Origin of the sequence: Sphingomonas sp. (assembly GCF_030145815.1) — a bacterium.
Classification (GTDB): Bacteria; Pseudomonadota; Alphaproteobacteria; order Sphingomonadales; family Sphingomonadaceae; genus Sphingomonas.
Window position 1 is genome coordinate 112524 of the sequence record NZ_JAIXHL010000001.1, and the last position, 113218, is coordinate 225741.

109 protein-coding genes (2 of these 109 only partly in view) are annotated in these 113218 nt (G+C 66.1%); 62 read left to right on the forward strand and 47 right to left on the reverse strand.

The window, feature by feature from the left end; all coding sequences use genetic code 11:
- The 4 genes in view from KYX69_RS00585 to KYX69_RS00600 are tightly spaced (at most 13 nt apart) and all read left to right on the forward strand, a layout consistent with a single transcriptional unit that may run on beyond the window.
- Positions 1 to 152 carry the final stretch of a glycoside hydrolase family 3 protein gene (locus tag KYX69_RS00585; protein ID WP_300492588.1) on the forward strand. Its footprint begins 2239 nt before the window's first position, so only the last 152 of its 2391 coding nucleotides appear in the window; its start codon lies beyond the left edge, outside the window; it ends in the stop codon at positions 150 to 152.
- A gap of 13 nt (positions 153 to 165) precedes the next feature.
- Positions 166 to 1278, forward strand: coding sequence for a Gfo/Idh/MocA family oxidoreductase (locus KYX69_RS00590; RefSeq protein WP_300492589.1), 1113 nt, complete (start codon positions 166 to 168; stop codon positions 1276 to 1278).
- Positions 1279 to 1289: 11 nt separating this feature from the next.
- Positions 1290 to 2345, forward strand: coding sequence for a sugar phosphate isomerase/epimerase (locus tag KYX69_RS00595; protein WP_300492590.1), 1056 nt, complete (start codon positions 1290 to 1292; stop codon positions 2343 to 2345).
- The gene (locus KYX69_RS00600) at positions 2345 to 3814 is read left to right on the forward strand and encodes an MFS transporter (RefSeq protein ID WP_300492591.1); all 1470 of its coding nucleotides are present in this window, start codon (positions 2345 to 2347) and stop codon (positions 3812 to 3814) included. The genes KYX69_RS00595 and KYX69_RS00600 overlap by 1 nt, the downstream gene beginning before the upstream one ends.
- On the opposite strand, the gene KYX69_RS00605 is transcribed toward KYX69_RS00600, so the two are convergent.
- The gene (locus KYX69_RS00605) at positions 3811 to 4347 is read right to left on the reverse strand and encodes a hypothetical protein (RefSeq protein WP_300492592.1); all 537 of its coding nucleotides are present in this window, start codon (positions 4345 to 4347) and stop codon (positions 3811 to 3813) included. The genes KYX69_RS00600 and KYX69_RS00605 overlap by 4 nt on opposite strands.
- Positions 4338 to 4982: a thioredoxin family protein gene (locus KYX69_RS00610; RefSeq protein ID WP_300492593.1), complete on the reverse strand. Its 645-nt coding sequence runs from the start codon at positions 4980 to 4982 to the stop codon at positions 4338 to 4340. The genes KYX69_RS00605 and KYX69_RS00610 overlap by 10 nt, the downstream gene beginning before the upstream one ends.
- Before the next feature lie 54 nt (positions 4983 to 5036).
- On the opposite strand from KYX69_RS00610, the gene KYX69_RS00615 reads away from it, so the two are divergent.
- Both KYX69_RS00615 and KYX69_RS00620 read left to right on the forward strand, forming a co-directional pair.
- Positions 5037 to 5657 carry a gluconate 2-dehydrogenase subunit 3 family protein gene (locus KYX69_RS00615; RefSeq protein WP_300492594.1) on the forward strand — a complete coding sequence of 207 codons (621 nt, stop codon included), beginning with the start codon at positions 5037 to 5039 and terminating at the stop codon, positions 5655 to 5657.
- Positions 5657 to 7348, forward strand: a complete 1692-nt coding sequence (locus KYX69_RS00620) for an FAD-dependent oxidoreductase (RefSeq protein ID WP_300492595.1) — start codon at positions 5657 to 5659, stop codon at positions 7346 to 7348. Before KYX69_RS00615 ends, KYX69_RS00620 begins: the two co-directional genes overlap by 1 nt.
- A 16-nt stretch (positions 7349 to 7364) precedes the next feature.
- On the opposite strand, the gene KYX69_RS00625 is transcribed toward KYX69_RS00620, so the two are convergent.
- Entirely contained in the window at positions 7365 to 8270 is a 906-nt protein-coding gene (locus KYX69_RS00625) for an alpha/beta hydrolase (RefSeq protein WP_300492596.1), read from the reverse strand.
- A gap of 8 nt (positions 8271 to 8278) precedes the next feature.
- A complete protein-coding gene (locus KYX69_RS00630) occupies positions 8279 to 9487 on the reverse strand; it encodes an MFS transporter (RefSeq protein WP_300492597.1) in 1209 nt (402 codons plus the stop codon).
- A gap of 171 nt (positions 9488 to 9658) precedes the next feature.
- Here KYX69_RS00630 and KYX69_RS00635 point away from each other — a divergent pair, with 171 nt between their 5' ends.
- From KYX69_RS00635 to KYX69_RS00650, 4 genes are all read left to right on the forward strand, one after another.
- The gene (locus tag KYX69_RS00635; RefSeq protein ID WP_300492598.1) at positions 9659 to 11122 is read left to right on the forward strand and encodes an MFS transporter; all 1464 of its coding nucleotides are present in this window, start codon (positions 9659 to 9661) and stop codon (positions 11120 to 11122) included.
- Positions 11123 to 11403: 281 nt separating this feature from the next.
- Positions 11404 to 12177: a sugar phosphate isomerase/epimerase family protein gene (locus KYX69_RS00640; protein ID WP_300492599.1), complete on the forward strand. Its 774-nt coding sequence runs from the start codon at positions 11404 to 11406 to the stop codon at positions 12175 to 12177.
- 63 nt (positions 12178 to 12240) lie between these two features.
- A complete protein-coding gene (locus KYX69_RS00645) occupies positions 12241 to 13197 on the forward strand; it encodes a sugar phosphate isomerase/epimerase (RefSeq protein ID WP_300492600.1) in 957 nt (318 codons plus the stop codon).
- Between the two features lie 19 nt (positions 13198 to 13216).
- Entirely contained in the window at positions 13217 to 14140 is a 924-nt protein-coding gene (locus tag KYX69_RS00650) for a sugar phosphate isomerase/epimerase (RefSeq protein ID WP_300492601.1), read from the forward strand.
- Between the two features lie 83 nt (positions 14141 to 14223).
- Here the strand turns inward: KYX69_RS00650 and KYX69_RS00655 are convergent, their stop codons facing one another.
- The gene (locus KYX69_RS00655; protein ID WP_300492602.1) at positions 14224 to 14895 is read right to left on the reverse strand and encodes a GntR family transcriptional regulator; all 672 of its coding nucleotides are present in this window, start codon (positions 14893 to 14895) and stop codon (positions 14224 to 14226) included.
- Positions 14896 to 15073: 178 nt separating this feature from the next.
- On the opposite strand from KYX69_RS00655, the gene KYX69_RS00660 reads away from it, so the two are divergent.
- Both KYX69_RS00660 and KYX69_RS00665 read left to right on the forward strand, forming a co-directional pair.
- Entirely contained in the window at positions 15074 to 16228 is a 1155-nt protein-coding gene (locus tag KYX69_RS00660; protein WP_300492603.1) for an FAD-dependent monooxygenase, read from the forward strand.
- On the forward strand, positions 16228 to 17685 hold the full coding sequence (locus KYX69_RS00665) for a hypothetical protein (protein ID WP_300492604.1): 1458 nt from the start codon (positions 16228 to 16230) through the stop codon (positions 17683 to 17685). Before KYX69_RS00660 ends, KYX69_RS00665 begins: the two co-directional genes overlap by 1 nt.
- Before the next feature lie 77 nt (positions 17686 to 17762).
- On the opposite strand, the gene KYX69_RS00670 is transcribed toward KYX69_RS00665, so the two are convergent.
- Both KYX69_RS00670 and KYX69_RS00675 read right to left on the reverse strand, forming a co-directional pair.
- Positions 17763 to 18152 carry a DUF6379 domain-containing protein gene (locus tag KYX69_RS00670; RefSeq protein ID WP_300492605.1) on the reverse strand — a complete coding sequence of 130 codons (390 nt, stop codon included), beginning with the start codon at positions 18150 to 18152 and terminating at the stop codon, positions 17763 to 17765.
- On the reverse strand, positions 18152 to 19150 hold the full coding sequence (locus KYX69_RS00675; RefSeq protein ID WP_300492606.1) for a TIM barrel protein: 999 nt from the start codon (positions 19148 to 19150) through the stop codon (positions 18152 to 18154). Before KYX69_RS00675 ends, KYX69_RS00670 begins: the two co-directional genes overlap by 1 nt.
- Positions 19151 to 19594: 444 nt before the next feature.
- Here KYX69_RS00675 and KYX69_RS00680 point away from each other — a divergent pair, with 444 nt between their 5' ends.
- Together KYX69_RS00680 and KYX69_RS00685 are read left to right on the forward strand one after the other, a co-directional pair.
- Complete coding sequence (locus KYX69_RS00680) at positions 19595 to 20812, forward strand: MFS transporter (protein ID WP_300492607.1); 1218 nt, start codon at positions 19595 to 19597, stop codon at positions 20810 to 20812.
- 881 nt (positions 20813 to 21693) lie between these two features.
- A complete protein-coding gene (locus KYX69_RS00685) occupies positions 21694 to 21978 on the forward strand; it encodes a hypothetical protein (RefSeq protein ID WP_300492608.1) in 285 nt (94 codons plus the stop codon).
- A 714-nt stretch (positions 21979 to 22692) separates the two neighbouring features.
- Here the strand turns inward: KYX69_RS00685 and KYX69_RS00690 are convergent.
- From KYX69_RS00690 to KYX69_RS00710, 5 genes are all read right to left on the reverse strand, one after another.
- Positions 22693 to 24312, reverse strand: a complete 1620-nt coding sequence (locus KYX69_RS00690) for a tannase/feruloyl esterase family alpha/beta hydrolase (protein WP_300492609.1) — start codon at positions 24310 to 24312, stop codon at positions 22693 to 22695.
- Positions 24313 to 24326: 14 nt separating this feature from the next.
- Positions 24327 to 25607, reverse strand: a complete 1281-nt coding sequence (locus KYX69_RS00695; RefSeq protein ID WP_300492610.1) for an MFS transporter — start codon at positions 25605 to 25607, stop codon at positions 24327 to 24329.
- Positions 25607 to 26479 (reverse strand): 3-hydroxyacyl-CoA dehydrogenase family protein, encoded by an 873-nt coding sequence (locus KYX69_RS00700; RefSeq protein ID WP_300492611.1) that lies wholly within the window; start codon positions 26477 to 26479, stop codon positions 25607 to 25609. The genes KYX69_RS00695 and KYX69_RS00700 overlap by 1 nt, the downstream gene beginning before the upstream one ends.
- Positions 26476 to 28518: an acetoacetate--CoA ligase gene (locus KYX69_RS00705; RefSeq protein WP_300492612.1), complete on the reverse strand. Its 2043-nt coding sequence runs from the start codon at positions 28516 to 28518 to the stop codon at positions 26476 to 26478. Before KYX69_RS00705 ends, KYX69_RS00700 begins: the two co-directional genes overlap by 4 nt.
- A gap of 71 nt (positions 28519 to 28589) precedes the next feature.
- The gene (locus KYX69_RS00710; RefSeq protein WP_300492613.1) at positions 28590 to 31229 is read right to left on the reverse strand and encodes a TonB-dependent siderophore receptor; all 2640 of its coding nucleotides are present in this window, start codon (positions 31227 to 31229) and stop codon (positions 28590 to 28592) included.
- 159 nt (positions 31230 to 31388) lie between these two features.
- On the opposite strand from KYX69_RS00710, the gene KYX69_RS00715 reads away from it, so the two are divergent.
- Together KYX69_RS00715 and KYX69_RS00720 are read left to right on the forward strand one after the other, a co-directional pair.
- Positions 31389 to 32351: an AraC family transcriptional regulator ligand-binding domain-containing protein gene (locus KYX69_RS00715; RefSeq protein WP_300492614.1), complete on the forward strand. Its 963-nt coding sequence runs from the start codon at positions 31389 to 31391 to the stop codon at positions 32349 to 32351.
- Positions 32348 to 32461, forward strand: a complete 114-nt coding sequence (locus KYX69_RS00720; RefSeq protein ID WP_300492615.1) for an AraC family transcriptional regulator — start codon at positions 32348 to 32350, stop codon at positions 32459 to 32461. Before KYX69_RS00715 ends, KYX69_RS00720 begins: the two co-directional genes overlap by 4 nt.
- A gap of 65 nt (positions 32462 to 32526) precedes the next feature.
- Here KYX69_RS00720 and KYX69_RS00725 read toward each other — a convergent pair whose 3' ends face one another.
- Entirely contained in the window at positions 32527 to 32754 is a 228-nt protein-coding gene (locus KYX69_RS00725) for a hypothetical protein (protein ID WP_300492616.1), read from the reverse strand.
- A gap of 95 nt (positions 32755 to 32849) precedes the next feature.
- On the opposite strand from KYX69_RS00725, the gene paoA reads away from it, so the two are divergent.
- The 9 genes from paoA (at position 32850) to KYX69_RS00770 (ending at position 45333) form a co-directional block, all read left to right on the forward strand.
- A complete protein-coding gene (paoA, locus tag KYX69_RS00730) occupies positions 32850 to 33479 on the forward strand; it encodes an aldehyde dehydrogenase iron-sulfur subunit PaoA (protein WP_300492617.1) in 630 nt (209 codons plus the stop codon).
- Positions 33476 to 34426 (forward strand): xanthine dehydrogenase family protein subunit M, encoded by a 951-nt coding sequence (locus KYX69_RS00735; RefSeq protein WP_300492618.1) that lies wholly within the window; start codon positions 33476 to 33478, stop codon positions 34424 to 34426. Before paoA ends, KYX69_RS00735 begins: the two co-directional genes overlap by 4 nt.
- 3 nt (positions 34427 to 34429) lie before the next feature.
- A complete protein-coding gene (gene paoC / locus KYX69_RS00740) occupies positions 34430 to 36628 on the forward strand; it encodes an aldehyde oxidoreductase molybdenum-binding subunit PaoC (RefSeq protein WP_300492619.1) in 2199 nt (732 codons plus the stop codon).
- A gap of 174 nt (positions 36629 to 36802) precedes the next feature.
- Positions 36803 to 39112 carry a TonB-dependent receptor gene (locus KYX69_RS00745; protein WP_300492620.1) on the forward strand — a complete coding sequence of 770 codons (2310 nt, stop codon included), beginning with the start codon at positions 36803 to 36805 and terminating at the stop codon, positions 39110 to 39112.
- Entirely contained in the window at positions 39096 to 40403 is a 1308-nt protein-coding gene (locus tag KYX69_RS00750) for an MFS transporter (protein ID WP_300492621.1), read from the forward strand. The genes KYX69_RS00745 and KYX69_RS00750 overlap by 17 nt, the downstream gene beginning before the upstream one ends.
- Entirely contained in the window at positions 40400 to 42019 is a 1620-nt protein-coding gene (locus KYX69_RS00755) for a carboxylesterase family protein (RefSeq protein ID WP_300492622.1), read from the forward strand. The genes KYX69_RS00750 and KYX69_RS00755 overlap by 4 nt, the downstream gene beginning before the upstream one ends.
- On the forward strand, positions 42016 to 43596 hold the full coding sequence (locus KYX69_RS00760; protein ID WP_300492623.1) for an AMP-binding protein: 1581 nt from the start codon (positions 42016 to 42018) through the stop codon (positions 43594 to 43596). The genes KYX69_RS00755 and KYX69_RS00760 overlap by 4 nt, the downstream gene beginning before the upstream one ends.
- Entirely contained in the window at positions 43583 to 44365 is a 783-nt protein-coding gene (locus KYX69_RS00765; RefSeq protein ID WP_300492624.1) for a TetR/AcrR family transcriptional regulator, read from the forward strand. Before KYX69_RS00760 ends, KYX69_RS00765 begins: the two co-directional genes overlap by 14 nt.
- A 74-nt stretch (positions 44366 to 44439) precedes the next feature.
- Positions 44440 to 45333, forward strand: a complete 894-nt coding sequence (locus tag KYX69_RS00770) for an SDR family NAD(P)-dependent oxidoreductase (RefSeq protein WP_300492625.1) — start codon at positions 44440 to 44442, stop codon at positions 45331 to 45333.
- Here the strand turns inward: KYX69_RS00770 and KYX69_RS00775 are convergent.
- Positions 45330 to 46082 (reverse strand): trans-aconitate 2-methyltransferase, encoded by a 753-nt coding sequence (locus tag KYX69_RS00775; RefSeq protein ID WP_300492626.1) that lies wholly within the window; start codon positions 46080 to 46082, stop codon positions 45330 to 45332. The two genes, KYX69_RS00770 and KYX69_RS00775, sit on opposite strands and share 4 nt — an antisense overlap.
- A gap of 50 nt (positions 46083 to 46132) precedes the next feature.
- Between KYX69_RS00775 and KYX69_RS00780 the strand changes: the two genes are divergently transcribed.
- Positions 46133 to 46747, forward strand: a complete 615-nt coding sequence (locus KYX69_RS00780; protein WP_300492627.1) for an aspartyl/asparaginyl beta-hydroxylase domain-containing protein — start codon at positions 46133 to 46135, stop codon at positions 46745 to 46747.
- On the opposite strand, the gene virB11 is transcribed toward KYX69_RS00780, so the two are convergent.
- The 9 genes from virB11 to KYX69_RS00825 all read right to left on the reverse strand — a co-directional run bounded on the left by virB11 (position 46724) and on the right by KYX69_RS00825 (position 55021).
- Positions 46724 to 47725, reverse strand: a complete 1002-nt coding sequence (gene virB11, locus KYX69_RS00785) for a P-type DNA transfer ATPase VirB11 (protein ID WP_300492628.1) — start codon at positions 47723 to 47725, stop codon at positions 46724 to 46726. The genes KYX69_RS00780 and virB11 overlap by 24 nt on opposite strands.
- Positions 47722 to 48828 (reverse strand): TrbI/VirB10 family protein, encoded by a 1107-nt coding sequence (locus KYX69_RS00790; RefSeq protein ID WP_300492629.1) that lies wholly within the window; start codon positions 48826 to 48828, stop codon positions 47722 to 47724. The genes virB11 and KYX69_RS00790 overlap by 4 nt, the downstream gene beginning before the upstream one ends.
- A complete protein-coding gene (locus tag KYX69_RS00795) occupies positions 48825 to 49535 on the reverse strand; it encodes a TrbG/VirB9 family P-type conjugative transfer protein (protein ID WP_300492630.1) in 711 nt (236 codons plus the stop codon). Before KYX69_RS00795 ends, KYX69_RS00790 begins: the two co-directional genes overlap by 4 nt.
- Positions 49532 to 50311, reverse strand: coding sequence for a virB8 family protein (locus tag KYX69_RS00800; RefSeq protein ID WP_300492631.1), 780 nt, complete (start codon positions 50309 to 50311; stop codon positions 49532 to 49534). The genes KYX69_RS00795 and KYX69_RS00800 overlap by 4 nt, the downstream gene beginning before the upstream one ends.
- A complete protein-coding gene (locus tag KYX69_RS00805; protein WP_300492632.1) occupies positions 50308 to 51570 on the reverse strand; it encodes a type IV secretion system protein in 1263 nt (420 codons plus the stop codon). The genes KYX69_RS00800 and KYX69_RS00805 overlap by 4 nt, the downstream gene beginning before the upstream one ends.
- Positions 51567 to 53939, reverse strand: coding sequence for a VirB4 family type IV secretion/conjugal transfer ATPase (locus KYX69_RS00810; RefSeq protein WP_300492849.1), 2373 nt, complete (start codon positions 53937 to 53939; stop codon positions 51567 to 51569). Before KYX69_RS00810 ends, KYX69_RS00805 begins: the two co-directional genes overlap by 4 nt.
- Positions 53912 to 54196, reverse strand: a complete 285-nt coding sequence (locus KYX69_RS00815; protein ID WP_300492633.1) for a type IV secretion system protein VirB3 — start codon at positions 54194 to 54196, stop codon at positions 53912 to 53914. Before KYX69_RS00815 ends, KYX69_RS00810 begins: the two co-directional genes overlap by 28 nt.
- Before the next feature lie 6 nt (positions 54197 to 54202).
- Entirely contained in the window at positions 54203 to 54514 is a 312-nt protein-coding gene (locus tag KYX69_RS00820; RefSeq protein ID WP_300492852.1) for a TrbC/VirB2 family protein, read from the reverse strand.
- A 69-nt stretch (positions 54515 to 54583) separates the two neighbouring features.
- On the reverse strand, positions 54584 to 55021 hold the full coding sequence (locus KYX69_RS00825; protein WP_300492634.1) for a dienelactone hydrolase family protein: 438 nt from the start codon (positions 55019 to 55021) through the stop codon (positions 54584 to 54586).
- 123 nt (positions 55022 to 55144) lie between these two features.
- On the opposite strand from KYX69_RS00825, the gene KYX69_RS00830 reads away from it, so the two are divergent.
- The 3 genes from KYX69_RS00830 (at position 55145) to KYX69_RS00840 (ending at position 57772) form a co-directional block, all read left to right on the forward strand.
- Positions 55145 to 56350: a sulfotransferase gene (locus tag KYX69_RS00830; protein WP_300492635.1), complete on the forward strand. Its 1206-nt coding sequence runs from the start codon at positions 55145 to 55147 to the stop codon at positions 56348 to 56350.
- A 157-nt stretch (positions 56351 to 56507) separates the two neighbouring features.
- Positions 56508 to 57101 carry a phage tail protein gene (locus tag KYX69_RS00835; protein ID WP_300492636.1) on the forward strand — a complete coding sequence of 198 codons (594 nt, stop codon included), beginning with the start codon at positions 56508 to 56510 and terminating at the stop codon, positions 57099 to 57101.
- Positions 57102 to 57178: 77 nt separating this feature from the next.
- Positions 57179 to 57772: a phage tail protein gene (locus tag KYX69_RS00840; RefSeq protein ID WP_300492637.1), complete on the forward strand. Its 594-nt coding sequence runs from the start codon at positions 57179 to 57181 to the stop codon at positions 57770 to 57772.
- Between the two features lie 33 nt (positions 57773 to 57805).
- On the opposite strand, the gene KYX69_RS00845 is transcribed toward KYX69_RS00840, so the two are convergent.
- Positions 57806 to 58120: a hypothetical protein gene (locus KYX69_RS00845; RefSeq protein ID WP_300492638.1), complete on the reverse strand. Its 315-nt coding sequence runs from the start codon at positions 58118 to 58120 to the stop codon at positions 57806 to 57808.
- An 87-nt stretch (positions 58121 to 58207) separates the two neighbouring features.
- Here KYX69_RS00845 and KYX69_RS00850 point away from each other — a divergent pair, with 87 nt between their 5' ends.
- Positions 58208 to 58705, forward strand: a complete 498-nt coding sequence (locus tag KYX69_RS00850; protein WP_300492639.1) for a GNAT family N-acetyltransferase — start codon at positions 58208 to 58210, stop codon at positions 58703 to 58705.
- Here the strand turns inward: KYX69_RS00850 and KYX69_RS00855 are convergent.
- The gene (locus tag KYX69_RS00855; protein ID WP_300492640.1) at positions 58696 to 59193 is read right to left on the reverse strand and encodes a lasso peptide biosynthesis B2 protein; all 498 of its coding nucleotides are present in this window, start codon (positions 59191 to 59193) and stop codon (positions 58696 to 58698) included. The two genes, KYX69_RS00850 and KYX69_RS00855, sit on opposite strands and share 10 nt — an antisense overlap.
- 117 nt (positions 59194 to 59310) lie before the next feature.
- On the opposite strand from KYX69_RS00855, the gene KYX69_RS00860 reads away from it, so the two are divergent.
- Genes KYX69_RS00860 through KYX69_RS00875 form a run of 4 tightly spaced genes read left to right on the forward strand, consistent with a single transcriptional unit; the run spans position 59311 to position 62524 of the window.
- On the forward strand, positions 59311 to 60516 hold the full coding sequence (locus KYX69_RS00860; RefSeq protein WP_300492641.1) for a putative 2OG-Fe(II) oxygenase: 1206 nt from the start codon (positions 59311 to 59313) through the stop codon (positions 60514 to 60516).
- A gap of 7 nt (positions 60517 to 60523) precedes the next feature.
- Positions 60524 to 61369, forward strand: a complete 846-nt coding sequence (locus KYX69_RS00865) for a hypothetical protein (RefSeq protein ID WP_300492642.1) — start codon at positions 60524 to 60526, stop codon at positions 61367 to 61369.
- Positions 61366 to 61635 carry a PqqD family protein gene (locus tag KYX69_RS00870; RefSeq protein WP_300492643.1) on the forward strand — a complete coding sequence of 90 codons (270 nt, stop codon included), beginning with the start codon at positions 61366 to 61368 and terminating at the stop codon, positions 61633 to 61635. Before KYX69_RS00865 ends, KYX69_RS00870 begins: the two co-directional genes overlap by 4 nt.
- On the forward strand, positions 61625 to 62524 hold the full coding sequence (locus KYX69_RS00875) for a hypothetical protein (protein WP_300492644.1): 900 nt from the start codon (positions 61625 to 61627) through the stop codon (positions 62522 to 62524). The genes KYX69_RS00870 and KYX69_RS00875 overlap by 11 nt, the downstream gene beginning before the upstream one ends.
- Here KYX69_RS00875 and KYX69_RS00880 read toward each other — a convergent pair.
- A complete protein-coding gene (locus KYX69_RS00880; RefSeq protein ID WP_300492645.1) occupies positions 62519 to 64258 on the reverse strand; it encodes an asparagine synthetase B family protein in 1740 nt (579 codons plus the stop codon). The two genes, KYX69_RS00875 and KYX69_RS00880, sit on opposite strands and share 6 nt — an antisense overlap.
- A gap of 57 nt (positions 64259 to 64315) precedes the next feature.
- Here KYX69_RS00880 and KYX69_RS00885 point away from each other — a divergent pair, with 57 nt between their 5' ends.
- Entirely contained in the window at positions 64316 to 65230 is a 915-nt protein-coding gene (locus KYX69_RS00885; protein ID WP_300492646.1) for a hypothetical protein, read from the forward strand.
- A gap of 64 nt (positions 65231 to 65294) precedes the next feature.
- Here the strand turns inward: KYX69_RS00885 and KYX69_RS00890 are convergent, their stop codons facing one another.
- Together KYX69_RS00890 and hemA are read right to left on the reverse strand one after the other, a co-directional pair.
- Positions 65295 to 65444 (reverse strand): hypothetical protein, encoded by a 150-nt coding sequence (locus KYX69_RS00890; RefSeq protein ID WP_300492647.1) that lies wholly within the window; start codon positions 65442 to 65444, stop codon positions 65295 to 65297.
- Positions 65445 to 65606: 162 nt separating this feature from the next.
- Positions 65607 to 66848, reverse strand: coding sequence for a 5-aminolevulinate synthase (hemA, locus tag KYX69_RS00895; RefSeq protein ID WP_300492648.1), 1242 nt, complete (start codon positions 66846 to 66848; stop codon positions 65607 to 65609).
- A gap of 218 nt (positions 66849 to 67066) precedes the next feature.
- Here hemA and KYX69_RS00900 point away from each other — a divergent pair, with 218 nt between their 5' ends.
- Positions 67067 to 67234 (forward strand): hypothetical protein, encoded by a 168-nt coding sequence (locus KYX69_RS00900; protein WP_300492649.1) that lies wholly within the window; start codon positions 67067 to 67069, stop codon positions 67232 to 67234.
- Between the two features lie 15 nt (positions 67235 to 67249).
- Here KYX69_RS00900 and murI read toward each other — a convergent pair whose 3' ends face one another.
- The gene (gene murI, locus KYX69_RS00905) at positions 67250 to 68041 is read right to left on the reverse strand and encodes a glutamate racemase (protein ID WP_300492650.1); all 792 of its coding nucleotides are present in this window, start codon (positions 68039 to 68041) and stop codon (positions 67250 to 67252) included.
- A 74-nt stretch (positions 68042 to 68115) separates the two neighbouring features.
- Here murI and plsY point away from each other — a divergent pair, with 74 nt between their 5' ends.
- The 3 genes from plsY to KYX69_RS00920 are packed head-to-tail and all read left to right on the forward strand — an operon-like array spanning position 68116 to position 70479.
- Positions 68116 to 68721: a glycerol-3-phosphate 1-O-acyltransferase PlsY gene (gene plsY, locus KYX69_RS00910; RefSeq protein WP_300492651.1), complete on the forward strand. Its 606-nt coding sequence runs from the start codon at positions 68116 to 68118 to the stop codon at positions 68719 to 68721.
- Positions 68714 to 69799: a DNA-processing protein DprA gene (gene dprA, locus KYX69_RS00915; RefSeq protein ID WP_300492652.1), complete on the forward strand. Its 1086-nt coding sequence runs from the start codon at positions 68714 to 68716 to the stop codon at positions 69797 to 69799. Before plsY ends, dprA begins: the two co-directional genes overlap by 8 nt.
- Entirely contained in the window at positions 69796 to 70479 is a 684-nt protein-coding gene (locus KYX69_RS00920; protein WP_300492653.1) for a hypothetical protein, read from the forward strand. The genes dprA and KYX69_RS00920 overlap by 4 nt, the downstream gene beginning before the upstream one ends.
- Positions 70480 to 70488: 9 nt before the next feature.
- Here KYX69_RS00920 and KYX69_RS00925 read toward each other — a convergent pair whose 3' ends face one another.
- Positions 70489 to 70935, reverse strand: a complete 447-nt coding sequence (locus KYX69_RS00925; protein WP_300492654.1) for a hemerythrin domain-containing protein — start codon at positions 70933 to 70935, stop codon at positions 70489 to 70491.
- Between the two features lie 119 nt (positions 70936 to 71054).
- On the opposite strand from KYX69_RS00925, the gene topA reads away from it, so the two are divergent.
- Positions 71055 to 73598, forward strand: coding sequence for a type I DNA topoisomerase (gene topA / locus KYX69_RS00930; RefSeq protein WP_300492655.1), 2544 nt, complete (start codon positions 71055 to 71057; stop codon positions 73596 to 73598).
- A 106-nt stretch (positions 73599 to 73704) separates the two neighbouring features.
- On the opposite strand, the gene KYX69_RS00935 is transcribed toward topA, so the two are convergent.
- Both KYX69_RS00935 and panC read right to left on the reverse strand, forming a co-directional pair.
- A complete protein-coding gene (locus tag KYX69_RS00935) occupies positions 73705 to 74001 on the reverse strand; it encodes a hypothetical protein (RefSeq protein ID WP_300492656.1) in 297 nt (98 codons plus the stop codon).
- 85 nt (positions 74002 to 74086) lie between these two features.
- The gene (gene panC / locus KYX69_RS00940) at positions 74087 to 74929 is read right to left on the reverse strand and encodes a pantoate--beta-alanine ligase (protein WP_300492657.1); all 843 of its coding nucleotides are present in this window, start codon (positions 74927 to 74929) and stop codon (positions 74087 to 74089) included.
- Positions 74930 to 75006: 77 nt separating this feature from the next.
- On the opposite strand from panC, the gene KYX69_RS00945 reads away from it, so the two are divergent.
- The 4 genes from KYX69_RS00945 (at position 75007) to KYX69_RS00960 (ending at position 77955) form a co-directional block, all read left to right on the forward strand.
- A complete protein-coding gene (locus tag KYX69_RS00945; RefSeq protein WP_300492658.1) occupies positions 75007 to 75807 on the forward strand; it encodes a division plane positioning ATPase MipZ in 801 nt (266 codons plus the stop codon).
- Positions 75807 to 76112, forward strand: a complete 306-nt coding sequence (locus KYX69_RS00950; RefSeq protein WP_300492854.1) for a J domain-containing protein — start codon at positions 75807 to 75809, stop codon at positions 76110 to 76112. The genes KYX69_RS00945 and KYX69_RS00950 overlap by 1 nt, the downstream gene beginning before the upstream one ends.
- Positions 76113 to 76198: 86 nt before the next feature.
- A complete protein-coding gene (gene pgmG / locus KYX69_RS00955; RefSeq protein ID WP_300492659.1) occupies positions 76199 to 77581 on the forward strand; it encodes a phosphoglucomutase/phosphomannomutase PgmG in 1383 nt (460 codons plus the stop codon).
- Positions 77578 to 77955, forward strand: coding sequence for a DUF1801 domain-containing protein (locus KYX69_RS00960; protein WP_300492660.1), 378 nt, complete (start codon positions 77578 to 77580; stop codon positions 77953 to 77955). The genes pgmG and KYX69_RS00960 overlap by 4 nt, the downstream gene beginning before the upstream one ends.
- A 29-nt stretch (positions 77956 to 77984) precedes the next feature.
- Here the strand turns inward: KYX69_RS00960 and KYX69_RS00965 are convergent, their stop codons facing one another.
- A complete protein-coding gene (locus KYX69_RS00965) occupies positions 77985 to 79148 on the reverse strand; it encodes a tetratricopeptide repeat protein (RefSeq protein WP_300492661.1) in 1164 nt (387 codons plus the stop codon).
- A gap of 103 nt (positions 79149 to 79251) precedes the next feature.
- Here KYX69_RS00965 and KYX69_RS00970 point away from each other — a divergent pair, with 103 nt between their 5' ends.
- Entirely contained in the window at positions 79252 to 80013 is a 762-nt protein-coding gene (locus tag KYX69_RS00970; protein WP_300492662.1) for an exonuclease domain-containing protein, read from the forward strand.
- 176 nt (positions 80014 to 80189) lie between these two features.
- Here KYX69_RS00970 and KYX69_RS00975 read toward each other — a convergent pair whose 3' ends face one another.
- From KYX69_RS00975 to KYX69_RS00990, 4 genes are all read right to left on the reverse strand, one after another.
- Entirely contained in the window at positions 80190 to 81107 is a 918-nt protein-coding gene (locus KYX69_RS00975; RefSeq protein WP_300492663.1) for a TraB/GumN family protein, read from the reverse strand.
- Between the two features lie 33 nt (positions 81108 to 81140).
- Entirely contained in the window at positions 81141 to 81581 is a 441-nt protein-coding gene (locus tag KYX69_RS00980; protein ID WP_300492664.1) for a hypothetical protein, read from the reverse strand.
- Entirely contained in the window at positions 81553 to 81762 is a 210-nt protein-coding gene (locus KYX69_RS00985; protein ID WP_300492665.1) for a helix-turn-helix transcriptional regulator, read from the reverse strand. The genes KYX69_RS00980 and KYX69_RS00985 overlap by 29 nt, the downstream gene beginning before the upstream one ends.
- Positions 81763 to 81827: 65 nt before the next feature.
- Entirely contained in the window at positions 81828 to 83351 is a 1524-nt protein-coding gene (locus KYX69_RS00990; RefSeq protein ID WP_300492856.1) for a sodium:solute symporter, read from the reverse strand.
- A gap of 100 nt (positions 83352 to 83451) precedes the next feature.
- On the opposite strand from KYX69_RS00990, the gene KYX69_RS00995 reads away from it, so the two are divergent.
- The 11 genes from KYX69_RS00995 to KYX69_RS01045 all read left to right on the forward strand — a co-directional run bounded on the left by KYX69_RS00995 (position 83452) and on the right by KYX69_RS01045 (position 95503).
- Positions 83452 to 84336, forward strand: a complete 885-nt coding sequence (locus tag KYX69_RS00995; RefSeq protein WP_300492666.1) for a Ku protein — start codon at positions 83452 to 83454, stop codon at positions 84334 to 84336.
- Positions 84337 to 84340: 4 nt separating this feature from the next.
- The gene (locus KYX69_RS01000) at positions 84341 to 84817 is read left to right on the forward strand and encodes an MgtC/SapB family protein (RefSeq protein WP_300492667.1); all 477 of its coding nucleotides are present in this window, start codon (positions 84341 to 84343) and stop codon (positions 84815 to 84817) included.
- On the forward strand, positions 84804 to 87266 hold the full coding sequence (gene ligD / locus KYX69_RS01005) for a DNA ligase D (protein WP_300492668.1): 2463 nt from the start codon (positions 84804 to 84806) through the stop codon (positions 87264 to 87266). Before KYX69_RS01000 ends, ligD begins: the two co-directional genes overlap by 14 nt.
- Positions 87267 to 87325: 59 nt before the next feature.
- Positions 87326 to 89806 (forward strand): circularly permuted type 2 ATP-grasp protein, encoded by a 2481-nt coding sequence (locus tag KYX69_RS01010; protein ID WP_300492669.1) that lies wholly within the window; start codon positions 87326 to 87328, stop codon positions 89804 to 89806.
- Entirely contained in the window at positions 89806 to 90684 is an 879-nt protein-coding gene (locus KYX69_RS01015; RefSeq protein WP_300492670.1) for a transglutaminase family protein, read from the forward strand. The genes KYX69_RS01010 and KYX69_RS01015 overlap by 1 nt, the downstream gene beginning before the upstream one ends.
- Before the next feature lie 79 nt (positions 90685 to 90763).
- A complete protein-coding gene (locus KYX69_RS01020; protein ID WP_300492671.1) occupies positions 90764 to 91705 on the forward strand; it encodes a DnaJ C-terminal domain-containing protein in 942 nt (313 codons plus the stop codon).
- Positions 91706 to 91714: 9 nt separating this feature from the next.
- Positions 91715 to 92656, forward strand: a complete 942-nt coding sequence (locus tag KYX69_RS01025) for a YihY/virulence factor BrkB family protein (RefSeq protein WP_300492672.1) — start codon at positions 91715 to 91717, stop codon at positions 92654 to 92656.
- Complete coding sequence (gene fabI / locus KYX69_RS01030; RefSeq protein ID WP_300492673.1) at positions 92653 to 93456, forward strand: enoyl-ACP reductase FabI; 804 nt, start codon at positions 92653 to 92655, stop codon at positions 93454 to 93456. Before KYX69_RS01025 ends, fabI begins: the two co-directional genes overlap by 4 nt.
- Entirely contained in the window at positions 93456 to 93986 is a 531-nt protein-coding gene (locus KYX69_RS01035; RefSeq protein ID WP_300492674.1) for a GNAT family N-acetyltransferase, read from the forward strand. The genes fabI and KYX69_RS01035 overlap by 1 nt, the downstream gene beginning before the upstream one ends.
- Before the next feature lie 68 nt (positions 93987 to 94054).
- A complete protein-coding gene (gene aroC, locus KYX69_RS01040; RefSeq protein WP_300492675.1) occupies positions 94055 to 95128 on the forward strand; it encodes a chorismate synthase in 1074 nt (357 codons plus the stop codon).
- Positions 95129 to 95257: 129 nt separating this feature from the next.
- The gene (locus KYX69_RS01045; protein WP_300492676.1) at positions 95258 to 95503 is read left to right on the forward strand and encodes a hypothetical protein; all 246 of its coding nucleotides are present in this window, start codon (positions 95258 to 95260) and stop codon (positions 95501 to 95503) included.
- 41 nt (positions 95504 to 95544) lie between these two features.
- Here the strand turns inward: KYX69_RS01045 and KYX69_RS01050 are convergent, their stop codons facing one another.
- Together KYX69_RS01050 and KYX69_RS01055 are read right to left on the reverse strand one after the other, a co-directional pair.
- A complete protein-coding gene (locus tag KYX69_RS01050; RefSeq protein WP_300492677.1) occupies positions 95545 to 96834 on the reverse strand; it encodes an adenylosuccinate synthase in 1290 nt (429 codons plus the stop codon).
- 64 nt (positions 96835 to 96898) lie between these two features.
- Positions 96899 to 100276, reverse strand: a complete 3378-nt coding sequence (locus KYX69_RS01055) for a PAS domain-containing protein (protein ID WP_300492678.1) — start codon at positions 100274 to 100276, stop codon at positions 96899 to 96901.
- 106 nt (positions 100277 to 100382) lie between these two features.
- On the opposite strand from KYX69_RS01055, the gene KYX69_RS01060 reads away from it, so the two are divergent.
- Positions 100383 to 101387: a fumarylacetoacetate hydrolase family protein gene (locus KYX69_RS01060; protein WP_300492679.1), complete on the forward strand. Its 1005-nt coding sequence runs from the start codon at positions 100383 to 100385 to the stop codon at positions 101385 to 101387.
- A gap of 259 nt (positions 101388 to 101646) precedes the next feature.
- Entirely contained in the window at positions 101647 to 103803 is a 2157-nt protein-coding gene (locus KYX69_RS01065) for a M3 family metallopeptidase (RefSeq protein ID WP_300492680.1), read from the forward strand.
- Positions 103804 to 103824: 21 nt separating this feature from the next.
- Here KYX69_RS01065 and KYX69_RS01070 read toward each other — a convergent pair whose 3' ends face one another.
- The 3 genes from KYX69_RS01070 to KYX69_RS01080 form a co-directional block, all read right to left on the reverse strand.
- The gene (locus KYX69_RS01070) at positions 103825 to 104415 is read right to left on the reverse strand and encodes an urea carboxylase-associated family protein (protein ID WP_300492681.1); all 591 of its coding nucleotides are present in this window, start codon (positions 104413 to 104415) and stop codon (positions 103825 to 103827) included.
- Positions 104405 to 105100: a guanitoxin biosynthesis heme-dependent pre-guanitoxin N-hydroxylase GntA gene (gntA, locus tag KYX69_RS01075; protein ID WP_300492682.1), complete on the reverse strand. Its 696-nt coding sequence runs from the start codon at positions 105098 to 105100 to the stop codon at positions 104405 to 104407. Before gntA ends, KYX69_RS01070 begins: the two co-directional genes overlap by 11 nt.
- A gap of 93 nt (positions 105101 to 105193) precedes the next feature.
- Positions 105194 to 105565: a glycine zipper 2TM domain-containing protein gene (locus tag KYX69_RS01080; RefSeq protein WP_300492683.1), complete on the reverse strand. Its 372-nt coding sequence runs from the start codon at positions 105563 to 105565 to the stop codon at positions 105194 to 105196.
- A gap of 346 nt (positions 105566 to 105911) precedes the next feature.
- On the opposite strand from KYX69_RS01080, the gene KYX69_RS01085 reads away from it, so the two are divergent.
- Positions 105912 to 106886 (forward strand): esterase-like activity of phytase family protein, encoded by a 975-nt coding sequence (locus KYX69_RS01085; protein ID WP_300492684.1) that lies wholly within the window; start codon positions 105912 to 105914, stop codon positions 106884 to 106886.
- 100 nt (positions 106887 to 106986) lie between these two features.
- Here the strand turns inward: KYX69_RS01085 and rpmB are convergent, their stop codons facing one another.
- Complete coding sequence (rpmB, locus tag KYX69_RS01090) at positions 106987 to 107277, reverse strand: 50S ribosomal protein L28 (RefSeq protein WP_300492685.1); 291 nt, start codon at positions 107275 to 107277, stop codon at positions 106987 to 106989.
- Between the two features lie 171 nt (positions 107278 to 107448).
- Here rpmB and KYX69_RS01095 point away from each other — a divergent pair, with 171 nt between their 5' ends.
- The gene (locus KYX69_RS01095; protein ID WP_294016333.1) at positions 107449 to 107724 is read left to right on the forward strand and encodes a hypothetical protein; all 276 of its coding nucleotides are present in this window, start codon (positions 107449 to 107451) and stop codon (positions 107722 to 107724) included.
- 87 nt (positions 107725 to 107811) lie between these two features.
- Positions 107812 to 108240 carry a nucleoside deaminase gene (locus tag KYX69_RS01100; RefSeq protein WP_300492859.1) on the forward strand — a complete coding sequence of 143 codons (429 nt, stop codon included), beginning with the start codon at positions 107812 to 107814 and terminating at the stop codon, positions 108238 to 108240.
- Between the two features lie 44 nt (positions 108241 to 108284).
- Here KYX69_RS01100 and KYX69_RS01105 read toward each other — a convergent pair whose 3' ends face one another.
- A complete protein-coding gene (locus tag KYX69_RS01105) occupies positions 108285 to 108962 on the reverse strand; it encodes an OmpA family protein (protein ID WP_300492686.1) in 678 nt (225 codons plus the stop codon).
- Positions 108963 to 109088: 126 nt separating this feature from the next.
- Here KYX69_RS01105 and KYX69_RS01110 point away from each other — a divergent pair, with 126 nt between their 5' ends.
- Positions 109089 to 110396: a hemolysin family protein gene (locus tag KYX69_RS01110; RefSeq protein WP_300492687.1), complete on the forward strand. Its 1308-nt coding sequence runs from the start codon at positions 109089 to 109091 to the stop codon at positions 110394 to 110396.
- Here KYX69_RS01110 and KYX69_RS01115 read toward each other — a convergent pair.
- The 3 genes from KYX69_RS01115 to purD all read right to left on the reverse strand — a co-directional run.
- Positions 110393 to 110593 (reverse strand): hypothetical protein, encoded by a 201-nt coding sequence (locus KYX69_RS01115; protein ID WP_300492688.1) that lies wholly within the window; start codon positions 110591 to 110593, stop codon positions 110393 to 110395. The two genes, KYX69_RS01110 and KYX69_RS01115, sit on opposite strands and share 4 nt — an antisense overlap.
- 59 nt (positions 110594 to 110652) lie before the next feature.
- Positions 110653 to 112392, reverse strand: a complete 1740-nt coding sequence (locus KYX69_RS01120; protein ID WP_300492689.1) for a VWA domain-containing protein — start codon at positions 112390 to 112392, stop codon at positions 110653 to 110655.
- 139 nt (positions 112393 to 112531) lie between these two features.
- Positions 112532 to 113218: the 3' portion of a phosphoribosylamine--glycine ligase gene (purD, locus tag KYX69_RS01125; RefSeq protein WP_300492690.1), read on the reverse strand. The gene runs 582 nt beyond the window's last position; the window shows 687 of its 1269 coding nt (coding positions 583-1269); its start codon lies off the right edge, out of view — the gene reads right to left on this strand; it ends in the stop codon at positions 112532 to 112534.

The window sequence follows — 113218 nt, forward strand, 5'->3', positions numbered from 1 at the left end:
TTCCGCTGGTCCGGCGTCGGTTCCAGCGCTGGGGTGAGGGCGGCTGGGCCGATATCGGCGACACGGTCGCAGTTCGCGTTGCGCGGACAGCCGAAGACGCCGGGTTGGCGCTGACGGCGGACGTCGCATCATTGGCCGATAACGGTCTGTGACGGGAGAGGGCTTATGCGGCTGAGGATGGGGATGATCGGCGGCGGACCGGGCGCGTTCATCGGCCCGATCCACCGCATCGCGGCCGAGCTGGACCGCGAGATCGAACTGGTCGCGGGCGTGTTCAGCAGCGATCCCGGTCGCTCGCGCGCGGGGGCGATCGACTACCGCATTGATCCTGAACGCGCTTATCCCGATCTCGCCACGATGTTCGCCGCCGAAGCTACGCGCGCGGACGGGATCGATTTCGTGTCGATCGTGAGCCCCAACCACCACCATCTCCCCGCCGCGCGCGCCGCGCTCGCGGCCGGCGTCGCGGTAATGAGCGACAAGCCGATGACCGCTTCGCGCGCCGAAGCACGCGAGCTCGCCGATCTCGTCGCTCAGGCGGGGCGGCCCTATGCGCTGACCTATACCTATTCGGGCTATCCGCTGGTGCGTGAGGCGCGGGCGCGGGTCGCGGCGGGGGCGATCGGCACGGTGCGCAAGGTCGTCGTCGAGTATCCGCAGGGCTGGCTCGCCGGTCCCGCCGAGGGGAAACAGGCCGAATGGCGCGTCGATCCGGCGCGGTCGGGCGCGGGCGGATGCATCGGCGATATCGGCGTCCATGCCTTTCAGCTCGCCGAGTTCGTCACCGGCCTGCGCGTCACGCGGCTGCTCGCCGATCTGGCGGCAGTGGTGCCGGGACGTGCACTGGACGATGACTGTTCGATCCTGTTGCGTTTCGACAATGGCGCCCGCGGCGTGCTCCTCGCCTCACAGATCGAGGTGGGTGAGCTCAACGGGCTGCGCATCCGCGTCTATGGCGACAAAGGCGGGCTGGTGTGGCGGCAGGAAGCGCCCAACGCGCTGACGCTCCACCAAATCGACGGACGCACCGAGATCGTTCGTGCCGGCGATGCATCACTCGGACCCGATGCCCGCGCGCGCAGCCGCACCCCGGGCGGGCATCCCGAGGGATATCTGGAGGCGTTTGCCAACCTGTATCGCGACTTCGCGGCGCAGTTGCGTGGCGAGGTCGCGCCGCTGCTGCCCGACGCGGCTGAAGGACTGCGCAGCATGGCGTTTATCGAGACCGCGGTGACCGCGAGCCGCGACGAAGCGGGCTGGGTCGATCTGACAATTTGAGGAGAGCGGACGTGAAGACCATCAAAGGACCGGGCATCTTCCTCGCCCAATTCGCCGGCGACGCCACGCCGTACAACTCGCTCGACAGCATCGCAGCCTGGGTCGCTTCGCTGGGCTACAAGGGCATCCAGATTCCGAGCTGGGACAAGCGCCTGTTCGACCTCGACCGCGCGGCGGAGAGCCAGGATTATTGCGACGAAGTGGCGGGCATCGCTGCGTCGCACGGCCTCGCAATCACCGAGCTGTCGACGCATCTTCAAGGGCAGCTGGTCGCGGTTCACCCCGCCTATGACGCACAGTTCGACGGCTTCGCGGCCGAGCATGTCCGCGGCAACCCGGCGGCGCGGCAGGCATGGGCCGTCGATCAGGTGAAGAAGGCCGCGACCGCGAGCCGCCGCCTTGGCCTTAGCGCGCATGCCAGCTTCTCAGGCGCGCTGGCCTGGCCCTATATGTACCCCTGGCCGGAGCGTCCGGCGGGACTGGTCGAGGATGCGTTCGACGAGCTGGCGCGGCGCTGGCGCCCGATCCTCGACCATTTGGACCAGGAAGGCGTCGATATCGGGTACGAGATCCATCCGGGCGAGGATTTGCACGACGGGGTGACGTTCGAAATGTTCCTCGAGCGCGTCGGCAATCATCCGCGCGCCAACATCCTCTACGACCCCAGCCATTTCGTGCTGCAACAGCTCGACTATCTGGCGTTCATCGACATTTATCACGACCGCATCAAATGCTTCCACGTCAAGGACGCCGAGTTCCGGCCGAGCGGGCGGAGCGGGGTCTATGGCGGCTATCAGAGCTGGGTCGATCGGCCCGGCCGGTTCCGCTCGCTCGGCGACGGGCAGGTCGATTTCGGCGCGATCTTCTCCAAGATGGCGGCGAATGATTTCGATGGCTGGGCCGTGCTCGAATGGGAATGCGCGCTCAAGCACCCCGAACAGGGGGCAGCCGAAGGCGCGCCATTCATCGACCGGCACATCATCCGGGTGACCGAGCACGCGTTCGACGATTTCGCCGCCGGCGGGGCCGATCGCGACCTGAACAAACGCATCATGGGGATCAGCTGATGGCGGTGGCCGAGCGCGCAGGGACCTTGCCACCGCTCGGCTGGCCGACCCGCTTTGCCTTCATGGCATGCGCCATGCCGGAGCTGATCAAGAGCTTCGCATGGGACGCGTTCGTGCTGTTCTTCTATGCGCAGGTTGTCGGGCTCGACGGCATGTTGCTGGGCGCGGCGCTGGCGATCATCCTCGTCTTCGATGCGGTGGCCGATCCCTATATCGGGGCGCTGTCCGACCGGATGGATCGTTCGCCGCTGGGGCGTCGCCATACGCTCATGGCCGCCGCAGTAGTGCCGTTCGCGGCCGGGATCGCGATGGTGTTCCGCGTGCCCGCCGGGCTGGAGCAATGGCAGATCTTTGCCTGGCTGCTCGGCTTCGGGCTGCTCGCGCGGGTCGGCATCTCGTTCTGGACCGTGCCGGCCTATGCGATGGGCGGCGAGCTGACCCGCGAAACGGGCGAGCGCAACATCGTCGCGGTGATGCGCAACATGGGCAATCAACTGGCGATCCTGACCGTTCCCTATGTCGCCTTCGCCTGGTTCTTTGTCCCCGGCGGCGGGTTCAGCAAGCCGCAGCTCAATCCTGAGCCCTATCCCAATTTCGGGCTGTTCATCGCCATTTGCGGGGCGGCACTGATGGTCATTGGCCTGCTCGGCACGCGGGCGCGGATGCGGACGGTGGAGCAGCTGGACCAGAGCGTGGCGAGCGAAGCGCCCGAGACGCTGTTGCAGCTGTTCCGACGGCTGGTCGCGGCGATCCGCACCACGCCCAATGTCGGGCTGTTGCTGCTGGTCGCCCTGCTGGTGTTGTTCACCAATTCGGTGGTGAACCAGCTGACGCTCCACCTCGCCACCTATTTCTGGCAGCTCGACGGCAGCTGGACCCCGCGGCTGCTGATCGCCGGGGTGATCGGTTCGCTCGCGGCGATGCTTCTCGCGCCCGCCTGGATGAAACTGGTCGGCACCCGCACCGCGATGATCTCTGGCCTCGCCGTCTTCTTCGTGGTGCAGGCGGCTGCGGTGCTGTTGCCGCTGCTCGGCCTGTCGCCCCCGCCCGCCACCGCCGCGATCGGCGCGTTCGTGTTCGCGTTCCGCGTGCTCGGCGGGGTGGCCTATGGCCTCTATGTCGTGCCGTTCAACACCGTCACCTATGACATTGGTGACGAGCATGAGGCGAATACCGGCAAGCCGCAACAGGGGCTGGTCGCGAGCTTCATGTTCATCGGGCTTCAGGTCGGCAGCGGGCTGGTCGCGCTGTTCGCCGGGTCGTTCCTCGGCATCATCGACTTCCCCGCCGGGCTGCCGGTCGATCAGATGCCGCAGGACAAGGTGCGTGCGCTCGCCTGGTTCGTCACGGTGCTGATCGTGGCCGCGGGCGCGGCGATGGCGTGGCTGGTCGGACGGTTCGACGTGTCGGCGGAGAAGCAGGCGGCGATCCGTGCAAAGCTCGCTGCGCTGCGGTCGGGCCGCGGCTAGTCCAGGTCGGTGAAGCCGGCCCCCGCGCCGTAAAAGCGGATGGTGCCGTCGCTTTCTGGGGCGGTGACACCAACACACAATTGCACACCGAAGCGCAGCGGCAGCACAGGATCGAACGGGATCGTGGTCAGCCGCCGTGCCGAGGGCGGGTAATATTGCCGCCACTGCTCGGGCGGGTCGAACGGGACCGCTTTGCTCGTGGGTTCGGTCATCCGCTCGGTTAGCGGGATGCGCTCCATCCCGCCATGCTGCAGCACCAACCAGTTGATGCGGGCCCCGTCGGTGACCTCCCACATCAGCGAAACCTCGGCTAGCGCCTGTTGCCGCCCATCGCGCAGCACCGGTGTAGGCAGGGGGAAGTGAAACCAGGCATCGCGCCCGGCGCGCAGGCGGAAGCTGGAGAAAAAGCCGCGATGCCAGCCAAATCCGTCCGACCAGTCGGCGCCGTCGACGGGCGCGAAATAGTCGGTTCCGCGCTCCTGCGGCACGACGGCAGCGGAAGGCAGCCAGATGCGGTCCGTGACTATGCCCATGTCGGGGAATTCCCCTCGAGCCATTTGATCGAGCAGCCCGCACTCGGCCGCTGCGGCTGGGGCGGTGCCTCACCGGCCAGCAGCGCTTCAGCGGCACGGCGCATATCCTCGCCGGACACGGGGAGGTCGGTGCGCAGTGGCGGCAGGCCCGGCACTGGCGGGCGGTTGATCTTCGGGCGGCTCGCGTCGAACTGGCCCGCGTAAAACAGGCGCAGGTCGGAATCGAACATGAAGAAATCCGGCGTGCAGATCGCTTCATAGGCGATCGCGACCTGCTGATTCGCATCATGCAGATAGGGAAAGGGGAAGCCGCGTTCGGCCGCGAACAGCTTCATATGGTCGTAATCGTCCTCGGGAAATTCGACGATATCGTTGGACGAGATCGCGACCACGCCGATCCCGCGCGTCTGAACCTCACGCGCGAAGTCGACGAAGGCGTCAATCACGTGCAGCACGAACGGGCAGTGGTTGCAGATGAAGGCGACGATCAGCCCATTGGGGCCGGCGACATCCGCCAGCCGAACCGTCCGCCCATCGGTATCCGGCAAGACGAAATCTGGCGCGGGCGTGCCCAGCTCCATCATGCGCGATAGTCTGAGCGTCCGTGCCTCTCCTGCTAGAAATAGAATATACATTCTGATATCACCCGGAGCCAGAGCCGGCAAGAACCGGCGGGGAGAGGGTAGAGCATGGGTCAGGCTGGCTGGACACGGCGCGAATTTGGTGGCGGTGTCGCGTTGCTCGCGGCGGTGGTGGGAATGCCCGCAGTCGTTGCGACGCTGTCGAAACAGGACGAGGCGGACGCGCCGCGCGACCGCCAGCGCGCGATGATCCGCGACATCAGCCAGCTGGTGATCCCGCGCACCGGCACCCCGGGTGCGGGGGATGTGGGCGTGGGGGACTTCGTGATCCTGGCGCTCGCCCATGGCCTGGACATGAGCCGCATGCCGCTCGCACGCGACACGGCCCCCGCCAGCGTCGCCGGGCATTTGCGCAGCGACGACAGCCTGCGCCATCTCGACTGGCTGGAGGCCGAGCTCGACCGTGCGGCCAATGGTGACTGGCTGGGCAAGCCCGACGCGCGCCGCGCCGCAATCCTTGAGCGCTTCGATGCCGAGGCGTTTGCCGCCAAGGACCATTTATGGAAGACGGTGAAGGGGCTGATCCTGACCGGTTATTACACTTCGCAAACCGGCGGCGCGCAGGAGCTGCGCTACGAACTGACCCCCGGACGCTTCGACCCAGCAGTCGCGGTCAAGCCGGGCGAGCGCGCCTATTCGAGCGACTGGACCGCGGTGGAGTTCGGCTGATGGCGGACAACATGCAATTCGATGCGATCGTGGTCGGCTCCGGCATCACCGGGGGCTGGGCGGCGAAGGAGCTGACCGAGGCGGGGCTCAAGGTGCTGATGCTTGAGCGCGGGCCGATGATCGCGCACCAGACCGGCTATGTGAACGAGACCAAGGCGCCGTGGGACATGCCGTTTCGCGGGATCGGCGATGCCGAAAAATATGCGCGCGAATACCCGGTCCAGCGCGGCAATCGCCATTTCACCGAGTTTACCGAGCCGCATTTCGTCAACGACGCCGACAACCCTTATGCGACGCAAGAGGGCACCGCGTTCAACTGGTATCGCAGCTATAATCTGGGTGGGCGCTCGCTGACCTGGGGGCGGCAATCGTATCGCTGGTCGGACTATGATTTCGACGCCAACCGGCGCGACGGCAACGGCACCGACTGGCCGATCCGCTATGCCGACCTCGCCCCCTGGTATGACAAGGTCGAGGAGTTTATCGGCGTCTCCGGCGCGGCCGAGGGGCTGGCGCAACTGCCCGACGGACGCTTCCAGCCGCCGATGGCGCTCAATATCGTCGAACAGGCGGTGCGCGAGAAAATCTCCGCGCGTTGGCCCGACCGGCGGCTGACGATTGGCCGCACCGCCAATCTGACGCAGGCGAAGGACGGGCGCGGGGAATGCCAGCGGCGCGCAATCTGTGCGCGCGGCTGTTCCTATGGTGCCTATTTCTCGACCCAGTCCTCTACGCTGCCCGCAGCGCAAAAGACCGGCAACCTGACCCTGGTCACCGACGCCGTGGTCGAGAAGATCGACTATGACCCAGTCACGCGCCGCGTCACCGGCGTGCGCTGGATCGACGGCAAGACCAAGGCGCGCGGCCAGGCGGCCGCGCGCATGGTGTTCCTGAATGCCGGGGCGTTCAACTCGGTGCATCTGCTGCTCAATTCGGGCAGCGACGCAATGCCGACCGGTCTCGCCAATTCCAGCGGCGTGCTCGGCACGCATATCATGGATCATGCCAGCACCCTGTCGGCGATCGCTTTGTTCCCGGGTTTCGAGCAATGGACCACCTTCGGCAATCGCCCGACCGGTGTTGTGATTCCGCGCTTCCGAAATCTCGATGCGATCGACGGCGCTGGACATAGTCGGGGCTTCTCGTTCCAGGGCGGCGCGCTGCAATCGGGCTGGACGCGCGGCAAGCGTGAGGCGGGGATCGGGGCTGCATACAAGGATGCGCTGCAGCCGCCCGGCATGTGGCGGATGGTGCTCGTCGCCTTTGCCGACTGCGTGCCGCGCGCGACCAACCGCATCACGTTGGATCGCACGCGCACCGACGCCAATGGCCTGGCGATCCTCAAGGTCGAATTCGCGTTCGGCGCGGAGGAGCATGCTGCGCTGGCGCAGGCCAAGGCGGACGCCGCCGAGATGCTAGGCCATGCGGGCGGGAAGGTCATCATGGGCCTCGACCGCCCCAATCCGGGCGGCAGCGCGATCCACGAAATGGGCGGTGCGCGGATGGGTGCGGATCCGGCGACGTCGGTGCTCAACAAATGGAGCCAGGCGCACGACGTCGCCAATCTGTTCGTCACCGATGGCGCGCAGATGAGCTCGTCGGCGTGCCAGAACCCATCGCTGACCTATATGGCGCTCACCGCCCGCGCGGCCGGACATGCGGTCGAGCTGTTGAAGGAGGGGGTGATCTAGGTCACCCCCTCAGGCCTCACTTGGCCTCAAGCATTCCGATCGCGCCCAGCCAGCGGTGGAAATTCTCGATCCAGCCCGCTGACGCGGTGCCCGCGCGTCCGAGGCCGAAGCCATGGCCGCCATTGGCGAGCAAATGGAATTCGATCGGCTTGCCCGCAGCGCGATAGCTGTCGAGCAGCGGCAGGCCCTTTTCGCGGGTCAGCAAGAAATCGTCCGCCGCGATCGTGACGAACATCGGCGGTGCGTTGGTCGGCACCGTCATCGCCGCCATGTTGGGATAGATTGGCGCGGCAAAGGCCGGCATCGCCGCGCCGCCTTTTTCGATCACGGACCGGGTCAGGAAGCCACCGGCGGAAAAGCCCATGAACCCGATACGCTTCGGGTCCACGCCATAGCGCGCAGCATTATTGCGGACATGGGCCAGTGCGGCGAGGCCGTCAGCGAGCGCTTCGGGCGGGGTATCCTTGGGCGGTGCGAAGCCGACGCTTTCCCCTGCGATCATCCGGTTGAACTTGTCCTGCCACTCCGCATTGTCGCGCGGGGTGGGCAGCACGCGATATTTGAGGACGAAGGCGGCGATGCCGTGATTGGCGAGCCAGCGCGCCACCTGCCACCCCTCGGCATCGATCGCCAGGCCCAGAAACCCGCCGCCCGGAGCGACGATCACCGCGGCGCCGGTCGAGGGACCAGCGGGCAACACCGGAGTCAGCGTGGCGTGCGAGACGTTGCGCACCCCGATCGACCCGTTCTGCTTCATCCATTGCTCGCGATCCGGCGCGTCCTTCGGCGCAGTCGGCAGCGTGACCGCGCCCGGCTGGAGCGGCGCTTCGATCACATCGTAGCGGAAGCGGGGCGGCTCCTGCGCGGCGGCGGACGCGATGGCGAGGAACGCAGCAATGGCGCTCAGGCACGGGCGGATCATCGTAAGCCTCATACCGTCGCGGGCTGAAGCATCGGGCGGTGGTCGACCAGCAGCCACACGATGACTGCCCCAACGATCCCGACGACGCCGGCGACCAGAAACGCAGCCAGCATCGACCCGACTTGCGCGCGAACCACGCTCACCAGCAGCGGCGAGACAAACTGGCCAAAGAAGAAGCAGGCGGTCCACAAGCCCATGCCGCGTCCGCGATGGGCATAGGGCAGCTTGCGCTGGGCCCAGGCGATCAGCGTGACCACGCCCATGCCCGCACCCGTCTGTTGCACCATCATGCCCAGGATCATCATCCGCCAGTCGCTGGCGAGGCCGATGATGGTGAGGCCGGTGCCGAGCGTGGCGAGCAGCGCGAAAAGCTGGCCACGCGAACTGACCTGCCAGCGGCCGAGCAGCCAGAACACGCCCGCACCGACCAGGATGAACAGGCTGGGCAACGCGGTGATCCGCCCGATCTTGCCCGGATCCTTGACCCCCAGCTCCTGCCAGACCAGCCCGCCATTGATGATGAAGACATAATAGAGGACCGAAACGAACAGGGTCACGCTGCCGATCGTCGCGAGAACGCTCCACGGGATGCCGCCATCGGCGGTCTCACCCTCGACCCGCGCGGGGGCGACCTCACGCTGCGGCTCATACATGTAGCGCAGCATGGCCAGGAAGATCGGGAAAGCGACGAGGTAGAGCAGGAAGATGCCGTTCCAGCGCCAGGCGGTGAGTGCTCCGGCAAAGAAGATCATCACCGACGACAGCGCCGGGCCGATCAACCCCTGCATTGTCAGCCAGTTGCGGCGGCTCTTTTCATCCCAATAATCCGCGATCAGCGTGTTGAGCGTGGTCAGGATCGCCGCCTCGCTCAGCCCCAGCAACAGGCGCGAGGCATAGATGGAGTCGAGCGATTCGAGCAGGAACGGCGCGGAGCCGAAGATGCCGTAGAGCAGGGTCGAGCCGAGCAGCAGGCGTCGCCGTCCGAAGCGATCGACCATCAGCCCGACGAACAGCGCCGTGATCGCGATGGTCAGGCCGGGTGCGGAGACCATCGCCGGCACCTTCCAGCTGGCATTGGGATCAGCACCGAAATGCGCGATCATCGCCGGCACGGCCGGGAACATCGACACAATCGCCATGATCGGCAGGAACCCTGCGATGATCACGGTGAAGCCCTGAGCGGGGCCGGGTACCCGCGACGAGTCTGACTTGTGCAACGCCTTCACTCCCCTCCGGACGGACGCGCGACCACGCCCGCCACCTCAACATCGCGGTCGTGAATCGCCGCATTGGGTTGACGCTAGGCGAAACGGGCTCATAATAGAAGAATCATTTTAATTAGGGCTGTACCGCGGGTGCAACGCCCGGGATTTGCGGGGCGGCAGTCTATGGATGGAGGGGCAGGCGCGCCGCAGAACGGTGCCGCAGCGGCGCAGCTGACGGATCGTCAGCGCACGCTCGCCTTCCTCACCGTGCTGATCGCCTTCGTGCTCGAGGTCGCCGATACGACCATCGTGAACACCGCCTTGCCCGAGATCCGCCGCGCGCTGGATGCCTCGTCGGCGGCGATGCAGTGGATCGTTGCGGGCTATCTGCTGGTGCTGGGTGCGCTGTTGCTGCTCGGCGGACGGCTGGGCGACGCGTTCGGCTATCGCCGCATGTTCCTGATCGGGGTTGGGGGATTCATCGCCACCTCGGCGCTGTGCGGGCTGGCGCAAACGCCCGAGCAGCTGGTCATCGGCCGCCTGCTCCAGGGGGCTGCCGGCGCGATGATGGGGCCGCAGGTGATGGCGATCGTGCAGACGCTGTTCTCGCCGCTCGAACGCGTTGAACGGCTTGCCTGGTTCGGCGTGATCGGAGGACTCGCTGCGATCCTGGGACCGATCCTGGGTGGCTTGTTGATCGAATGGGACTGGTTTGGCCTTGGCTGGCGGCTGATCTTCCTGATCAATCTGCCGATCGGGTTAATTGCGCTGTGGCTGGGGTTGCGGACGATCCCGCAGCGCGGCGCCGGTCTCCCGCTGCAAATCGACCTGATCGGCGCGGCGCTGTTTGCGGCGGGCTTTGCGGCGCTGCTGTTCGCGCTGATCGACGGGTCGGAGCGGGGCTGGCCGGCCTGGGCCATTCCGTGCGCGCTCGTCGGAGTCGCCTTGGTCAGTGCGGGCTGGATCCGAGCATTGGCACGGCGGCGCGCGGGGCTGGCGGCGATCGTCGAACCTGCGCTGTTCCGCCTGATCACGTTCCGCTGGGGGCTGGTCGCGGTGCTGGCCTTCTCGGCAGGTGCGGCGGGCTTTCTGCTGGTGCTGGCAATCGCGTTGCAACAGGGGCTGGGCAAGTCCCCGCTCGATACCGCGCTAGCGCATGGTCCCTTTGGTCTTGGCGTGATGGCGGGGATCAGCCTGATCGGAAAGAAGTATCTGCCGCGCTTCGGCCGCTGGCTGCTGATCGGTGGTGCGCTGGTGATGATGACAGGGGCGAGCGGCGCGCTGATCCTGATCGCCGGTGGAACCGGCAGCGGCGTTGGCTTCTTCGCGCTGCTCGCAGTCGCGGGGATCGGCATGGGTATGCTGGCCGGGCCGTTGCCGCCGGTCGTGGTCGCCGATGTCGACCGCGCGTTCGCCGGGACTGCCAGCGCGACGCTGCGCACCGCGCAGCAGTTGGGCGGCGCGACAGGCATTGCGGCGATCGGCTCTGCATATTTCGCGGCTGCGGCCCAGACGGGTGGCGCGCTTGCGGGCTTGCCGGTGGCAGGTGCGCTTTTCATCATGCTGCTCCTGCTCGCTATCCTCGCGGCGTGGCGACTGCCGGCGGATATCTTCGGGGTGCGCGAAGAGAAAAGTCGCCGAGCATAGGAATATCATCGCCATCATGGGTGCTCGTCTGCGCCATTACGTGCGGCTCGACACTAAAAGGTTTGTCGTAGCGCGCCCCGGCATTCGACCGGTCGAGCACAATCGGGCGCATCTGCGATATCCACGACGCGCTTGCGAAGCGCCGGCCGGGTGCACCCCTTTTCCGGCCTTGATCTTTTGGCGAAGATCCGTATCGGAGGAGCGACAAAATAGCGGGATTGAGCCCGCCAGGCATACGAGTGCGTGACGCACCACGGGGCCGTGGAATGGGAAGGGATCCTATGTCTGCGGCGTATCAACTATCCTCCTGTATCGAATGGCAGTTTGCCGACGCTGGCGAACTCGATGCGCGCGTGCGCGCGGCCAAGGCGGCCGGCTTCGCGCTCGCCGAATTTCACCTGTGGCGCGACAAGCCGATCGACGCACTCGCCGCGGCGCTTGAGGAAACCGGCGTGCGGCTGACCAGCCTGTGCGTCGATCCGCGCCGCTCGATCGTCGACCCGGCTGAGCGCGATGCGATGGTCACGGCAGTACGCGAAACGATCGCCGCGACTGCGATCCTCGGCAAGCCGAACCTGATCGTCGCCTCCGGCTTCTGCGTCGATGGCATGAGCGAGGAAGAGCATTTCGCCAACGCCGTCACCGCCCTGCGCGCGGCGGCGGATGCAGCGGAGGAGGCGGGCGTCATGCTGCTGCTCGAGCCGCTCAACACGCAATTGTTCGCCACCATGTATCTCGTCAGCACCAAGCTCGGCCTCGATCTGGTCGAGGCGGTGGGCAGTCCGAACCTGCGTCTGCTGTACGATGTCTGGCACAGCGCCGTGATGGGCGAGGATATGGCGGAGGTGCTGGCAGGCCGCATCCACCTCGTCGCGCACGTCCAGGTCGCCGACATGCCCGACCGCAATGAGCCCGGCACCGGCAGCCTCGACTGGGCTCAGGTCACGCGCACGCTGCGCGACATCGGCTACACCGGGGCGATCGGCCTCGAATATTTCCCGACCATGCCGATGGACGAGTCACTAGCCCAGTCGCAGCGGATGCTCGCCGACTGAAGCCCGCCGGGCAGAGCTTCCAACCGCCGTCGCCGACGGCGCATCCTATAGACGGACGACGCAATGAACCTCGATCGGATCGCGATCAGCCTGGACCTGATCAACCGCCACTATCAGGAGCCGAACCGCAACCGGTTCGAGAGCCGCTATTTCTGGGAAGAACTCTACCCGCTGATCCGCGCGAGCGGGTTTCGCTCGATCGAGATCCCGTATGAGCCGGTCTGGCAGTTCGGCGGGCGCAGCGGCGTTCCGATGAACCGCTACTGCATCAACACCAAATATGAGTCGGCCGCCAACTATCGCGCCGTGCTGGCCGACAGCGGCATCGATCATGTGACAGGCGTGACGTTCGACCCCAATTTGTTCATGCGGAACGATAATCTCGACTTCTTCTTCGGCGCGAGCGGGCATTTCGCGGGTGAGGCGGTGGCGCATGCCGGTGATCTGGGGGCGGACTATTTCGCGATCAGTCCGTCACCCTATCATGGCCGCGTCGCGCACTATCACCCCGATCTGGAGGCGAAGCGCGCGGCCTTTACTGAGCGGACGCTTCAGTTGCTCGGCGGCTTGGCGGAAAAGGCCGCTGCGGCGGGCGTTACGCTGGTGCTGCGCAACGAATATTGGAGCCTGTTCCGTGGCGAACAGATCCTGTCCTTGCTCGACGCGCTGCCCGATGCGGTGAAGCTCGATGTCGATGTGGCGAGCCTGACGATCGCCGGCGTCGATCCGGCGGCGTTCATCGAAGCGCAGCAGGGCCGCATCGGCTGCGTACACCTGACCGATACGCAGTTCGTCGATCCGGGCGATGTGTGGAAAAGCGCGAACCCCGAATTCCCGGCGCATCGCGCGACGCAGGTGTTCCGCGATCCCGGTACGGGCAATGTCGATCTGCCCGGGATCGTTCAACTGCTTGATCGCCTGAACTATACCGGCCCGATCGTGTGCAGCGCGCGCCAGACGCGCGATCCCTTCCGCGCGCTGCTCCGCACGCGCGCGCTTCTCAACAAGCTACAGAACTAAGCCGGACGGAGCTGCCGCCATGCCCAATATCCGCTACGCCAATATGTGCCACTGGAAGACCATTCCGTACCGGCAGATCGACAATTTTCGCGAATTTTATTATGAGGATAAGACGAATAGCGCCTATTATTCCGATTGGGACACGATCCTGAAATATCAGTCCGTGCTGGGGTTTGACGGGATCGAGATCGCGCCCTGGGATCTGGCGGATATCCTCCCGCTGTTCGGGTCGCCCGAGAATTTCACGGCCTTCGCCAAGGAGCGCGGGGTCGAGGTGATCGGCATGTTTCACGGCGCCCATGCCTCGCATGACGCCGGCCATTTCGACGAAGCCGTGCGCGCCGGCCGTGAGGCCGTGGACACGATCGTCAAATTCGGCGGCACCTACATGAACACCTGTCCGACGCAGAATTATTGCGGGACCGGCCCGCTGAGCCGGGATCAGGTTCAGCAATGTGCAAAGGTGATGAACGAGATCGGTCGCTATGCCACCGATCACGGCGTCAAGATTGGCCTGCACAATGAGTTTTTCTGCGCGATCAATATCGAGAATCACCGCGAGCTGATCGAATCGACTGACCCGAAGCTGGTGCATTATTGCATCGACACCGCCCAGATTTCGATCATGGGCGAGGATCTGCTGACCTTCTACAATGACTATCACGACCGGATCAGCACCTTCCACCTGAAGGATACCGGCTCGGCGCGCCAGCCCGACAGCGTCCGCTACGCGCGCGATCCCGAAATTGCCGATGATGGCACGCGCTGGTTCTGGGAGCCGGGGCTGGGCGAACTCGATCTCAAGGGCCTGTACCGGCTGCTCAAGCAGCACGGGTTCAAGGGCTGGATGTCGATCGAGTATGACGGCTCGCCCGATCTCCTCGCGTCGATGGCGCTGACCCGCTACCACCTGGATAACGTGCTGCGCCCGATCTACGACTGAGGGCGGCTTGCCCGCCGCGCCGACCGGGTTCGGAGGGGGGGGGCGAGAGCGCGCGCGCGGTCGGTATCGGGCTGCCCGGGCGATCAGCCCGCCTGCGGGTAGTCGAAGCCTTTCTCGATAATGATTTCTGCGATCTTCTCGCGGCTGATCCTGATGAAGGCACTCGCGTCCTCGACACTCGGAATGGCGCTGTCGAACCGCGTCCCAAGGTCAAAGATCGCGCGAACGTCCTCCTTGTGGCGACTGATCGAATGAAAGATCCGGTCCATTTCTGCCGACAGGTTGCGGTAGATAGCCTGGAGGGGAGGATTGCGCGTGGCCTCTGCCAGAAGGTCAAAGCGATGCCGGGAAAGCCGGATCCAGTCTTCCGGGTTGAGCTTCGCCCTGCGGACCGCCCGCATAAGCTCGTTCTGTATGGCGTCCAACGCCGCAGCTTGCTCGAGCGTCATCCGTTCCTGACCCAACTGGATGATCAACGGCGACACCGCACTCCACACCGTGAAAAAGTCGTCCACGGACTTCAAGGTCAGTCCTGCCACGCGATAACCGCGGCGGGGGATGGTCTCGACAAGGCCATCATGGTTGAGGCGATCCAACGCCTCGCGCACCGGCATCGCTCCGAAGCCGGTCTCCTCTGATATCTCTCGCTCGGTAAAGCGCATTCGGGGTGGCATTTTCAATGACACGATCCGTTCCCGGAGAAGCGCATAGGCTTGGTCCGAGAGCGTCAGTTTTTGTCCATCTCGCTCTGCCATCCAACCACTCCAGTTCGGCGTCGCGCCTCAGCACCCATGCCTCCGCCAGCGCGCGCTGACAAGATTGCAGCGCTTGACCGGGACAGCGTCGGCATGCAACGGTGATATATCACGAGAAAACGGGTGTGGTTGCATCGCTGCACTGCTTTAAAAATTGGGAGGGGGCGAAATGCCAAAGTTGCAGAAGATCCTGGTTGTCGGCGCGGGCATCGGTGGCCTGTGCACAGCGATCGCGCTTGCCCGGATCGGCGTCGAGGTCGACGTCATTGAAATCAAGCCGGACAATTCGGTCCCAGGCGTCGGATGGGGCTTGCGGACCAATGGGTTGCGGGCTCTGCGCGAGATTGGGCTGCTTGAATCGACGCTCGCCCTTGGGTTTCCGACGCCGCCGCTTTCCTATTACGATCGGAATGGCCGGCATGTGGTCGATATTCCATATGGGCGCCAGTTCGACGGGATGCCGAACAACGTCCAACTGCCGCGCCTGGGCTTTCTGGAGATGGCCAGCGCCCATGCCCGGGAGGTGGGTTGCACCATCAAGATGGCGACGACGGCTGTCGACATCGAGCCGGATGCCGACGGGGTTACGGTTGAGCTGAGCGACGGATCGTCGGGCCGCTATGATCTCGTGATCGGCTTCGACGGCATCAATTCGAGTATTCGGCGCTATTTGTTCGGCGAGAAGCACGTCCCCACGCCAAGTGGCGGCGTGGCCTGGCGCGCCCCGGTGCGGGCCCCGGACACACTGAAGGGCGCGATGTTCTGCCACGGCTTCGGCGGCAAAGTCGGTTTCGTCCCGCTGGCTGGCGGCATGATGTACGTGATCGTCACGCATTATGAGGAAGGTCGTCCACGTCACGATCCCGCAGCCTTCCCAGAGCTCATGTATCAAAGGGCGCGGGCGATGATGGGCGATTCCGTCTTCATGGCGGAGGAGATCGCATCGCTGCGGACTGCCACCAACGTCGCCTATACTCCGCTCGACACCGTCATGGTGCCATATCCGTGGCATCGGGGGCGGGTCATGATCATGGGCGACGCCGCACACGCCATGACCCCCTATCTCGGATCGGGCGCCGCGATGGCGATCGAGGACGGGGTGGTCTTTGCACAGCTCCTGCAGAGCGACGACACGCTCTACGACGTGCAGACCAAGTTCATGGCCAGGCGGTACCCGCGCGTGAAGACCGTGTGGGATACGTCACTGCAGATGATGCACGAGGAGTTCGACTCCGCGACCCCCGAGGCGCTCGAGCGACGCCTGGCGCACCTCGTGAATGAAGAGCCAGCCGCGCTCGACTACGTCCACCGCATTCTGGAAAGCGATTACTGATGACTAGAGACCCTATTGCGAGGCTGTCCGTCAATGCGGGCGTTTCGATCGGCGATATGCGCAAGCTCCACGGTACGACGGGCATTCCTGCGCCGGCCCCCGGCACCGAGAGCGTTCCCGACATTCTGGACGTGTGGAGGGCGGCGCATGTGACGCTCGTCCGGTCATACGACTGGGTGTCGCGGCTCGATACAGTCGATAACCCTACGAGCCTGTTTCCCGACTGGTCGGCCGACCCGAGCGATCCGGCGAACTATAATTTCGCCGGGACCGATGCGTGGGTCAGCCAGGTGCGTTCGCTCGGCGCGGACATCATGTTTACCATCGCCAGCGAAATTCCGGCGAACAAACAGCCGGTCCGTGACTTGGCGAAGTACGAGCAAGTGGTCGAGAACATCGTGCGCCACTATGTATGCGGGTGGGGCAATGGGTTCGAAAACGCCATCACGCATTGGGAATTCGGGGATCAGCCCGACTTCGGCAGCCTGCATTTTTCCGGCACGCCCGAGCAATTCTATCACATGTATGCCGCCGCTGCGCGCGCGGTGAAGTGTGTCGACCTCGGCCTTCAGTTTGGCGGACCGTGCATCGCGTTTCCGTTGAACGAAGGCCCGTTCCGCGAAGGGTTGCTGACCTTCATCAAGGATCAGTCGCTGCCTTTGGATTTCCTGTCGTGGATGTGGTACGGCGACAACTCACGCGATCCGCTCGATTTCCGCACGATTGCGGCAGAGGTCCGTACGGTCGCCGACCAGCATGGGTTCGGCGGTACCAGGCTTATGCTCTCCTATTGGAGCATGACCGGCATTCCGACGGCGAAATTCGAAGACGCCGACAACGCGGCCTTCATCGCGGCGGCGGCCGTCTACATGCAGGACTCGGCGGTCGATCAGGCGATCTTCTTTCGCGCCGATACGGGGGCTGATTTCCACTATAAGTTCCGGGATCCCGCCGGGATCTTCGAACCCGATGGCAGTGAGAATGCGCGGACGAGCGCATTCCGCCTGGTCGGTCGAACCTTGGCCGCGACGGAGCGTCTCGCTGTTTCGGGTGGAGATGAAAAGGGATTTGCAGCGCTGGCTGGCCAGACCGCGGACAGCGACACCGTTCGCATTCTGATCGCCAACTACGCCATCCCGGACTCCTACCTCAACGCCCGGGATCGCGACGTGTTCGAATTCCAGGTGCCGATCGGCGCCGAACGCGTGAACATGTCCTTGAACGTTCCGCCCAGGCGCGTCGACGCCGGGAGCGTGGGATATACCGGCTATACGCTAGAGGTCAGCGATCTCCCTTGGGGCCAGGGCCGCTACAAGGTCGTCCGATATCGCGCAGACGCACAGCATAGGGGCGACATGCTGGGATCGTACGAAGGCGAGGGCACCAGTGTCACCATCGAGAGCAGCCTGCCGGCACCCGGCGTGGAGCTGATCGAGATTACGCGTATCCCGTCTTGAGGCGCGTTATGGGAGGACTATAAAATGGGCGGGCACCATGTCGCCGATTTGGTCATGGCGCCCGCCTCGCCCTTATGTCACGCGACCGTCAGCGTTTTTGCGTCCGAATTGACCGAAGGGAAGGGCATGTAGGAGACCCGCAGCCGCTGGGCGAATTCCAGCCGGTGCTCTCCCGGTGCAAGCCCGCCATTGCGCGCGACGGTGATTGTCGCCGACGCACCGAACGGCCACCGCCGGTCGAACGCGGTTTCCATTTCGTCCAGGCTGAGTGGTCCATTGCCTTCATCGAAGCGGACCGCGTCGCGCGGAATCGGCTCACCGTCGACGGTCACATCCAACGCTTCCACCATCGACAGGCCAAGGCCACGATAATAGCCGAGCTTCGCCTCGAACGCGAAGCCGCTCGGCGCGTCAGCCGGGCCGACATTGCGCAGACTGCCGTCCACGATCAGATATTTATCAAACATCAGCGGGCTCCTTCGGCTTGTGCGATCAGGCGTTCAAACATGCGGTGCTGCCGCCGCAACTGCTCGCGGCTGTCGACCGGCTGGACGTCCTGGATCCAGCGATTTCCTTCATATTCGCTGGAGAGGTACCCGTCCCATCCGCCGGCGACCAACTCCGGGATCACTTCATCATAGGCGTGGGTGGGATCGCGGTCGTCTTCCGTCATCTCGTAGAACTTGGCCTGGATATGCCGGAAATAGGGGATGTAGTCGCGGATCCGCTTCGGGTTGGCGTAGGGATGATGGCGCAGCGTCTCGGCCATGCGGATTTCAGCGGGATTGCCCTTCATCTTCACCGCCACCTCATAGATCGTGTATTCAGCCATGATCTTCTGTTCGTGCTGGTCGACGATGAACTGCGCGACCTCCGGGCGAACGCCTTGACGAATGAAGCGGTCGCGATAGACCGGTGGATAATGCTTCATGAAAATGCCCATGTCGGGCAGCAGGCCCAGATGCTTGGTGCCCAGCCTGTCCGCAATCTCGACGGTACGCAGGATCCAAGCGTGCTCCATATGCCAAGGTGAATGAACCTCCACGCCCATGTGCACTTCGAGATCCTCGGCATAAGGCACACACCGCTCGAGGATGTCGGGACGGACGAAGACCAGCACGCGCATGTTGCGGATGCCGAGCCGGTTGCAGAGCACGAGGTCGCGGCGAATAGAGGCGACCTGCTCGTCATCTGTCATCAACCGGTCCTTGCGGGCCTTGGTATCGAGGAACATGTCGTAACAGGTGAGCTCCGTCCCATGCTTGGCCATCAGTTCCTGCCACCAGGCAACCTGGCGGTCGTCGATGTTCGGGAAGCTCGGCATGTTCTGTTCGGGGAGGATTTCGATCCCCTTCGCGCCAATCGACGCGGCGAACGCGACGCAGTCCTCGATCGTCATCTGTCCAAGAAACATCTCTTCCTGGAAGCTGTACAGGCTGACGCCCCGTTTCACTCTGGCAGCCATCTCTTCTCACTCCACTGATATATTATTGTCTAAGGCCGGCCTGACAAACTGAAGCTGCAGTTCGCGTCCGGCGCCGCCGCTGGCGCTCTCGCGATGCAACCTCGGCCGCCGTCCTGCGCGGCGGTTCAGCGACGCATCGGAACTGCGAGTCCGCTCAATCGTCCATGATCCAATGATCTGCCTCTCCTGATCGGCGCCGCACAAAAATCTGGCATTTTCGTCGAGCAAAACCGTCCGCAAAGTGCGCACAAGCCAAAATTAGTATGACCATTCTGATTTTGTCAAATATTCGTTGTGCACGATCCATCGGCGCCTCGGCGATCAGACGCCGCGCTGCGCTCCGGTCGCACAGGATCAGAAGGTCGGCGCCCGCACATCCCGAATTGAAACGTACTCCGTAATATATTATCAAGCCTCCCAAATCGATATGGGGAGAGGCCGGAAATGTGGAACTTGACGGCCTATTGGCGCGGGCTTCCGTTGAAACCGCAAGGCATCGTCGTCGTCCTTGCGGGCTTCCTGCCGATGCTCGCCATTGTCGCGATGGGCCCGGCAGTGCCCACGCTGATCGCGCATTTTGCGCATGACCCCGACGCCCGGGCGCAGGTCCCGGCCCTGATCGGTGCGCCAGGATTGACCATGGCCATCCTTGCGCCCTTTAGCGGGCTGCTGGTCGACAAATTCGGCCGGAGGCAATTGCTACTGGCGGCGACCGCATTCTACGCGGTGTTCGGCACGGTGCCGCTGCTCCTCGAAACCTTGGACCAGATTTACGTCTCCCGACTCCTGCTCGGCATCTCCGAAGCCGTCATCCTGACCGTCGTGAATACCCTGATCGCGGACTATTGGGACGACAAGGGCCGCAAGAATTGGCTGTTTCTGCAAAGCCTGGTCGGCCCCGTGTTTGGCGGGCTCGTCGGGCTGAGCGTCGGCGAGGCGAGCAAGCTGCAGTGGAGCGCGGTGTTTTTCGTCTACCTGGCCGCCATCCCAATCTGGGCGGCCATGATGATCTGGTTATTCGAACCGAAGAAGGCAGAGGGTGGCGAAGCGTCCGCCGCGCTAGCGGTTCCCAAGACTGGCTTTCCTTGGTGGAGTGCGGCGATCACGGCGCTGGTCACATTTTTTGCGGCGATGCTCTATTACGTGTTCATCATCAACGGCGCCCTCGCTTTCGCCGAGGTCGGCGTGACGGAGCCGGATCGCTATGCGCAACTGATCGTCGTGCCGACGCTGTTCTTTCTGGTCGGAGCGGTCCTGTTCCGTATCCTCGCGAACCGCAGCTATGCGCTCCAGCTTGGGGTGTTCTTCGCGCTGCTGGGAGCAGGCCTGGCGGCGATCGGTCTGGCGGAAACCCCGAGTGCAATGGCAGCTGGCGTCATCGTCCAGCAGATGGCGGCTGGCATGGCGGTACCGACATTGCTGGCATGGACTCACTCAAAGTTCGACTTTGCCCATCGCGGCCGGGCCATGGGCATCTGGACCGCCGCATTCTTCCTGGCGCAGTCACAGTCTCCCAGGCTTGTCCACCTTCTCGATCAGTCCACGGGATCAATGCAGGGCGCGTTCCTGACCGCTGGACTCGTTGGGATCGTGGCGGGCGCGGTGGGGGCTGTGATCGCGCTAGCCTTGCGGAAGCTCCCCCAAGCAATTGCATCGGAATAATTGCGGTACCTCCAAACGCGCGGGTCTTCGCGTTCTTTGCACCCCACCCGGCGAATTAAAGGAGCGCAAAACGAACAAATTCAAGCGCGCTTACGCAAACCGAACCCCAATTTTTCTGGGGCACCGGCGGGGGCACGTCGTTCAAGACAAGTGCGTCCACCTAAGTATATTCAAAGAGTTAGATGATTGCTTTGAATCCCTCCCGCTCCGCCAATTTTATAACAAAAGCTCTATGTAATCAGATCCTTGATTGCTTATAGCTGAGGCAGCCTCACTAAATCAGTTTGTCCATAATTCGATGTGATGTCGGGTACGGCCTCTTCTTGACGGCTCATCGACGATCTGTCGAAAGGATCTCCAGTACTCGCACGGCCGCTTGCCGGACTAGTTTCGGGATGTGCCGCTAGTCTGCTGCGCGCCCGAATGTGGTCGTTGATGCACGTGTGGGACAATGCCGAAGCCGGTCCCCTCCGCGGAACTCGCAACGGGCCGAAAGTTGGACTTTGCCGACAGCTCCCTATTGGATCGGCAGCCCGGTAAGCGACCGATCGTTAAGCGGCCCAGCGACGGCGTCGCGCTCCACTTCGACGATCCCGAACCGCTGAAGGTTGGGCCAAAGCTTGGACGCCCCTCAACGTCTAGTCCATTTGGACTGAACAGCCGGCAAGTGCCGTCGGCGGCACGATGTCATGGCACACGTCGAGGGAATTGCGCTCAACCGGCACAAGCGCCTGCTTGCATAGACGAGCAATCTTGCACTTGTCCGCGCCAATGCCGAATGGCGACCGCTACCGGTTGATGCTCTGGGCAAGCTAGTCACCGACGGCCCACCGGTCGATCATGCCGACCTCCAGCGCGTTCTGCTTGCTGAGCTGGAAGTCGTGCAAGCCAAGGTTGAGTCGAACGACGCCAATTCACGAGACCTGTTCTATGATGGTGGGAGGCCCAAGCGCGAGGAGCCGTCCAATGACGTTCTTGTGACGTTGCTGCGACAGACTGACCGGCCACTCACCTTCACGCTTGAGCCGCATCTCGGCGACAACCGCGAAGGCGACATTTGGTGCGAAAGCGGCATCCTTGCCGTCGCGATCGAGTGCAAGCGGCCCGGAGGAATGACCGTTACGAAGCGCTCTCTGTCCGCGACAGCGGGCAGCATCGGCGACTGATCGAGCAAGGCGCAGCCATTCCCATCGGCCTGCCGCAGAAGGCTGCGCGAAATGGAGTATCTGTCGAGGACTTCCGCCAACAGCGACTCGAAAGCTTCATCGGGCCGCGATGGGAGTCGTTCGTTGTTGTCAGCATCCTCGACCTTGTCGGTGAGCAATGCGAAGCATTCGCGTATCGCCATGAAGAGCGGGAAGAGATCGACCTTATTCTCGAATGGCGCGACCGCGCACCGCCTGAGCGGTGGGCGATCGAAGTGGCGGGTCGTAAGTTTGGGAACCACTCCTCCAACCATTTTGCCGCGTCCCTCCGATCACTTGGGCGTAGGCGAAAGTAGCCGTTTTGTTGTTTTCCGAGATGACTCGTGCAGCGGAGGAGCGCGAGGCAGGGGCGGAGTTCCAGCCTTGACGCTGCCCCGCATGTCCGATCGCCTTAAGACACGAATGCGCCGATCGACCGTCGGTCAACTAATCCGCCCGCTTAAGTAATAGCGCGCTGCCTTGTCCGCTTACCATGACGCCCCGTCGACGACTGACTGTCGGCAAGCGGCCATAAGCGGAAGGGCCGCTGTCCGCATGAGCTGCCGGTTGGCAATGCGCCCTGATTGCAGGCCTTGCGCTCTTGCTAATCCCACCATCGTTAAGAGGCCTTTTTCGGCTACCGAGCCCTCCATGGATTGGCAAGGAGGAGCGGCCACGCTTCAACCAGGCTACGCGTCACTCCTCCAATGGGGCCTCGCACCTGAAGCTACTCAAGGCGGCGGTCGATCCGACACCCCGATAGACAGCGCGCTGGGGATATGGACATAGCGGGCGCTGCATCGCGATCCTCCCTGACTCTTCGCCCGAGAATTTGCTCGCAACGATCTGATCAGGTGCCTCGCCGCGCTCGGTCCATGCGATCAGGGCGGAGAACAAGTCGTGCCGCGCATCGTCCGAAGGCGGGCGTGGCGGGATGCCCAAAGTGGTGTTGAACGCGTCCGGTCCGGTGCCGCCGCCGCAATGCATTATTCCGGGCGCCATGAACAGCCGCGCGCTGTCGGCCAGCTTGCCCATCCCGCCCATCTGCGCTGCATGGCGATCAAAGAAGGCGACCGACTGGCCCGGTGGCACCAACGTATCGGCGAGGCCGTGGAACACGATCAGCTTGCCGCCCCGCTGCGCGAACGGCGCAAGCGTGCCGCGCATCGCATCGTTCACGATCGGGTCGAGCTGCGCATCGACCACCGGCATGTCACGGTCGAAATCGAACCCGTTCCAGTCCCAATTGGCACCGAACACCCATTTGAACAGGCTGCCGAAGGGCGGTTGTCCATTGATCGGCTTTTGCAGGAACGACCAGCCGAACGTGTCGGGCATTTCGCTTCCCGGCAGCCAGCCGAAGAAGGTCGGCTTACCATCGCGATCGGTCGGGCCGGAGTAGAAGGCGCGCGCCGTCGCGACCTCGCCGTCGGTCAGGCAGTTCTCCGATGCTCCGGCCTTGCACTGCAGGACCTGCGGGTCGAAGCGACAGGCCATCGGATCTGAAATGAAGCGATCCCCCGCAAGGCCATGTCCCTGCCGCCAACAGGCGGCGATCGCGGACTGGTTGAGCAGCTTGAGCTTGGCCTCGGGCAGCAGGCGTCCGGGTGCGCGATTGGCAGCGGCATAATTCCACAAAACCGCGGCATGGCCCCACGTCCGGTTCATCACCGGCGCGCCGACCAGGATGCCGTCATAATCCTGCGGATAATACAGCGCCTCGATCAGCCCCATCTGTCCGCCGGTCGAGCAGCCGGTATAGTAGGATCGCCGCGCAGCCCGGCCGTAAAATGCGGCCGTGATTGCCTTGCCCGTCACGGTCATCGCATGCGCGGACAGGCGCCCCCAATCGCGCCACTTGCGCGGCTGACCGATCAGCGCGTCGCCCTCCAGCGGGGTCGCGGGCGCGGTGCCGGCGTCGGTCGTCGCGGTGGCAAAGCCGCGCCGCAGCCCCTCGACCATGCCCGAATAGCCGAGCGCAAAGCTGCCCGCGAACCCGCCGCTGCCATTGCCATGAAACACTCCGGCCCAGTCGCTGGCGGGCAGCCACAGTTCGACGCCGATGTCCGATCCCGGCTCGGACTGCACGCGCGCGACGACGCGACAGAAGCTGCGATACCCCGGCACGTCGCCGGTTGCCGTAGTCTTGGTCGGCTTGGCCGGAACGAACGTTGCGCTGGAGATGGTCGTGTCGCGCAGCTTCAACGTTGCCAGTGCGGCACAGCGTGCGGCGGGATCGGAGCCTCGGGCAAGGGCGGGTGCGCTCCAGCAAATCGCGCCGAGCGCTGCTGCCGCGATCCAATGACGGGTGTTCATGGGATTGTGCCTCATCAACGCCCCTCCGCCCGCCGGATCAGCCGCGCGAGCCACAGGAACAGCAGCGCCGCGATCAGATACATCGGGGCGAGTGCGTAGAACGCCATCTGCAGCGAATGCCCGCCATAATCCGGACGAAAGAAATCGCTCATCATGCCGACAAAGGTCGGGCCGAGGCCGAGGCCGATCAGGTTCATCACCAGCAGCAGCAGCGCGCCCGAGATCACGCGCGCGTCCGGCGCGACCTCCCCCTGCACGAAGGTGACGGTCGCGGGGAGGAAGAACGAGTTGAGGAACAGCGGCACGAACAGCAACGCCAATGCGAGCGGCCAGCTGTCGACCGTCACGAAACCGAGGAAGAAGGGCAAGGCGATCAGCAGCGAGAGCGCGGGCAGCGTCGCATAGGCCGCCTTGTTGCGCACCGCGAACCGGTCGATCAGCTTCCCCGACGCAAAGATGCCGGCGCCCATCCCAAGGCCCACCGCGAGCGCGTACCAGATTGCGACCTGATCCAGCGTCATCCCCTTTTCCCGCATCAGGAACAGTGTCGCGAAATTGGCGAGGCCATAGGTGATGAAGTTCGCCGCGCCGCTAGCCAGCGCAGCAACCGCGAGCAACTTGTTGCCGAAAAAGGCGAGGATCGTCTGGACGAAGCCCGGTGCTGGCCCCGCCGCGGCAACCGGCGCCGGATCGAACCGGCCGCGCGGCGGCTCGGGGATCAGGAAATAGACCACCACGGCCGTCACCACCCCGATCGCGCCCACCACGTAAAAGGGCACGCGCCAGTCGAACGCCGCCGCCAACGACGCGCCGAACGCCACGCCCAGCGCCGATCCGATCGGCGGGCCGAGGTTGAAGATGCCCATCGCCGTGCCGCGCTGTTCGCGCGGAAAGGTGTCAGAGATGATCGCATAGGAAGGCGGCACCCCACCGGCCTCGCCGACGCCGACCGCCATGCGCGCCACCGCGAGCTGCCCATAGTTGGACGCCATCCCGCATGCGACCGTGGCGGCGCTCCACAGCCCGCAGGCGAGCGAGAGCACCTTCACCCGGTTGCTGCGGTCAGCCAGCCAGCCGACCGGGATCGCGATGAAGCAATAGAACAGCGCGAAGTAAAAACCGGTGATGTAGCCGAGCTGGCCATCGCTGATCTGCAAACTGTCCTGGATCGGCTTGGCGAGGATCGACACCAGCTGGCGATCGAGGAAGTTCAGGACATAGACGAAGCACAACATCCCCAGCACCAGGCCGCGGGGTGCGGCGCGTCCTCCCGCCTGCATCGCGTCGGTCGCCATCAGCCTGCACTCCCATCAAGTTTCGCGGGGTCCTTGTCGATCCAGCCCGGACGGCCCCTTCCGCCCCCCAGCCCGGCGGCGACGCGCTGTTTGAGCAACGCGGGCGGCCGGAACCGCTCACCATAAGCGTCCTGCAGGATTTCCTGCACCTGCAGGCACAGATCGGACGTCACGACATCCATCATCGCAAACGGCCCGATCGGATGGCCAAGACCCAGGCGGCACGCGGTGTCGAGATCGGCGGGCGTCGCCACCCCTTCTTCGACCAGCTTGACCGCTTCGATCAGCAGCGCGTGGAGCATGCGGTTCACCGCGAAACCGGCAACGTCGCGAACGCGTACCGGCTGTTTGCCGATGTCGCGCATCAATAACGTCACCTTATCCGCAATCGCCGCCTCGGTTGCGAAGCCGGAAATGACCTCGACCAGCTGCATCCGCGACACCGGCGAGAAATAATGCGTCCCGATGAACCGCGCGCGTCGTTCGGGTGTCAGGAACGCGGCGAGGGTCGAAATCGGCAATGTCGACGTGTTGCTCGCGAAGATGCAGGACGGCGCGCAAATCCGGTCCAGCGCACGCAGCACATCGGCCTTAGCGTCCAGCGCTTCATACACCGCCTCGGTCATGATCGTGCAGTCGCGCAGCGCGTCGAGGCTGGTGACCGTCGCGATCCGAACCAGGGCCGCCTCCGCCGCTTCGCGCGCATAGGTCCCGCGCGCCACGCCCTTGTCGAGCACGCCGCGCAACCGCGCGAGCGCGCGGTCCAGCGCGTCCCCGCTGCGATCGTGCAGCAGCACGTCATGCCCCGCGAGCGCGAACACCAGCGCGATCTCGGCCCCCATCAGGCCCGCACCGACGACCCCGGCTTTCATGCCACGGCTCCCGCGGAAATATCCGACGCGCGCTGCCGCCAGTGCTGCGCTTGCTGGATATACCAGGGAAGCACTTCCGGTGTGGCGGTGGCATCGGGGCTGACCACCTTCTCGACCGGCCATCCGGCGAACAGCCGCTTGATCGGCAGTTCCTGCTTCTTCCCCGACAAGGTGCGCGGGATGCCGGGCGCAGCGATCACGCGATCGGGCACAAAGCGTGGCGACAGGCTGGTGCGGATCGCCACTGCGATTGCCCCCTCCAGCGCGGCGTCGACCGCGAATCCTTCGCTTGGAACGACGAATAGGATCAGCCGACTTTCGCCCTGCGCGGTTTCAAGGTCGATCAGCATCGAGTCGGCCACCTGCGGCAATTGCTCGACCGCCGAGTAGATTTCTGCTGTGCCCATGCGCACGCCATGCCGGTTGATCGTCGCGTCGCTGCGGCCCGAGATGGTGCAGCTGCCATCGCTGCCGATCGTCAGCCAGTCGCCATGCCGCCAAACGCCGGGCCAGGTCGCGAAATAGGAGTCGTGATAGCGGCTGCCGTCGGCATCGCCCCAGAAATAGAGCGGCATGCTCGGGAACGGGCGCGTGCAGACCAGCTCGCCCACTTCATCGACGACCGGCTTGCCCTGCTCGTCCCACGCCGCAATCGCCGCGCCCAGATGGCGGCACTGCAGGCGGCCGGGCGTATCGGGCAGTTCGGGGTTACCGGCCATGAAGGCGGCGGCGATCTCGGTCCCGCCGCTGACATTGCACCACCAGATATCGGGGCGGCCCAGTTGCGCGAATTGCGCACTGCCCCAGCGCTGGACGGCGGGCGGCAGCGGCGACCCCGTGCTGCCCAGTGCGCGAATGCGCTCGACCCCGGCGATGCGGGTGATATCGATCCCGGCCTTGCGGCAGCTGGCGAAAAAGGCCGCCCCCGCGCCGAACCAAGTCACGCCGCTGCGCGCCGCGAAATACCACAATCGCGTCCAGTCGGGGTCCGCCTTGGTCCCGCTCGGCGATCCGTCGAACAGGCAGATGGTCGTCCCGCTCAGCAACCCGCCGACCTGGATGTTCCACATCACCCAGCCGCTCGCGCTGTACCAATGGAAGCGCTCGCCGAAATTATTCGGCGCGTAGCTTGGACCGAGATCGAAATGCAGCCGCCCGGCGGCAGTCGCGACCAGCACGCCGCCATGACCGTGGACGATCGCCTTGGGCAGGCCGGTGGTGCCGCTGGAATAGAGGATCCACAGCGGATGATCGAACGGCAGCCATTCCGGCTCGAACGTCGCGACCGCATCATCGTCGCGGGAGAGCGTGGTTGCCAAGTCGATGGCACCGGGGATTTCGCCCGTCGCGCAACCGCTGGTGACGAGGAAGATGTTTTCCAGACTGGGAAGCTGCGCGCAAAGGTCGCGAACGGCGGCTGTGCGGTCCAGCGCTTTGCCCGCATAGAAGACGCCATCGACCGCAATCAGCGCCTTGGGCGCGGTTTGCCGCCAGCGATCGAGCACCGCATTGGTGCCCATGTCGGGCGAGCACAGGGTCCAGATCGCGCCGATACTGGCGCAGGCGAGCAGCCCGATCACCGCCGCAGGAATATTGGGCAGATAGGCAGCGACGCGGTCCCCCGGCGCGATCCCGCGCGCGCGCAGGGCAAGGGCGAGCGCGGCGGACTGGCGGCGCAGCTCCGCCCAGCTCAGCGTGACGCTGGAGCCGCGCTCGTCGATGGCGATGATCGCCGGCTGCCCCGCCGCGTCTGCCGCCTCGGCATGGCGGAATACGTGCTGCGCGTAATTGACCTGCGCGCCGTCGAACCATCGCGCGCCCGGCATCCCCTTGTCGCTCAGCACCGCAGTGAACGGCGTTGGTGATTCAATGCCTTCAAACTCCCAGATGCTGCGCCAGAACCCGTCCAGATCCTCGACCGACCAGCGGTGCAGGTCTTCGAAGCTGGCAAAGGATCGCCCGTGCGTCTGCGCCAGCCAGTCGCGATAGCGCCGGATCTGCGGCACGGGCTGGGGGAGGGAGACGCTGGAACCGGTCATCAAAAGTCAAACCTTGTTGTCATCATGCAATGCGGGGGCGGCGCCCTGTGAGAGACGCCGCCCGCCAGCGATCAGAAGGATGTGCGCAGGCTCATCGCCGCGTAGCGACCGATCGCGTTGTAGGCGCCACCGATGCCGTCGGTGCCCGGGAAGAAGGGCGGGGTCGCATCGAAGAGGTCGTTGACCTGCAACCCAAGCTCCAGCCCCTTGGCAAAGGCCAGGTCGGGCAGCCGCACCGACAGGCGCAGATCGACGGTGGTATAGCCCTCGGCCTCATACAGCGCCGACCCCGTCGGCGTCGCATAGGATGCCGTCACGCCGCTGCGATGGTTGACGAAGTTGACGAAGGTCACCGGCCCGGCGGTGAAGCCGAGCGTTGTCCGCAACGTCGTGCGCGGGATGCCGGCATCCAGCGAATTGCTCACCGCCGAAGTCGGCGACAGCTGGTTGCGATAGTTCAGGATGTAGTTGCCCGCGATGCCCCCGAACAGCGTCCCGAAACCGACATCGTGGCGATAGCGCAGGTCGAAATCGATCCCGTTGGTCTCCCGCACCCCGAAATTGCCCTGGCGCAGGTCGAGGATGTTGCCGATCGTCGGCACCGCGGCAAAGGTGTAGAAGAACGGCACCGTGTTGGCGATCGCCGCACTCACCTGCGCCGAGGTCGGATTGCGCAGCACGCGCGACGCAAAGGTCGGATCGCTGAACAACAGCGCGCCCAACCCCGATGGCGTTCCGATCACATTGTCGTAATGGATGTCGTAGAAGGTGACGCTGGCGGTCAGGTTCGGGATTGCCTTCGGCCGCAGGTCGATCCCTGCCGACCAAGTGCGCGCGGTTTCCGGCGTCAGATTGCGGTTGCCACCGAACAGCAGGATCGTGTTGACCTGTGCCGCACCGCGAGAGGGATCGCGCGCGCCGAACGCATCGACCAGGGCTGCGGCCGAGTAATAGGAGCCGACCGTCGAGCCGAGGTCGCGCAAACCCGGCGCGCGGAACGAGCGGCCATAGCTGCCGCGCAGGTTGATACCCTCGACCGGTTCCCAGGTCAGGCCGATCTTGGGATTGCTCGTCGATCCGAAGTCGCTGTAATCGTCAAAGCGGCCCGACAGCGACAGCGCGAGGCTGTACATCCCCGCGGTCGCATTCCCCTCGCCAAAGATCGGCACGAACAGCTCGCCATAGAGCGACTTGACGTTGCGCTCGAGATCCTCGGGGAAGCCGACCCCACCGCTCTGGCCGCGCTGGCGATAGGTTTCGCGGCGATATTCGGCACCCACTGCGATCTTGAGCTCGCCGCCCGGCAGATCGGCGAGCGGTCCGTCGATCTTGACCGCACCGATGCGCGTGCGCTGGCGGTTGTCGAAGGTAGTCGGGTTGTTGAGGATCGCGGCCCGCACAGCCGGGCTGGTGCCGTAACCGAACGGGTCGAGCGCGGTCGCAGTCGTCGTGCCCGCAGCGGCTGCGGTCAACGCGGTGGTGTTGATCCCGGGCTGGAAGGTATCGTTGCGCGAGAAGTTGAACGAGCCATAGACGCTCGCCTTGAAGTTACCCGGCAAGTCGATATCGACGCCGGCCGTCGCATTGCCGCTGCGCACGCGGAAAATCTGGTCGAAATGATCCGCGCCGACCAACCGGTCCGGACGGAAATCGAAATAGCCGAACACCGATCCCGTCCCCGGCGGCGCGCGGAAGAACGGGTTGGCGGCGGTGATCAGGACGAAGGTCTGCCCCGGCAGCGCGGCCTGAACCACATCGCGGCGGTCCGAATAGAGGAAGTCGGCCCACAAGGTGACCCCATCGGACAGGTCCTGCCGCGCCGACACGAAGGCGCTGTGCGTGCGGTTCTGGGGCAGCAGGTCAACCGGCCCGCGCGGGTCGCAGGTGTTGAGACCCGGCGCAAGGCTGGGCGCGGCATAGATGGTGCCCGCGAACAGGTTCACGTTCGCGTCGGGGCACACCGCCGACCGCGTGTCGATCCCGCCGGCCGCACGGAAATCGAGCGAGCGATAGCTGCGGTCGGCCCCGGTGATGTTGCTGTTGTCCTGATATTGATAGGCGGCGACGAACGATCCGCTGCCCCAGTCATGGCCAAAGGCTAGGCCCGCGTTGAACGCGTTGTAGTCGTCGGCGATGCCATAGCGGACGATCGCCTCCACGCCCTTGATCCGCCGACGGGTGATAAAGTTGACGACGCCTGCGACCGCTTCCGACCCGTAGATGGCGGACGCACCATCGGCGACGATCTCGACCCGCTCGATCGCCAGCTCGGGGATGAACGGATAGTCGGGGTTGGTCTGCTGCGTGCTGCCCGAGATCAGGCGGTGCCCGTTCATCAGCGGCAGCGTCGCGGCGGTGGGGAGCCCGCGCAGGCCCGGCGCGAACGAGCCGAGACCATTGTTGCTAACGCGCGGCGCGGTGTTGAAGCTGTTGAGCTGCGGCACGGTGGCGAGCAGCTCGGGCGTGCTCGCCGCGCCGATCAGCTTCGCGTCCTCCCGCGTCACGCTGATCAGGCCGGAGCCGGTGGGCGGGATGCCGCGGATGCTCGACCCGGTGATGACCACTTCGGTCGGCTCTTCCGCGTCGGTCTGCGCGGCGGTTTCGGCCGTCTGGGCGTAGGCGGCTGCAGGCGCGGCCAGCAGCGTGAGCGCCAGGGCGGAGCGCGCCCGGAGCTGTGCACGGTGCCCAAATTGAACGGTTCGGATCGACATGTCCTGTATCCCCTCCTTGATCTATTCGCGTTGCGGTCTTTGCCGCCGCCGGGCTTTGCCGACTTGAACCCTTGCTTATGGTCTGACACAGCGCGTGGTAAGCGCATTGGCGGACATCGCTATGTCTTTACCGGACATGCGCGACGGGAGGGTGCGACGATGGCAAAGGCGGACGACGACGGCGCGGCGCTGGATCGCAACCCGCGCGCGGGCTTTCCCTCGCTCAACCAGCGCAGCTTCGCCCCGTTCAAGATCGCGACGGTGATCGACACGGTCGCGGATCGCGGGATCAGTGCGGAGACGGTGCTCGACCGCACCGGCCTCACCCTGGCCGAGGTGCGCGACCCCCACACGATGACCTCGATCGGCCAGTATCTCACGGCGTGCGAGAACATCGTCGCCGCCGGCGCAGGCTATGCCGATGCGTTCGCGATCGGCGCACGCCTGCATCTGTCTGCCTATGGCATGTATGGCTACGCGCTGATGTGTTCACCGACGATGCGTGACTTTTTTGACTTCGCGGTGCGTTACCAGCCCCTCGCAACCCCGACCGTGCGCCTCGCATGGCGGGCCGAAGGCGACGTGGCGATCTGGCAGTTCAGGGAAATCTATCGCGATGTGATGAGCAGCGACGTGCGCACCTTTCTTGTTCGGCAGCAGATGAAGATGACCTTCACCCATATCCGCGACACTGCCGGTGCAGACAATCTGCCCGTGCGCGCGCTATTCGCGCTGCCCGAGGATGCGTTTGCACCGGACGATGCGAAGGCGCTGTCCTGCCCCTGCTCCTTTGGCGAAGCCGCGAATGAGCTCCACTATCCCATCGGCATTCTCGACCAGACGCCGGAGCTCGGCAACCGGCTCACCCGCACCATGCTGGAGGAAACCTGCGAGCGGCTGATCGGTCAGGCGCGCATTTCATCGGGTCTGTCGGGCGAAGTGTATCAGCTGCTGCTCAACGCGCCGAGCGAGTTTCCGTCGATGACCGCGATCGCCGCACAGCTGGGGATGCAGGAGCGCACCCTGCGCCGCCGCCTCGCTGCTGAAGACACCGCTATGGCGCGATCGTTGACGATGTCCGCCGCAAGCTCGCGATCGAATATCTTCAGACAACCCGGATGAGCGTCGACGACGTGGCTTGGAAGGTGGGCTTCAGCGACAGCGCGAATTTGCGCCGTGCGGTCCGGCGCTGGACCGGCAAGACGATTAGCGCGTTGCGCGCGAGCACCTAGTGGAAAACGAAGGAAGAGATTGCAGGCGAAGGCCGAGCCGAGCTGGCGGCGGCAGCTTTGCTACGTCAAATGCACTCGGGATTATGTCGGCAATCGCGGCTTGCGGCGTGCGCGACGTTACCGATATCGGATTCTTTCTCGTCGACTGGGCATGGCACTTCGCCGCCGGCGGGTTTCCAGCCTTTCGAACTGCGGTGGTCGCGCACGGCCCACAAGCCGGCGATGTAAGCGCCAACCATCAACAGGGCGAACATGCCGATCGACAGGAGCGGCAAGGCGATGTCGTCGATCAAAGGGAACAGGCGGAATTTCCCATCTCGGTCAGGTAACAATTCGCGCCACGACACGTTACGCTGGGAAATCTGAGCATCACGGAGGGCTGCGAACGATGAATGAGCGGGACTTGCTCAACCTGTCCCGGCGTGGTGTTCTCGCCGCCGGAGCCGTTGGTGTGGCCGCCAGCCAGGTCCGTACCGCGGCGGCGGCGCCCACCCGGGCCGTGGAGAACAACATGCCTGTCACTCTGACCGTCAACGGCACGCCGCGCGCGCTGGACCTTGATGTCCGGACAACGCTGCTCGATGCGTTGCGCGAGCATCTCAAGCTGACCGGCACGAAGAAGGGCTGCGACCATGGCCAGTGCGGCGCGTGCACGGTGATCGTCAATGGGGAGCGGATCAACAGCTGCCTGACGCTCGCGGTGATGCATGATGGCGATGCGGTAACCACGATCGAGGGGCTGGGTACGCCCGATCATCTGCACCCGATGCAGGTGGCCTTCATCAAGCATGACGGCTATCAGTGCGGCTATTGCACGCCGGGGCAGATCTGCTCGGCGGTCGCGGTGCTCGATGAGATCAAGCGTGGCATTCCGAGCCATGTTCAGGAGGATGTGGCCGCCAAGCCCCGCGCCACCAACATCGAAATGCGCGAGCGGATGAGCGGCAATCTGTGCCGCTGCGGCGCCTATTCGAATATCGCCGAGGCAATGGCCGAAGTTGCAGGAGCCAAGGCATGAAGCCGTTCAGCTATGCCCGCGCCAGCTCCCCCGCTGAAGCCGCGGCGATGGCCTCACGGGTGCAGGGTGCGCGCTTCATTGCGGGGGGCACCAATCTGCTCGACCTGATGAAGCTCGAGATCGAGACGCCGGCGCACCTGATCGACGTCAACCATCTCGGCCTCGACACGATCGCGGCGACGGACGATGGCGGGCTGCGCATCGGCGCGATGGTGCGTAACACCGCGCTCGCCGCCGACAAGCGCGTGCGGCGCGACTATGCCGTGCTGACCCGTGCGATCGTGTCCGGCGCGTCGGGCCAGCTGCGCAACAAGGCGACGACCGGCGGCAATTTGCTCCAGCGCACCCGCTGCCCCTATTTCTACGACCCCAACCTCCCCTGCAACAAGCGCACGCCCGGCAGCGGCTGCGGCGCGATCGGCGGGTTTTCGCGGCAATTGGGCGTCATCGGCACGTCCGATGCGTGCATCGCAACCTATCCCGGCGACATGGCGGTGGCATTGCGCGTGCTCGACGCGGTGGTCGAGACGGTGAAACCCGATGGCACGACCCGCGCGATTCCGATCGCTGACTTCCACCGGCTGTGGGGCGACACCCCGCATATCGAAACCGCGCTTGAGCCGGGTGAACTGATCACGGCGGTGACGCTCCCCAAACCGCTTGGGGGCAAGCACGTTTATCACAAGGTGCGCGACCGCAGCTCCTATGCCTTTGCGCTCGTGTCGGTCGCAGCGGTACTGCAGAAGGACGGAACCGGCCGGATCGCATTCGGCGGCGTCGCGCCCAAACCGTGGCGCGTGGAGGAGGCGGACAGCCTGTTGCCGAAGGGCGCGCGCGCGGTCGTCTCCCGCGCTTTTGCCGATGCCCGCCCGACCGACGAAAACAAGTTCAAGATCACCCTCGCCGAGCGCACGCTCGCGGGCGTGCTTGCCGATGCGAGGAGCTGACCGATGGAGTTCAACGCCCCGGCCGGGACCAACCTATTCGACAAGGCCAAGGTCGTCGGCAAATCGACACCGCGGATCGACGGCCCGCTCAAGACCAGCGGCACCGCCCCCTATGCCGCCGAGCGCCACGACGTCGCCGCCAACCAGGCCTATGGCTTCATCGTCGGATCGGCGATCGCCAAGGGACGCATCACGTCGATGGACACCAGCGCCGCCAAACGCGCGCCGGGCGTGATCGCAGTCGTCGCCGCGCCGGAGACCAAGCCAGTCGGCAAGCCGCAGTTCAACAACGCGCCCCTGTTCGGCGGCAGCGAGATTTCGCACTATCATCAGGCCATCGCCTGTGTGGTCGCCGAAACGTTTGAGCAGGCGCGCGCCGCCGCAGCGTTGATCCAGACCCGCTATGACCGGGTCGAGGGGACATTCGACCTGGAGAAGGCGGCACCCGGCGCGCCGCTGGCCAAGGGCAGCGGCGACAAGCCCGACCGCAAAACTCTGGGCGATTTCGACGCGGCCTTTGCCGCCGCCCCGGTCAAGCTCGACGCGCGCTACCATACCGCCGATGAAAGCCATGCGATGATGGAGCCGTTCGCGACCATCGCGGCATGGGAGGGCGACCGGCTGACGATCTGGACATCGAATCAGATGATCAACTGGGCGAAGCGGTCAATGAGCCAGATTCTGGGCATCCCGGCCGAGAATATCCGGGTCGATTCGCCCTATGTCGGCGGCGGCTTTGGCGGAAAGCTGTTCATCCGTGCCGACGCTGTGCTCGCGGCGCTCGCGGCCAAGGCGGCCGGGCGACCGGTCAAGATCGCGATGCAGCGCCCGCTGATGGCAAACAACGCCACCCACCGCCACGCGACGATCCAACGGCTGCGGATCGGTGCGGAAAAGGACGGGCGCATCACGGCGATTGCGCACGAAAACTGGTCCGGAAATCTGAATGGCGAGGATGGCGAGAATGGGACGCTGCAGACGCCCAAGCTCTATGCCGGCGCCAACCGCCTGACCGCCAACTATATCGCGACGCTCGACCTGCTCGAGGGCAATGCGATGCGCGCGCCGGGCGAGGCACCGGGGCATATGGCGCTGGAAGTCGCGATGGACGAGCTGGCCGAAAAACTCGGCATCGATCCGATCGAACTGCGCATCCGCAACGAGCCGGAGACGGTGCCGAGCAACCCCGCGCGGCGCTTTTCCGACCGTCACCTCACCCGCTGCCTGCGCGAAGGTGCAGCCCGCTTCGGCTGGAGCAAGCGCAGTGCCAAGCCGGGCGTGACGCGCGAGGGGCGCTGGCTGATCGGGATGGGCGTCGCGGCGGGCTATCGCGGCGCACCGACGATGAAATCCGCCGCGCGGATCAAGCTGGACGCTGACGGACGCATCACGGTCCAAACCGACATGACCGATATCGGCACCGGCAGCTACACCATCATCGCCCAGACCGCGGCGGAAACGATGGGCGTGCCGCTCGACCGCGTGTCGGTTGAGTTGGGCGATTCCGATTTCCCCGTGGCTGCGGGGTCGGGTGGGCAATGGGGCGCGGCGAGTTCGACCGCCGGCGTCTATGCCGCCTGCCTCGTGCTGCGCCGCGCGATCGGCGAAAAGCTTGGCTTCGATGGCGATACCGCGGTGTTCGAGGACGGCAAGATCAAGCTCGGCAACCGCACCATCGTGCTTACCGATGCCGGGGCGATGTCGGCCGAAGGCGAAATGAGCTACGGCGCGTTCAAGCGCGATTATGACGTTGGCACCTATGCCGGTCACTTCGCGGAGGTCGCGGTCGACGCCTATACCGGCGAGACGCGGATCCGCCGGATGCTCGCGGTGTGCGACGCGGGCCGCATCCTCAACCCGCTCTCGGCGCGCAGCCAGGTGATCGGGGCGATGGTGATGTCGGCGGGCGCCGCGCTGATGGAGGAGCTGGCGGTCGACAAGCGCTTCGGCCTGTTCATCAATCATGATCTGGCCGGGTACGAAGTGCCGGTCCATGCTGATATTCCGCATCAGGAGTGCGTGTTCCTCGACACGCTCGACCCGGTGATCGGGCCGCTCAAGGCCAAGGGCGTCGGTGAGCTTGGCATTTGCGGCCCGGGCGCGGCGGTGGCCAATGCGGTCTACAACGCGACCGGTATCCGCGTGCGCCACTATCCCCTGACGCTCGACAAATATCTGGACCGGTTGCCCGCGATCGCCTGATCGCTGGCCCCTCCCCATTTAGCCCGTCGCCAGAAGCCCGCCCCAAATCCGCACAAACCTGCGCTCTCAAAGATATTCACACGCACGATAGTGAATGTTGACAGCCGCTGCGACGCGCGACATATTCACCGCAGCAAATCGACGCATGATCGATGGCATCGAGGAGAGGTAAGGATGAGGGCAAGGCTTCTGGCGACCGCCTGTGCGGTGACGCTGTTCACGGTTCCGATGTCCGCTGCGGCGCAGGACGCCCCGGCCGGCGACACCACCGCAAGTTCCACCGCTCCGGGCGACGACGAAGTGATCGTTACCGCGACCCGCCGCGCGGAGCCGATTCAGGACGTCCCACTCAGCATCAGCGCGTTCCAGCAGGAAGAGCTGACCGAAAAGGGGATTGTCGGGTTCGAGGGGATCGCCCGCGAAACGCCGGGTGTCGTGCTCAACCGCCCGACCCAGAATTTCAACAATTTCACCGCGCGCGGTATCGCGACCAACGGCTATAACGCGAACCTGCAAAGCTCGGTCGCGGTCTATATCGACGAACTGCCAATCTCGACCATCGGCAACACAACGGTGGTCGATCCGACGCTGTTCGACGTCGAGCGGGTCGAGTTCCTGCGCGGTCCGCAGGGGACGTTGTTCGGGTCGGGTTCGCTCTCGGGCGCGATGCGCATCCTGACCAAGAACCCCAATTTGTCGTCGTTCGACATGGCTGGGCAGGTCGACCTCGCGCTGACCGGATCGGACAGCTTCCGCCAGCGCTACAATGTCATGGTCAATCTGCCGATCGTCAGCGACACGCTCGCGGTCCGCGCGGTCGGCTTCTACCGCAACGAAGACGGCTATCTCGACAATGTCGGGACCGGCGTGAAGAATTCGAACAAGCTGATCAACTGGGGCGGGCGCGTGATCGCGCTGTGGAAGCCCAATGACCGGCTGTCGGTGCGGGTGATGGGCTCCTATGAAGACAGCGATCCCAAGGACAGCTCGCTGACCAGCCCGTCGCTGGGGCGTGAAAAGCGCATTTCGGATCAGCCCGACCGCTTCACCGGCAAGCAGACGATCATCAACGGCACGGTCGAATATGAATTCGACTTTGCCCGGCTGACCAGCTCGTCGACCTATTCGGATTTCGACCAGAAATTCTATGTCGACCTCGCCGGCACCTTCCCGGCGGGATCCTTCCCCGCCGCGCCGATCGCCTTCGGCCTCGACGCCGACGCCTATGACAAGGTGTTCGTGCAGGAGACGCGGCTGGTGTCGTCGCTCGACGGGCCGTTCGAGTTCACCATCGGCGGCTTCTACATGAACCGCCGCCGCGACGTGGATTATTTCTACCGGTCCAACCCGCAATTCCTGGCGGCGCGCGGCATCACCGGCCTGCCTGATCAATATTATCAGAAGCTCTATACCTATCAGAAGAGCGACGAACTGGCCGGATTCGGTGAGATCACCTATCGCTTCTCGCCCAAATTCTGGCTGACCGGCGGCATGCGCTATGGCCGCACCTCCGCGCAGGGCTTCACCGAGGCGGGCGGCTATCTCGCCACGGCGGCCGGGTTCAACTATTTCACCTACGCGCTCTACGGCATTCCGGTGAATTTCGGGCCGAGCAACCTGGTTCCCTATGCTGCCGCCACCGGCGTCAAGGCGACCGGGTCGGCGCCGTCGTGGAAGGCCAGCGCGACGTGGAAGCCGAGCGAGGCGATCACCACCTACGCCACCTTCTCGACCGGGTTCCGCGCGCCGATCGTCAACGCGCGTGCCGGCGCCGCCAGCCTGACCGACCCGACCGACATCATCATTCCCTATGGTGCGGATTCGGACGATCTGAAGAGCTATGAGCTCGGGGCGAAGGCGCGCTGGCTCGATGGCCGCGTGACGATGAACGCGGCGCTCTACCTGATCGACTGGAGCAACATCCAGGCCCAGGCCAACCGCCGGTCGGACTCGGTCCAGTTCGCCACCAATATCGGCGCGGCGCGCAGCAAGGGGTTCGAGGTCGAGATCGGCGTGATTCCGGCGAAGGATGTCTTCATCGGCCTCAACGCCGCGTATAACGACTCCAAGATCACCAAGCTGTCGACGACCGAGGCAATCGTGTCGGGCGCGGTGCTCGGCCATCGCCTGTCTGCGCCGCGGCTGCAGGGCGCGGCGTACATCTCCTACGGTTTCGACCTGGGCGACAGCGCGCGCGGCACCTTTGCGATCAATGCGCAATATGTGGGGTCGTATAACAGCTCGTTCCCGAACACGCCGGGCAATCCCAATCTGCGCCTGTCAACCTTCGGCAAGACCGACGAATATGCGAACGTGAACCTCAATCTGGGGGTCAAGAAGGGCTCGCTCTCGGCCAATGTGTATGTCGAGAACCTCTTCGACGATCATTCGGTCGTGTACATTCACCCCGAGGCGTTTCTGGTGAGCCGCTTCGGCACGCTGCGCCCGCGCACCGTGGGGATTCGTCTTGGCTACGGCCTCTGATGCAATGACGGCCGGTGGCGACACCGGCCGTCCGTCGCCCGCGAACCGGCCCTGGTTCGTGCTGGTGACGCTCACCTTCGTCTACATCCTCAACTTCCTCGACCGGCAGCTGATCGGCATCCTCGCCAAGCCGATCCAGGATTCGCTGAACGTCACCGACACCCAGTTGGGACTCATCGGCGGCCTGTATTTCGCGATGTTCTATTGCTTCATCGCGATCCCCGTCGGCTGGTTCGCCGACCGCACCAGCCGCGTCGGCGTGCTCAGCCTTGCCTGCGCGATCTGGAGCGGGGCGACGGTCGCGTGCGGCATGGCAGCCAATTACACCCAGCTGGTGATCGCGCGCATGACCGTCGGGTTCGGCGAGGCGGGTGGCGTCCCGCCATCCTATGCGATCATCACCGACACCTATCCCCCCGGCAAGCGCGCCGCGGCGCTCGGCATCTTCAACCTCGGCCCCGCGATCGGCGCGGCGGCGGGCGTCGCGTTCGGCGCGGCGATCGCCGAGCTCTATGGCTGGCGGTTGCCCTTCATCATCGTCGGCGCGATCGGCGTAGCCACGGCAGCGTTCGTGTGGCTGACGATCCGCGAGCCGCAAAAGGGCGCGATGGACGGCGCACGGGCGGCGGGTGCGGACGACAAGGCACCGTTCTGGCCCACAGTCGGGGCGTTCCTGTCCAACCCGGTGCTGATGCTCGCGGCCTTGGGCAGCGGCGCGACGCAGTTCGTCACCTATGGCCTGGGCAACTTTGCGGTCCTCTATCTGATGCGCGAAAAGGGGATGGTGCTGGGCGATGTCGCGGTCTGGTACGCGCTGGTCCTACTGATCGGCATGGGCGGCGGCATGGTCGTATCGGGTCGGGTGATCGACGCGATGACACGCAAATCGCGCGCTGGTTATGCCATTGCACCGGCCGCGTCGCTCGCGGTGGCGATGCCCTTCTATATCGGCTTCGTCTGGGCCCCGAGCTGGCCGCTTGCACTGGCGTTGCTCGCGGTGGTGATGGTGTTCAACTATTTCTACCTCTCGGCCTCGGTCGCTCTGGTGCAGGAAGAGGTACGACCGAACCAGCGCGTGCTGTCGGGCGCGCTGCTGCTGCTGATCATGAACTTTATCGGCCTTGGCCTTGGCCCGACCTGGGTCGGGTTCGCCAGCGACTGGTTCAAGGCGCAGGGCGATACGCAGAGCCTGCAGAGCGCGCTCTACACCCTGACGCCCTTCTACCTGATCGCAATCGGCCTGTTCGTTGCGCTCGCGCGGCGGCTGAAGCGGGAAGGGGCGGCGGCATGAAGCGGCTGATCGTCCTGATTGCGCTGCTGTTCGCCGCGCCCGCGCTCGCTCAGCCGCGCGCGACGGCTCCGGCCGGAACGGTCGAGGGCGTGGAGCAGGGCGGGCTCCGCATTTTCCGCGGCATCCCCTATGCGCAGGCTCCGGTCGGCCCGCTGCGGTGGAAGCCGCCGGTCGTGGCGGCGGACTGGCAGGGGGTGCGCAAGGCGACCGCGTTCGGCCCCGCCTGCGTTCAGCCGCGCAATCGCAATGCCGGGATCTACACCAACCCGCTCGACACGGTCAGCGAGGATTGCCTGACGCTCAACATCTGGGCGCCGGAGGGGGCCAAGGACCTGCCCGTGTTCGTGTGGATCCATGGCGGCGCGCTGGTCGCCGGATACAGCCACGAAACCATGTATGACGGTGCGCGGATGGCGCAGCGTGGCAACATGATCGTGGTGTCGATCAATTACCGGCTCGGCATCCTCGGCTATCTCGCGCACCCCGAACTGAGCGCAGAATCGTCCGACGGCGTCTCGGGCAATTACGGCCTGCTCGACCAGATCGCGGCGCTGAAGTGGGTCCAGCGCAACATCGCGGCGTTCGGCGGCGATGCGGGCAACGTGACCATCGCGGGCGAGTCCGCGGGCGCGCTCAGCGTCATGTATCTGATGGCCAGCCCGCAGGCGCGCGGCCTGTTCCACAAGGCGGTGGCGCAGAGCGCGTATATGATCACCACGCCCGAGCTCAAGCGCGGCGCGTACGGCCTGCCCTCGGCTGAGGCGGCGGGAAGCCAGATCATGACTGCGGTCGGCGCGGCCGATCTCGCCGCGTTGCGCGCGATGGATGCCGAAAAGCTGACCTTCGACGCCGCGACCAAGGGCTATGGCCCATGGGGCAATGTCGACGGCAAGATTTTGACGCGCCAGCTGGTCACGACCTGGGACCATGGCGAACAGGCCAGGGTGCCGGTGCTCGCCGGGTTCAATTCGGGCGAGATCCGATCGCTTCCGGTGCTGCTCCCGCCCGCGCCAGCCAGCGCCGAGGCCTATGAGGCCGCGATCCGCGCGCGTTATGGCGATCTCGCCGAGCATTTCCTGCGCCTCTATCCGTCGAGCAACATCAAGGAATCGCTGCTCGCGACCACCCGCGATGCGCTCTATGGCTGGACCGCGACCCGGCTCGCGATCGGCCAGACCGCGATCGGGCAGAGCGCCTATCTCTATCTGTTCGACCATGACTATCCGGCGGCTGCGGAATATGGCCTGCACGCCTTCCATGCCGCCGAGATCCCCTATGTCTTCGGCACCGCGGGCCGCACGCCGCCCTATTGGCCCAAAGTCCCCGACGACGTGACCAATCGCCGCCTGTCGGACGCGATGCTGTCCTACTGGACGAGCTTCGCGCGCAGCGGGACGCCAATCGCCGACGGTCAGCCGGCATGGGAAGCCTATGGCAAGGCCGCGAACTACATGGCGTTCGCGGGCAAGCCCCAGCCCGGCACGCGGCTGATGCCCGGCATGTTCGCGCTGCACGAAGCGGCGATGTGCCGCCGCCGCGCCGCGGGCGATCAGCCGTGGAACTGGAACACCGGCGTCGCCTCGCCGGTCCTCAACAAGGCGACGGGTTGCCGATGATCGACGGAAGCATGCAGGATTATCCGCTGACGCTGGACAAGTTCCTGCACCACGCCGCCAAATGGTATCCGGATGCGGAGGTCGTCACCGCGCGTGAGGGCGGGGGGACCGACCGGATCGGCTATGCCGAGCTGCGGGATCGCGCGCTGGCGGTGTCGTCGCTGCTCAGTGGTTTCGGGGTCAAGCCGGGGGATCGCGTGGCGACGCTGGCGTGGAACAGCCAGGCGCATGTGGAGGCATGGTATGCGATCATGGGCATGGGCGCGGTGTGCCACACGCTCAACCCGCGCCTCACCGCCGCGCAGCTTGCCGATATGGTGGTCCAGTCGGGGGCGAAGCTGCTGATCGTCAGCGCCGACCTTCAACCGCTCGCGCACGCGATTGCCGAGCGCGTGTCGGCGCTGTCGCTGCTGCTGGTCATTGACGGTGCTGCGGATGCGCAGCCGGCCACCTGCGCGGTGATGGCGCTCGAACCGCTGATCGCAACCGCGCCGGACGGCGCCGTGTGGGGCGACTTCCCCGAAACCACGCCATGCGGCCTGTGCTTTACCTCCGGCACCACCGGCGCGCCCAAGGGCGTGACCTACACCCACCGCGCCAGCTTCCTGCACACGCTGCGCTGCCTTCAGGCCGATGTGATGGCGATCCGGTCGACCGACAGCGTGCTGGTGGTGGTGCCGATGTTCCACGCTAATGCTTGGGGCCTGCCCTTCGCGCTGCCGGCCGCGGGTGGGCGGCTGGTGTTGCCGGGTCGCGCGACTGATGGCGCGAGCCTTGCCCGCCTGATCAAGGCAGCAGAGGTAACGATCGGCGTCGCCGTGCCGACCGTTTGGCTGGGGGTCGCCGAGCATCTCGAGGCGACCGGCGAGACCCTGCCGAGCCTAGAGCGCATCATCGTCGGCGGCTCGCCGCTCGCGCCCGCGCTGATGGAGCGGATTGAGCGCGTGCTCGGCGTTACCGTCCAGACCAGCTGGGGCATGACCGAGCTGTCACCCTCCGGCACGGTCGCACCGCCGCACGATCCGCAGCGGACAGCGGCGGTCTCGGGTCGCCCGGCGATTGGCGTCGACCTGCTGCTGACCGACGCGGACGGCGTGCCGCTGCCGCAGCAGCGCGACACGGAGGGGCATTTGCGCGTGCGCGGTGCCGCCGTGGTTGATCGCTATTTCGGGCAGGACGCACCCGCAACCGATGCCGATGGCTGGTTCGCGACCGGCGATCTCGCGCGCATCGACGCGCAGGGCAACTTGATCATTACCGGACGCGCCAAGGATTTGATCAAATCCGGCGGCGAATGGATCAACCCGGCCGAGATCGAGGCGGTGGTCGGCGCGCTCCCGCAAGTCTCGCTTGCTGCGGTGATCGGGCGCGAAGACCCCAAATGGGGCGAACGCCCGCTGCTGCTGGTTGAGATGCAGGACGATGCGCTGAGCGACGCCGACCTGCTCGCCCCGCTCCGTGGCCGCGTCGCATCGTGGTGGATTCCCGACGCGATCGTCCGCCTCGACGCCATGCCGCTCGCCCCGACCGGTAAAATCGACAAGAATAGCTTGCGGTCTCAATATGGAAGCGCTTGAGACCTTGTTCGACCCGGGCTGCGGCGATCCGGCCGCATCCGGGCAACAGGGGAATGACAGCCCAGTGCCTGAGCAGAAATCCGAAAAGCCCAAGCCCCGCCGCCGCGCGACCAAGGCTGAGCAGCGCGCGGAGATGATGGAGCAGATGCTCGACGAGGCGGAGTATCTGTTCTCGAAGCACGGCCTGCACGGCGTGACGCTCAAGGATGTTGCCAAGCGCGTCGGCGTCCACCACACGCTGCTGAACTATTATTTCGAGGACAAGAAGAAGCTGTTCGACGCGGTCTTCGCCCGCCGCGCGGTGGTGACAAGCGAAAGGCGGCTGAAGGCGCTGAACGATTACGACGCCGCGACCGGCGGCAAGCCGACGCTGGAAGGCGCGCTCCACGCCTTTCTCGACACCGATCTCGACCTGTATATCGAGGGGGGCGAAGGCTGGAAGAATTACGGCGCGCTCGGCGCGCTCGTCGCGAACACCCCCGAATGGGGCGCGGAACTGATGGACGCGCATTTCGACCCGGTCGTGCTGCGGCTGATCGAGCTGCTCAAAAAGGCGCTTCCCGATTGCGCCGAGGAGGACATCTTCTGGGGCTATCACTTCGTCACCGGCGCGCTGATGGTCACGTTGGCGCGCACCGGACGCATCGACAAATTGTCGGGCGGGTTGTGCCGGTCGGAGGATTTTGCGGCGATCAAGGACCGCATGGCGGTGTTCATGGCCGCGGGATTTCGGCAGATTTGCGGTAGCGGCGGGCGGAGCGGGGCCTAGCCCGCTCGCCTTTGCGCCTAGTCTCGCATAAGATACTCACTCACTAGTTAGCGAAGAATGATGGGAGGAAGTTGATGCTGCTCGATGGACGGATTGCGATCGTAACGGGCGCCGGCGGCGGACTTGGTCGCGCTCATGCGCTCTATCTGGCGGGTAAGGGCGCGCGCGTCGTGGTCAATGACCTCAGCACCGATGCCGCGCAGCGCGTCGCGGACGAGATCGGTCAGCGCGGCGGCAAGGCGCTGGCGCTGGCCGGATCGGTCACCGACGAATGGGCGGTATCGAACATCGTCGCGTCAACCATGGACGCGTGGGGGCGGGTCGACATTCTGGTCAACAATGCCGGCATCCTGCGCGACAAGAGCTTCGCCAAGATGACGATGGACGAGTTCCGGCTGGTGGTGGACGTGCACCTGATGGGCGCGGCAATCGCCAGCAAGGCGGTGTGGGAGATCATGCGCGGGCAGGGCTATGGCCGCATCGTCATGACCACTTCCTCCTCCGGCCTTTACGGCAATTTCGGCCAGGCCAATTATGGCGCGGCAAAGATGGCGCTGGTCGGCCTGATGCAGACGCTGGCGATCGAGGGCGAGAAATACGGCATCCGGGTCAACTGCCTCGCCCCCACCGCGGCCACGGGGATGACCGAGGGGGTGCTGTCGGAAGCCAGCCTCGCCGCGCTCGACCCGGCCTTGGTCAGCCCGGGGCTGCTGCCGCTGGTCGGCGAGGACGCGCCGACCCGCGCGATCCTGTGCGCTGGTGCGGGCCATTTCGCGACGGCCAACGTCACCCTGACCGACGGCATCCAGATCGGCGGTGGCGTGGATGCGGGCGAGCAACTCGCCGCACGCTGGACCGAAGCCGCGGATCGCACCGATGAGATCGTCCCGGCCTATGGCTTTACCCAGGCCGAGCGCGAGCTGGCGGCGGCAGGAATCACCGCCCCGGCGGTCGCAGTCGCGCGCTAATCGGTCCGGCGGAAGATGCGGGCGATGACGGGCTGCGGTTCGATCCGTATACCGTCCGGGGCGAAGCGCGGCCCCTTGGCCAGCCATTCGCCGGGGCCCCTGACGGCGCTGAACGGAAGGCCTGCCAGCGCGTCCTCGACCCGATATTGCGCATGCTCGACGAGCAGCAGTCCACCCGGTGCAAGCGTCAACGCGAGCTGCCGCAGGTCGCGCGCGAACAGCGCAAAGGGGTAGTGGCTCGAGATATCGCGCAGATCGCGCTCCCGCACCTCTTCGGGGCGGCGCGTAAATACTGCCATCGCAAAGATCGCATCATAGGGGCCGTGCGCGGCGATCAGATCGTGGCGTGAGGCGATGAAGATGCGGTTCACGTCGGCCGGCAGGCGACGACATGCGCGCAGCAGTACCGGGTTGATCTCCGCCCCGACCAGCATCGCGTCGGGGAAATAGCTGCGCAACGAGGTCACCTCCTCGCCGGCTGCGCAGCCATAGGACAGGATGCGCGGCGCGGGGCGGTCGGCGAGCAGCGCGCGGGCGGCCGCGAACAGGCGCGGATAGCGGTCATGAAAGCTCAGGCTGATGTCCTGATGCACCTGCGCCCCGAACCGCAGCCGGGTGAACAGCTCGGAGCGCGCACGTCCGTCGCGGATCAGCGCGAGCAGCCGCGCCGCGCGCCGCCGCCACCGATCCGATGCTATGCCGCCCGCGCCCATCGCAGCCTGCTTGGCCCAGCGTGAGACGCGCGTCAAACCGCCCTGTTCATGCTTGCGCCGGCACCGACGCGCGCTAGGCTTGCGCCATGCTCGATCAGGTCATCCGCACTGCGCCTCGTCAGGACTCGCCCCTGCCCGACCGGATCAAGCTGCCCTTTGCCTTCGATCCCGACCGGCTGTGCGCCGATCTCGACGCGGTAGATCGCGACTGGATCGATCATCTTGTGAAACAGAATTACGAGGGCAATTGGTCGGTCCTGCCGCTGCGTCACACTGCGGGCGCGACGCATCCGGTGATGATGATCTATTCCGACCCGAGCGCGACCGAGTTCGTCGACGGCCCGCTGCTGGCGCACACCCCCTATTTCCGCGAGGTGCTGGCGGCATTTCGCTGCCCGCTCACCGTGGTGCGATTGATGCGGCTGACCCCGGGGTCGGTGATCAAGCCGCATTACGACCATGATCTCGCCGCCGAACATGGCGCGGCGCGGCTGCACATTCCGATCACGACCAACCCGGATGTCGAGTTTCTGCTTAACGGCACGCCGGTGACGATGGCACCGGGCGAGGCCTGGTATCTGCGGCTGATGGACACGCATTCGGTCGTCAACCGTGGCACCAGTGACCGCGTGCATCTGGTGATCGACGCGGTCGTCGATGACTGGTTGAGCGAGATGTTAGCGGCCAGCGCCGGGCAATAGGACTTCGGCGACGCGGCGGCGCCCGCCTACGCGCTCCAGCTGGACGAACACGTCGATGGTCGAGCGCACATAATGCGTCACGTCTTCGCGGCTGAGCCGGGTGCCGCGTTGCAGGATCAACAGCGCGATCTGTTCGACCGCCGCCTCCGCGCTGTTGGCATGGACCGAGCTCAGTGACCCGGGATGGCCGGTGTTGATCGCGCGCAGAAAGGCATAGGCCTCCTCGCCGCGCAGCTCGCCCAGGATGATGCGGTCGGGCCGCATGCGCAGCGACGCGCCGAGCAGATCGTCGGCGGTCACCCGCGCCTCACCCTGATCCCCGCGTGTCGCCAGCAGGCCGATCGCGTTCGCGTGGCGCAGGTGCAGCTCGGGGGTATCCTCGATCACGATCAACCGCTCTTCGGGCGCAATCTCACGCAGTAACGCGTTGAGGAATGTGGTCTTGCCGGTCGAGGTGCCACCGGAGACGAGGATGTTGCGGCGCGACCGCACCGCCTGTCGCAGCATTCCGGCCAGGTCGCTCGCTTCCAGCAACGCAGAAAGCTGCGCCAGCCCTTCATCGCCATGCAGCGCGCTGCCCCGTCGCGTCCCGTCGAACGCCCCCGCCGCCTGATAATCGTCGAGCCCGAGATCGGCGGAGACATGCTTACGGATCGCGATCGCCATCCCGCCACGCGTCGCGGGTTCCGCGATCACCTGCACGCGCGCACCGTCGGGTAGTGCGGCGGACAGCAGCGGGTGCGCGCGGCTGATCCCCTGATGCGTCAACGCCGCAACCTGTCGCGCCAGCCGTTCCAGCGCAGTTTCGGTGAGGTCCGGCGCGTCATGCCGCTCGCTCGCCCCGCCCAGCGTCTCGACCCAGATTTCGCCCGGCCGGTTGACATAGATGTCGGTTACATCCGCCCGATCAAGAAACGGGCCGAGCGGCGCCAGATAGGCGCGCAGATAGACGCCCGCCGCCGGCGGCTCAGCGGTCATTGCGGGTTCCCGACCCCGGTGAAATCGAGATCGCGGGTGACGAACACCGCGATCGACGTGCCCGGCCGGACGCTCAGCGTCGGCGCGGGGCCGTTCTGCCCGGTGAGCGCGCTCGTGCCCGAACCGGGCAGCGCCAGCAGCACCGAGCCATTGGCCGGTCGCGTGGCAAGGTTGACGCCGATGTCGAGCGTCGATTGGAGCAGCGCCGGGAAGATCCGCTGGAGCAGGTGCGAATTGACCTTGGCCCGCACGCCGTTGCGTCCGGTGGCGTCGGTCGCCGGCGATCCGATCGCGATCGTTACCCCATCGGGCCGAATCAGCCGGCTCCAGTTGATGATCGCGCGCTTCTGGCCCGGCTCCGCGCCGCCGGCATGATCGCCGATCAGGCGACTGCCGCGCGGAATGAGGATGCGGGTGCCGTCAAAACTGCGCACGTCACTCGCGACGATCGCGCGGGCAAAGCCGGCCTTGGTCGAATCGAACCCGGTTTCCAGCACTGCCGGGATCAGGGTCCCCTGTGCCACCGTGGTCGACCGGTTGACCAAAGTGCCCGCGACCGCGCGCGCGCCCGGTGCCTGCGCGGCGGGTGCGCCATCTGCGGTCGCGACAGCACTGCCTTCGCCCTGTGGGCCGGAGCGATCATAGACCAGCGCGCCCGGCGCCGCCGCGCGCGGCTCGGGCAGGGGCGGCGGGGGTTGCGGCTGCGGCTGCTGGATGAAGGTCGGCGGGACCGGCTGGGGGATGAACTCGGGCCGCGGCTGACGTGTCGGCGGTTGCGGCAGCACGAACGGCACCACCGTCGGCGCGGCGACCGGTGCTGCAGCCGGCGCCGTTGCTTCCGCTGCCGGCGCAGGCGGAATGTAGAGCGGCGGCGGCTCGCGCAGGGCGACCGTAGGGTCGGCAGTGCGCGTCACTGCCGGTGCCTGCAGTGCGGCGCGACGCGATTCGAGTGCGACGAACAGCAGGATCGCGGCGAGCGCGAGGCCGCCGCCAATGATCAGCAGCGACGGCCCACGCGAAGCCGTCGCGACCAGCGGACGCACATCGCCCGGCTCGCGCATCGCCGGAGCACGTCGCGGATCGCCGATCGTCGGCGCGCTCACCGCTTCTTGTCCTGATCGGCGGTGATGCGTAGCGCGGTCGCGACGCGGCGATCCTGGCGGAACACGAATTTGCGCGCGATGCGATCGACCACGACGCGCCCGTCGCGGACATGGCCGGTCGCCAGCACCTCCTTGCCATCGTCTCCGACCGCATAAATCGCCGGAAGCGCCGCGCTGGCCGGCCATTCTATCTCGGTCTGCACCCCGTCATCAGCCATCGCGCTGGGGCGCAGCAGCTTGTCCCCGCTCAGGCGATAGCGTCCGGGCGCTGCGTCGACTGCCGGTGCTGCTGCGCTCGACATGGCTGCGACTGGCGCGCTGGCGGGATAGGTAAAGCGCACCGCGAACGGCAGGCCCTCCATCGGTCCGTAAGCCGGGACCAGCTCGAATGCATACATCCGCACATCGGTGATGACGATCATGTTGGTCGTCACCCCGGCATTGATCGGCTTTACGAACAGATAGTCGCCGCGCTTGTTCGCCGTCGCCTGCCACGCCGCGCTGTCGCCCAGCGCGATGCTTTCGATCCGCTCGTCTGGATTGAGCGCGACCGTGATCTGATATCCGGGTGCCGCCTGCAGCTGGACCACCTGATCGGGGGCGAACATCACCGTCTGGACGCGCGGATCGCCGGGGCCGGGTTGCGGGCGCACCTGCGCCAGCGCAGTCGGCGCGGCGAGCAGCAGCAGCGCGGCGACCCACTTCATCGCGCCACCTGTGCGGTCGGTGCGGGGCTCGGGCTGGCCGCGAGCGGCGATGGCGCACCGGCCTGCGCGGCCTGCACAGAAGCGGGAGTTGGCGCAGGGGGGGTCTCGGGATTGCGCGCATAGTGCGACACGGTGAAGCCGAGCGGGTTGATGAAGCGGTCTTCCAGCTTCATCGGCTCACCGGCGTAGCGGTAGCGGATCACCGCGACCCAATGCTGCGCCGGGGCGGTCTGTCCGCTGGCATCGCGGCGCTGCGTCTCGAACCGCACCAGCGCCGATCCACTGCCGAGCGGCGACACGCTCTTGACCCGCGTCTCGATCAAACTGCTACGCGGCAGGCTGGCGAGCGGGCTGTCGGGGTTCGATGCCTGCACCGATGCGATATAGCGGCTGCGTGCGCGGCCTTCCGACCACAGCACCGCGCGGCGGTAATTATGCTGAAGCGCGTCGATGTCGAAGCTTTCGCGCGCGATCACATATTGCACCAGGAACGACTGGGTCAGCGCGGTGTCGGGCGCGATCTTGTCCGGGTTGACCGGGTTGAGCTGCTGGACATAGCCGGTCTGGCGATCGACCAGCAGGGTGCGGGTCTCGACCGTCTTGAGCGGCAGCATGACGACTAGGGCGATTGCCATGACCAAGGCGACGACAACCGCGATGGCAGCGATGATCCACGCCGTTCGCTGCGACCGGTCGAGCCGAGCTTCGCGATCCGCGGCCCAGCTGCCGCCCTCCCGATAATAGGCGTCGAGCGCCGCACGTGTGGTCTGTTTCATGTCGTCTGATCCCGGCGCCCGGCGCTGGCTGTAACACGATTGCGCGATCGGCGCGCGGCCCGTTGCCCCAGGCGCGGTGGTGCGCTCGGTGCCTGTCCGGGGACGAGCCGCTCGCCCGGATTGGTCCGTACGGGGGCAGCAACCGCCTGAACCGCAGCCGCCGTCACGGGTGCTGCCCCGCCGGATTCGCGCCGCTGGGTCGCGATCACTGCGTCCGCGACCGCCGCCGCCCGCGTCCGCTCGGCAACCGGCTCAGCGGCGGGTGCCGCGCCCGCGCCGCGCCCCTGAAACAGCCGCTCCATCTCGCGGTTGATCCGCTCCGGCGCAGCGCGCCAGCTCGGTGGCAGTTGCAGCCCGGTCGCAACTTTGAACGCCAGAAAGATCGTGCCGAATGTCGCCAGCGCAAAGATTGCGGTGACCGCCAGCAGTTCGACCGGCGCGCCCGATATGGTCTGCTCACCGGCCCGCCGCGCGACGAGGCTCGCGACCCACGGCTCAAGCAGCGCCAGTTCTATGCCGAGCAGGATCGCGACGCCAAAGCTCGCGATCATCGTGCCCATCAGCCCGCGCAGCCACCCGGCGAACCATCCGCGGGTGGCGTCGAACAACAGGAACGCGACGAAGATCGGCCCCAGCGCAAGCAGGATGGCTCCGGCAAAGCGCAGGATGATCAACCCGCCCAGCGTCGCAATCAGGAACAGCACGCGCGCTGCACCGAGCGCGATCGGCTCGATCGCGCCGACCGGGTCCTGTGCGTTTTCGACCACCAATTCGTTGCGACCGTTGATGTTGCGCTGACGCATCACCTGCTGATCGCCCTCGCGCTTGCCGACACCCGCTTCGCCGAGCCGCACCAGCGCGCGGTCGACATAGCCCAGCCGCACCGCGCGATCGCCCAGCGTGCCGGGCAGCCCCGCCGCACCGCCGACTTCGGCGACCAGCTCGCCCGGCGCGCCGAACACCAGATCATGTGCCAGCGGGCGATAGGTTGCCCAGCTCGTCGCCAGCGCGAGCACGATGCCGACCTTGGCCAGCGCCACCACGCCGTCGCGCACGCCCGGCGTCTCGCCCAGCAGCATGCGATAGCCCCAGACCGCGACGAACAGCGTCAGCATGCCGGTCAGCAGCAGCGACGCGCTCGACCCCGGTGTCGCCAGCGCCTGATAGCCGAGCGTCGCGACCGCGCGCGCATGACAGTCGGCCGCGCCGAGCAGGCTCACGACAAAGGCGTCACCCTCGACGATGCCGGGACAGGTCATGCGACCTCCATCAGGCGCGGCAGCCAGTCGGCGGGATCGTCGCCATGTTCGGCGCGGATCGCGTCGAGCAGGCGCACGGTGCGCTCGCGTCCGGACAGCACGGTCAGGATCTCCTGCTCGCCCGACAAATCGAGCCGCGCGACGACGCTTTCGGCGCCATGCTTGATCAGGAAGCAGCGGGCATTGTCGGGCAGCGCGCGGATCAGTTCGAACTCGTGCGGGGTCAGGCCGAAGCCGTCGACATAGTCTGCCGCGCGCGCCTTGGGGTTCGCCATGAAAATCTGGGTCGCGGCCTGTTCGATGATCGCGCTGGCGATGCGGCTTTCCAGCGCGTCCTGCGCGCTTTGGGTGGCGAAGCCGACGATCCCGTTACGCTTGCGGATCGTCTTTTCCCAATCCTTGATGCGGCGCACGAAGACATCGTCGTCGAGCGCCTTCCACCCCTCATCCACCACGATGATCGCCGCCGATCCGTCCAGCCGCTCCTCGACCCGCTGGAACAGGTACATCATCGCCGGGGTGCGGACGGCGGGATCGTCCAGGATCTGGGTCATGTCGAACCCGACCGCCTCGGCGGTCAGGTCGGTCGTGTCGCTGTCATTGTCGAACAGCCAGGCGCGTTCGCCATCGCCCCACCAGGGGCGCAACCGCGACCACAGGTCCGCGCCGTGCGGCCGTTCGCCGCCGCGCAACAGCTCGACCAGATGGCGCAGGCGGCGATTTTCGCGCGGCTGGTCGAAATTGGCGTCGAGCGCATCCTTCAGCCGCGCCGCCTCGTCGATATCGACCCCGCCCGCCAGTTGCGCGAGCCAGTCGGCGAGGAACTGGCGATGCTCGGCGGTGTCGTCGAGCTGGAGCGGGTTGAGGCCGGACGGGACGCCGGGGCGCAGCACGTCATACTGCCCACCGATCGCGCGGATGAACAATTCCGCGCCGCGATCCTTGTCGAAGAACACGATGCGCGGCCGGAACTTGCGCGCCTGGGCGAGCAGGAAGTTGAGCACGACCGTCTTGCCCGACCCCGACGGGCCGATCACGGTGAAATTGCCGAGATCGCCATGGTGGAAGTTGAAATAATAGGGTCCGGCAGCGGTCGTCTCGAGCAGCGTCACCGCGTCGCCCCAGTGATTGCCGGTAGCGCTGCCCACCGGGAAATTGTGCCCGCTCGCCAGACCCGCGAAATTGCCGGTCGAGATCAGGCCCCTGCGGGCTATGTATTTGAAATTACCGGGGAATTGCGCCCAGAAGGCCGGCTCGAGCGCAATCTCCTCACGCACCGCGATGATGCCGAGATCGGACAAAGCGGCCTGCACCTCCGCGACGCCTTGGTCGACGGCTTCGGGCGATGCGCCGCGCACCGCGACGGTCATGTGATGCTCGCCAAATCCGGCGCGGCCCGCCGCAACCTCGTCCTTGGCCTCGCCCAGTTCGGCGCGCAGGCTGACCGCCTCGTCTTCTGCCGATCGCATCCGGCGCAGCGCGAGGTTCATCTTCGACAGCGCCGCCTGACGATCGACGAAGCCGAAGCTGTGCGTGATGGTCAGCTCCAGCGGCAGGCGCAGCAGATCGTCGAGCATGCCTGGCGCGGTCTGGCCGGGATAATCCTTGATCGACACCATGCCGACGAAATCGGTCCCGCTTCCGGCGGCGGGCGACAGCTCGATCGCATTCTGGCCGAAACTTACGCGGCGATAGGGCAGATATTCGCCCAGATCCTGCATCGGCAGCAGCACCGGGCGCAGTTCGCCATTGTACAGCGTCGAGAGGAATTCCAGCGGCTCCGACGCCGGCCCCTGCGGGGTTTCATAGACGGACAACAGGCGCGGCCCATAGGCCGAGAGCGCGGCGAACAGCGCCTCACGCGCCTCGTTCAGCTCGCGCAGATCCTGCGCCTGCGCCGCCTCCGCCTCGATCCCGCTCAGCCCGCCGCGCAGCCGGTCGAGCAGGCCGATCCGCCCCTGCAACGGGCGGCGGACCAGGGTCAGGAACAGGTCGTTGGTATAAAGCTGCTTGCGCGCCAGCCGTCCGCGCCACGCCGCGTCCAGCCGCTCCGAAAAATCGTCGGGAAACTCCCCCGCCAGCCCCGGCTCGACTCGCTGACGTACAATGTGGTGATAGACCGCAAAGCGTGACGACCCGATCGCCTGCAACGTCGCGTCGCGCAGCCGCTTGCGATAGTTGATCTCTTCGCTGTCGGCGGTTTCGAACAACAGCCCGCCGATCTGGATCACCTGCATCAACAGGCCGTCGCGCGTCGCGATGGTGACATCGTCGACATGGCGCGCGTAGGGGAGGTGCCGCCCCGCGCTCGCCTCGCGATCGATCACCCGCCGGTCGCGGGTCAGGGCCGGTAGGAGTTGCACCGCCAGATCCGGTAATTGGGGACGCGCGGGCAGCGGCTCGCCCGGGTGATCCACAGGTCGAAGAAGCGCGGCTCGCGCAGGCACGCCAACATGCCTGCGGCGTGGATCACCACGGCGGCGACCAGCACCCACACCGATCGAAAGATCAGGAACAGCTCGGTCGCCAGCACGGCATTGGCGATGAACCATGTATAGGTCACGCCCGCAAACATCTGCGGTCGCGTCAGCGCGACGAACACGGTGTCGCGGTCAAGACCATTCATACGCGCTTAGCCCGCGCCGGCCGTCGCCTGGATGCCGGCCACGATGCTGGCGGCGCCAAACAGGATGAAGCAGCCCAGGATGACCGTCGCGCCATAGCGCCAATTGATCCGACCGGTGAGCATCAGCAGCCCAACCGCTGCGACCGCGATCACCGCAACGACTGTCGCGACGGTGCCCAGCAACGTCCCCTGCAGCCAGCGCACCGCGCCGACGATCGCGCCCGACCCCTGCGGATCGGCCAGCTCCTGCGCGGTGGCGATACCGGACCAGAAGAATGCGGTTGCAGCCGCGAAGACCCCTGCGGCCCGATGACTCAGTTTAGCGATCACGCGTCCAACGCCTCACAGATAAGCCGACACCCGCGCACCGCGCGGGCATCGGAAGAATCAGGCCGCGACCACGGCAACCTTGCCGCTGCTGTGCGACAGGCGCTTGAGCCGGGGCAGGTCGCGCGTCAGCGCCGCAACCATCGCCTGCTTATCGCCGGCCTTGCCATAGGTGGCGGCAAGATCGGGTGCGATTGCGATCCAGCCCGACGCTGCATAGCGCCGCGCGGTTGCTTCGGCCGCCGCATCCAGCTTGCCGGTCTCCGACACCACGACGACGACATCAAGGCCGGTCTTGCCCCTCGGGGCCGCCATGAAGCCATCGATCACGCGGTGCGAATCGATCGCGTATTTTCCCTTGTAGGTCCGCATGCGGCTGCCCGCGAAGGCGGCTGCGGGGTTGATCGCACCCGCAGCAACGACACCTGCTGCCGACACGGCGCCGGCGCGGCCAAGAAAGGATCGGCGGCTCACCTGGCCCGATTCGATGGTCTTCATATTTGACATCCCCCTCACGATCAGACGTGACTAATGCAGCGTAACCACTTGCGCGACGGGAAACAACGATAGATCGCAGCAATTTGGAAACGCCATCGGCGGCGATGATTGCGGGGGTGCAGGGTGACCGGTGATTCGACGATTGAGGAGAATGCGCAGCGTTTCCGCGATGCCGTGCTCGCCAGCCCCGAACTTCAGGCGCGACTCGGTGTATTTGTGGACCCGGCGGCGTTCGGGGCAGAGGCGCGCGCGATCGCGGCGGAACTGGGCCTGAACGCCGACACGTTATCGTTCGACCCGCCGGCACCCGACCCGCTCGGAATATCCCGATACATGGGCGCTCCGGTCACGCTCGATCACTGGCCGTCAATCGGCTGGTTACCGGTGCGTGCGGTTCCGGGGCACGATGGGCCGGCGTTCGATTGGGCCTGGTTCGGCGACCGGACCCTGCGGGAGCCTTTGTACGAAGATTCGGTCCGGCGGATGGGGACGCGACCGCTCAGCCGTTTGTATCGCACGCGCACCGATCTCGCCGCGTTGATCGCGGGGGCGGCGCAGGAAGATACGCTGGAACCCGACGGCTTTGTCTTCCACATGTCCCGCTGCGGCTCGACCCTGGTGGCGCAAATGCTCGCGGCGGTCCCCCATCATATCGTCGCATCCGAGGCTGCTCCGATCGATGAGATGCTGCAATGGGCACTGTCCTCCGGTGCGTCGTTCGATCATCAGGTTGCGGCGCTGCGGGCGATCGTGGCGGCGCTTGGCCGCAATCGTTCGGGCGCGGCGCGGCGCTATTTCCTCAAGCTCGATGCATGGCATATCTTCGCGCTGCCGCTGTTCCGTGCAGCGTTTCCAGAAACGCCCTGGATCTTTCTCTATCGACAGCCCGAGGAAGTGGTTGTGTCCCATGTCGGGATGCCCGGCATGCATTTCGTGACCGGAATGCTCTCCGCAACCGAGGTGGTCGCCGATGATGCGATTGTGTCGATGGAAGACCGAGGTGCAGCGGTGCTGGCGCGTTATCTCGACGCGGCGGTCCAGCATTTCCCGAGCGGTCGCGGGATGCTGGTCAATTATGCGAACCTGCGAGCGGCGATGGAACTGGCGATTCCGACACATTTCGGCTTCGCGCCGGATGCGGATGAGGCGGCAGCGATGCTGGCTGCGACCACGCGCCATTCAAAGGCGCCCGATCAGGCATATAGCGACGACACCGCGCGCAAGCGGGCGGCGGTGACGCCGGAAATCGCGGCCGCGGTAGAAACACATCTGCGCGATTCCTATGCCCGCATAGAGGCGCTGCGGCATGCGGAATCGGCAACGACCTGAATGGTTTCGATCGTGTTGACTTGATTGGGTTCGCCGCTAAGGTTTCGCACTGCAATTGCTTGCGTGTAGCTGCAGGCTGTTACCGTTAAGACTGATATGTAAGTTATTGAACACGGGCCGGATCACGGGGATCGGCCTAATCCTTGGGGGGATACATATGGCGACGCCGTTCATTGGCCAGCTTCTGACCGTCGGGTTCAACTGGGCACCGCGCAACTACGCGACCTGCTCGGGCCAGATTCTGTCGATCGCACAGAATACCGCGCTGTTTTCGCTGCTTGGCACGACCTATGGCGGCAATGGCCAGACCACGTTCGCGCTCCCCGACCTGCGCGGTCGCGTGGCGATCGGGCAGGGGCAGGGTGGTGGACTGTCGAACCGCACCCTCGGCGAAATGGCGGGCACCGAGAACACGACCCTGCTGAGCACTCAGATGCCGCAGCATGTCCACTCACTGTCCGGTGTCACCGGCACGCTGAACGCGGTCGACGTCAAGGCGACCGAGCAGTCGCCGCAGGCCGGCGCCTATCTGGCGCGCGGCGTCGATAGCGCGCCGATGCCGGACTCGATCCCCGAAATCTATCTGCCCGCCGCGCAGGGGGACCCCGCGACGAAGGTGCCACTGGCTGGTGTCAACGTCGCCGGAAATACCGCGATTGCCGGCGGTAGCCAGCCCTTCTCGACGATGCAGCCTTATCTGGTGCTCAACCCGTGCATCGCGCTCCAGGGTATCTATCCGTCGCGTAACTGACAGGCACAGCGTCGGCGCGCCTCAAAGCGTGCGGCGCGGATGGACCGGGATGGTCCGCTGGTTTTTTGGGGGTAATTATGACGCAGCCGTTCATTGGCGAAATCATGACCGTTCCGTACAATTTCGCGCCGCGGAACTGGGCGTATTGTGCAGGACAGACGGTAGCGATTTCACAGAATACCGCTCTTTTCGCGCTGATCGGCACGACCTATGGTGGCAACGGCCAGACCACCTTCGCGCTCCCCGACCTCCGCGGTCGTGCGGCGGTTGGACAGGGCCAGGGCCCCGGGCTGAGCAATTACTTTATCGGTGAAATGTCGGGGACGGAGACGACGACGCTGCTGAGCACTCAGATGCCGCAGCACGTCCACTCGCTATCCGGTGTCACCGGCACGCTGAACGCGGTCGACGTCAAGGCGACCGAACAATCGCCGCAGGCCGGTGCCTATTTGGCCCGCCCGGTCGATACCGCTCCTTCGCCGGACATGCTGCCGAAAATCTACCTGCCTGCGGCGCAGGGCAACCCTGCAACCAAGGTGCCGCTGGCCGGGGTCAATATCGCCGGGAACACCGCAATCGCCGGCGGCAGCCAGCCCTTTTCGACGATCCAGCCCTATTTGACGCTGGCTCCGATTATCGCGCTCTTCGGGATTTTCCCGTCGCGTAACTGATGCGCGTCCCGCCGGGCATCATCCCGGCGGGCCTCAGTTAAAGACCGCCTGATAGTAATGACCGGCGACCGCGTCGGGCGGCGGCATCGTCTGTTCGATATAGACGAGGTCGGGACCGAATCCGCCGCTGCGCATTGCATAGATGCCGGTGCCGAGCTGGATCATCGGGTCCGAATGGAACATCAAGATGAAGGGTGGTCGCATCGACGGACGGTGATTGACCAACGGCGTCGCCGAGACGAGGGTGATGTCGACATTGCGCGGTTCGCAGTCCAGCCGGAACAGCTTGCCGACATGCGGCTGGAATTCCTCGATTACCATCGGGCGGGGGATCAGTTCGGTCGTCATGCCGCGCACCCTATAAGGAAATTCGCCGCAATCAACCGGCACGTTGTGCTCTGTGGAGGATGATCATTGAACCCGTCCCACGCTCAATTGGCACACGCATTCGATCGCGCCTTTGCCGAGCGCGCCGAAGGGTTTGAAGGGCGCGCGCGTGGGCGTGATGACGGGCCGTTCCTGCTGGATTGTGCGGTCGCCTGCTCGACGATGAACGGCCTGCTGCCCGAACCCATGCTGGTCCAGCAGGCGGAGTTGCAGCGTGCCGGGCATGACAACGGCTTTCCCGACGCGCTGCACTGGATCGTGCTGCGTGGCGGCGCGCCGATCGGGCATGCCCGGATGGCGTGGAACAGCGCCGACACCCATCTTGTGGACATCGCGGTGCTCCCCGAACATCGCGGTATCGGTGCGGCGCGTGCGTTGCTGGGTGCGTGGCTCGCCGTAGCCGACTCGCACGGGCTGACCGCGACGCTACAGGTGTTCCACGATAATCCGGCGCGGCAGATCTATGCACGTCTGGGCTTTGTCGAAACGGCGCCAGATCCCTATGCCGCCTTTGTCGATATGCACCGCCCTCCGGCTCAGCGCTGAAGCGCCGCCGCCACGCGCGCGGGAACGAAGCAGGACAGCGGCACATGTGTCGCAAAGCAATGCGCACCACCTGTCGGCACGACATCGCCGCAGCTAGTCCAGGCGTGTGCGCGCAACTCGCCCGCAGGCCGTTCGCGCTCGATTCCGAGAATGACCGCGCACGGAACGCGCCACAGGACGCACAGCGCCTTCGCCGCCATCGCCTGGGGCAGGCAGTTGGACCGAAACGGCGCATAGGATGCCGCGATCGACACCGTCCTGCCGATCAACCGCGCCCGCGCAGATTGCTCAGGCGAAGCGGCGGGGCGATGTGCCGTCGCACCGAGATTGACGCCCAGCCACGGCGCAATGCGCCGGAACGGCAGCAGCGTGATCAGCGCGGATGACAGGCCGATCAGCAGCCATGCGGGCGCCAGCCACAGCAGTACAAAGGGCGGTTGCCGCCCCGCCACCGCCAATTTGCGCGCGATCATCCCGGTGCGCGACACGTAACCGCCTCCATCCACTGTATTTCTGCCACTATATTTCGGCTTGTGACGCCGGGGCTTCCGGGGCATGCACTAGCACCGCCCATGGCGCAGTCCAATGGGTGCGGCGGGGGGCGCATGACCGATCACATGACGATCGACCATGAAGTGGGCAAGCGGATCACCGCGGCCGACGAATGTGCGCTGGTGCAAGCTGCCTATGCGCGCAATCCCGCATCGACGCTGCTGCGCGACCGGCTGGCCGTGCTGTTCAACCGCAATGACCGCTTTGCTGAGGCGATTGCGCTCTATGCCGGGGTCGATCCGTACACCCTGGGCTTTGCCGAAGTACTGGTGCTGGTGCATGCGCATATGGCGCTTGAACAGCCGACGGACACCGCGCGCGCGGCTGACCTCGCCACGGTGGCGTTCGAGGTCGCCGACGAAGACTTTCAGCGCGCCGCCGCGCTGGCCGCCCGGGGCAAGGCTCAGCGACGGATGGGCGCGATCGACGCCGCCGAACACAGCCTGAGACAGGCGCTGATCCACGATCCGCACAACAAGGATGCGTGCAAACGCCTCGCCAGCCTGCATTTCGACGCGGGCGCGCCGCAACGCGTGCTCGACGACATGGCGCAACTCGACGCGCAGGGCGTGGGCCATTCGCGCCTGTTCGCGGCCCAGACGCTGGCGCTGGCGCAGCTCGGCCAGATCGATGCCGCGCGCGCGCAGGATGGGTGGGACCGGTTCGCCCATCGCGGCACGCTCGCCACGCCCGCCGGGTTCGACACGCTCGATGCGTTCAATGCCGCGCTTGCCGCTGAATTGCTGACCCATCCGGGGCTGCGCTACGAGAGCTATGGCACGGCGTCGGAGCAAACCTGGCGGATCGATGCGCCCGCGACCGGGGCGGCGCCACGCGTTCGTCAGCTGCTCGATGCGCTGGCCGGGACGATCGACGCGCATCTCGCGGGGCTGGCGGCGGACGGGCACCCGTGGCTGCGCGCACGGCCCGGAACGGGGGTGCTGCACAGCTGGTGCGTCATCACCGAAAGCACTGGGTTTGAGACCTGGCATGTCCACCAGTTCGGGTGGCTGAGCGGCGTCTATTACGTCCAGATCCCCGACGGGATCGCGACGGGCACCGACGCCGCCGGCTGCATCGCCTTCGGTATTCCCGAGGATATGGTTGGGGATGACGCAGCGCGAGCGTTCGGTAGCACGGTTGTACGCCCGAAGGCGGGCACGGTGATGCTGTTCCCATCGCATTGCTACCACCGCACCTTCCCGCACGGGGCGGCCCAGCGGCGCATCTGCGTCGCGTTCGACATCTGGCCCGGCTGACCGGTCGGTGCAGCGGCTGATCGGCTACGGGCTGCGGCTGGACGCGCAGCTCGCGGTTCCCGGCGCTGTCCCCGACGATCGCGACGGCCCGGCTGACCTGTCGATCCTGCGCGATCCACCCCAATCGACCGGCGAAGCCCCCGTCTATGCACGGACCGATGCGGGCCTGTGCTTCGTTTGCCCCGGTGTCGCCAGCTACCGCATCGCGGCGCAGTCGATCCACGTTGCGCCCGATCCGGATGCGCGGCCCGATATGATCACCGGCATGCTGGTCGCCACCGCGCTGCCCGCCTGGCTGTGGCTGCGGGGCCGGTTCGTGCTGCATGCCGGCGCGGTCCGGCTGTCCGGCGGTGGCGCGATTGCCATTGCCGGCGCATCGGGCAGCGGCAAATCCACGATCCTTGCACAGCTGGCGGCGGCGGGGGCGGCAGTGATCGGCGACGATACGATTGCCTTTTCGCGCGACACCGGGGCGCTGGCGAGCGGCCTTGGCGGCGGCTGGTTTTCTGCGCGCGATGACGGAGGCGCGCGCCCGTTCGTCGCGGTGGACATGCGCCAGAGTTGCTCCGGCGCCGCGCTCGCCGCGATCCTGCTGCTCGATCAGCGGTGTGAGGGGGAGGGCGGCCTGATGCGGATCGATCCCGTCGCGGCGGTGGCGGCCCTGCTCACCCACCGGCACCGCCCGCGCGTGCCCGCGCTGCTCGGTCGCACGGTCGAGGTTTTGCACGATGCCACTCTACTCGCGGGGACAATCCCGCTCTATAGCTGGCGGCGACGGGCGGGCGTGGCGACGCTGACACCCGCAGAATGGGCGATGCTTGAACGGATCGGGATGGGGAAAGAGATCGAATGACCGACGCAAAATGGACGCGGAACGAAGACTGGGTGGGCTCGGCGATCGAGGACAGCTTCGTCATGGTGAACATCGGCAGCGGCAGCTACGTGTCGCTGAACGAAACTGCCCGGGCGATCTGGGACGCACTCGATACGCCGCGCACCGCCGCAGAGATTGCCGCAAGCCTCGGCACGCAGTTCGATGTCGCCCCCGACGCCTGCGCCGCTGCCGTCACCCGCACGCTGGCGGAGATGGAGGTCCAGCAACTCGCCCATGTCGCATGAGCCACGCCATGCGGCCCATGCCTATGGACTGAACTGGACGAGCGCATTTCCACTTGAGCAATTCGCCGTCGGCCCGCGCGATGGGGCCGCGACGGTCGATGTGCGACAGGTCACGGCGTTGCCGCCGCGCACTCCGCTGGTGCCGGTGCGGGCGGGGGCAGTCTATGCCGATGGCACGCGCTTCCCCTGGTATCGGCAGGCGACGTTCGACATGCACGACGGGAAGCGGATCGACGTCCTGCCCGGCGCGGGCTGGACCGGGGGGCTGCCGCATGCCTTTTACGGCACGGTCGTCGCGCATCTGCTCGCCTGGCGCGGGTTGATCCCGATGCATGGTTGCGCCGTGGCAATCGACGGGCGCGCCGCGCTGATCGTCGGCGATGCCGGCGCGGGCAAGTCCAGCCTTACCGCCGGCCTGATCGCAGCAGGTGCGGCGCTGGTGAGCGATGATCTGTCGGCGCTGGCCGTCGATCCGGCCGGGGGCGGCGCAACGGTCCTGCCCGGCCGCACCACGATCCGGCTCGATCCGATGGTGGCGGATTGGATCGACGGCACGCGGCTGGCGCTACCAGCCCGCGATACGCGCGGCAAAGCGGTGGTGCGGCCCGCCGCCCGCAGCGGCCCCGAGGCGCTGCCGCTGGCGGGGGTGATCGTGCTCGGTCTCGGTCCCGGCACGACCGCGCCGCTGACTCGCGCCGCGCTGCTCACCAGCCATTTGTTCCGACCGGCATGGATGGCGGCGCTCCCCAACAGTGCCGTCCGAACACGCGCGCTGCTCGCGCTGGCAGCGGATTTGCCGGTCAGCGGCTTTCCGGCAGTGGCTGGCGGCGGCGGGGCGGCCCATGCCGACCGCGCCCGCGCCGCGCTCGCGCTGATCCGCGCTTTATGACATGTCGCGCCACCAGGCGATGAACGCGCCCGCCAGTGCGGTCAGCTGAACCCGCACCGCTTCGCCATGGTGCGCCGTCGCGCCGCGCGCTGCACAGGCGAGCCCATGGTCAAGCGCGTCGAGGTCGATCCATTCGTCCGCCCCCGCGCGGCGATACAGCGCGATTCGTCCGCGCGCGTCTTCGGCGTCGCTCTGCAGCCGGGCGGCATAGTCCGGGGCAAACCCCGGCCCCTTGCCGCGCAGCCGGATCGCGTCGGGCAGCTTGCCCGTGAGCAGGTGGCGGCCCGGCGTCCGTGCGCCGGTCTTCGGGTAGAGCAGCGCTGCCGGGAAGCTGGCGAACAGCGCGATCAAGCGCGGGTCGCGGAACGGCATGGCGACGCGTACCCGGCCAAGGTCGAGCGATGCCGGCGCCCGCGCGGCCTTGGCAAAGCCGGGTCGGACGCCCCATCGTTCATCCTTGGACGGAAGACGGGGCAGCGTCGGAGGACTGCGGAGTGCGTCCGCCAGCGGCCCCGGCGGGGCGGTCAGCCAATGCGGCGCGAGATCGACGTGAAACGAATCGGCGGCATCGGGCGTCCGTTCAGGCTTCCAGCGCGTCCGCAGTGCCTCGCGCAGCATGCCGATGGGCGATGCGGGCGCATGGAGCGGCAGCGAGTTGGTCAGCGTAAGCTCACCGAACTGGCCATCGAACAACTGCGATGCGCCAGCGGCGCGCGTCTCCTGAGCGAAACGATGATAGAGATAGTGGCGCACGTCGAGGCTGGGGCCATTCGCGTCGCGAAACAGGGTCGGGTCCGGATGATAGGGGCCGGGTGCCGCAGCGGCGCGCACGGGGCGATGCGGCGCGCCGAGATGCGCGGCGACGATCGCGGCTTCGGCCAGCTCGTCAATCTGGCGCGATCCGGTCGCTGCAGCGGATGTGAGGAAATGCAAGGCTTCGTCCGGGCCGAGCGCCTGTGCCGCCGCCCACGCCACCAGCGACGAATCGAGCCCACCGCTGAGCATGCACGCATAGCTGCCGCCGATCATCCGCTGGCGCACAATGCGCAGCAGCAACGCCTCGGCCTCCGCCATCGCCGTGTCAAGATCGCCGCACCAGTCGCTGGCAGCCGGTAGCGCGGCGGGCGGGGCGGCGTGCACCCCGCTCTGGTCGACTGTGACGCAGCCGCCCGGTGTCAGGGCAGTGATCCCGATGACCGGGGTGCGGCCATCCCCAGGCTCCCGCAAACTTGCCCGACCCAGCGCCATCAACAGCCCGGCCGGGTCGAATGCGTCACCGATCCATGCGATGCGGCTGAGCTGGCGCAGGTCGGCGCCGATCGCGATCCGCGCACCGCGCACGGCATAGAATAGCGGATCGCGCTGGCACAGCGACGACACCAGCGTCAGCTGCGCCCCGTTCCAGCGGGCCAGCGTCCATTCACCGTCCAGGCGGGTGCGGGCCTCTGCTCCGTAGCGGTCGAGCGCGGCCGCGGCGAGCGCGACGTCGCTGCTGTCGGACGCCAGGCCAAGCGCGCGGGCAACGTCCTCCCGTGCATCCAGCCTGCCCAGGAACAGGGTCAGCGTGCCGCGCGCGTCCAACACCTGCGCCGCGCCCGGATCGGCCAGATCGCACACCGCAGCAACATGGTCGGCGCCGTGCGCTGCGTCAGGCAGGCCGAGTAACCGGGCCGCAGCGCGGTCCGGCGGCGCGCCATCGCAATTGAACAGGCCGAACAGGCCGGTACGGTCCATCGGTCAGTGGTCCCGGCGGCGCTTGACTGCGCCGGGCCGCACCCTACCACCGGCGGCATGGACGCTCCAATCGGCCGCGAACGCGCGATCCGCGCGGCGCTGGCGCACCAGGCTTATGCGACGGACCGGGTGCGGCTGCGCGCGACCGACCTGCGCGGGTTCGAATGTCTGGTCGCGAGCCGACAAGGGCTGTTCGCGGCCCATCGTCACGGCGCGCAGCTGGTGGCGCATGGCTTTTTCTTCGGCCTGCACCGCCATGGCGACACGGTGTTCCTGTTCGAGGCATGCGATGTGCCCAGCACCGCGACTGCGCGCGGGCGCATCGTGGCGCTGACTTTGGTGGACGAGCATATTGTCGGTGCGCACGTCATCGCACGTGGCCTCGACAATGAATGCCATCAGCTTGCCGTCATCGATGATCTGATCTGCCTGGTCGATACCGCCAATCAGGTGATCCGCCGCTTCGCGCTCGATGGCACGCCGTTCGATGTCCGCGCACCGCTGGCACCCGTGCGCCGTGGCGCGGGAGGAGCCGATTATCACCACATCAATTCGATCGCGCGGGTGCGCGGAGACGTGGTGCTGATGCTGCACAATGGGGCGGACGATGCGCAGCGACCGAGCGCGCTCGCCTGGCTCGACCCCGATTGGGCCGTGCGCCGGATCGCGCCGCTGGCCGGCTATGGCTGTCATGATATTATCGAGGACGCCGCTGGGGTGCTCTGGCATTGCGGGTCGCGCGATGGCGAGTTGCTGCGCAGTGATGGTCCGCCGATCCGGGTGAGCGCGCGCATGACGCGGGGCCTTGCGCTGGGACGCGACGGGTTGATTGTCGGCACATCGGTGCTCGGGCCGCGTGCACAGCGCACCGAATTGTCCGGCAGCGTCATCTTTCTCGATCGCGAACACCGCCCCATCAGCGAAATCGCGCTGGCCGGTGCACCCACCGACATCATCGCAATCGACGGATAGCAAAAAGGCCTCCGGGCAGGCGACAGATGCGCCGCCCGAAGGCCTTTTGTTCAAAGTTGCGCGATCAGGAAAGCGTGCAGTCGACGAAGCGGCCGCCATCAGCGCCACGGCCGGGGAAACCGGCGGTCTCGTCAATGGCAAGCGCCGAAATTTCAGGCTCAACCCAGGTCCGCAGTTCCGTGACCCGCTGTTCGATGTCGTTACGATCCGTCATGATGTCCCCTCTTCAGATCTGAACCATCCGGATCAGCCAAGGCCGTGTGCTCACATCCCTCGAACCATGCCCCGTAAGGCTCTGCGCCTACTACCTAACCACGCTTACTATCGATGACAAGTTACCAAATAATAGCGGATCAATACGGTACAGAAATGAACCTTATGCCGCGGCCCGGAGCGCAAGGCGTTCCCAGATCTCCACCAGAGCCGCAGTAAGCTCCGCCATCATCGCTTCGTCATGTGCCGGACCGGGGGTGAAGCGCAGCCGTTCGGTCCCGCGCGGAACGGTCGGATAATTGATCGGCTGAACATAGACGCCATATTCGGCGAGCAGGATGTCGCTGATCTTCTTGGCGCGGACGGGATCGCCGACCATCAGCGGCACGATGTGCGTGGTGGTGTTCATTACCGGCAGCCCGGCATCGGCGAACATCGACTTGAGCTTCGCTGCTGCTGCCTGCTGCCCGTCGCGCTCTTCGCTCGATTGCTTGAGGTGGCGCACCGACGCCAGCGCGCCTGCGACCAGCACCGGCGACAGCGACGTGGTGAAGATGAACCCCGGCGCATAGCTGCGGATCACGTCGATGATCGTGCGATCGGCTGCAATATAGCCGCCCATCACCCCGAACGCCTTGCCCAGCGTCCCTTCGACGATGGTCAGGCGCGACGCGGCATCGTCGCGCTCCGAAATGCCGCCGCCGCGCGCGCCATACATGCCGACGGCATGCACTTCGTCGAGATAGGTCAGCGCATTATATTTGTCGGCAAGGTCGCAGATCGCATGGATCGGGGCGACGTCGCCGTCCATCGAATAGACGCTTTCAAACGCGATCAGCTTGGGCACCGAGGGATCGTCGGCGGCCAGCAATTCCTCGAGATGCTCAAGGTCATTGTGCCGCCACACCCGCTTCTCGCACCCGGAATTGCGAATGCCCGCGATCATCGATGCGTGGTTGAGTTCGTCGGAATAGATGATGCAGCCGGGCAGCACCTTGGCCAGCGTCGATAGCGTCGCCTCGTTCGAGACATAGCCGCTGGTGAACAGCAGCGCCGCTTCCTTGCCGTGCAGATCGGCCAGCTCGGCCTCAAGATGGACGTGATAATGCGTGTTGCCGCCGATATTGCGCGTGCCGCCCGACCCGGCACCGACATCGTGCAGCGCCTCTTCCATCGCCGCGATCACCTTGGGATGTTGGCCCATGGCGAGGTAATCGTTCGAGCACCAGACGGTGATCGGCTTCGGCCCATTATGCCCGGCGAAGCAGCGCGCATTGGGGAACATGCCCTTGTTGCGCAAAATGTCGATGAAGACGCGATACCGGCCTTCGGCGTGGAGCCGGTCGATCGCCTGATTGAACACGCGCGAATAATCTACCGCGCGCGGAGTTGCCTCGCTGGTCATTTTGTCCCGTTAGCGAGTTTTGGGTCGCGACGCCACTAGGGCAAATTGCCTATGATATCGATCACGGTGATCGGACGGTCGTTGCGCCTCCGCTTGCCCCAGATCAGGACGCGCCAGGCGAAATCTGCTATGGTGCGGGCACCGCGGATCGCGACTCCGGGCATGTCCGCGGCTGAGAGACCCTAGCGCTCCCGCTTTGAAAAATTGGGAGATTTACGATGTCGCAGAGCGATCTCGACTATTTCACGCGTCGCGAACAGGCCGAGCGCGACCGCGCAGAGAAGGCCAACGACTCGGGTGCGCGCCACGCGCATCTTGCGATGGCCAAAGGCTATGCCAGGCGCGTCAAGCTGATGACCGAAACACCGGCGATCCCGCTGCGCTGATCCTGCGCCCGTGCTTCACAGCGTCTCGATCAGGTCGAGACCATAGCGTGCCAGTGCCGGCACCAAGGCGGGGTTGGGCGCAGCGGTGAACACTGCGATGCCGGGCGCCGGGCGGCTCGGCCAATCCTGCCCCACCGTCAGATGCGCAATCCGCCGCGCGATGCCCGGCCCCCCATCGACGAAGCGCACGGGGTGCGGGGCGGCGGCGGCAAGTTCCTCTGCCACCAGCGGAAAATGGGTGCAGGCGTTGACGATCACATCGATCCGGTCGCCCCCAGCCTGCCCGAGCAGCCCGTCCAGCACGGCGCGATACTGCGCCAGATCGGTTGGCGCACCGCGCAACTTCGCCTCGGCAAGCTCGACCAGTTCGGCGCTGCCATGGCGCAGCACCGCGCAATCGGCGGCAAAGCGTGCGGTCAGATCGTCGACATAGGGCTGGCGCACCGTAGCCTGGGTGCCGAGCACGCCGATCACCCGCGTCTGCGACACTTCGGCAGCGGGTTTGATCGCGGGTACGGTGCCGACGATCGGCACGTCGAGCGCCGCGCGGACATGGGCGAGTGCGATGGTCGATGCGGTGTTGCACGCGATCACGATCAGCCGCGGCTTGTAGCGCTCGGCCAGCCGTCCCAGCAGCGCGGGGACGCGCGCCGCAATCTCGCTTTCGCTGCGCGTACCATAGGGGAATCCGGCGCTGTCCGCCGCATAGACCAGAGGCGCAGCGGGCAGCAGCGCGCGCGTAGGCGCCAGCACCGACAGTCCGCCCACGCCCGAATCGAAGAAGAGAAGAGGCCGGCTATCGGCCATGGCTGAAATCCGCTGATCGAGATTGTTGCGCCCGACTAGCGAAGACCCTAGCCTTTGTCCAAGCAAGGGGGATCATGGAACCGCAACTCGCCACCATTGCGCCGGTGCTCGCCATCGCGCTTGGCTATCTGCTCGGCGCGATCCCGTTCGGAGTCATTCTGACCCGCCTCGCCGGGGCGGGTGACCTGCGCCAGATCGGATCGGGCAATATCGGCGCGACCAATGTCCTGCGCACCGGGCGCAAGGGGCTGGCGGCGGCGACGTTGCTGCTCGACCTGCTCAAGGGCGCGGCGGCGGTGTGGCTTGCGCAGGCGCTGTGGCCCGGCCTCGGCATGCTGGCGGCGGCGGGCGCGTTTATCGGCCATTGCTACCCGGTCTGGCTCAAGTTCAAGGGCGGCAAGGGCGTCGCGACGTTGATGGGGATCGTGCTCGCATTGCATTGGCCGTCTGGATTGGTCTTCGCGGTCGTATGGCTGGGCCTGCTCGCAACGCTGCGCATCTCCTCCGTCGCCGGAATGGCAGCCGCAATCAGCGCACCGGTGAGCGCGGCAGTGATGAACCGGTTCAACCTCGTGCTATTGCTCGTCGTGCTTGCGCTGATCGTGCTGTGGAAGCATCGCGAGAATATCGAGCGGCTGATGGCGGGCACCGAGCCGCGCATCGGGCGCAAGCATGGCTGAGGAGGCTGCGCGCCTCGCCCGACTTCGCCTGATCCGGTCGCCGCGCATCGGCCCGGTCACCTATCGCCAGCTGATCGCGCGCTTCGGCGATGCGCAGGCGGCGCTCGATGCACTCCCGGCGCTCGCGCTGCGCGGGGGTGGCCAGGCAGCGACGCTGGCCGATCCCGCGAGCGTCCGGCGGGAACTGGCGGTGGTCGAGCGACTCGGCGCGCGGCACGTGTTTCTGGACGATCCCGATTATCCCGCGTTGCTGGCCGAGCTGGAAAATGCGCCGCCTGCCCTGATCGTGCGCGGCGACATCGGGCTGCTCGCGCGGCCTTGTGTGGCGATGGTCGGCGCGCGCAATGCGTCGGCAGCGGCGTGCCGCTTCGCGCGCCAGCTGGCGCAGGGGCTGGGGGATGCGGGAGCGACCGTCGTCTCCGGTCTCGCGCGCGGGATCGACACTGCTGCGCATCACGGATCGCTCGCCAGTGGGACGGTCGGTGTGATCGCCAGCGGCATCGACATCACCTTCCCGCCCGAAAATGCCGAACTGCAGGAACGCGTCGCGCAGCAGGGCTTGCTGATCGCCGAACAGCCGCCGGGCGCCGAGCCGCTCGCGCGCCATTTCCCGTCGCGCAACCGCATCATCGCCGGCCTTGCCCAGGGAACGGTGGTGGTCGAAGCCGCGCCACGCTCCGGCTCCCTGATCACCGCACGCATCGCGGCAGAGGCCGGGCGCGAGGTGATGGCGGTCCCCGGCTCGCCGCTCGACCCGCGCGCGCAGGGCTGCAACCAGCTGATTCGTGAGGGTGCGACGCTGGTGCAAGGCGTGGACGATATCCTCGAAATGATCCGCCCGATCGACGCACGCGCCGTGCGCTCGCCGGTGTCGGGCTTCGGTGTCGAACCGGGGGCGGAGCCCGACGCGGCCGAGCGCAATCGGGTGGAGGGGCTGCTCGGCCCGGTGCCGGTTCCGGTCGATGAACTGATCCGCCAGTCCGCTCTCCCCGGCGCAGCGGTGCAACTGGTGCTGCTCGAACTCGAACTCGCCGGTCGGCTCGAACGCCATGCCGGCGGTCGGGTGAGCCTTCTGTGAGCATCGGCGATCCGGATCGGTTGGAGGTGTCCCAGGTCCTGCGCGAAGCCTCGGCGCTGGTCGGGGCGCATCCGCTCGCCTTCATCCTCGCGACCGCCATTTATACCGGGTTCGGTGTCTGGATCGACGATCAGGACCCATCATGGACCGCGCAGCTCACGATGCTGATCGCCCCGGTAATCCTGCAGGGGCTGCTGCAATATCTCCTGCTTCGCAACGCCTTTGGCGATGTGGCGGGCGGCTGGGCCGGTCGTGCGCTCGCCCCGGTGATCGTCGTCACGCTCCAGCTTGGGCTGTGGACGGTGATCGGGCTGGGCTACATGCTGCTTCTGTTGCCGGGCTTGTATCTTGCGGCCCGTATGTCTGCGGCGCTCGGCATTGCATCGGTGGAACGCGCCGGTCTGTTGGCCAGCATCGCCGGAAGCTGGCGCCGCACGCGCGCGTCGGTGTGGCCGCTGGTGATGGTCCATGCTATCCTGCTGTTCCCGGTCGTCGCGCTGTTGGTCGGGCTATTCGCTGCGGCCTTTATGGGCCAAGGCGTCGCTTATGAATCGATCGAGTTCAGGGTGATTACCAACCTTGCATTCGGCGTCGTGACGATGGCGGGATGGGCGGTGGTCGGCGCGGTGTACCGGCTGACGATCCCGTCGCACGGGACTCATGAGGATGTGTTCGGCTGACGGTGCCGCTCAGCCCGCAACCATCCGCGCATTCGCCTCCCGCAGCGTGATCGTCCCGCACGACAACGCCAGCGGGTAGAGGATTTCATTCTCGATCCGCACCCGCGCCGACAGCGCGGACAGGACGCGCTTGCTCGCCTCGATGAACAGCTCGCGGTCGCTCTCGATCTCGTCGGCGGTCCATTCGTCGACATAGGCACGCCATTCGGCGGCCAGCTGGTCGAAATCGCCCATTGCGATTTCCGCTGCCTCGCGCTGCGCCATGTCACCCCTGGCGAGCAGGTGCGGATAGACTTCGAGGTCCTCGGTCGCCAGATGCGCGACCAGATCGGTGTCCAGCGCGACGATCATCGTGCGCAGCATCGTCGGCGATTCGGTCGCGACGGCACGCAACAGGGCGTTGCTCCGCGCGCTGATCTGCGCATGCTCGTCAATCAGACGCTCGATCGAAACCATTCCACCCTCCTTCGCCGACTCGTATAGACGATGCTGGTTAAGAGGGGGTGGCGTTCCGCTTGACGCCGGCTATTCAGCCTCCCCATCCTCGCGCACACACGTAAGGACCGCCAGATTTCATGCAGCTCGTCATCGTCGAATCGCCCGCCAAGGCGAAAACCATCGAGAAATATCTGGGCAAGGACTATCGCGTCCTCGCCTCCTATGGTCACATCCGCGACCTGCCGCCCAAGGACGGATCGGTTCAGCCCGATGACGGATTTGCGATGGAGTGGGAAACCTATCCCGACAAGGCCAAGCAGCTGAAGGCGATCACCGATGAGGCCAAGAAGGCCGACCGCCTGATCCTCGCCACCGACCCTGATCGCGAGGGGGAAGCGATCAGCTGGCACGTGCAGGAAGTGCTCGCGAAGAAGAAGGCGCTGCCCAAGGAGGTCGAGCGCGTCACCTTCAACGCGATCACCAAGGCCGCGGTGACGCAGGCGATGGCCGCGCCGCGCCAGCTCGATACTGACCTGATCGACGCCTATCGCGCGCGCCGGGCGCTCGACTATCTGGTCGGCTTCACTTTGTCGCCGGTGCTGTGGCGCAAGCTGCCCGGCGCCAAATCGGCGGGCCGCGTCCAGTCGGTCGCGCTGCGCCTGATCGTTGAGCGCGAGCGCGAGATCGAGCTGTTCAAGGCTCAGGAATATTGGTCGGTCGTGGCGCATCTCGAACATGACGGCACCGCGTTCGACGCGCGGCTGGTGCGGTTCGAGGGCAAGAAGCTCGACCGGCTGTCGATCGGCACCGAGGGCGTCGCGATGCGCGCCAAGGCCGCGGTCGAGCAGGGCCGGTTCACCGTCGCGAGCGTCGAGACCAAGCCGGCGATGCGTAACCCGCCGCCGCCCTTCACCACCTCGACCCTGCAGCAGGAGGCCGCGCGCAAGCTCGGCTTTTCCGCCAGCCACACGATGCGGATCGCGCAGGCGCTCTACGAAGATGGCGCGATTACCTATATGCGGACCGACGGCGTGCAGATGGACGGCAGCGCCATCGACGCCGCGCGCAAGGCGATCCATGACCGCTATTCGGGCAGCTACGTCCCCGACAAGCCACGCCAATATCAGACCAAGGCCAAGAATGCGCAGGAAGCGCATGAGGCGATCCGACCGACCGATTTCAGCAAGGATCGCGCCGGATCGGGCGACCATGCCAAGCTCTACGAGCTGATCTGGAAGCGTGCACTGGCGAGCCAGATGGCGTCGGCGCGGATGGAGCGGACGACCGTGGAGCTGGAAGAACCGACCGGCCAGGACGCGCTGCGCGCCACCGGCCAGGTGGTGCTCTTCCCCGGCTATCTCGCGCTCTACGAAGAAGGCCGCGACGATGAGGGCGACGAGGATTCGCGCCGCCTCCCGGTGATCCGTCAGGGCGATACCCCCGCCAAGAAGGGCGTCGACGCCGAACAGCATTTCACCCAGCCGCCGCCGCGCTTCTCCGAAGCGTCTTTGGTCAAGCGGCTCGAGGAACTCGGCATCGGCCGCCCCTCGACCTATGCCTCGATCATTCAGGTGCTCAAGGACCGCGCCTATGTGCGGGTCGAAAAGAACCGCTTCTTCGCCGAGGAAACCGGGCGGCTGCTGGTGGCGTTCCTCGAACGCTTCTTCGAAAAATACGTCAATTACGACTTCACCGCAGGGCTTGAGGAAGAGCTGGACGATGTGTCCGGCGGCCGCGCCGGGTGGCAGGCGGTGCTCGACGCCTTCTGGCGCGATTTCCAGCCGCGCACGGCAGAAGTCATGGAGCGCAAGCCGAGCGAGGTGACCGAGGCGCTCGACCAGTTCCTCGAACCCTATCTCTTCCCCGACAAGGGTGACGGCACCGATCCGCGGCTCTGCCCGTCCTGCGGCACTGGCCGACTGGCGCTGCGGGGCGGCAAGTTCGGCGCGTTCGTTGCCTGCTCCAACTATCCCGACTGCAAATTCACCCGCCGCTTCGGCCAGCCGGGTGGTGCAGACGGCGGGGACAGCGGCCCTGAGGTGATCGGGCAGGATCCGGAGACGGGTGAGGACATCTCGCGCCGCTCGGGCCGGTTCGGGCCGTATATCCAGCGCGGCGAGGGCAAGGAGGCGGCGCGTGCGTCGATCCCCAAGGATATTCCTGAGCTGGATCTGGACTGGGCAGTCAAGCTGCTCAACCTGCCGCGCACGATCGGCAACCATCCGGAAACGGGCAATCCGATCACGGCGTCAATTGGCCGCTATGGCCCCTATCTGGCGCATGACGGCAAATATGCGCGACTGGCTTCGACCGCAGAGGTGTTCGAGACCGGCATGAACGCTGCCGTGGTCAAGCTCGCCGAAGCGGCGGCGGGTGGCGGGCGTCCGCAGCGCGGCTCGCGTGAGCCGCTTAAGATGCTGGGCGCGCACCCGGTGTCGGGCGCGGAGATCAAGCTGATGGAGGGGCGCTACGGCGCGTATCTGACCGACGGCACAACCAATGCGACCCTGCCAAAGACGGTCGATCAGGCGGCGCTGACGCTAGACGAAGCGGTGCAGCTGATCGACGCCAAGGCCGCCGCTGGCCCAGCCAAGAAAAAGGGCGGACGCAAGGCTCCGGCGAAGAAGGCTCCGGCAAAGAAGGCCGCGCCGAAGAAGAAGGCGGCGGCGAAAAAGGAGTAACTCTCGTCATCCCGGCCTTGAGCCGGGATCCCGCTGCCTGAACCCGCCTGAGAAGAAGCGGGGTCCCGGGTCAACCCCGGGATGACGGGCGGGGAGGATTGGGGCGTTACGCTGCCCGAAGCGACGTCATCTGCAGCCAGGCGCGCGCCTGCTTCTGCGCTTCGATGATTTCGCGCGCGGTCATTTCTTCCGCGATCTCGGCCCGCATATAGGGGGCGTGGGCGCTGCCCTTCAGGGCGGCGATGTTGAACCATTTGTGCGCTTCGATCAGGTCCATGTCGACGCCCGACGCGCCGCTCGAATAGACCATCCCGAGCTCATAGGCCGCGTCGGCGCTACCGCGCGCCGCATCCGCCAGCCGGCTGTCGATCAGGAACTGTGCGCTCTTAATGCTGTTGCCCATGACTTTGCCCCACTTTTGATCGCTCTCATCATGGAAGCGAGCTTGGGGCATTCATGGTAAGCAAATGGTTAACGTCGCTTACCGGTCAATCCGGGGCCGCCACCGCAACATTGTCGATCAGCCGCGTGCCCGCGATCCGGGCGGCGGCGAGCAGGCGGCGGGGCTGGCCAGCGACCGGCGCGCCCAGGCTGTCGGCATCGACCAGCTCGACATAATCCACTTCAAAACCAGCAGCTTCCAGCGACACGCGCGCGGTGGCCAGCGCGGTGGCGGGGTCGTCGCCCTTCTCGATTGCGCGCACCGCGACGCCAAGCGCGCGGGGCAGGGCAACTGCAGCCGCGCGATCCTCGGGCGCGAGATAGGCGTTGCGCGAGGAGAGGGCGAGCCCGTCATCATCGCGCTGCGTCGGCACGCCGCGCACGTCGATATCGAAATCGAGGTCCGCGACCATCCGCCGGATCACCGCGAGCTGCTGGAAGTCTTTCTCGCCAAACAGCGCGACATCGGGCTTCACCTGGTTGAACAGCTTGGCGACCACCGTCGCGACCCCGTCGAAATGACCCGGCCGGGCCGCGCCGTCGAGCGGTTCGCTGACGCCCGCCACCGAAATGTTGGTCGCGTGGCCCTCGGGGTACATCACCTCGACCGGCGGCATCCACAACAGGTCGACCCCGGCCTCGGCCAGCATGCGCGAATCCGCCAGCTCCTTGCGCGGATAGCGGGCCAGATCTTCATTCGGCCCGAACTGCTTGGGGTTGACGAAGATCGACACCACCACGCGCTGCCCCGCCAGCTTGGCCTGCGCCACCAGTGCCATATGCCCGGCATGGAGCGCGCCCATGGTGGGGACGAAGGCGATCCGCTCGCCCGCAGCGCGGAATCCCGAAATGGCATCGCGAAGTTCGGAGAGCTGACGGATGGTTTGCACGCGTACAAGGCCTTGGATATGGAACGGAGGGCGGCCTTCTATGGGGGGCGGGCCGGGTGTTCAATCAGGGAAGTTGAGTGACCGACGCATTGAACGCGCTGCACGTGATCGTCTTCGCCAATGAAAAGGGCGGGACTGGCAAATCCACGACCGCTGTCCACACCGCCATCGCGCTCGCGATGAAGGGCGCCCGCGTGTCATGCCTCGATCTTGACCATCGCCAGCGCACGATGGGCCGCTATCTCGACAACCGGCTCGAAACGATGAACCGCGTCGGGCGCCCGCTGCCGATGCCGCGATTCGAAACGCATGACGGCGATAGCATTGCGCGCTTCTCCGAATCGCTGGAGCGGCTGGGGCAGGATACCGACTTCCTGATCATCGACACGCCCGGACGCGACGACAAGTTCGGGCGGATCGCGATCACCAATGCCGACACGCTGGTGACGCCGATGAACGACAGCTTCGTCGATTTCGACCTGATCGGGCAGGTCGACCCCGACACCTTCCGGGTTACGCGGCCCAGCTTCTATTCCGAACTGATCTGGGATTCGCGCAAGCGCCGCGCCAAAGCCGATGGCCAGACGATCGACTGGGTCGTCCTGCGCAACCGCATGCAACATATCGAGGCGCGCAACATGAAGCGCGTGTCGGAGGCGATCGACCAGCTCGCCAAGCGCGTCGGCTTTCGCGTCATCCCCGGCCTGTCCGAACGCGTGATCTATCGCGAGCTGTTCCCCAAGGGCTTGACCATGCTCGACAGCCGCGAATTCGGCGAAATGGGCCTCGCCCATGTCGCCGCGCGGCAGGAGCTGCGCGAGATGATGGCCGGCCTCGCCTTGCCCGAGGTCGAAGCCACGCTGCCGCTGTTCGCATGATTGCCAAATTCCTGATCGGGGTGCTGCTCGCCTGGCTCGGCTGGCGGCTCTGGCATGGCTGGGGACGACCGCTGCCCGGCACGCCCAAGCCGGCCCCGGCACCCACCGCGCGCGACCCCGAAGAGGCCGCGGCTTATGCCATTCTCGGCGTCTCGCCCGGGGCCGATGCGGATGAGATCCGCGCCGCGCACCGCCGCCTGATCACCAGCGTCCACCCCGATCGCGGCGGCTCGCCCGAACTGACCCGCCAGGTCAACGCCGCGCGCGACACGCTGCTCAAACCCAAGCTCGGCCCGAAAAACTGAAACGCATTGCGCTTAGCCGCGTTTGACGGTTGCACTTTGCGTAACGCGCGCGAAATGAAGCGCGTGGAATTTCCTCCGGAGGCCCAATGACCCATCGTTTCGATCCGACCTCGCTGCGCGAATATGACATCCGCGGAATCGTGGGAAAGACGCTCGGGCCGGACGATGCGCGCGCGATCGGGCGCGGCTTTGCCACCTTGCTGCGCCGCGCCGGCGGGCACCGCGTCGCGGTTAGCCGCGATGGGCGCGTCTCCTCTCCGGTGCTGGAGGCTGCGCTGATCGAGGGGCTGACCGCGTCGGGCTGCGACGTCGTCCGCATCGGCCTCGGGTCGACGCCGATGCTCTATTATGCCGAGGCGATTCTAGAGGTGGATGGCGGCATCCAGATAACCGGCAGCCATAATCCCGGCGACTATAACGGCTTCAAGATGGTGTTCCAGCACCGTCCGTTTTTTGGGGCCGACATTCAGACGCTCGGGCGCATGGCCGCCGAGGGTGATTGGGAGGAGGGCGAAGGCACGGTCGCCGACGCCGACATTCTCGACGATTATGTCGGTCGCCTGCTCGCCGGCTATGCGGGTGGCACCTTCCGCATCGGCTGGGACTGCGGCAATGGCGCGTCGGGGCCGGTGATCGAAAAGCTGGTGAAGCTCCTGCCCGGTGAGCATCACACGCTGTTCACCGATGTGGACGGCAATTTCCCCAATCATCATCCCGATCCCACCGAAGAGAAGAATCTGGCGCATCTCAAGGCGCTGGTCGCGGAGAAGAACCTCGATTTCGGACTGGCCTTTGACGGCGATGGCGACCGGATCGGCGCGATCGACGGGCAGGGCCGCGTGATCTGGGGCGATCAGCTTCTGTCCATTCTGGCCGAACCTGTCCTCAAAAAGGACCCCGGCGCGACAATCATCGCCGACGTGAAGGCCAGCCAGGCGCTGTACGACCGCATCGCCGAGCTGGGTGGCCAGCCGCTGATGTGGAAGACCGGGCACAGCCTGATCAAGACCAAGATGAAGGAAACCGGCGCGCCGCTCGCGGGCGAGATGAGCGGGCATATCTTCTTCGCGCAGGACTATTACGGCTTTGACGACGCGCATTATGCCGCGGTCCAGCTGATCAACGCGGTGCACCTGATCGGCACGTCGATGAGCGAGATCCGCAGCGCGATGCCGGCTATCGTCAACACGCCCGAAATGCGCTTCCAGGTCGATGAAAGCCGCAAGTTTGCGGTGATCGACGAGGTGCTGGAGCGGCTCAAGGCCGAGGGCGCCGACGTCAACGACACCGATGGCGCGCGGGTCAATACGCCCGATGGCTGGTGGCTGCTGCGCGCATCGAACACCCAGGACGTTCTGGTCGCCCGCGCCGAGGCGAAGGACGAAGCCGCGCTCGACCGCCTGCTGGCGATGATCGACGCGCAGCTCGCCGCCAGCGGGCTGGAGCGCGGGCCTCAGGCGGCGCATTGAGCGCGGCGGTCGAGTCCTATCTATCGACCCTCGCGCCGCATGACCGGGCGATGGTCGATGCGCTGCGTGCCATCGTGATCGCCGCCGCGCCGGACCTGATCGAGGAGATCAAGTGGAATGCGCCGAGCTTTCGCGACGGCGCGGACCACAAGGTTACGCTGGGCATCGAGCGCAAGGGCGGTGTCCGCGTCGTCCTCCATCGCGGCGTCGCAAAAAAGCACGCCACGGAGTTCAGCTTCGACGATGCCGCGCGGCTGGCCGCCTGGCCGGCACCCGACCGTGGCGTCGTGACGTTCCGCGATCTGGGGGAGATCGACTCGCGACATCGCGAATTGCGCGACCTGATCGCGCGCTGGATCGCGGCAACCCGCTGACCGCTTGCGAATGCCGGACCGGCGGGTGTTCAGCGGTGCGCCAGATCCCAGGCCGCGCGCACCTGCGCCAAATAGATCGGCGCGCTACGCCGTAACGCTGCCTGCGCATCGCGCGAAAAACCGGTGTGAAATTCCTGGCTCAGCCGTGCATCGGCGGCGGCGATGCGCAGCAGCGACCGCACCTCCTGCGGTGCTCGGTCCTGCGCCTGCAGATGCGTGGCAAGGCCAAGGATCGCCCGCGCGCGATCGGGGTTCATCGCCGGGCGGCGGATCAGTACCGCGACTGCGCGGCGATACCAGGCCTCCGCTTCTTCGGCGCGGCCCTGTTTCGCGATGATCGCGGCAAGGTAGGTGCGCCCCTTGGCGATCATCGGGTCGGACTCGCCGACCCGCGCGGCGGCGGCATCCAGCCCCTTGCGGAACATCGCCTCGCCCTCGGCGAGCCGGCCCTGGCTGGCGAGGTTGTAACCCAGATTGGTGTAGGTCACCGCCAGATCGAGCATGCCGCGATCGTCGGTCAGCTTCTCGCGTGCCGCCAGTAACGGGGCATAGAGCGCTTCGGCCTCGGCGAAGCGGCCCTGATCCTCCAACATATAGGCGATGTCCTGTTGCGCCTGCAGGATATCGCGGCTCCCGGCGGGCAGGATGCGCGAGCGCAGCGCCAGCGTTGCCCGCATCGTCGCCTCGGCCTCCTTGTGGCGCTCCTGATAGCTCAAGTTCCACGCTAGCGCGTAATAGATGTCGGCGACTTCGCCGGGGTCCGGCTTGTCCGCGTCGATTAGCGCGAGGGCGAGCCGATATAGCGGCTCCCCCTCGGTGAAGCACGCCTGTTGCTCCATCGCGCCTGCCAGATGCAGATAGGTGCGCACCAGCTGGGGCGTGCGCGCCATCGGTCGCCGGTCGGTGTGGAACAGCGGTGCGTACTGCTCGGCCAGCGCCGCATCGCCGCCGTCGCGCGACGCGACCACCAGCTTGCCCCAGCTCGCCGCGCACTCCAGCGTAGGCTTGGCCGGATCGCACGCTGCCAGCTCCGCCCGCCGCGCCGCGATGTAGCGCGCCCGCGCCGCATCGCCCCCGGCCAGCTCGATGCAGCGCGGCGCCCGTGCCGTCGCTGGCATTGCCGACACACCCGCCAGCGCCGGACTGGCAACGGCTAGAGTCAGCAACAGCAGCAGGCGGCGGACGATGAGCATGGGCTACATCCTATCGCACCGCAGGCCACGCGCCAGCGACGATCTCTGACAGGTGCCGCAGCGCAGGGGTGGCAAATCACGGCGCGCCGGGCCACATGGGGGCATGGTTCCCCCCGCCCCCCAGATCATCCGCGTCATTGACCTTGAAACGACCGGCAATGCGCCGCCGCAGCATGGCGTGTGCGAAATCGGCTGGCAGGATGTTGCGCTCGGCAAGGATGGCCGCTGGGAGCTGGAGGGGGACGGCGGTGCGCGCCTCGTCAATCCCGGCCGCCCGATCCCGCCGCTGACCATGGCGATCCACCATATCCGCGACGAAGACGTTGCTGATGCGCCATGGTGGCACGATGTTGCGCGCCCGGTGCTCGATCCCTGGCCGCGCCGCGTCGCGCTCGCGGCGCATCGCGCCAGTTTCGAGGAGCAGTTCTGCACCCCGTCGCTGACCCGGGGCGCGGACTGGATCTGCACCTATAAATGCGCGCTGCGGCTGTGGCGCGACAGCCCGGGCTTCTCGAACCAGTTTCTGCGCTATTATCGCATGCCCGCTGGGCTGGAGCATGAGCGCGGCCTGCCCGCGCACCGTGCCTTTCCTGATGCGTATGTGACGGCGCACCATTTGCGCGACATGCTCAACGAGGCCAGCGTCGCGCAGCTGATCGAATGGTCGAAGCTGCCGGGACTGCTCCCGCGCGTTCGCTATGGCCCCGATCGCGGCAAGGAATGGAGCGAGATCGACGACGAGGCGCTCGACGGCTTTCTGCAGGATCGCGACGAGGACATTCGCTACACCGCCCAGGTCGAGCTGCAACGCCGCCGCGGCCGGGGACCGGAATTCAAGCCGGTCCGCCAGCCGGACTTGTTTTAGACACGCCTAACGCGCTCCCCTCCCTGAAAGGGAGGGGTTGGGGGTGGGTGCGCGCGTCTGCGCGCTTAGAAATACCCGTGGTGAGCAACGCAGAGCGGCGACGAGGCATCGAGCCTCGCCGCCGCTAAACCCACCCCTCACCCCTCCCTTTCAGGGAGGGGAGTTGGAGTGACGGATCAATATTCGATCCGCGCGCTCTTGATCTTGCGCTTCTCCAGCATGACCTGAACGCTGTCCGGGCCGGACAGATGGCCCGCACCGACCGCCATGAAGACGACGCCCGGCTTGTCGAGCCGCGTGTCGATCCACTCGGCCCAACGCGCGTTGCGGTCGGCGAGCAGCATCTTGCTCAGCTCGGGCGAGCTGCGCATCGCCTCGTTCATGATCGCGGCCAGACCTTCGGCGTCACCTTCGGACCATTCGGCGACCATCTTTTCGAACTCCGGTCCGATCTGGCCGAGCTGCGTCAGCGTTTCAGTCAGGAACTGGATTTGCGCGGCTTCCGACAGGCTGTCGAAAAAGCCGAACTGCTGTTCGATGGTTTCGACGCCGGAGATCGGCTTGTTCGCCGCCTTGGCCGCTGCCGTCAGCGCGGTCTCGGCGCCCGAAGCCGGGTTATAGCCCGCCTTCATCAGTGCGACGAGCGACAGCTGGTTGGCCGCGAACCAAGGCTTCAGCCGGGCAAAGGCCTCGGGCGGAATGCCGGCGTCGGCGACCGCCTTGGCAAAGGCCTCGCGCTTGTCGGCGGGCAGGCGGTCGGCCAGTGCGGGGCCGGTGGCCGCGACGCCGTACTTCATGATCAGCGGTTGCACCGCAGCCGGATCAGGCATGTCGCCGATTTCGGTGACCAGCTCGCCACTCGCGTCGAATGCGGTCTTCACCGCTTCGTCGAACCAGCTGAGGTTGGACGGCAGCACATGGATCGTGCCGAACAGATAGATGGTCGTGTCCTCATCCTTGACCACCCACAGGGCAGGATCGGCGTCCTTGAGCGCAGCGGCCGGGGCGGGGGCCGGGGCCTGCTGTGCAAGGGCGGCAGGAGCGACGAACAACAGGGCAAGCGCCGTCGCTGCGCGGGGCAGGAACTTCTTCATCTTAAATCTCCGATAACAATGGGTTAGTTTAGCTCAGGGTCGTAATTTCTTGTAACCATAGGCCAGCATCATCACCGCGAAGGTCGCGACGGCGAGCGCTTCATGCTGGGGTTCACGCACCAGTCCGCCGCGCCACCACAGATACCAGTTGGCATAGAGCGCGAGGTAGAAGTTGAGCGCGATCGCCGACGACCAGAGGTTGTCGCGCCGCTCCAGTTCGTCGGTGACGCGGTTGTAGCGCCAGCCGCCATAGGCGATGCCGATGGTGGTGATCAGTGACGCGGCGATGGCCCAGGCGGCGGGGATGCCTTCCAGGAACTCGCCGCCCTCTACCTCGAACATCGCCGAGAAGAAGCCGACCACTGCGCCGGCGCCCATCAGCGTGAACAGGATGATCCGCTGGCGCCGCGTGCGGGCGCGCGCGGCGGCAAGACCGTCCTTCACTTCATTCGCCATCATCATGCTCCGCGTCATCGAAAATCTCCTCGATGCTCAGGTCGAACAGTCGCGCGATACGGAAGGCGAGCGGGAGCGAGGGGTCATATTTCCCCGTCTCGATCGCGTTCACCGCCTGTCGCGACACGCCCAGATGCCCGCCCAGTTCCGACTGGCTCCAGTTGCGTTCGGCGCGCAGCACTTTCAGACGGTTCCGCATTCGTCACTGTTCCCTGACATTGTGTCAGCCACAGGTGACTATATGTCAGGTTACCATTACACGCGTCAAGTGGATTTTTTGCCCCCCGGAATCGCGGCGACCAGCGCTGCGGCAACCGTGCCGATGCACAGCAGATAGGGAAAAGCGAGCGCGGTCGATCCGAAGGCAAAGGGCTGGAGCAGAAACACGGTGACAAAGCCGGTCAGCAGCGCGGCGATCACCGACGCCGTGCTTCCCCGAGTCGTGAACAGCGCGACCGCATAGACGCCGAGCAGCCCGGCATAGGCAAACACCATCACCGACAGCACGAATTCGAGCAGCGGCATGTCGCTGTGCTTCTGCCAATAATAGCTCAGCACCGCGGTGGCGAACATCGCGACGGCGACCGCGACCATGCCCCAGCGCCCGGCATGGACATAATGCCGATCCTCCGCCCCGCCGCGCGCCTCGCGCCAGGGGCGATAGAAATCGCTGACGACCACCGACGACATCGAATTGAGCGCCGAGGTGACGGTCGAAACCGCCGCCGCGATCACCCCGATCGTCACCAGCCCGCGCAGCCCGGGGGGCAGCTGGGTCAGGATATAGTGGACGAACACGGTGATCTTCTCGCCCGCGAAATTGGCGGAGACCGAATTGGTTGCCCCCATGATGTCGGGACGGTCGTAGAAGATGTGCAGCAGTAGCCCGATGGTCACGAAGATCGCGATGATCGGCACGCTGCCCAGCGCAGACATGATCAGGCTGCGCGCGCCGGTCTTCGCATCGGGGCTGGCGAGCAGCCGCTGGGTGGTATCCTGATCGAGGCCGGAACTGGCGGTGTTGAGCAGGAACAGCCCGGTGACCGCGGCGAGCAGCGTGAATGGCTTGGACAGATCGGTCGACAGGTCGAACAATCGCAGCTTGTTCACCCCATCGGGCGCATTGCGCAGCGCGTCGATCAGCGCCGCATTGTCGAGCGGGATCGCGGCGCGCAGGAAGATCAGGACAGCGATGGCCGCGCCGGCATAGACGATGAACTGGACGAAATCGTTCCAAATCACAGACTTGAGGCCTCCACGCAGGGTGAACGCCAGGCTGGCGAGCATCACCGCCGCCGCCGACAGGATGATCGATCCCGCATCGATCGCGTTGAACCCCACCATCGCGATCGCGATCGCCGCCAGATAGACGCGCGCACCACCCGACAGGATGCGCCCCGCCAGATACATGCCCCCCGCCCAACGCATGGCCCGCGCGTCGTAGCGCGTTTCGAGCAGCTCATAGACCGTGGCGACGCGCAGTGCGTAGAAGCGCGGGATCAGTACATGCGCGACGAAGAACGCCGCGAGCACCGCGCCCACCACCGCGCCGAGATAGCTGTAATCGCTGCGATATCCGTAATCGGGGGCGCCGAGGAAGGTCGCCGCCGACTGCTGCGTCGCCAGCACCGACACGGCGGCCAGCCACGCCGGCACGCTGTTCCCCGCGAGGAAATAATCCCCCGCATTGCGCGTCTCGACCCGGTTGAAATGCCAGGACAGCCCGGCCAGCACGGCAAGGTAGAGCCCGACCACGAGCCAGTCGAGCGCGGCGAAATGCAGCATCATCGCCAAGGTGTAGCAGAGGTCTTTGCAAGGTCACGCGCCAAGTTGCGGAACGACTCCCGCGCTCACGCTTTGAATCGGCCTCGCAACAAAAGGACCGGGCATGGCAGCGCGCGCATATTGGCAGGGGCAGATCCGTCTCGCGCTGGTCTCGATTCCCGTCGAGATCTACAGCGCCACCAAATCGGGCGCGCAGGTGGCATTCCACCAGGTCCACGAACCCTCGGGCAAGCGGATCAAATATGAAAAGGTCGTGCCCGGCATCGGCGCGATCGACACCGATGAGATCATGAAGGGGTTCGAGGTCGACAAGGGCGAATACGTCCTGCTCGACCAGGACGAGATCGATGCGGTCAAGCTCGAGTCCAAGAAGACGCTGGAGCTGACCCAGTTCGTCGACGCGCATGAGATCGACGTGCTCTATTACGAAAAGCCCTATTTCGTCGTCCCCGCCGACGACCTCGCCGAAGAGGCGTTCGTCGTGCTGCGGGAGGCGCTCAAGCGGACCAAGAAGGTCGGCCTCGGCCAACTGGCGATGCGCGGGCGCGAATATGTCGTGAGCCTGAAGCCGTGCGGGCGCGGCATGGTGCTGGAAACGCTGCGCTATGCTGATGAGGTGCACAAAGCGCAGGGCTATTTCCGCGACATTCCCGATACCGCGCCGGACGCGGACTTGCTCGACCTCGCCGAATCGCTGATCGAGAAGAAATCGGCGAAATTCGACCCCGCGACCTTCCACGATCGCTATGTCGATGCGCTCAAGGGGTTGATCGCGCGCAAGCAGAAGCAGAAGGGCAACCGCAAGATCATCGAGGACAGCGATTCGGGCGGTGCCGCACGCGGATCGAACGTCGTCGACCTGATGGCGGCGCTCAAGAAGAGCCTGGAAAAGCCGGGCGGTGCTGCCAAGTCGGCGAGCCAGACGCCCGCGAAAAAGGCCCCGGCGAAAAAGTCCGCGGCCAAGGCCCCGGCGCGCAAGCGGGCGTGACACGATGGAGTTGAACCCGCCGGTCACCTTCGACGCGCTCGGCTGGGATCCGTGGCTGCGGCTGGGCGGAGCCGCGATCGCCGGGTTGCTCCTCGGCCTCGATCGCGAAGTGCGCGGTCATGGAGCGGGGCTGCGCACCCATGCCATCCTGTGCTTCTCCGCCGCGCTGATCACGCTGTCCGCACTCGCCCTCTACTACCAGCTCGGCGGCACCGAATCCCAAGCCGACCCGCTCCGCGTAATTGAAGGAACGGCGGCAATGGCCGGCGTGATCGGCGGCGCGCTGATCGTGTTCGCCAAGGGTGAGGTCAAGAACCTGACCACTGCCGCGCATATCTGGCTGGCTGCGTCGATCGGGATTGCGTTCGGTGCGGGGCTGTATCCGATCGCGGTGATCGGCACGCTGGGGTCGGTGCTGTTGCTCACCCTGTTCGGCTGGATCGAACTGCGCGCCTTCAGGAAGAGCAATGGCCAAGGCTGATCCGCTCGAACGCTACAATGCGATGCGTGATTTCGCCAAGACGGCGGAGCCGCGCGGGGAGATCGGCAAGGGGGAAGGCCGGACCTTCATGGTCCAGAAACACGACGCGACGCGCCTCCACTGGGATTTCCGGCTGGAGGTGGACGGCGTGCTCAAAAGCTGGGCGGTGACGCGCGGCCCCAGCCTCGACCCCGACGAAAAGCGACTGGCGGTGCGCACCGAGGATCACCCGATGTCCTATGCGACGTTCGAAGGGACAATTCCCAAGGGCGAATATGGTGGCGGCACCGTCATGCTTTGGGACCGCGGCACCTGGGCGCCGGTGCCGGGCAAGAGCGCGAAGGATCTGGACAAGGGGCATCTCCATTTCACCCTCGATGGCGAGCGGATGAAGGGCGAATGGCTGCTCATCCGCCTGAAGCCCCGCGGTAAGGAGAAGCGCGAGAACTGGCTGCTGCGCAAGATCGACGATGCTTATGCCGGCGCGACCGATGCGTTGGTCGAAACGGGCCTCACCAGCGTCGCGACCGGCCGTACGATGCAGGAGATTGCAGAAGGCGTGAAACCGTCGCCCCGGCGCAGGCCGGGGCCGCCAAGTGGTGGCGCGAAACATGGCGGCCCCGGCCTACGCCGGGGCGACGCGAAGCCGCCCAAGTTCCGCGATCCTCAACTCGCCACGCTGGTCGATGCCGTCCCCTCCGGCAACGGCTGGCTGCACGAGATGAAATATGACGGCTACCGCGCGCTGGTCGCGATTGGCAAGGGCGGGCCGCACGTCTATACCCGCAGCGGGCTCGACTGGACCGACAAGTTCGCGAGCATCGCCGAGGCTGCTGCCACCCTCCCGGCATCCTCCGCGCTGGTCGATGGCGAAGTGGTCGCGTTCAAGGACGGCAAGCCCGATTTCTCGACACTCCAGGACGCGCTCTCCAGCGGCAGCGGCGATGTTGCATTTTTCGCCTTCGACCTGCTCGAACTGGATGGCGAAGACCTGACCGACCTCCCCCAGATCGATCGCAAGGAGCGGCTGCGCACGCTGCTCGACGGCGCCGATCCGCGCCTGCTGTTCTCAGAACACGTCCTTGGTGCGGGCGAAAAACTGTTCGAGGCGATGTGCCGCGAGGGCCATGAAGGCGTCATCTCGAAGCGTGCCGATGCGCCCTATCGCGGCAAGCGTACGAAAAGCTGGCTCAAGATCAAATGCACACGGCGGCAGGAATTCGTGATCCTCGGCTGGCTGCCCAGCAGCGCCAGTGGGCGAGGGCTGCGTTCGCTGCTGCTCGGCGTGCATGAGGGCGGGGCGCTGCGCTATGCCGGCAAGGTCGGTACGGGATTCAACGCATCGAATTCCGCCGCGCTGATGGACAAACTCGCGCGCATCGCACGCAAGACGCCGCCCGCCGATGTGCCCAAGGTCGCGGCACGCGGCGCACACTGGGTCTCGCCCAAGCTGGTCGCGGAGGTCGCCTTTGCCGAATTCACCGCCGAAAACGTCGTCCGCCACGCCAGCTTCATCGCGCTGCGCGACGACAAGCCTGCCGCCGAGATCGTGACCGAAACCGCCGCCCCGCCGCCACCCGCGCCGCAGAGCGACGTGAAGATCAGCAGCCGTGACCGCGTGATCTTTCCCGACTCGAAGATCACCAAGGGTCAGCTCGCGGACTATTATGCCGCCGTCGCGCCGATCATGCTGCCATGGCTCGCGCATCGCCCGATCAGCCTGGTGCGTTGTCCGCAGGGTCGGGCCAAGCAATGCTTCTTCCAGAAGCATGACGCGGGCAGCTTCGGCGACCATGTCCATCATGTCGACATTCGCGAGAAGGACGGATCGACCGAACCTTATCTGTGGGTCGACGATGCCGATGGCGTACTTGCCTGCGTCCAGATGGGGACGATCGAGTTCCACGGCTGGGGCAGCCGGGTGGAGGATGTCGAAAAGCCCGACCGGCTGGTGTTCGACCTCGACCCCGATGAGGGGCTCGACTTCGCCAGGGTCAAGACGGCCGCGGCGGACCTCAAACAGCATCTCGCCGACATGGGCCTCACCAGCTTCCCGATGCTGACCGGGGGCAAGGGCGTGCACGTCATCGTGCCGCTGACCCCGCAGGCGGAGTGGCCCGCCGCCAAATCCTTTGCCGATCGCTTCGCCCGCGCGCTGGCACAGGCCGAGCCCGATCGCTTCACCGCCAACCTAAAAAAGGCCGATCGCAAGGGCCGCATCTTTATCGATTATCTCCGCAATCAGCGCGGCAGTACGGCGGTGATGCCCTATGTCGCCCGCGCCCGCCCCGGCGCGCCGGTGTCCGCGCCGGTCAGCTGGAGCGAATTGCGCGACGCCGACAGCGCGCAATTGTTCAGTGTTCGCGACGCCGCGCTGCTGCTGGATCGCGCGACCGGACGCGCGCTCGCCGGTTGGGGTCAGGCGGATCAGGTGCTGCCCGATATCTGATCCTTGTTGCACCTGCGCAGCAACCCCGTCACAGAACATCAGGTCCAAGGGGGTAATGAATGGCGAGCGCTGTTGCGGACACCGGCTATGACACGGCGGCGATCGCGCGGCGCTGGCTGACGGACTATCGCGCCGCGACCCCCGCGACTGACATGCTCTACGCCGCCGGGCTCGACGATCCCGCTTGGAACGCGGCGCTCGAGGAACTGGCCGAGCGCGCCGGCGACGACCTTACCGCTGCGCGCGAGCGGGCACAGCGTCATGCCGAGGATATCGGCACCGGCTTTCGCATCGCGGGCGAGGGCGAGGAACGGCCCTGGCCGCTCTCGCCGGTCCCGCTGCTGATCGAAAAGCGCGAATGGCAGAGGATCGCCGCAGGCGTCGCCCAGCGCGCCGACCTGCTCGAAGCGATCCTGGCCGACAGCTATGGCGAGCAGACTCTCGTGCGCGGCGGAAGCCTGCCTGCCACCCTGCTGACCGGCAGCCCCTATTTCCTGCGCCCGATGATGGGGCTGGAGCCGCCCGGCGGCTGCCACCTCCATTTCGTCGCATTCGACCTGTGCCGCGGACCTTCGGGCGAGTGGCGCGTGCTCGCCGATCATCTGCGCGCGCCAGCCGGGGCCGGCTATGCGCTCGAAAACCGGCTCGCCATTGCGCGGATGCTGGGGGGCTTGCAGGGGCGGCTCAATGTCGAGCGGCACGCGCCGTTCTTTGCCGCCTTTCGTGAGGGGATTGCCGCGCGGTGCAAGCGCGCCGATCCCCGCATCGGGCTGCTCACGCCGGGCCGGCTCAACCCCAGCTATGCCGAACAGGCGCATCTCGCGCGCTATCTCGGCTTCCTGCTGGTCGAGGGTGGCGATCTCGCCGTGCTCGACGACCGCGTTTACCTCCGCACCATCGCCGGGCTGAAGCGCGTCGATGCGCTGTGGCGGCGGGTCGATCCGCGGATGATCGATCCGCTCGCGTTCGACTCGCATTCGGCGATCGGCGTGCCGGGCCTGATCGACGCGATGGCGCAGGGGGAGGTGGTGATCGCCAATTCACCCGGCGCGGGGATGCTGGAGGCACCTGCCTTCGCCGCCTTCCTGCCGCGCGTCTGCGCCCGTCTGACGGGCGAGAGCCTGAAGCTCGCCAATATCGCGACCTGGTGGTGCGGCCAGCCGCGCGAATGCGCCGAGGTGGCGAGCGACTTGGACAATATGGTGATCGCTCCCGCTTTCGGTGTTGCGACCAATGTCCTGTCCGATGCGATGCTCGGCTCGGCGATGTCGCCCGAAATGCGCGCCGCTTTGCGCGCCGATCTCGACCGCCGCCCGCAGGATTATGTCGGGCAGGAGGTGGTGCGCCTATCGACTATGCCCGTAGTCAGCGATGGCCGACTGGAAGCGCGCCCCTTCACGCTGCGGGTGTTCGCGGCGCGCGGCGCGGACGGCAGCTGGCACGTCATGCCCGGCGGCTTCGCGCAGATCGGTGAAAAGCCCGATGCGCGTGCGGCGGTGATGGGGGAGGGCAATTGGTCCGCCGATGTCGTGATCCATGGCGGCGATGCGGTAGCCCCGGTGACCCTGCTCCAGCCGAGCGACTCCACCCAGCTGCGCCGCAACCCCGGCACCCTGCCCAGCCGCGTCGCCGACAATCTCTTCTGGCTCGGCCGCTATCTCGAGCGCGGCGAGGCGCGGCTTGGCGTGATCCGCGCGCTGCTCGGCCATTCGATCAGCGCCGACAGTGGCGCGGCGCTCGCCGCCGATACGGTCGGTCGGCTGGTGCGCCTTGTGGTCGAGGGCGGGGCAGCGCCCCAGCCCGATAGCCTGGGCCGCGCGCACCTCACCCGCTTTGCCGAAGCCGCGATGGACGCGACCGATGGCTGGTACAGCGTGCGCGCAATCAACCGTCAGGCGCGCGCGATCGGCGCGATCAGCCGCGACCGCCTGTCCGCCGACATGATCCGCCTGCTCGACGCACCCTATCCGACGCGAGGCAGTGCGCTCGACCGGGCCGGGTCGCTGCAGCGGCGCTATTACGCGCTGGCGGGTCTATCGTCGGAGCATATGGGTCGCACCGATGCCTGGCGTTTCCATGACCTTGGCCGCCGGGTCGAGCGCGCGGTGGCGACGGTTGCCGCGCTGCGGCTGCTCGGCCATGTCGAGGCCACGAGCGACGACCTGTCCGCGCTGCTCGACCTGGCCGACAGCCAGATCAGCTATCGCCAGCGTTACCTGACCGGCATTGCCCGCGTGCCGGTGGTCGACCTGATCGCGCTCGACCCCGGCAACCCGCGCGGCATCGCGTTTCAGGTCGCGGCGATCTCGGCACATCTCGAAGCATTGCCGCGCCTGTCCGACGATGGCCTGGCCGAGCCGCAACAGGCCATCGCCCGCGAACTCGCCGCGCTCGTCGGGACGGCGCACGCCGCCAGCTTCGACCTCGACCAGCTCTACGCCATCGGCAACAAGCTCGCCGCGCTCTCCGAAGCGGTCGCCCGCCGCTATTTCCTCCACGGATCGGAACCGCTGCGCGCCGCCGGGCTTGTGGTCGGCTGATGCGCTACGCCATTCGCCATGTCACGCGGTTCGACTATGCCGAGCCGGTCGGGTTCGCCCGCTGCAACCTGCGCCTCAAGCCGATCCATTGGTCGGGGCAGGAACTGCACGACTATAGCCTGACCGTGCAGCCCGGCGGCAGCACCGCGCCCGCGCGGGCCGAGGCGGGGCTCGCCAATGTCGTGCGTCTCGTCGTGACTCAGCCGGTACAGAGCCTGACGATCGAGAGCCGCTGCACCATCACCGTCGATCGCCCGGTGCCAATGCCCGCGCCCGACGATCCCACGCTGGCGCAGGTCGCCGCCGAAGCGCGCGCCAGCCGCGATGCCGGGCCGGCCAGCCCCGCCTCCTATCTCTTCCCTTCGCCACTCATCCCGCTCGACCGCGACATCGCGGAGTGGTGCGCGCAGGAATTGGACCCGTCGCGCGGCGCGCTCGACGCCGCCATCGCGCTCGCCCGGCGCATCCAGAACGAGTTCGCCTTCGACCCCACCGCCACGCTGGTCGACACCCCCCCGCGTGAGGCGTTCCTCAAGCGCGGCGGCGTGTGTCAGGATTTCGCGCAGATCATGATCTCCGGCCTGCGCGCCGCGGGACTGCCCGCCGCCTATGTCTCGGGCTATCTGCGTACGCTCCCCCCGCCCGGCCAGCCGCGCCTGGTCGGTGCCGACGCCACCCATGCCTGGGTGCTGCTGTGGTGCGGGCATGCGCGCGGCTGGGTCGGGGTCGATCCGACCAACGGCATCTGGATGGCGAGCGATCATGTCGTCGTCGCGATCGGCCGCGACTATACCGACATCGCCCCGATCGACGGCATCGTGCTGGGTTCGGGCGCGCAGGACATGCATGTGTCGGTGGATGTCGAGCCGCTCGATTAGCCTGTCCGACTTGCATCCGCGCTCCGCCATGCCGATGTAGCGGGGCAATACACGATCATCAGAATAACCGGGGAAACACGTGGCCGATCCTTACGCAATTTTGGGAGTCTCGCGCGGGGCCAGCGAGGACGAGATCAAGAAAGCGTACCGCAAGCTCGCGAAGGAGCTGCATCCCGACCGCAACCAGGACAATCCCAAGGCCGCGGAGAGGTTCGGCACGGTGACGCAGGCCTATGACCTGCTGATGGACAAGGACAAGCGAGCGCGCTTCGACCGGGGTGAGATCGACGGCGACGGCAACCCGACCTCGCCGTTCGGCGGGGGATTCGCGGGCGCGCGCAGCGGTCCGCAGGGCGGCTTTCGCCCCGGCGGTGCTCAGTTCGACTTCGGCGGCGGCGGGGATGCCGGGTTCGAGGATATTCTTGAGGGGCTGTTTGGCGGCCGCGCCGGCGGACACCCCGGTGGCGGCTTCTCCAGCGGCTTTGGTCGCCGTCCGCCGCCGGCCAAGGGCGCGAATGTCGCCTATCGCCTGCGCGTGCCCTTCGAAGATGCCGCCGCGCTCAAGCAACAGCGAATTCAGCTGCGCGACGGATCGACCATCGACCTCAAACTGCCCAAGGGCGTCGACACCGGCACCCAGATGCGCCTCGCGGGCAAGGGCGATGCCGGACCGGGCGGCAATGGCGATGCCATCGTGACGATCGAGGTTGAGCCGCATCGCTTCTTCACCCGCGACGGCGACCATATCCGCCTCGACCTGCCGATCACGCTCAAGGAAGCGGTGGCCGGCGCGAGTGTGCGCGTGCCCACGCCCGAAGGGCCGGTGAACCTCAAGGTTCCCGCCGGGTCGAGTTCGGGCAAGACACTGCGGCTCAAGGATCGCGGCTTTCACGGCAAGACGGCGCGGGGCGACCTGCTCGTCACACTGATGATCGAAATCCCCGGGGCCGACCCGAAGCTCGCCGAGTTCGTCGCCGACTGGACCGATCAGGGGAACCCCCGCGCGCGGTTGGGCGTCTGAACGGGTATCGTGACCGAGCCGATTTCCCCTGAATCGCCCGAGGCCCGCCGGCACGGCTTTCACAAGAAGCTGTCCGATCTCGGCGTCACCGACCGGGCAATCGAGGTGACGAAGCGGGTGGCGGTCGGTGCCTTCAACGACGGCTTCACCCATGCCGGCAACCTCGCCTATCTCAGCCTCGTCACGCTGTTCCCCTTCTTCATCGTCGCCACCGCAGTGGCGCGGCTGGTCGGGCGCACCGGCGACGGGCTTCAGGCGGTCGGTGCATTCCTGCGCACCGTGCCGCCCGAGGTTGCCGATCTGCTGCGCCCGGCGATCATCGAGGTGCTAGAAGGGCGTTCGGGTTCGCTGCTGTGGTTAGGCGCGCTCGTTGGGCTATGGACGACATCAGGCTTCATCGAGACGATTCGCGCGATCCTGCGTCAGGCCTATGGAATCCCTTCGGTCACGCCGTTCTGGCGGCTCAAGCTGGCGGCGATCGGTATGGTGATCGCCTCGGTGATCCTGGCAATGATGGCTTTCAGCTTCCAGCTGCTGCTCAGCGGTGCGGAGCAGTTCATCCTGCGCGTGATCCCCTTTGCCTCCGACGCGGCGCGGGTGATCTCGCTGACCAAGGTCGCGCCCGCCATCGCGCTGTTCGGCGCGCTCTACATCCTGTTCTACACGCTGACCCCGTCGCGTTACCGCAAGTCCGGCTGCCCCAAATGGCCCGGCCCGGCGTTCGTGACTCTGTGGTGGATGGGCTGCACTGCCGCCTTGCCTGCGGTGATCGGCGCGTTCGGTGGCTATGGCCTGACCTATGGCAGCCTCGCCGGCGTGATGGTCGCGCTCATCTTCTTCTTTCTCATCGGCTTTGGCGTCGTTATCGGCGCCGAGCTCAACGCCGCACTGGCAGAAACGCCCGAAACCGGGCTAGAGACACCGTCAGAGGGACCGGAGGGTAAGACGTGACCGGATTGATGCAGGGTAAACGCGGGCTGATCATGGGGCTCGCCAATGATCGTTCGCTGGCATGGGGCATCGCCAAGAAGCTGCGCGAACAGGGTGCGGAACTGGCGTTCAGCTATCAGGGCGAGGCGCTGGAGCGGCGCGTGCGACCGCTCGCGGCGGAACTGGGCAGCGATTTCCTGATCGACTGCGATGTCAGCGACATGGCCGAGCTCGACAAGACTTTTGCCACGCTGGCGGAGCGCTGGCCGACCATCGACTTCGTGGTCCACGCGATCGGCTTTTCGGACAAAAACGAACTGCGCGGCGGCTATGTCGACACCAGCCTCGACAATTTCCTGATGACGATGAACATCAGCGTCTATTCGTTCGTCGCGGTGGCCAAGCGCGCGCAGGCGATGATGCCGAATGGCGGATCGCTGCTGACGCTGTCCTATTACGGCGCGGAGAAGGTCATCCCGCACTATAACGTGATGGGCGTGGCCAAGGCGGCGCTGGAAACCAGCGTCCAGTATCTCGCGGTCGATCTCGGCAAGCAGAATATCCGCGTCAACGCGATCAGCGCCGGCCCGATCAAGACGCTCGCGGCCAGCGGCATCGGCGACTTCCGCCTGATCCTCAAGTGGAACGAGCTCAACGCGCCATTGAAGCGCAACGTGACGATCGAGGATGTCGGCGGCGCCGGCCTCTATTTCCTGTCCGACCTGTCGAGCGGCACCACCGGCGAAACCCACCATGTCGACGCTGGCTACCACGTCATCGGCATGAAGGCAGAGGACGCCCCGGATATCGCGCTGGTGTGATGATCGCCATACGCCCCGCCACCGGTGGCGATGTCGCCGCGATCGACGCGCTGTTGCGACGCAGCTTTCCGGCGGCGGATGAGGCGTTGCTGGTGCAGCGGCTATGCATCGATGGCGACATGGTACTGACGCTGGTCGCCGATGACGAAGAGACCGGCGCGCTGGCGGGCATGGTCGCGTTCAGCCGGATGGACGTGCGCGTCAACGATGTGGCCCTCGCCGCCGTCGCGCTCGCGCCGGTCGCGGTCGAGGCGGCGTATCGCCAGCAGGGTGTGGCCGAAGCCTTGATCGCGGCCGGGCATCGGCATCTTGGCGATGCCGGCTATCTGCTCAGCTTCGTGCTCGGCGATCCGGCTTACTACGGCCGCTTCGGTTACGCCGCCGACCTCGCGCGCGGGTTCGACTCGCCCTATGCCGGGGACTATCTGATGGCGCTGGCGTTGCAGGATGGAAAGCTGCCGTGCGGCGTGCGCGGCATCGCGGCCCATGCCTGCGCATTCGCGGCGCTCGGAGAACAGGCCGAGGCATAGCGGGCATTGCCCGGCCCCGCGCCCTTCTTGCTTCCAAATCGCGATGCAATCGGCAAGGAGATGACGCCATGAGCTTCAATACCTTCGGCCGCGTGCTGCGCTTCACCACCTTTGGCGAAAGCCATGGTCCCGCAATCGGTGCCGTGGTCGATGGCTGCCCGCCGCGCCTCACCCTCAGCGAAGCCGATATCCAGCCCTTCCTCGACAAGCGCCGCCCCGGCCAGTCGCGCTTCACCACGCAGCGGCAGGAACCGGATCAGGTCCGCATCCTCTCCGGCGTGTTCGAGGGGCGGACGACCGGCACCCCGATCGGCCTGCTGATTGACAATGTCGACCAGCGCTCAAAGGATTATTCGGAGGTCGCGAGCGCCTATCGCCCGGGCCATGCCGATTATGCCTATGACGCCAAATACGGCTTTCGCGACTATCGCGGCGGCGGGCGCTCCTCGGCGCGTGAGACGGCGATGCGCGTCGCGGCGGGGGCGGTGGCGCGCAAGGTGATCCCGGAGGTCCGCATCCGCGCCTGGGTCGAACAGATCGGCCAGCACCCGATCCTCTATTCGCGGTTCGACGAAAACGAGATCAACAACAACGCCTTCTTCGCCCCCGACCCGGTCGCGGCTGAGCAGTGGGAGAAGATCATCGACGCCGCGCGCAAGGATGGTTCCTCGCTCGGCGCGGTGGTGGTGTGCGAGGCCGAGGGTGTGCCCGCCGGCTGGGGCGCGCCGCTCTATGCCAAGCTCGACAGCGAGCTGGCGGCGGCGATGATGAGCATCAATGCGGTCAAGGGCGTCGAGATCGGCGACGGCTTCGCTGCGGCGCTGGCGACAGGGGAGGGCAATGCCGATCCGATGCGCCCCGGCACGCCGGGGGCCGGTCCGCAATTCCTCGCCAACCATGCCGGCGGCATCGCGGGCGGCATCTCGACCGGCCAACCGGTGCGGGTGCGCGTCGCGTTCAAGCCGACCAGCTCGATCCTCACTCCGGTCGAGACCATCACGCGCGAGGGTGAAGCGACCGAGATCCGTACCAAGGGCCGCCACGACCCCTGCGTCGGCATTCGCGGGGTGCCGGTGGTCGAGGCGATGATGGCACTGGTGCTGGCCGACCAGAAACTCCTCCACCGCGCACAGTGCGGGTGATCGGCCTGCCGCTCGCGCAGCGCAGTTGATGGGCGAGCCGGGCACCATCGCCGGTGGGCCGAGGAACCGGGGTGCGGCTTCTGTAGAGCAGCGTGCGTTCAACCCGCGCCGTGTAACTAGGAGTATCCCATGCGCCACAAGACGCTGTTCAGCCTCATCGCCCTGTGCGGATCGTCCGCCGCCATCGCTGCGATCGGCACGCCGCAGATCGATCCGCCGCTGCAGAACGACATGACCAACCAGGCGGTGCCCGACGACACCACCGCGCCCGAAACGCTGTCCAACCGCACGGATGTAGAGCCGAGTGCCGAGCCGGCCGATCCGACGCAGGACGGGACCGATACAGCGCCTGAACCCAATTCGACCTACTACTGACGTTTCGTCCCCGGGCGCGGCGTGCCGCGTCCGGGTTACCTTCAGTCCGCGAACGGATCGCGTACCAGGATCGTGTCTTCGCGCTCCGGGCTGGTCGACACCAGCGCCACCGGACAGCCGATCAGCTCCTCGATCCGCCGGATATATTTGATCGCCTGCGCCGGCAGCTGCGCCCAGCTGCGCGCGCCCGCGGTCGACTCGCTCCAGCCCTCGATCTCCTCATAGACCGCGACTGCGCGCGCCTGATCCTGCGGGCTGGGGGGCAGATAGTCGTAATGCTTGTCGCCGACGGTGTAGCCGGTGCAGATCTTCAGCGTCTCCATCCCGTCGAGAATGTCGAGCTTGGTCAGCGCGATCCCGGTGACCCCGCTCAGCGCGACCGACTGGCGCACCAGCACGGCGTCGAACCAGCCGCAGCGGCGCTTGCGACCCGTCACGACGCCGAACTCGCGCCCGCGCGTGCCGAGCAGTTCGCCGATCTCGTTATCCTGTTCGCTCGGGAACGGGCCCGAGCCGACGCGCGTCGTGTACGCCTTGACGATCCCCAGCACGAAGCCGACCGACCCCGGGCCCAGGCCGGAGCCCGACGCCGCCGCGCCGCTCACCGTGTTCGACGAGGTGACGAACGGATAGGTGCCATGGTCGATGTCGAGCAATGCGCCCTGCGCCCCTTCGAACAGGATGCGCTTGCCCGCTTCCTTCGCGCCCTTCAGCGTCAGCCACACTGGCGCCGCATAGGGCAGCACCGAAGGGGCGATCTCGCGCAGCTCGGCGATCAGCGCCGCGCGGTCGATCGGCGGCTGGCCGAACCCGGCGCGCAGCGCGTCGTGATGTGCGCAGAGGCGATCAAGCTGCGGTCCCAGATCGTCGAGATGCGCCAGGTCGCACACGCGGATCGCGCGGCGACCGACCTTGTCTTCATAGGCCGGGCCGATGCCGCGGCGGGTGGTGCCGATCTTGCCCGACCCGCTCGCATCCTCGCGCAGCGCGTCGAGGTCGCGGTGGAAGGGCAGGATCAGCGGCGCGGTCTCGGCAACCTGCAGCGTCTCCGGGGTGATCTCCACGCCTTGTGCGCGCAGCTTCTCCATTTCGTCGCGGAAATGCCAGGGATCGAACACCACGCCATTGCCGATCAGCGACAGCGTGCCGCGCACCAGCCCCGAGGGGAGCAGCGACAGCTTGTAGACCTTGTCGCCGACGACCAGCGTGTGGCCGGCATTATGCCCGCCCTGAAAGCGGACGACCAGGTCGGCGCGGCTGGCGAGCCAGTCAACAATCTTGCCCTTGCCCTCATCGCCCCATTGGGCGCCGATCACCGCGACGTTCGCCAAATTCCGATCCTTTCCGGTATGCGCGGCTCCCCTAAAGGGCGGAGGCCGCTACGTCCAGCGCTGGTCAGCTGTCCAGCGTGGCGCGGACCTTGGCGGCGAGCTGGGCAACGCCGAACGGCTTGGCGATCAGCGCGGCGGCGATCCCCGCGTCATTGGTGATCGCATTCTCATCGGGGGTATAGCCGCTGGTATAGAGCACCTTGAGCCCCGGCTGGCGCTCACGCGCGCGCCGGGCGAGTTCGTCGCCGGTCATCTCCGGCATCACGACATCGGTGAACAGCAGCGAAATCGGTTGCTGCCCGCGCGCCATGATGCGCAGCGCTTCGATCCCGTCGGGCGCTTGCAGCACGGTATAGCCCAGCTCGCGCAGCGCCTCGACCGAATGGTTGCGCACCCGCTCCTCATCCTCGACCACCAGCACCACCTCATCGGGCGATCCGGTGCGCAGCGCCGCAGCATCCGTCCCCACAACGCTCGCATCGGGCGCCACGTCATGGCGCGGGAGCAGCAAGATTACGCGCGTCCCCCGGCCCGGCGCGGTGTCGATCGCGACATGGCCGCCCGACTGGCGGGCAAAGCCGAAGACCTGGCTCAGCCCCAGCCCGGTGCCCTTGCCCACGCCCTTGGTGGTGAAGAACGGGTCGAACGCGCGCGCCGCGACCTCCTGCGACATGCCGACGCCGGTGTCGGCAACGGTCAGCGCGACATAATCGCCCGCCGCCAGGCCAAGCTCGCCCGCCTCGCCCCCGTCGAGCACGCGGTTGGCGGTTTCGATCGTCAACCTGCCGCCATCGGGCATCGCGTCGCGTGCGTTCACCGACAGGTTGAGGATCACATTCTCGAGCAGATTGGGATCCGCCAGCGCCGGGGCCAAGTGGCTCTGCAACCGCGTCTCGACCGTGACCTTCTCGCCCAATGTGCGCATCAACAGGTCGATCATGTCCGATACCAGCGCATTAATGTCGAGCGGAACCGGTGCCAGCGGCTGTTGCCGAGCAAAACCGAGCAACCGCTGGGTCAGCGCCGCCGCCCGCGTCGCGCCGTCGCGCGCGGCGACGATGTAGCGGTCGAGATCGGTCGCCCCCTGCGCGATGCGCCGCTCCAGCATGTCGAGCGAGCCGATGATCACCGCGAGCATATTGTTGAAGTCGTGCGCGATGCCCCCGGTCAGCTGGCCGACCGCCTCCATCTTGTGCGCCTGACGCAACCGTTCTTCCGCCGACATCAGCTGACGCGTGCGCTCCTCGACCGCCTGCTCCAGCTCGTGCCGCGAGCGGGCTAACACTTCGCGCGCATCGACAATGTCCTGGATATCGGTGCAGGTGCCGAACCAGCGGGTGATTGCGCCGGCGTCGTCACGCACCGGCTGCGCGCGCCCCAGCACCCAGCGATAGGTGCCGCTATGGTGCCGCAACCGATATTCGATGTGATAGGGTTCGCCGGTTTCCAGGCACCGCCGCCACACCCCCCAGGCGCGCGGCTGGTCGTCGGGGTGGAACATGTCGTTCCAAGCCTCGCCATCGGTAGAGCCATAGGGGACGCCGGTGAACTCGTACCAGCGGTCGTTGTAATAATCGTGAAAGCCGTCGGGCAGCGTCGACCACACCATCGGGTCGATCGAATTGGCGATCGCGCGGAACTTCGCCTCGCTCTCGCGCAGCGCGATGACGGCGGCGGCCCGTTCCACCGCGTCCCAGGTCGATTGCGCGCTGGCCTCGATCAGCGCGACCTCCTCGGGGCGCCACTGGCGCGGCTCCGCCTGATTGGCATAGAGGCTGCCGACCCAGGCCCCACCGCGCATCAGCGGGACGCCCACCGCCGCGGGCGAGTAACGCGACAGGTCGCTGCCCACGAAGCGCGGGTCGTTGGCTGCGTCATGCGACACAAGGGTCTGCCCCTGCCGATAGATCGCATTGGCGGCGTTCATGTCGAGACGGCGTGTCCCTTCCAGCGAAGGCAGCTTGCCGGACGTGACACAGGGGCCGAACTGAACCGCGTCATTGTCGGTAACGCGGTAGAAACCCACGCGATCGATACCCAAGCGTTCGGCAATGGCGCCCGCGCCGAGCCGCATGATCGCCTCGGGCGAATCCAGCGCACGCTGGCGCCCGGCAAGGTCGAACAGGAACGCCTGATCCTGCGTCGCGGCCTCCAGGTCGGCGGCGGCCCTGCGCGCAGCTTCCTCCGCCTCGCGCCGTTCGGTGATCTCGAAAATGACGCCGGGAAAGCGCACCGCGCGTCCTTCGGCATTGTAGCTGCAGCGCCCCTGCGCAGTGACCCAGCGCACGCGCCCGTCCGCGTCGACCAGCCGATACTCGCTCGAAAACGGGTCCCCGCTGCGGACCGCCTCGCCGATCCCGGCGCGCAGCCGCTCCACATCTTCCGGATGAACATGGCGGAGGAAAGCCGCGCTCGACTCGCCCTGTTCGGCCAGGGTCGCATCCACGCCGTAAAGACGCGCCAACCGCGCATCGGTCTTCAGCCGGTCGGTGACCAGATCCCAGTCCCAAACCCCCACGATATTGGTCGCCTGCAGCGCCAGCTGAAGCCGTTCCTCGCTCTCGCGCAGCCGCGACTCGGCGGTCACCCGCTCGGTGACGTCATTCGCCTCGATGAAGATCGCGGTGGTCGCGCCAGCGGCGTCCTTGATCGGCTGAAACACGAAATCGACCATGCGGGTCTCATCGACCCCGTCGCGCGTCAGCAGCACCGGCTGGGCGCTGGCGCGATAGGCAACACCAGTCTCGAACACCTGGTCGAGCAGGTCGACAAACCCCTGGTCGATGATCTCCGGCAGCGCCTCCGCAACGGGTTTGCCGATCAGTTCGGCGCGCCCGGTCAGCGCATGATAGGCGGGGTTGGTGAGCGCGAAGACATGGTCCGGGCCCTCCAGCAACGCGACCGCGCCCGGCGCTTGCTGGAACAATTCGTGCAGCCGCTCGACCTCGGCGCGGCGTTCGCGTTGCGAGAACACCGTCGCGGTCGTTTCATTCCCCTGATTGAGGATGCCGCAGACGCGGCCATGCTCGTCGCGGATCGGGGTAAAGCTGTAATTCCAATAAGTTTCTCGCGGCACCCCACCCCGCGCCATGTCCAGTCGCTGGTCATAGGTGGCGAACCCTTTGCCCGTCGCAATCACCTGGGCGAATTGCGGGCCGACCACGTCCCAGATTTCGGGCCACACCTCGGCTCCGGGCTTTCCCAGCGCGGCGGGATGGCGCTCGGCGGGGATCGGGGCCCAGGCGTCGTTGTAGAACAGCCGCAGCTCCGGTCCCCAATAGATCGCGGTCGGCATCTGCGATCCCAGGCAGATGCCCAGCGCAAAGCGCAGCGGTTGCGGCCAGCTGTCGGGCGGTCCGAGCGGCGTCGCGGCCCAGTCATGCTCCCGAATACGACGACCCATCTCGCCGCCTTGCTCCAGGAATCGAAGCTCGGAATACATCTGTTCAGCGTTGCGGGTTGCGCCCGCGCCTGTCAATGCAACTTGGGTAAGGACTCGCCGAAAACCAGCCGGTTAGAGCAGGCGGGCCAGGAGCAGGAGAAGCAGCGTGAAACTCGCCAGTCTGAAACACGGACGTGACGGCCGCCTTGTCGTCGTGTCGAGCGACCTCGCCTGGTATGCCGATGCCGGTCACATCGTCGGCACGCTGCAGGCGGCACTCGACGATTGGGATCGCTATGAGGGCCCCTTGCGCAACCTCGCCACCGATCTCGACCATGAGGTAATCCCGCGCGAGCGGTTCCATGAGCGCGAAGCCGCCGCGCCGCTGCCGCGCGCCTATCAATGGGCCGATGGCTCGGCCTATGTGAACCATGTTGCTTTGGTGCGGCAGGCGCGCGGGGCCGAAATGCCCGAAACCTTCTGGCACGATCCGCTGATGTATCAGGGTGGCAGCGACGGGTTCCTGGGGCCACGCGACCCGATCCCGCTCGCCGACGAAGACTGGGGCTGCGACCTTGAGGCGGAGGTCGTCGTCGTCACCGGCGACGTGCCGCTCGGCGCGAGCCGGGAGGAAGCGCTCGCGGCGGTGCGGCTGGTCGGCCTCACCAACGACGTCTCCTTGCGCAACCTGATCCCGGGCGAACTCGCCAAGGGCTTCGGCTTCTTCCAGTCCAAGCCCGCCAGCGCCTTTTCGCCGGTGTTCGTCACCCCTGATGCACTGGGCGACTGGTGGCAGGACGGCAAGCTGCACCGCAAGCTGATGGTCGACCTGAACGGCCAGCCCTTTGGCCGCGCCGAGGCAGGGGAGGACATGACCTTCGATTTCGGCACGCTGATCGCCCATGCCGCCAAGACCCGTGCGCTGGGTGCTGGCACGATCATCGGATCGGGCACCGTGTCGAACCGCGATGCCGATGGCGGTCCCGGCAAGCCGATCGCGCAGGGCGGCGTGGGTTATTCCTGCCTCGCCGAAGTCCGCACGGTCGAAACGATCCGCGACGGCAAGCCGACGACTCCGTTTCTGAAAGCCGGCGACACCGTCCGTATCTGGGCCGAGGACGACCGGCATCACCCGATCTTCGGCACGATCGAACAGACCGTCGGGGTATAAGCGCATTCCTCCCCCAGCTTGCTGGGGGAGGTGGCATTGCGAAGCAATGACGGAGGGGCCGCCGCTGCAAGCGGCGGAATTTTGCCGAGCTGCCCCCGGCGCCCCTCCACCACCCGCTGCGCGTGCGGTCCCCCTCCCCTGAGACAAGTTCAGGGGAGGAATAGCACTGCAACCGGCCATGCAGTTCGTCGAGTCCGGCTTGCCAACCATGCGCCGGGCCGTATCATCCCGCTATCACACCATCTCCCAGGGGAAGTTCATGAAGCCCGTATCCGGCGCGATTTTGCTCGCCACCGCCTCGCTCCTGTCGATCCTGCCCGCCGCTGCCCAGACCCCGGCCGCGCCGGCCGCAACCGCCACCGTGGACCCTGCACCGATGATCGACACCTGGCCCGGCCCGTTCGACGGCGTTCCCCAGTGGGACAAGGTGACCCCGGCGATGTTCCCCGCTGCCTTTGAAAAGGGCATGGCTGAGGCACGCGCTGCTTTCGCCAAGGTGCGCGACAATCCCGAGGCACCGACCTTTGCCAACACGATCGAGGCACCGGCCAAGGTGACCACGTCGCTGGCCCGCATCTTCCCGGTCTGGGGCGTCTATACCAGCAACCTCGCCAGCCCCGAGGTGCAGAAGATCGCGCGTGAGTGGAGCCCGAAGCTGTCGGCCTTCTCGACCGAACTCAGCCTCGACCCCAAGATGTTCCAGCGGGTGAAGACGCTCTATGACAAGCGCGATACGCTCGGCCTCAATGCCCAGCAGATGCGCCTGCTCGAGCGCAGCTATCGCGACTACGTGACCTCCGGCGCGCTGCTGAACGAGGCGCAAAAAGCGGAGATCAAGCGGATCAACGGCGAGCTGTCGGTCGCCTACACCGAATTCAGCCGCCGCGTGCTGGCGGACGAAGAAACCGCGATCATCATCGACAATGAGGCGGACCTCGCCGGCCTGCCCGACAGCTTCAAGGCGAGCCTCGCCGAAGAGGCCAAGGCGCGCGGGCAGGCGGGCAAATGGGCAGTCAAGAACACGCGTTCGTCGATGCAGCCCTTCCTGATGTACGCCACCAACCGCGCGCTGCGCGAGAAGGTCTATAACGCGTACATCAATCGCGGCGACAATGGCGGCGCGAACGATACCAATGCGATCATCGCCAACATCCTGAAGCTGCGTCAGGAGCGCGCCAAGATCCTCGGCTTCAAGACCCATGCGCATTACCGCATGGACGACACCATGGCCGAAACGCCGGAGAACGCGACCAAGCTGATGATGTCGGTCTGGCCCGCGGCGGTCGCTCGCGTGAAACAGGAAGTCGCCGACATGCAGGCGCTGGCCGATGAAGAGGCAAAGGCGGGCAAGGGGCCCAAGATCAAGATCGAGGGCTGGGACTATCGCTATTATGCGGAGAAGGTCCGCAAGGCGAAGTACGACCTCGATGAGAGCGAGGTGAAGCCGTATCTTGAGCTCAACAACATGGTCAACGCCATGTTCTACGCCGCCGGGCGGCTCTACGACCTTGAGTTCAAGGAAAATACCGGCGCGATCCCGGTGTTCCAGGCCGATGTGCGGACGTTCGAGGTCAAGCGCCTGGGCAAGACGATCGGCGTCTTCTACCTCGACAATTTCGCACGCGCGGGCAAGCGTTCGGGTGCCTGGGCGACCAGCTATCGCAGCCGTTCGGGGCTGCGCGGTGACGATATCGTGCTGGCGTCGAACAACAACAACTTCACCAAGGGCGGCGGCGGCGAGCCGACGCTGATCAGCATCGACGATGCTTCGACGCTGTTCCACGAATTCGGCCATGCGCTGCACAGCCTGCTCGGCAATGTCTATTATCCGGGCCTTGCCGGCACGCCGCGCGACTTCGTGGAATATCCCAGCCAGGTGAACGAGAACTGGTTGCTCACCCCCGACGTGCTCAACCGCTTCGCCAAGCACTACAAGACGGGTGAGGTGATCCCGGCGGCGCTGGTCGAGAAGATCGAAAAGGCGTCGACCTTCAACCAGGGGTTCGACACGGTCGAGTATCTCTCATCCGCCATTGTGGACATGCAACTCCACAATCGCGACACCCCGGTGACCGATCCCGACGCGTTCGAACGCGACACGCTCGCTTCTTTGGGTATGCCGCGCGAGATCGTGATGCGCCACCGCCTGCCCCAGTTCAATCACCTCTTCTCCTCCGACGCCTATTCGGCGGGCTATTACAGCTACCTCTGGTCGGAGACGATGGACGCCGATACCTGGGCTGCGTTCGAGGAAACGGGCAATGTCTGGGACAAGGCAACGGCGGACAAGTTCCGCACAATTCTGCTGGAAACCGGCAACGAAACCGACCGCAAGGAAGCGTACAAGGCCTTCCGCGGCCGCGATCCGGACGTCAACGCGCTGTTCAAGCGTCGCGGCTTCCCGACTGGAAACTGAGGGAAATTTGGCGCTGCCGGGTCACTCCGGCAGCGTCACCTCCCAGTCGATCGGCTTGAACGAACCGTTGTTCGACTGCAGCGCCGAACAGGCGGTCAGTCCGATGACGAGATCCTCCAGCGCCCGAAATACGATCCGATCCCCCGCCTTGCTCAGCGGCGGATCGACGCGCAATTCGCCCGTCATGCCGTCAACAGGCACGTTCATGAAACAGTTGAACGCGGTCGGGATCATGTCCTCCTCGACCCCGTAAGGCGCGAGCGCGGCGGCGAGGTTGCCGAAACATCCGCGGTGCGGATCGGTGTCGCCATAGATGATGCGGAACGTGTCCTTCGAACACGGCGTCAGCAGGAAATCATGCCGCCCCACATCGTCCTCGACGATCTCCAGCAACACGTTGCTGCGGTTCGAATAGAGTTTATCGCCCGTCGTCAGATAGATGCGGCTCGCATAATCCAAAGTCCGGCCCGACGAAATCACCTCGCCGATATCGTCCTTGCGATAGGCGAGCAGGTCGGCGACCTGCTCACCGGTCGGATCGGTGACGGTCAACAAGGCACCCTTCGGCACCTCGAACGCGACGCCCGAGCGTGGGGCGATCCTATGCGGCATCCTGAGCACCTCCGCGTCCGCGGAACGGACAGCGCCATTCGGGATCGACCACCCGCCCGCTATATTGCCGCGCCTCCGACACCGTGCCGTGCTGCGCCAGCATTGGATTGGGCGCTCCCGCCAGTGCGACATCGCGCGCGACAATCGAATCGCGCAATTTCTCGTAACGGCCCTGCGCGCGTAGCTGTTCGAATTGGTCGTGCAGGTTGAACACCAGGGCCGGGCGGTCGAAGCGACGCGCGGGCCGGCTGGCCTGCGGGTGAAGACCGACGACGAAGAACGCCTCTCCGCCGAAGCTGAGCGAGAAGTGCGGATCGTCGGGATCGTGGCTGACGCGCGGATCGCCCGGCTGGCCCAGCCATTCATCCTTGTCGGTCAGCGACTGCAGCCGCGCCCATAGGTTTGCCTCGAACGTCGGCTCGTCAAGCGCGCGGTCCTGTTCGAACAACACGACAAGTGACTGGAACAGCTGAGGCTCGGCGCGGTAGCTGGCGGCGAGGTCGTGCAGATTGGGCAGAATACGCAGATCGTCCCACGCCGACCCGATGTCCTTGCCAACGACGAAGCGCATGCGGTCGCGACTCAGTGCGGACTTCGCACCAACGCAGGGGAAGTCGGGCGATTTGACGAACGCGCGAAAGCGTTCCGCCAGCGGATGCGCGGAATCGTTGCAGGGTTTCAGCATGTCGGGCCAACGCCCGAACGGCCAAGTTGTTCAAAAGAAAGGGCCGGCTCCCGTAAAAGAGCCGAGCCCGTCTTATTCCGTCATGCGACGCGTTTAGCGGCGGCAATAGCCCGGACGGTCGGCCCGGTCGATCTCGCGCCCGGCCAGTGCGCCGACGACACCGCCCAGAACGGTGCCGAGCGTCTTGTCGCCACGACCCGCGATGGCATTAACGGCCAGGCCACCAGCGATCGCGCCGACGATCGTGCCGCCATCACCGTCGCGGCACTGATCGGCACGTCCACGATAGTTGTGGCGGCGGTCATAGCGACGGGTGTCGCGGCGATAGTCGCGATATCCGTCACCATAATAGCCCCGTCCGTCGCGATACTCATAGCGGCTCTGCGCCGCTGCTTCGGTCGCGGGGACAAGTGCGGTACCGGTCATCGCCAGCGCGGCGCCGATCAGGGAAAGCTTCTTGAACATGTCGTATCTCCTTGTTCGTTCGATCTCGTTGAACAAGGGATTCGCACAATCGCATTGAGCCGTCCCTGAATGCGCCTGTTATGCGCGGTTCAGGATTGTTGCGGGATCGTAAAGGGGGTGCCGGTGCGGCCGTAGCGCCCTAGGGGGAAGTGCCCAGTCCCGATACGCAACACGGGAAATCGGGCGGGGCGTTCGGATCGCACCGGCATGTCGGGCAGGTCCGTGAGATACGCCACGGAACAGCTTGGCTGTCGTTTAGCTGAACGGCGGCCAACCCAGGCTGAACAAGGCTGTTATCTGAGGTTCAGCTTTGCGGCGCGATTGCGGCCGCTATGAAGGGGCCGCGATGCGCATCCTCCTGTCGATCCTGCTGATCCTGTTGTTCGTTCCGGACTGGTCGGGCGAGGCGCGGCTGCCGCTATTGCCGCGCGACGCGACCGTGCAGGCGACGCCAGTGCTGCTGGAGCGCGGCAATCCCCAGCGCACGCAGCTGGGCAGCCTGACCTTTCTCGGGGGGGTCGTGCTGAAGGGGGAGGGCGCGGCGTTTGGCGGCTTTTCAGCAATGGCGGTGGAGGGCGACCGGTTCACGCTGCTGAGCGACGGCGGCAACATCGTGTCGTTCACCATGGGCGCGGACTGGACGCCGCGCGCGGTGCGCTTTGCCGAGCTTCCCGCTGGCCCCGGCAAAGGCTGGCGCAAGCAGGATCGCGACAGCGAATCGCTGACAACTGATCCTGCGACCGGGCGAATCTGGGTCGGGTTCGAGCGGGCGAACGCCATCTGGCGCTATGATCGCGGCTTTGCGCGGGCGCAGACGCATACCACGCCCCCGGCACTCGCAAACTGGTCAAGCAATGGCGGGGCCGAGGCGATGGTGCGGCTCCGCGATGGCCGCTTCATCATGCTGGCGGAAGACCGCAAGGGCGACGCTGCAGGGACGGTGCGCGGGATTCTGTTCAGCGGCGATCCGGTCGTTGCCCCGCGCCGCGGTTTCGCGTTCAGCTATCGTCCGCCGCGCGGCTTCAAGCCGACCGATATGGCGGAGCTTCCGGACGGGCGCATCGCGATCCTCAACCGGCGCTTCGCGCTGCCGCTGAGCTTCACTGCGACGCTGACGGTTGTTCCGCGCAAGGCGATTCGGCGCAGGGCGATCGTTACCGGTCGCGAGATCGCCCGATTCGAGGGGTCGGTGGTGCACGATAATTTCGAGGCGCTCGCCGCCGTGCGGGAAGGCCGCGACACGATCGTGTGGATTGCGTCGGACGATAATCAGCTGTTTCTGCAGCGCTCTTTGCTGCTCAAATTCCGGCTGGATCGCTGATTCGCTGTTTGATCGGCGCGGGCCAGAACCGCAAAAACGCCGAACGGCCCGCGTCCCAGAATGGGAGCGGGCCGATCAGAAACCCGGTCGCCGAAGCGAATCAGGCTGCGGCAGTCGCCTTCTTGGCGATTTCGCGCTTCAGGCGACGAGCACGCAGCGACAGCTTGTCGTCGCCGGTCTTCATCAGCCAGTTGTCGAGGCCGCCATTATGCTCGACCGAGCGCAGGCCGTGCGTCGACACGCGCAGACGAATCGAGCGCTCAAGCGCTTCCGACATCAGCGTCACATTCTGCAGGTTGGGCAGAAAGGTCCGCTTGGTCTTGTTATTGGCGTGGGAAACATTGTGACCCACCTGCCGGCCCTTGCCGGTCAGCTCGCAAATGCGCGACATCGAATCGTTCCTAGGTTTCAGCCTGTCCAGCGGCGCTGGGAAAGAGCGGCCCGATAACGGGACAGCGCGATTTCGTCAACCGTGCATCGCCCTGTATCGCGCCGTGCGTGCAACCCCTATGGTCAATGATGCGTTATTTCGCAAACGATTCGAACAGGGAGATCGGACTCGATGCGTGGACTTCTGGCAATTCTCGGCCTTGCGGCCGTGGTGATCGTGGTGCTGATGTCGCTCGGCATGCTCAGCATCGATATGAAGCCGGGGGCGCTCCCGACCGTGAAGTTCGAGGGCGGCAAGGCCCCGACCGTCGCGGCGGACGTCGGCGATGTCGGCATGGGCACCACCAACAAGACGATCCAGGTGCCGACCATCACCATGGAGAACAAGACCATTCAGGTCCCGACGGTCGAGGTCGAGAAGGCGCAGCCGACTCCGGCGGCCAAGTAACTGCATTCAGCAGCGGCGCGTCGGCGCATGGTAGCCGACCGCCGCCGCTTGCGGCATAGCAGCGGCATGTTCCCGCTGCCCGAACCCATGCGCTCCGCGCTCGATGCTGCTCGCGCCGCCGCCGAAACGAGCGAGGTGCCGGTCGGCGCGGTGGTGATGCAGGGGGACCGCGTGGTCGCCGTCGCGGCGAATGCGCCGCGCACCTTGCATGACCCCACCGCGCATGCCGAGATCCTGGCGATCCGCGCGGCTGCACAGGCGCTCAGGCGCGACCGGCTGGAAGATTGCGACCTGTGGGTCACGCTCGAGCCCTGCGCGATGTGCGCCGGGGCGATCGCCCATGCCCGCATCGGCCGCCTCTATTATGGCGCGAGCGACCCCAAGGGCGGCGCGGTCGAGCACGGCCCGCGGTTCTTCACCCAGCCGACCTGCCATCACCGACCGGACATCTATCCGGGAATCGGTGAGGGCGAGGCGGCGACGCTGTTGCGCGAATTCTTCGCCGCGCGGCGGTAATCTCCCTCTCCCGCAAGCGGAGAGAAGGAGAGTTGCTTTCATGTTCAGCGCATATCGCTCTCGCGAATCGGCACGATTTTGATCTCGACGCGGCGGTTCTGGGCGCGCCCTTCGACCGTGTCGTTCGACGCGATCGGCTGTGTTTCGCCATAGCCGAGCGTTTCGAGACGGGCTGCCTCGACCCCGCGCGAGACGAGATAGTCGGCGACGGCTACAGCGCGGCGCTCCGACAGCGTCTGGTTATAGGCGTCCGATCCGGTCGAATCGGTGTGGCCATACACGTCGACATAGGTCTGGTTGTAGCGGTCGAGCACGTCGGCGACCTTGTCGAGCGTCGGGCGGAACTGTGCCTGCACCGTCGAACTGTCGGTCGCGAAGGTGATGCCCGACGGCATCGACAGGATCAGGTCGTCGCCGCGGCGAATTACTTCGACATCGGTGCCGGCGGTACGCTCGCGAATCTCGCGCTCCTGCCGGTCCATGTAATTGCCGATCGCAGCGCCCGCGACCGCGCCGATCCCGGCACCGACGATCTTTTCGGTACGGTCGCGCCGCCCGCCGACGATGTCGCCGAGCAGATAGCCGCCCAGTGCGCCGCCGATTGCGCCGATACCGGCCTTGGAAATCCGCTGTTCCCCGGTGACCGGATCGGTCACGCAGGCACTCGTCAGCGCCAGCGCGGCGACGGCGGGGATCATGGCCCAATTGTTGGAAATACGCATTACAGCCTCCTTGAACTTCGCGCGACAAACGGCCCGAGACGCGCCCTTGTTCCGCTTGCGCACCGACACTGCATGAATCGGGCGTTGTGAAACGGGGATGAATGCGACTATGGGAGGGGCAGGCCAATGGACCCGCTTCCCCCCATACCCTGGATCGACGTCGCGATCATTCTTGCACTGGTCGCGCTCAACGGCGTGTTTGCCATGTCTGAGCTGGCGATCGTGTCGGCGCGCAAGGCACGGCTGGAGGGAATGGCGCGTTCTGGCAAGCGCGGTGCGCAGACCGCGATCGACCTGGCTGCCGATCCCGGCAAGTTCCTGTCGACGGTGCAGATCGGCATCACTCTGATCGGCATCATCAACGGTGCCTATTCCGGCGCCAGCCTCGGCACGCCGGCCGGCGCGCGGATCGCGGCGCTGGGCGTCGAGGCGGAGCTGGCGCAAACCATCGGATTTGCCATCGTCATCGCCTTTACCACCTATGTGTCGCTGATCTTCGGTGAGCTGGTGCCCAAGCAGTTCGCCTTGCGCTCGCCCGAGCCGTTTGCGGTGCTGATCGCGCCGATGATGAAGCTGCTGGCGCGCATCACCGCGCCGATCGTCTGGGTGCTCGACCAGAGCAGCGCGCTGGTGTTTCGCCTGCTGCGGCTTAACCGCGAATCCGAGAAACGCGTGACAGCCGAAGAACTGCACATGATCGTCGCCGAGGCGACGCATTCGGGCGTGATCGAGGAGCATGAACGCTCGATCATCTCCGGCGTCGTGCGCCTCGCCGACCGTCCTGTGCGGGAGGTGATGACGCCGCGCACCGACGTCGACTGGATCGACGTCAACCTCGATGAAGGCGCGATCCGTGCGGCCCTGTCCGCGACGCCGCATACCCGCCTGCCCGTTGCCGACGGGTCGGTCGATGCGGTGATCGGCGTGGTGCAGGCGCGCGATGTGGTGACGGCGTTGATCGAGGGACATCCGCTCGACCTGCGCGCGCTGGCGCAAACTGCACCGGTGCTGCCCGATCAGGTCGATGCGATGGACGCGCTCGGCGCGCTGCGCCGTGCAGCGGTGCCGATGGGCTTCGTCCATGACGAATATGGGCATTTCGAGGGGATCGTGACCCCCGCCAATCTGCTCGCAGCGATTGCGGGTGAGTTCGCGTCCGACGCAGATGTCGGGGACAATCCGGCAATCACGGTGCGCGACGACGGGTCGCTGCTGGTGTCGGGCCAGCTCGCTGCCGACACGCTGGCGGACCGGATCAAGATCGAGCTCCCCGAGGATCGCGACTATGCGACGGTCGCGGGCCTCGCCTTGGCGGTGCTCAAGCGGCTGCCGAACGAGGGCGAGAGCTTTGTCGAGCAGGGCTGGCGCTTCGAGATCGTCGATATGGACGGGCACAAGATCGACAAGCTGCTGGTCAGCGAGATGGAAGCCTAGTTCTCCGCGTCGCGCTCCTGCGCGGCCCGCGCGGCGTCCTCACGCGCTTCCTTCCAGCGCCGATGGAGGCGCCGACCCCACCAGATGATCGCGACGGCCCCGGCAGCGAGCAGCGCGATCATCAGAAAATGGGTGACGGTGGCCCATTCGAACGCCTCCGCCATTCCCGCAGGGGGCACATAGGGTTTCTCGTTCATCTTGCCGTCTCCCCGCGCAGGTCTTCAGGGATAATGCGCGAGGAGAGCGATCGGGTGCATCACTCCTTCGATGCGCTGCGCACTTCCTGCACCGCCGCCAACTGGGCAAGCTTGAGGAACTCGTTGCGCCAATAGCCCTGCGGGTTGCCCGCGAGCCCGCGGATCGCGGCATAGCTGTACCCGCCGAGGTATTTGTCGCCGCGCAGTTTCTGGCCCAGCGCAGCCACTGCGGTCGCGAACGCCATGTCGCCGCGCGGGGCTGTTGCCGTGCGCAGCAGCGATGCCGGGACAGGCTTCTCGATCAGGCGCGAAGTGTCCTCGCCCGGCAGCTTGTAGCGCAATTTGACGAAGGCCAGCTCGCGCCCCGATGCGCTCGGCGCGGGCGGGCGGTTGCCGTCATAGCGGCGGTCGGGCAGCCAGCCCTTGGCCCCGGTCGGGACGACTTCATAGAGCGCGGTCACCTGATGCCCGGCGCCGATATCGCCGGCGTCGACCGCATCATTGTCGAAATCCTCTTCGGCCAGCGCCCGGTTTTCGTACCCGATCAGGCGATACTGGCTGACCTGCGCCGGGTTAAACTCGACCTGGACCTTCACATCCTTGGCAATGGTGAAGAGCGAGGCGGAAAGCTCGTCGTCGAGCACCTTCTGTGCCTCCATCGCTGAATCGATATAGGCATAGTTGCCATTGCCGAGATCGGCGATGCGCTCCATCAGCGCCTCGTTGTAATTGCCCTCGCCAAAGCCGAGCGTGGTGAGGGTAACGCCGGTGTCGCGATATTTCTTCACCATCGCCTCGAGCGCCTTGTTGCTGCTCACGCCGACATTGAAGTCGCCATCGGTGGCGACGAAGATGCGGTTGATCCCGCTCTTGATGAAGTTCGCGCTGGCGATGTCATAGGCGAGCTGGAGCCCCGCAGCGCCCGCGGTCGACCCGCCCGCTTCGAGGCAGTCGAGCGCGGTGCGGATGTGTTTGGGGTTTGAGGTCGGGTCGAGCACGACGCCCGCTGCGCCAGCGTACACGACGATCGAAACCTTGTCCTTCGGCGTCAGCTTGTCGGCGAGCATCGTCAGCGCGCGCTTGACCAACGGCAGCTTGTCGTCGCTGCTCATCGATCCCGACACATCGACGAGGAAGACGAGGTTCGCGGCGGGACGCCCCTGTGCGGTCACGTCATAGCCGCGCAGTCCGATCCGGACGAGGCGGGTGTCCGGGTTCCACGGGGTCTGCGCGACATCGGTGGTCACGCTGAACGGCTGCTGCCGCGAGGCGGGCAGCGGGTAATCGTAGCGGAAATAGTTGATCATCTCTTCGGTCCGCACCGCTTCGGCGGGCGGCGTCTGCCCCTTTTGTAGAAAGCGGCGGACGTTTGAGTAGGCACCGGTGTCGACATCGACCGAGAAGGTGGAGACCGGCGCGCTCGCGACCGACTGGACCGCGGCGACCTCTTTACCCGCATAGCGCTCGCGATTGTCGGCCGAGCCATAGGGGGCGGCCGCAGCTTGGCTGGGCGCGACCCGCCTTGCGGTATAATCTGCGGCAGAGCCCGGCACGATGGCGCGGGGGGCGGGTGCCGCCATCACGGGCGGCGGCGGCGGTGGGGCCGGTGGCGGCGCGAAATAGCGGCGCGGGGGCATCGCCGAACCCGGGCGATATCCACCGCTGCCCGTCTTGCACCGCACCGGCGCGTCGTTGTCGGCGCGCGGCGGGGCCGGGCGATGGGGGCGGTGCTGTCCCGGCGGCGGCGCGGCGGCCCCGAGCAACAGCGAAAGCGAGACGAGGGCGGCGGTGCGCTTCATGGAACATCCCCTTTGCATCGCAAATGACGCGACCAAGCGTGCGCCCCGTCGGATGAGCGGCAGATGAACGGGTGATAATGTTACATCAGTTGACCGAATCTGTCAGATTTGCCTGTTGCGCCGGGGCGACGGTGGAGGTTCAGTCCCGCTCGCGCACCACTTCGCGCCAGCCGATGTCGCGGCGGGCAAAGCCGGTGGGGAAGTCCACTGCATCGACCGCGCGATAGGCGGCGGCTTGGGCTTCGGTGACGCTGGAGCCGGTGGCGGTGACGGTGAGGACACGCCCGCCGGCCGCGACCAGCGTGTCGCCGTCGAGCCGGGTGCCCGCCTGGAACACCTTTGCGCCGGTCGCTTCCGCTGCCTCGATCCCGCCAATCGCACCGCCCGCTTCCGGCGTGCCCGGATAGCCCTTCGCCGCCATCACCACAGTGAGCGCGGTGTCAGCCGAAAAACGTGGCGCGGCACGGCCCGCGAGTTCCCCCGCCTCGGTCGCCAGCATCAGCTCGAGCAGGTCATCCTCCAGCCGCATCATCAGCACCTGACATTCGGGATCGCCGAAGCGGGCATTATATTCGATCAGCTTCGGGCCTGTACGGGTGAGCATCAGCCCTGCATAGAGTACGCCCGAATAGGGGGTGCCCGCCTTGGCCATCCCGGCGATGGTCGGTTTGATGATCGTTTCGATCGCCTCCGCCTCAAGCGCGGGGGTCAGCACCGGGGCGGGGCTGTATGCACCCATGCCGCCGGTGTTCGGTCCGACATCACCATCGCCGACCCGCTTATGGTCCTGCGCCGATCCGAAGGTCACGAAGCTCGTCCCGTCGGT

Coding starts and splice junctions, on each gene's coding strand:
- KYX69_RS00590 (WP_300492589.1), top strand. CDS start 166: ATGCGGCTGAGGATGGGGATGATCGGCGGCGGACCGGGCGCGTTCATC.
- KYX69_RS00600 (WP_300492591.1), top strand. CDS start 2,345: ATGGCGGTGGCCGAGCGCGCAGGGACCTTGCCACCGCTCGGCTGGCCG.
- KYX69_RS00605 (WP_300492592.1), bottom strand. CDS start 4,347: ATGGGCATAGTCACGGACCGCATCTGGCTGCCTTCCGCTGCCGTCGTG.
- KYX69_RS00610 (WP_300492593.1), bottom strand. CDS start 4,982: ATGTATATTCTATTTCTAGCAGGAGAGGCACGGACGCTCAGACTATCG.
- KYX69_RS00615 (WP_300492594.1), top strand. CDS start 5,037: ATGGGTCAGGCTGGCTGGACACGGCGCGAATTTGGTGGCGGTGTCGCG.
- KYX69_RS00620 (WP_300492595.1), top strand. CDS start 5,657: ATGGCGGACAACATGCAATTCGATGCGATCGTGGTCGGCTCCGGCATC.
- KYX69_RS00625 (WP_300492596.1), bottom strand. CDS start 8,270: ATGATCCGCCCGTGCCTGAGCGCCATTGCTGCGTTCCTCGCCATCGCG.
- KYX69_RS00635 (WP_300492598.1), top strand. CDS start 9,659: ATGGATGGAGGGGCAGGCGCGCCGCAGAACGGTGCCGCAGCGGCGCAG.
- KYX69_RS00640 (WP_300492599.1), top strand. CDS start 11,404: ATGTCTGCGGCGTATCAACTATCCTCCTGTATCGAATGGCAGTTTGCC.
- KYX69_RS00645 (WP_300492600.1), top strand. CDS start 12,241: ATGAACCTCGATCGGATCGCGATCAGCCTGGACCTGATCAACCGCCAC.
- KYX69_RS00650 (WP_300492601.1), top strand. CDS start 13,217: ATGCCCAATATCCGCTACGCCAATATGTGCCACTGGAAGACCATTCCG.
- KYX69_RS00655 (WP_300492602.1), bottom strand. CDS start 14,895: ATGGCAGAGCGAGATGGACAAAAACTGACGCTCTCGGACCAAGCCTAT.
- KYX69_RS00665 (WP_300492604.1), top strand. CDS start 16,228: ATGACTAGAGACCCTATTGCGAGGCTGTCCGTCAATGCGGGCGTTTCG.
- KYX69_RS00670 (WP_300492605.1), bottom strand. CDS start 18,152: ATGTTTGATAAATATCTGATCGTGGACGGCAGTCTGCGCAATGTCGGC.
- KYX69_RS00675 (WP_300492606.1), bottom strand. CDS start 19,150: ATGGCTGCCAGAGTGAAACGGGGCGTCAGCCTGTACAGCTTCCAGGAA.
- KYX69_RS00680 (WP_300492607.1), top strand. CDS start 19,595: ATGTGGAACTTGACGGCCTATTGGCGCGGGCTTCCGTTGAAACCGCAA.
- KYX69_RS00690 (WP_300492609.1), bottom strand. CDS start 24,312: ATGAACACCCGTCATTGGATCGCGGCAGCAGCGCTCGGCGCGATTTGC.
- KYX69_RS00695 (WP_300492610.1), bottom strand. CDS start 25,607: ATGGCGACCGACGCGATGCAGGCGGGAGGACGCGCCGCACCCCGCGGC.
- KYX69_RS00700 (WP_300492611.1), bottom strand. CDS start 26,479: ATGAAAGCCGGGGTCGTCGGTGCGGGCCTGATGGGGGCCGAGATCGCG.
- KYX69_RS00705 (WP_300492612.1), bottom strand. CDS start 28,518: ATGACCGGTTCCAGCGTCTCCCTCCCCCAGCCCGTGCCGCAGATCCGG.
- KYX69_RS00710 (WP_300492613.1), bottom strand. CDS start 31,229: ATGTCGATCCGAACCGTTCAATTTGGGCACCGTGCACAGCTCCGGGCG.
- KYX69_RS00715 (WP_300492614.1), top strand. CDS start 31,389: ATGGCAAAGGCGGACGACGACGGCGCGGCGCTGGATCGCAACCCGCGC.
- KYX69_RS00720 (WP_300492615.1), top strand. CDS start 32,348: ATGAGCGTCGACGACGTGGCTTGGAAGGTGGGCTTCAGCGACAGCGCG.
- paoA (WP_300492617.1), top strand. CDS start 32,850: ATGAATGAGCGGGACTTGCTCAACCTGTCCCGGCGTGGTGTTCTCGCC.
- KYX69_RS00735 (WP_300492618.1), top strand. CDS start 33,476: ATGAAGCCGTTCAGCTATGCCCGCGCCAGCTCCCCCGCTGAAGCCGCG.
- paoC (WP_300492619.1), top strand. CDS start 34,430: ATGGAGTTCAACGCCCCGGCCGGGACCAACCTATTCGACAAGGCCAAG.
- KYX69_RS00745 (WP_300492620.1), top strand. CDS start 36,803: ATGAGGGCAAGGCTTCTGGCGACCGCCTGTGCGGTGACGCTGTTCACG.
- KYX69_RS00755 (WP_300492622.1), top strand. CDS start 40,400: ATGAAGCGGCTGATCGTCCTGATTGCGCTGCTGTTCGCCGCGCCCGCG.
- KYX69_RS00760 (WP_300492623.1), top strand. CDS start 42,016: ATGATCGACGGAAGCATGCAGGATTATCCGCTGACGCTGGACAAGTTC.
- KYX69_RS00765 (WP_300492624.1), top strand. CDS start 43,583: ATGGAAGCGCTTGAGACCTTGTTCGACCCGGGCTGCGGCGATCCGGCC.
- KYX69_RS00770 (WP_300492625.1), top strand. CDS start 44,440: ATGCTGCTCGATGGACGGATTGCGATCGTAACGGGCGCCGGCGGCGGA.
- KYX69_RS00780 (WP_300492627.1), top strand. CDS start 46,133: ATGCTCGATCAGGTCATCCGCACTGCGCCTCGTCAGGACTCGCCCCTG.
- virB11 (WP_300492628.1), bottom strand. CDS start 47,725: ATGACCGCTGAGCCGCCGGCGGCGGGCGTCTATCTGCGCGCCTATCTG.
- KYX69_RS00795 (WP_300492630.1), bottom strand. CDS start 49,535: ATGAAGTGGGTCGCCGCGCTGCTGCTGCTCGCCGCGCCGACTGCGCTG.
- KYX69_RS00800 (WP_300492631.1), bottom strand. CDS start 50,311: ATGAAACAGACCACACGTGCGGCGCTCGACGCCTATTATCGGGAGGGC.
- KYX69_RS00805 (WP_300492632.1), bottom strand. CDS start 51,570: ATGACCTGTCCCGGCATCGTCGAGGGTGACGCCTTTGTCGTGAGCCTG.
- KYX69_RS00815 (WP_300492633.1), bottom strand. CDS start 54,196: ATGAATGGTCTTGACCGCGACACCGTGTTCGTCGCGCTGACGCGACCG.
- KYX69_RS00825 (WP_300492634.1), bottom strand. CDS start 55,021: ATGAAGACCATCGAATCGGGCCAGGTGAGCCGCCGATCCTTTCTTGGC.
- KYX69_RS00835 (WP_300492636.1), top strand. CDS start 56,508: ATGGCGACGCCGTTCATTGGCCAGCTTCTGACCGTCGGGTTCAACTGG.
- KYX69_RS00840 (WP_300492637.1), top strand. CDS start 57,179: ATGACGCAGCCGTTCATTGGCGAAATCATGACCGTTCCGTACAATTTC.
- KYX69_RS00845 (WP_300492638.1), bottom strand. CDS start 58,120: ATGACGACCGAACTGATCCCCCGCCCGATGGTAATCGAGGAATTCCAG.
- KYX69_RS00860 (WP_300492641.1), top strand. CDS start 59,311: ATGACCGATCACATGACGATCGACCATGAAGTGGGCAAGCGGATCACC.
- KYX69_RS00870 (WP_300492643.1), top strand. CDS start 61,366: ATGACCGACGCAAAATGGACGCGGAACGAAGACTGGGTGGGCTCGGCG.
- KYX69_RS00875 (WP_300492644.1), top strand. CDS start 61,625: ATGTCGCATGAGCCACGCCATGCGGCCCATGCCTATGGACTGAACTGG.
- KYX69_RS00880 (WP_300492645.1), bottom strand. CDS start 64,258: ATGGACCGTACCGGCCTGTTCGGCCTGTTCAATTGCGATGGCGCGCCG.
- KYX69_RS00885 (WP_300492646.1), top strand. CDS start 64,316: ATGGACGCTCCAATCGGCCGCGAACGCGCGATCCGCGCGGCGCTGGCG.
- KYX69_RS00890 (WP_300492647.1), bottom strand. CDS start 65,444: ATGACGGATCGTAACGACATCGAACAGCGGGTCACGGAACTGCGGACC.
- hemA (WP_300492648.1), bottom strand. CDS start 66,848: ATGACCAGCGAGGCAACTCCGCGCGCGGTAGATTATTCGCGCGTGTTC.
- KYX69_RS00900 (WP_300492649.1), top strand. CDS start 67,067: ATGTCGCAGAGCGATCTCGACTATTTCACGCGTCGCGAACAGGCCGAG.
- murI (WP_300492650.1), bottom strand. CDS start 68,041: ATGGCCGATAGCCGGCCTCTTCTCTTCTTCGATTCGGGCGTGGGCGGA.
- plsY (WP_300492651.1), top strand. CDS start 68,116: ATGGAACCGCAACTCGCCACCATTGCGCCGGTGCTCGCCATCGCGCTT.
- dprA (WP_300492652.1), top strand. CDS start 68,714: ATGGCTGAGGAGGCTGCGCGCCTCGCCCGACTTCGCCTGATCCGGTCG.
- KYX69_RS00925 (WP_300492654.1), bottom strand. CDS start 70,935: ATGGTTTCGATCGAGCGTCTGATTGACGAGCATGCGCAGATCAGCGCG.
- topA (WP_300492655.1), top strand. CDS start 71,055: ATGCAGCTCGTCATCGTCGAATCGCCCGCCAAGGCGAAAACCATCGAG.
- KYX69_RS00935 (WP_300492656.1), bottom strand. CDS start 74,001: ATGGGCAACAGCATTAAGAGCGCACAGTTCCTGATCGACAGCCGGCTG.
- pgmG (WP_300492659.1), top strand. CDS start 76,199: ATGACCCATCGTTTCGATCCGACCTCGCTGCGCGAATATGACATCCGC.
- KYX69_RS00965 (WP_300492661.1), bottom strand. CDS start 79,148: ATGCTCATCGTCCGCCGCCTGCTGCTGTTGCTGACTCTAGCCGTTGCC.
- KYX69_RS00970 (WP_300492662.1), top strand. CDS start 79,252: ATGGTTCCCCCCGCCCCCCAGATCATCCGCGTCATTGACCTTGAAACG.
- KYX69_RS00975 (WP_300492663.1), bottom strand. CDS start 81,107: ATGAAGAAGTTCCTGCCCCGCGCAGCGACGGCGCTTGCCCTGTTGTTC.
- KYX69_RS00980 (WP_300492664.1), bottom strand. CDS start 81,581: ATGACGCGGAGCATGATGATGGCGAATGAAGTGAAGGACGGTCTTGCC.
- KYX69_RS00985 (WP_300492665.1), bottom strand. CDS start 81,762: ATGCGGAACCGTCTGAAAGTGCTGCGCGCCGAACGCAACTGGAGCCAG.
- KYX69_RS00990 (WP_300492856.1), bottom strand. CDS start 83,351: ATGATGCTGCATTTCGCCGCGCTCGACTGGCTCGTGGTCGGGCTCTAC.
- KYX69_RS00995 (WP_300492666.1), top strand. CDS start 83,452: ATGGCAGCGCGCGCATATTGGCAGGGGCAGATCCGTCTCGCGCTGGTC.
- KYX69_RS01000 (WP_300492667.1), top strand. CDS start 84,341: ATGGAGTTGAACCCGCCGGTCACCTTCGACGCGCTCGGCTGGGATCCG.
- ligD (WP_300492668.1), top strand. CDS start 84,804: ATGGCCAAGGCTGATCCGCTCGAACGCTACAATGCGATGCGTGATTTC.
- KYX69_RS01010 (WP_300492669.1), top strand. CDS start 87,326: ATGGCGAGCGCTGTTGCGGACACCGGCTATGACACGGCGGCGATCGCG.
- KYX69_RS01015 (WP_300492670.1), top strand. CDS start 89,806: ATGCGCTACGCCATTCGCCATGTCACGCGGTTCGACTATGCCGAGCCG.
- KYX69_RS01035 (WP_300492674.1), top strand. CDS start 93,456: ATGATCGCCATACGCCCCGCCACCGGTGGCGATGTCGCCGCGATCGAC.
- aroC (WP_300492675.1), top strand. CDS start 94,055: ATGAGCTTCAATACCTTCGGCCGCGTGCTGCGCTTCACCACCTTTGGC.
- KYX69_RS01045 (WP_300492676.1), top strand. CDS start 95,258: ATGCGCCACAAGACGCTGTTCAGCCTCATCGCCCTGTGCGGATCGTCC.
- KYX69_RS01055 (WP_300492678.1), bottom strand. CDS start 100,276: ATGTATTCCGAGCTTCGATTCCTGGAGCAAGGCGGCGAGATGGGTCGT.
- KYX69_RS01065 (WP_300492680.1), top strand. CDS start 101,647: ATGAAGCCCGTATCCGGCGCGATTTTGCTCGCCACCGCCTCGCTCCTG.
- KYX69_RS01070 (WP_300492681.1), bottom strand. CDS start 104,415: ATGCCGCATAGGATCGCCCCACGCTCGGGCGTCGCGTTCGAGGTGCCG.
- gntA (WP_300492682.1), bottom strand. CDS start 105,100: ATGCTGAAACCCTGCAACGATTCCGCGCATCCGCTGGCGGAACGCTTT.
- KYX69_RS01080 (WP_300492683.1), bottom strand. CDS start 105,565: ATGTTCAAGAAGCTTTCCCTGATCGGCGCCGCGCTGGCGATGACCGGT.
- KYX69_RS01085 (WP_300492684.1), top strand. CDS start 105,912: ATGCGCATCCTCCTGTCGATCCTGCTGATCCTGTTGTTCGTTCCGGAC.
- rpmB (WP_300492685.1), bottom strand. CDS start 107,277: ATGTCGCGCATTTGCGAGCTGACCGGCAAGGGCCGGCAGGTGGGTCAC.
- KYX69_RS01095 (WP_294016333.1), top strand. CDS start 107,449: ATGCGTGGACTTCTGGCAATTCTCGGCCTTGCGGCCGTGGTGATCGTG.
- KYX69_RS01100 (WP_300492859.1), top strand. CDS start 107,812: ATGCGCTCCGCGCTCGATGCTGCTCGCGCCGCCGCCGAAACGAGCGAG.
- KYX69_RS01105 (WP_300492686.1), bottom strand. CDS start 108,962: ATGCGTATTTCCAACAATTGGGCCATGATCCCCGCCGTCGCCGCGCTG.
- KYX69_RS01110 (WP_300492687.1), top strand. CDS start 109,089: ATGGACCCGCTTCCCCCCATACCCTGGATCGACGTCGCGATCATTCTT.
- KYX69_RS01115 (WP_300492688.1), bottom strand. CDS start 110,593: ATGAACGAGAAACCCTATGTGCCCCCTGCGGGAATGGCGGAGGCGTTC.
- KYX69_RS01120 (WP_300492689.1), bottom strand. CDS start 112,392: ATGAAGCGCACCGCCGCCCTCGTCTCGCTTTCGCTGTTGCTCGGGGCC.